Source organism: Chryseobacterium fluminis (assembly GCF_026314945.1).
Taxonomy (GTDB): domain Bacteria; phylum Bacteroidota; class Bacteroidia; order Flavobacteriales; family Weeksellaceae; genus Chryseobacterium; species Chryseobacterium fluminis.
In genome coordinates this window covers 2422208-2537550 of record NZ_CP111121.1, presented here as the reverse complement: position 1 = coordinate 2537550, position 115343 = coordinate 2422208, and the positions used below count along the sequence as shown (strand labels likewise).

Annotated in this window: 100 protein-coding genes, 8 tRNA genes, 1 other RNA gene and 1 pseudogene (1 of these 110 cut by a window edge); 71 read left to right on the top strand and 39 right to left on the bottom strand. The window is 38.2% G+C overall.

Features of this window, described 5'->3' with window-relative positions; all coding sequences use genetic code 11:
- The first annotated feature begins 136 nt into the window (after positions 1–136).
- From hutI to ODZ84_RS11595, 3 genes are all read left to right on the top strand, one after another.
- The gene (hutI, locus tag ODZ84_RS11605) at positions 137–1360 is read left to right on the top strand and encodes an imidazolonepropionase (protein WP_266172459.1); all 1224 of its coding nucleotides are present in this window, start codon (positions 137–139) and stop codon (positions 1358–1360) included.
- Positions 1361–1574: 214 nt separating this feature from the next.
- Entirely contained in the window at positions 1575–2495 is a 921-nt protein-coding gene (gene hutG / locus ODZ84_RS11600; RefSeq protein WP_266177361.1) for a formimidoylglutamase, read from the top strand.
- A 134-nt stretch (positions 2496–2629) separates the two neighbouring features.
- Positions 2630–3922 (top strand): aldehyde dehydrogenase family protein, encoded by a 1293-nt coding sequence (locus tag ODZ84_RS11595; RefSeq protein WP_266172458.1) that lies wholly within the window; start codon positions 2630–2632, stop codon positions 3920–3922.
- A gap of 101 nt (positions 3923–4023) precedes the next feature.
- On the opposite strand, the gene pyk is transcribed toward ODZ84_RS11595, so the two are convergent.
- From pyk to ODZ84_RS11570, 5 genes are read right to left on the bottom strand one after another with little or no spacing between them, the layout of a single operon-like run.
- Positions 4024–5469 (bottom strand): pyruvate kinase, encoded by a 1446-nt coding sequence (pyk, locus tag ODZ84_RS11590; RefSeq protein ID WP_266172457.1) that lies wholly within the window; start codon positions 5467–5469, stop codon positions 4024–4026.
- Complete coding sequence (locus ODZ84_RS11585) at positions 5462–5935, bottom strand: IPExxxVDY family protein (protein WP_266172456.1); 474 nt, start codon at positions 5933–5935, stop codon at positions 5462–5464. Before ODZ84_RS11585 ends, pyk begins: the two co-directional genes overlap by 8 nt.
- Positions 5913–6677 carry a ribonuclease III gene (gene rnc, locus ODZ84_RS11580; RefSeq protein ID WP_266177312.1) on the bottom strand — a complete coding sequence of 255 codons (765 nt, stop codon included), beginning with the start codon at positions 6675–6677 and terminating at the stop codon, positions 5913–5915. Before rnc ends, ODZ84_RS11585 begins: the two co-directional genes overlap by 23 nt.
- 9 nt (positions 6678–6686) lie before the next feature.
- A complete protein-coding gene (gene fabF / locus ODZ84_RS11575) occupies positions 6687–7931 on the bottom strand; it encodes a beta-ketoacyl-ACP synthase II (RefSeq protein WP_266177311.1) in 1245 nt (414 codons plus the stop codon).
- A gap of 34 nt (positions 7932–7965) precedes the next feature.
- The gene (locus ODZ84_RS11570; protein ID WP_002976354.1) at positions 7966–8205 is read right to left on the bottom strand and encodes an acyl carrier protein; all 240 of its coding nucleotides are present in this window, start codon (positions 8203–8205) and stop codon (positions 7966–7968) included.
- 543 nt (positions 8206–8748) lie between these two features.
- Here ODZ84_RS11570 and ODZ84_RS11565 point away from each other — a divergent pair.
- On the top strand, positions 8749–9228 hold the full coding sequence (locus ODZ84_RS11565) for a thermonuclease family protein (RefSeq protein WP_266177281.1): 480 nt from the start codon (positions 8749–8751) through the stop codon (positions 9226–9228).
- 175 nt (positions 9229–9403) lie between these two features.
- Here the strand turns inward: ODZ84_RS11565 and ODZ84_RS11560 are convergent, their stop codons facing one another.
- On the bottom strand, positions 9404–10816 hold the full coding sequence (locus tag ODZ84_RS11560; RefSeq protein ID WP_266177280.1) for a hypothetical protein: 1413 nt from the start codon (positions 10814–10816) through the stop codon (positions 9404–9406).
- Positions 10817–11105: 289 nt separating this feature from the next.
- Here ODZ84_RS11560 and ODZ84_RS11555 point away from each other — a divergent pair, with 289 nt between their 5' ends.
- The 3 genes from ODZ84_RS11555 (at position 11106) to ODZ84_RS11545 (ending at position 13166) form a co-directional block, all read left to right on the top strand.
- Positions 11106–11375, top strand: coding sequence for a hypothetical protein (locus ODZ84_RS11555; RefSeq protein ID WP_266177279.1), 270 nt, complete (start codon positions 11106–11108; stop codon positions 11373–11375).
- Between the two features lie 67 nt (positions 11376–11442).
- Entirely contained in the window at positions 11443–12270 is an 828-nt protein-coding gene (locus ODZ84_RS11550; protein WP_266177278.1) for a GLPGLI family protein, read from the top strand.
- Positions 12271–12311: 41 nt separating this feature from the next.
- Positions 12312–13166, top strand: a complete 855-nt coding sequence (locus tag ODZ84_RS11545; protein ID WP_266177277.1) for a GLPGLI family protein — start codon at positions 12312–12314, stop codon at positions 13164–13166.
- Between the two features lie 43 nt (positions 13167–13209).
- Here the strand turns inward: ODZ84_RS11545 and ODZ84_RS11540 are convergent, their stop codons facing one another.
- From ODZ84_RS11540 to ODZ84_RS11525, 4 genes are all read right to left on the bottom strand, one after another.
- The gene (locus ODZ84_RS11540; RefSeq protein WP_266177275.1) at positions 13210–15426 is read right to left on the bottom strand and encodes a peptidase domain-containing ABC transporter; all 2217 of its coding nucleotides are present in this window, start codon (positions 15424–15426) and stop codon (positions 13210–13212) included.
- Positions 15419–16522: a grasp-with-spasm system SPASM domain peptide maturase gene (gene gwsS / locus ODZ84_RS11535; RefSeq protein WP_266177274.1), complete on the bottom strand. Its 1104-nt coding sequence runs from the start codon at positions 16520–16522 to the stop codon at positions 15419–15421. The genes ODZ84_RS11540 and gwsS overlap by 8 nt, the downstream gene beginning before the upstream one ends.
- A 185-nt stretch (positions 16523–16707) precedes the next feature.
- Complete coding sequence (gwsG, locus tag ODZ84_RS11530) at positions 16708–17301, bottom strand: grasp-with-spasm system ATP-grasp peptide maturase (protein WP_266177273.1); 594 nt, start codon at positions 17299–17301, stop codon at positions 16708–16710.
- A gap of 23 nt (positions 17302–17324) precedes the next feature.
- A complete protein-coding gene (locus tag ODZ84_RS11525) occupies positions 17325–18302 on the bottom strand; it encodes a hypothetical protein (RefSeq protein ID WP_266177272.1) in 978 nt (325 codons plus the stop codon).
- Positions 18303–18628: 326 nt separating this feature from the next.
- On the opposite strand from ODZ84_RS11525, the gene ODZ84_RS11520 reads away from it, so the two are divergent.
- Entirely contained in the window at positions 18629–18826 is a 198-nt protein-coding gene (locus ODZ84_RS11520; RefSeq protein WP_266177271.1) for a hypothetical protein, read from the top strand.
- A 177-nt stretch (positions 18827–19003) separates the two neighbouring features.
- Here ODZ84_RS11520 and ssrA read toward each other — a convergent pair.
- Positions 19004–19404: a transfer-messenger RNA gene (gene ssrA, locus ODZ84_RS11515) on the bottom strand.
- A gap of 228 nt (positions 19405–19632) precedes the next feature.
- Between ssrA and rpsU the strand changes: the two genes are divergently transcribed.
- The 16 genes and pseudogenes from rpsU (at position 19633) to ODZ84_RS11435 (ending at position 30894) form a co-directional block, all read left to right on the top strand.
- Positions 19633–19830: a 30S ribosomal protein S21 gene (rpsU, locus tag ODZ84_RS11510; protein WP_062697349.1), complete on the top strand. Its 198-nt coding sequence runs from the start codon at positions 19633–19635 to the stop codon at positions 19828–19830.
- A gap of 77 nt (positions 19831–19907) precedes the next feature.
- On the top strand, positions 19908–20795 hold the full coding sequence (locus ODZ84_RS11505; protein ID WP_266177267.1) for a tyrosine-type recombinase/integrase: 888 nt from the start codon (positions 19908–19910) through the stop codon (positions 20793–20795).
- Positions 20792–21082 (top strand): HPF/RaiA family ribosome-associated protein, encoded by a 291-nt coding sequence (locus tag ODZ84_RS11500; protein ID WP_266177266.1) that lies wholly within the window; start codon positions 20792–20794, stop codon positions 21080–21082. Before ODZ84_RS11505 ends, ODZ84_RS11500 begins: the two co-directional genes overlap by 4 nt.
- A gap of 111 nt (positions 21083–21193) precedes the next feature.
- Positions 21194–21267: transfer RNA gene (locus ODZ84_RS11495), tRNA-Thr, on the top strand.
- An 18-nt stretch (positions 21268–21285) separates the two neighbouring features.
- Positions 21286–21366 (top strand) — tRNA-Tyr (locus tag ODZ84_RS11490).
- Between the two features lie 87 nt (positions 21367–21453).
- Positions 21454–21526: transfer RNA gene (locus tag ODZ84_RS11485), tRNA-Gly, on the top strand.
- Between the two features lie 92 nt (positions 21527–21618).
- Positions 21619–21695 (top strand) — tRNA-Thr (locus ODZ84_RS11480).
- A gap of 18 nt (positions 21696–21713) precedes the next feature.
- A tRNA-Tyr gene (locus ODZ84_RS11475) sits at positions 21714–21794 on the top strand.
- An 86-nt stretch (positions 21795–21880) separates the two neighbouring features.
- Positions 21881–21953 (top strand) — tRNA-Gly (locus ODZ84_RS11470).
- 42 nt (positions 21954–21995) lie between these two features.
- Positions 21996–22070, top strand: a tRNA-Thr gene (locus ODZ84_RS11465).
- Between the two features lie 232 nt (positions 22071–22302).
- On the top strand, positions 22303–22887 hold the full coding sequence (gene aroQ, locus ODZ84_RS11460) for a gamma subclass chorismate mutase AroQ (protein ID WP_266177265.1): 585 nt from the start codon (positions 22303–22305) through the stop codon (positions 22885–22887).
- Positions 22888–23001: 114 nt separating this feature from the next.
- On the top strand, positions 23002–23682 hold the full coding sequence (locus ODZ84_RS11455; RefSeq protein WP_266177264.1) for a response regulator transcription factor: 681 nt from the start codon (positions 23002–23004) through the stop codon (positions 23680–23682).
- Between the two features lie 3 nt (positions 23683–23685).
- On the top strand, positions 23686–25050 hold the full coding sequence (locus tag ODZ84_RS11450) for an ATP-binding protein (RefSeq protein ID WP_266177263.1): 1365 nt from the start codon (positions 23686–23688) through the stop codon (positions 25048–25050).
- Between the two features lie 160 nt (positions 25051–25210).
- Positions 25211–26467, top strand: coding sequence for a TolC family protein (locus tag ODZ84_RS11445; RefSeq protein ID WP_266177261.1), 1257 nt, complete (start codon positions 25211–25213; stop codon positions 26465–26467).
- 9 nt (positions 26468–26476) lie between these two features.
- Positions 26477–27562 carry an efflux RND transporter periplasmic adaptor subunit gene (locus ODZ84_RS11440; RefSeq protein WP_266177259.1) on the top strand — a complete coding sequence of 362 codons (1086 nt, stop codon included), beginning with the start codon at positions 26477–26479 and terminating at the stop codon, positions 27560–27562.
- Positions 27563–27794: 232 nt separating this feature from the next.
- A pseudogene (locus ODZ84_RS11435) lies at positions 27795–30894 on the top strand (efflux RND transporter permease subunit).
- A gap of 85 nt (positions 30895–30979) precedes the next feature.
- Here the strand turns inward: ODZ84_RS11435 and ODZ84_RS11430 are convergent.
- Positions 30980–32479, bottom strand: coding sequence for a DUF4394 domain-containing protein (locus tag ODZ84_RS11430; RefSeq protein WP_266177258.1), 1500 nt, complete (start codon positions 32477–32479; stop codon positions 30980–30982).
- A gap of 319 nt (positions 32480–32798) precedes the next feature.
- On the opposite strand from ODZ84_RS11430, the gene tuf reads away from it, so the two are divergent.
- From tuf to ODZ84_RS11340, 18 genes are all read left to right on the top strand, one after another.
- A complete protein-coding gene (tuf, locus tag ODZ84_RS11425) occupies positions 32799–34010 on the top strand; it encodes an elongation factor Tu (RefSeq protein ID WP_202088548.1) in 1212 nt (403 codons plus the stop codon).
- 57 nt (positions 34011–34067) lie between these two features.
- A tRNA-Trp gene (locus ODZ84_RS11420) sits at positions 34068–34138 on the top strand.
- Between the two features lie 12 nt (positions 34139–34150).
- Positions 34151–34357: a preprotein translocase subunit SecE gene (gene secE, locus ODZ84_RS11415; RefSeq protein WP_002976410.1), complete on the top strand. Its 207-nt coding sequence runs from the start codon at positions 34151–34153 to the stop codon at positions 34355–34357.
- 21 nt (positions 34358–34378) lie between these two features.
- Positions 34379–34921, top strand: a complete 543-nt coding sequence (nusG, locus tag ODZ84_RS11410) for a transcription termination/antitermination protein NusG (RefSeq protein ID WP_259110158.1) — start codon at positions 34379–34381, stop codon at positions 34919–34921.
- Between the two features lie 350 nt (positions 34922–35271).
- Positions 35272–35718, top strand: a complete 447-nt coding sequence (gene rplK, locus ODZ84_RS11405) for a 50S ribosomal protein L11 (protein WP_099768819.1) — start codon at positions 35272–35274, stop codon at positions 35716–35718.
- Between the two features lie 11 nt (positions 35719–35729).
- Positions 35730–36422, top strand: coding sequence for a 50S ribosomal protein L1 (gene rplA / locus ODZ84_RS11400; protein WP_027380917.1), 693 nt, complete (start codon positions 35730–35732; stop codon positions 36420–36422).
- A gap of 17 nt (positions 36423–36439) precedes the next feature.
- Positions 36440–37033, top strand: coding sequence for a 50S ribosomal protein L10 (gene rplJ / locus ODZ84_RS11395; RefSeq protein ID WP_266177247.1), 594 nt, complete (start codon positions 36440–36442; stop codon positions 37031–37033).
- Positions 37034–37077: 44 nt separating this feature from the next.
- On the top strand, positions 37078–37443 hold the full coding sequence (rplL, locus tag ODZ84_RS11390; RefSeq protein ID WP_259110148.1) for a 50S ribosomal protein L7/L12: 366 nt from the start codon (positions 37078–37080) through the stop codon (positions 37441–37443).
- 497 nt (positions 37444–37940) lie between these two features.
- Entirely contained in the window at positions 37941–41762 is a 3822-nt protein-coding gene (gene rpoB / locus ODZ84_RS11385) for a DNA-directed RNA polymerase subunit beta (RefSeq protein WP_266177245.1), read from the top strand.
- Between the two features lie 84 nt (positions 41763–41846).
- Positions 41847–46112 carry a DNA-directed RNA polymerase subunit beta' gene (gene rpoC, locus ODZ84_RS11380; RefSeq protein ID WP_266177243.1) on the top strand — a complete coding sequence of 1422 codons (4266 nt, stop codon included), beginning with the start codon at positions 41847–41849 and terminating at the stop codon, positions 46110–46112.
- 85 nt (positions 46113–46197) lie between these two features.
- Entirely contained in the window at positions 46198–46503 is a 306-nt protein-coding gene (locus tag ODZ84_RS11375) for a DUF3467 domain-containing protein (protein ID WP_027375539.1), read from the top strand.
- Between the two features lie 511 nt (positions 46504–47014).
- Positions 47015–47659 carry a Crp/Fnr family transcriptional regulator gene (locus ODZ84_RS11370; protein WP_266177239.1) on the top strand — a complete coding sequence of 215 codons (645 nt, stop codon included), beginning with the start codon at positions 47015–47017 and terminating at the stop codon, positions 47657–47659.
- Between the two features lie 132 nt (positions 47660–47791).
- Positions 47792–48634 (top strand): DUF5777 family beta-barrel protein, encoded by an 843-nt coding sequence (locus tag ODZ84_RS11365; RefSeq protein ID WP_266177238.1) that lies wholly within the window; start codon positions 47792–47794, stop codon positions 48632–48634.
- 1 nt (position 48635) lies between these two features.
- On the top strand, positions 48636–48977 hold the full coding sequence (locus ODZ84_RS11360) for a hypothetical protein (protein WP_266177237.1): 342 nt from the start codon (positions 48636–48638) through the stop codon (positions 48975–48977).
- A gap of 11 nt (positions 48978–48988) precedes the next feature.
- On the top strand, positions 48989–49534 hold the full coding sequence (locus ODZ84_RS11355) for a YceI family protein (protein ID WP_266177236.1): 546 nt from the start codon (positions 48989–48991) through the stop codon (positions 49532–49534).
- The gene (locus ODZ84_RS11350) at positions 49531–50058 is read left to right on the top strand and encodes an ankyrin repeat domain-containing protein (RefSeq protein WP_266177235.1); all 528 of its coding nucleotides are present in this window, start codon (positions 49531–49533) and stop codon (positions 50056–50058) included. The genes ODZ84_RS11355 and ODZ84_RS11350 overlap by 4 nt, the downstream gene beginning before the upstream one ends.
- 2 nt (positions 50059–50060) lie before the next feature.
- Positions 50061–50804 (top strand): T9SS type A sorting domain-containing protein, encoded by a 744-nt coding sequence (locus ODZ84_RS11345; protein ID WP_266177233.1) that lies wholly within the window; start codon positions 50061–50063, stop codon positions 50802–50804.
- Positions 50805–50950: 146 nt separating this feature from the next.
- A complete protein-coding gene (locus ODZ84_RS11340; RefSeq protein ID WP_266177231.1) occupies positions 50951–52228 on the top strand; it encodes an alkaline phosphatase family protein in 1278 nt (425 codons plus the stop codon).
- A 108-nt stretch (positions 52229–52336) separates the two neighbouring features.
- Here ODZ84_RS11340 and ODZ84_RS11335 read toward each other — a convergent pair whose 3' ends face one another.
- Positions 52337–53221 carry an NAD(P)H-binding protein gene (locus tag ODZ84_RS11335; protein ID WP_266177230.1) on the bottom strand — a complete coding sequence of 295 codons (885 nt, stop codon included), beginning with the start codon at positions 53219–53221 and terminating at the stop codon, positions 52337–52339.
- A gap of 100 nt (positions 53222–53321) precedes the next feature.
- Here ODZ84_RS11335 and ODZ84_RS11330 point away from each other — a divergent pair, with 100 nt between their 5' ends.
- Positions 53322–53687, top strand: a complete 366-nt coding sequence (locus ODZ84_RS11330; protein ID WP_266177229.1) for a winged helix-turn-helix transcriptional regulator — start codon at positions 53322–53324, stop codon at positions 53685–53687.
- 169 nt (positions 53688–53856) lie between these two features.
- On the opposite strand, the gene ODZ84_RS11325 is transcribed toward ODZ84_RS11330, so the two are convergent.
- Entirely contained in the window at positions 53857–54903 is a 1047-nt protein-coding gene (locus tag ODZ84_RS11325; protein ID WP_266177228.1) for an NAD(P)-dependent alcohol dehydrogenase, read from the bottom strand.
- Between the two features lie 259 nt (positions 54904–55162).
- On the opposite strand from ODZ84_RS11325, the gene ODZ84_RS11320 reads away from it, so the two are divergent.
- Together ODZ84_RS11320 and ODZ84_RS11315 are read left to right on the top strand one after the other, a co-directional pair.
- On the top strand, positions 55163–56068 hold the full coding sequence (locus ODZ84_RS11320) for a helix-turn-helix domain-containing protein (protein ID WP_266177227.1): 906 nt from the start codon (positions 55163–55165) through the stop codon (positions 56066–56068).
- A gap of 134 nt (positions 56069–56202) precedes the next feature.
- Complete coding sequence (locus ODZ84_RS11315; RefSeq protein WP_266177226.1) at positions 56203–57531, top strand: carboxylesterase family protein; 1329 nt, start codon at positions 56203–56205, stop codon at positions 57529–57531.
- Between the two features lie 72 nt (positions 57532–57603).
- On the opposite strand, the gene ODZ84_RS11310 is transcribed toward ODZ84_RS11315, so the two are convergent.
- From ODZ84_RS11310 to lpxK, 5 genes are all read right to left on the bottom strand, one after another.
- Positions 57604–59076 (bottom strand): alpha-amylase, encoded by a 1473-nt coding sequence (locus tag ODZ84_RS11310; RefSeq protein ID WP_266177225.1) that lies wholly within the window; start codon positions 59074–59076, stop codon positions 57604–57606.
- Positions 59077–59113: 37 nt separating this feature from the next.
- Complete coding sequence (dinB, locus tag ODZ84_RS11305; protein WP_266177223.1) at positions 59114–60208, bottom strand: DNA polymerase IV; 1095 nt, start codon at positions 60206–60208, stop codon at positions 59114–59116.
- A 71-nt stretch (positions 60209–60279) separates the two neighbouring features.
- On the bottom strand, positions 60280–60795 hold the full coding sequence (locus ODZ84_RS11300; protein ID WP_266177221.1) for a TlpA family protein disulfide reductase: 516 nt from the start codon (positions 60793–60795) through the stop codon (positions 60280–60282).
- Between the two features lie 270 nt (positions 60796–61065).
- Complete coding sequence (locus tag ODZ84_RS11295; protein ID WP_266177219.1) at positions 61066–61881, bottom strand: purine-nucleoside phosphorylase; 816 nt, start codon at positions 61879–61881, stop codon at positions 61066–61068.
- Positions 61865–62890, bottom strand: coding sequence for a tetraacyldisaccharide 4'-kinase (lpxK, locus tag ODZ84_RS11290; protein ID WP_266177217.1), 1026 nt, complete (start codon positions 62888–62890; stop codon positions 61865–61867). The genes ODZ84_RS11295 and lpxK overlap by 17 nt, the downstream gene beginning before the upstream one ends.
- Positions 62891–63016: 126 nt before the next feature.
- On the opposite strand from lpxK, the gene truA reads away from it, so the two are divergent.
- The 4 genes from truA (at position 63017) to ODZ84_RS11270 (ending at position 66683) form a co-directional block, all read left to right on the top strand.
- Positions 63017–63754, top strand: a complete 738-nt coding sequence (gene truA / locus ODZ84_RS11285; protein ID WP_266177360.1) for a tRNA pseudouridine(38-40) synthase TruA — start codon at positions 63017–63019, stop codon at positions 63752–63754.
- Positions 63755–63771: 17 nt separating this feature from the next.
- Positions 63772–64110, top strand: a complete 339-nt coding sequence (locus tag ODZ84_RS11280; RefSeq protein WP_266177216.1) for a hypothetical protein — start codon at positions 63772–63774, stop codon at positions 64108–64110.
- A gap of 278 nt (positions 64111–64388) precedes the next feature.
- Positions 64389–66143 (top strand): ABC transporter ATP-binding protein, encoded by a 1755-nt coding sequence (locus ODZ84_RS11275; protein WP_266177215.1) that lies wholly within the window; start codon positions 64389–64391, stop codon positions 66141–66143.
- 327 nt (positions 66144–66470) lie between these two features.
- Positions 66471–66683: a hypothetical protein gene (locus tag ODZ84_RS11270; RefSeq protein WP_266177213.1), complete on the top strand. Its 213-nt coding sequence runs from the start codon at positions 66471–66473 to the stop codon at positions 66681–66683.
- Between the two features lie 60 nt (positions 66684–66743).
- Here the strand turns inward: ODZ84_RS11270 and ODZ84_RS11265 are convergent, their stop codons facing one another.
- The 4 genes from ODZ84_RS11265 to ODZ84_RS11250 all read right to left on the bottom strand — a co-directional run bounded on the left by ODZ84_RS11265 (position 66744) and on the right by ODZ84_RS11250 (position 70448).
- Positions 66744–68036, bottom strand: coding sequence for an MFS transporter (locus ODZ84_RS11265; protein ID WP_266177211.1), 1293 nt, complete (start codon positions 68034–68036; stop codon positions 66744–66746).
- Positions 68037–68093: 57 nt separating this feature from the next.
- Complete coding sequence (locus ODZ84_RS11260) at positions 68094–68846, bottom strand: DUF3575 domain-containing protein (protein ID WP_266177209.1); 753 nt, start codon at positions 68844–68846, stop codon at positions 68094–68096.
- A 261-nt stretch (positions 68847–69107) separates the two neighbouring features.
- Positions 69108–69698 carry a hypothetical protein gene (locus tag ODZ84_RS11255; RefSeq protein ID WP_266177208.1) on the bottom strand — a complete coding sequence of 197 codons (591 nt, stop codon included), beginning with the start codon at positions 69696–69698 and terminating at the stop codon, positions 69108–69110.
- Positions 69699–69932: 234 nt separating this feature from the next.
- Entirely contained in the window at positions 69933–70448 is a 516-nt protein-coding gene (locus ODZ84_RS11250) for a hypothetical protein (RefSeq protein WP_266177206.1), read from the bottom strand.
- Positions 70449–70894: 446 nt separating this feature from the next.
- Between ODZ84_RS11250 and ODZ84_RS11245 the strand changes: the two genes are divergently transcribed.
- From ODZ84_RS11245 to ODZ84_RS11230, 4 genes are all read left to right on the top strand, one after another.
- Positions 70895–71155: a helix-turn-helix domain-containing protein gene (locus ODZ84_RS11245; protein ID WP_266177205.1), complete on the top strand. Its 261-nt coding sequence runs from the start codon at positions 70895–70897 to the stop codon at positions 71153–71155.
- 617 nt (positions 71156–71772) lie between these two features.
- Positions 71773–71997: a hypothetical protein gene (locus tag ODZ84_RS11240; RefSeq protein ID WP_266177204.1), complete on the top strand. Its 225-nt coding sequence runs from the start codon at positions 71773–71775 to the stop codon at positions 71995–71997.
- Between the two features lie 73 nt (positions 71998–72070).
- Complete coding sequence (locus ODZ84_RS11235; protein WP_266177203.1) at positions 72071–72361, top strand: helix-turn-helix domain-containing protein; 291 nt, start codon at positions 72071–72073, stop codon at positions 72359–72361.
- A complete protein-coding gene (locus ODZ84_RS11230; RefSeq protein WP_266177202.1) occupies positions 72342–73196 on the top strand; it encodes a reverse transcriptase family protein in 855 nt (284 codons plus the stop codon). Before ODZ84_RS11235 ends, ODZ84_RS11230 begins: the two co-directional genes overlap by 20 nt.
- A 222-nt stretch (positions 73197–73418) precedes the next feature.
- On the opposite strand, the gene ODZ84_RS11225 is transcribed toward ODZ84_RS11230, so the two are convergent.
- The 7 genes from ODZ84_RS11225 to ODZ84_RS11195 all read right to left on the bottom strand — a co-directional run bounded on the left by ODZ84_RS11225 (position 73419) and on the right by ODZ84_RS11195 (position 80469).
- Positions 73419–74318 (bottom strand): alpha/beta hydrolase family protein, encoded by a 900-nt coding sequence (locus ODZ84_RS11225; RefSeq protein WP_266177201.1) that lies wholly within the window; start codon positions 74316–74318, stop codon positions 73419–73421.
- Positions 74319–74429: 111 nt separating this feature from the next.
- Positions 74430–74741 (bottom strand): putative quinol monooxygenase, encoded by a 312-nt coding sequence (locus tag ODZ84_RS11220; protein WP_266177200.1) that lies wholly within the window; start codon positions 74739–74741, stop codon positions 74430–74432.
- Between the two features lie 252 nt (positions 74742–74993).
- Positions 74994–76619, bottom strand: coding sequence for a chaperonin GroEL (groL, locus tag ODZ84_RS11215; RefSeq protein ID WP_266177199.1), 1626 nt, complete (start codon positions 76617–76619; stop codon positions 74994–74996).
- A 93-nt stretch (positions 76620–76712) separates the two neighbouring features.
- Positions 76713–76991 carry a co-chaperone GroES gene (locus ODZ84_RS11210; RefSeq protein ID WP_080776869.1) on the bottom strand — a complete coding sequence of 93 codons (279 nt, stop codon included), beginning with the start codon at positions 76989–76991 and terminating at the stop codon, positions 76713–76715.
- Between the two features lie 133 nt (positions 76992–77124).
- The gene (locus tag ODZ84_RS11205) at positions 77125–78339 is read right to left on the bottom strand and encodes a dicarboxylate/amino acid:cation symporter (protein WP_266177198.1); all 1215 of its coding nucleotides are present in this window, start codon (positions 78337–78339) and stop codon (positions 77125–77127) included.
- Between the two features lie 127 nt (positions 78340–78466).
- Positions 78467–79753 (bottom strand): CitMHS family transporter, encoded by a 1287-nt coding sequence (locus ODZ84_RS11200; protein ID WP_266177197.1) that lies wholly within the window; start codon positions 79751–79753, stop codon positions 78467–78469.
- 23 nt (positions 79754–79776) lie between these two features.
- Positions 79777–80469, bottom strand: coding sequence for a DUF2490 domain-containing protein (locus ODZ84_RS11195; protein WP_266177193.1), 693 nt, complete (start codon positions 80467–80469; stop codon positions 79777–79779).
- A 151-nt stretch (positions 80470–80620) separates the two neighbouring features.
- Between ODZ84_RS11195 and ODZ84_RS11190 the strand changes: the two genes are divergently transcribed.
- The gene (locus ODZ84_RS11190) at positions 80621–81733 is read left to right on the top strand and encodes a sensor histidine kinase (RefSeq protein WP_266177190.1); all 1113 of its coding nucleotides are present in this window, start codon (positions 80621–80623) and stop codon (positions 81731–81733) included.
- Complete coding sequence (locus ODZ84_RS11185) at positions 81726–82424, top strand: LytR/AlgR family response regulator transcription factor (RefSeq protein ID WP_266177188.1); 699 nt, start codon at positions 81726–81728, stop codon at positions 82422–82424. Before ODZ84_RS11190 ends, ODZ84_RS11185 begins: the two co-directional genes overlap by 8 nt.
- Before the next feature lie 52 nt (positions 82425–82476).
- Here ODZ84_RS11185 and ODZ84_RS11180 read toward each other — a convergent pair whose 3' ends face one another.
- Together ODZ84_RS11180 and ODZ84_RS11175 are read right to left on the bottom strand one after the other, a co-directional pair.
- Entirely contained in the window at positions 82477–84852 is a 2376-nt protein-coding gene (locus tag ODZ84_RS11180) for a M1 family metallopeptidase (protein WP_266177185.1), read from the bottom strand.
- Positions 84853–84918: 66 nt separating this feature from the next.
- A complete protein-coding gene (locus ODZ84_RS11175; RefSeq protein ID WP_266177183.1) occupies positions 84919–85497 on the bottom strand; it encodes a HupE/UreJ family protein in 579 nt (192 codons plus the stop codon).
- Between the two features lie 131 nt (positions 85498–85628).
- On the opposite strand from ODZ84_RS11175, the gene ODZ84_RS11170 reads away from it, so the two are divergent.
- The 6 genes from ODZ84_RS11170 to ODZ84_RS11145 all read left to right on the top strand — a co-directional run bounded on the left by ODZ84_RS11170 (position 85629) and on the right by ODZ84_RS11145 (position 93797).
- Positions 85629–86393 carry a hypothetical protein gene (locus ODZ84_RS11170; RefSeq protein ID WP_266177181.1) on the top strand — a complete coding sequence of 255 codons (765 nt, stop codon included), beginning with the start codon at positions 85629–85631 and terminating at the stop codon, positions 86391–86393.
- A gap of 29 nt (positions 86394–86422) precedes the next feature.
- The gene (locus ODZ84_RS11165; RefSeq protein ID WP_266177180.1) at positions 86423–88855 is read left to right on the top strand and encodes a S8/S53 family peptidase; all 2433 of its coding nucleotides are present in this window, start codon (positions 86423–86425) and stop codon (positions 88853–88855) included.
- Between the two features lie 80 nt (positions 88856–88935).
- Positions 88936–89460 carry a DUF6702 family protein gene (locus ODZ84_RS11160; RefSeq protein WP_323136926.1) on the top strand — a complete coding sequence of 175 codons (525 nt, stop codon included), beginning with the start codon at positions 88936–88938 and terminating at the stop codon, positions 89458–89460.
- 312 nt (positions 89461–89772) lie between these two features.
- Positions 89773–90219: a hypothetical protein gene (locus ODZ84_RS11155; protein WP_266177178.1), complete on the top strand. Its 447-nt coding sequence runs from the start codon at positions 89773–89775 to the stop codon at positions 90217–90219.
- Between the two features lie 774 nt (positions 90220–90993).
- Entirely contained in the window at positions 90994–91806 is an 813-nt protein-coding gene (locus ODZ84_RS11150) for a hypothetical protein (RefSeq protein WP_266177177.1), read from the top strand.
- An 881-nt stretch (positions 91807–92687) separates the two neighbouring features.
- Complete coding sequence (locus ODZ84_RS11145; protein ID WP_266177176.1) at positions 92688–93797, top strand: hypothetical protein; 1110 nt, start codon at positions 92688–92690, stop codon at positions 93795–93797.
- 101 nt (positions 93798–93898) lie between these two features.
- On the opposite strand, the gene ODZ84_RS11140 is transcribed toward ODZ84_RS11145, so the two are convergent.
- From ODZ84_RS11140 to radA, 3 genes are all read right to left on the bottom strand, one after another.
- On the bottom strand, positions 93899–94492 hold the full coding sequence (locus ODZ84_RS11140; protein WP_266177174.1) for an acyl carrier protein phosphodiesterase: 594 nt from the start codon (positions 94490–94492) through the stop codon (positions 93899–93901).
- Positions 94493–94573: 81 nt separating this feature from the next.
- Positions 94574–96118, bottom strand: a complete 1545-nt coding sequence (locus tag ODZ84_RS11135) for a zinc-dependent metalloprotease (protein ID WP_266177173.1) — start codon at positions 96116–96118, stop codon at positions 94574–94576.
- Between the two features lie 71 nt (positions 96119–96189).
- Positions 96190–97542 (bottom strand): DNA repair protein RadA, encoded by a 1353-nt coding sequence (gene radA, locus ODZ84_RS11130; RefSeq protein WP_266177171.1) that lies wholly within the window; start codon positions 97540–97542, stop codon positions 96190–96192.
- 59 nt (positions 97543–97601) lie between these two features.
- On the opposite strand from radA, the gene ODZ84_RS11125 reads away from it, so the two are divergent.
- Together ODZ84_RS11125 and ODZ84_RS11120 are read left to right on the top strand one after the other, a co-directional pair.
- A complete protein-coding gene (locus ODZ84_RS11125) occupies positions 97602–98018 on the top strand; it encodes a hypothetical protein (protein ID WP_266177170.1) in 417 nt (138 codons plus the stop codon).
- A gap of 63 nt (positions 98019–98081) precedes the next feature.
- Entirely contained in the window at positions 98082–98651 is a 570-nt protein-coding gene (locus tag ODZ84_RS11120; RefSeq protein ID WP_266177169.1) for a YceI family protein, read from the top strand.
- 64 nt (positions 98652–98715) lie between these two features.
- Here ODZ84_RS11120 and ODZ84_RS11115 read toward each other — a convergent pair whose 3' ends face one another.
- Both ODZ84_RS11115 and ODZ84_RS11110 read right to left on the bottom strand, forming a co-directional pair.
- Positions 98716–99243 (bottom strand): hypothetical protein, encoded by a 528-nt coding sequence (locus ODZ84_RS11115; RefSeq protein ID WP_266177168.1) that lies wholly within the window; start codon positions 99241–99243, stop codon positions 98716–98718.
- The gene (locus tag ODZ84_RS11110) at positions 99230–99787 is read right to left on the bottom strand and encodes a hypothetical protein (protein ID WP_266177166.1); all 558 of its coding nucleotides are present in this window, start codon (positions 99785–99787) and stop codon (positions 99230–99232) included. Before ODZ84_RS11110 ends, ODZ84_RS11115 begins: the two co-directional genes overlap by 14 nt.
- Before the next feature lie 104 nt (positions 99788–99891).
- Between ODZ84_RS11110 and ODZ84_RS11105 the strand changes: the two genes are divergently transcribed.
- Positions 99892–101499: a CTP synthase gene (locus ODZ84_RS11105; RefSeq protein WP_266177164.1), complete on the top strand. Its 1608-nt coding sequence runs from the start codon at positions 99892–99894 to the stop codon at positions 101497–101499.
- Positions 101500–101560: 61 nt separating this feature from the next.
- On the opposite strand, the gene ODZ84_RS11100 is transcribed toward ODZ84_RS11105, so the two are convergent.
- Positions 101561–102574, bottom strand: a complete 1014-nt coding sequence (locus ODZ84_RS11100) for an alpha/beta fold hydrolase (protein WP_266177163.1) — start codon at positions 102572–102574, stop codon at positions 101561–101563.
- A gap of 428 nt (positions 102575–103002) precedes the next feature.
- On the opposite strand from ODZ84_RS11100, the gene yidC reads away from it, so the two are divergent.
- Positions 103003–104799, top strand: a complete 1797-nt coding sequence (yidC, locus tag ODZ84_RS11095) for a membrane protein insertase YidC (protein ID WP_266177160.1) — start codon at positions 103003–103005, stop codon at positions 104797–104799.
- Positions 104800–104918: 119 nt separating this feature from the next.
- Here the strand turns inward: yidC and ODZ84_RS11090 are convergent, their stop codons facing one another.
- Positions 104919–105503, bottom strand: coding sequence for a ribonuclease HII (locus tag ODZ84_RS11090; protein WP_266177159.1), 585 nt, complete (start codon positions 105501–105503; stop codon positions 104919–104921).
- Between the two features lie 136 nt (positions 105504–105639).
- Between ODZ84_RS11090 and ODZ84_RS11085 the strand changes: the two genes are divergently transcribed.
- The 6 genes from ODZ84_RS11085 to argS all read left to right on the top strand — a co-directional run.
- The gene (locus ODZ84_RS11085) at positions 105640–108678 is read left to right on the top strand and encodes a SusC/RagA family TonB-linked outer membrane protein (RefSeq protein ID WP_266177157.1); all 3039 of its coding nucleotides are present in this window, start codon (positions 105640–105642) and stop codon (positions 108676–108678) included.
- 18 nt (positions 108679–108696) lie between these two features.
- Positions 108697–110130 carry a SusD/RagB family nutrient-binding outer membrane lipoprotein gene (locus ODZ84_RS11080; RefSeq protein ID WP_266177156.1) on the top strand — a complete coding sequence of 478 codons (1434 nt, stop codon included), beginning with the start codon at positions 108697–108699 and terminating at the stop codon, positions 110128–110130.
- A 360-nt stretch (positions 110131–110490) separates the two neighbouring features.
- The gene (locus ODZ84_RS11075) at positions 110491–112749 is read left to right on the top strand and encodes a TonB-dependent receptor plug domain-containing protein (RefSeq protein WP_266177154.1); all 2259 of its coding nucleotides are present in this window, start codon (positions 110491–110493) and stop codon (positions 112747–112749) included.
- A gap of 49 nt (positions 112750–112798) precedes the next feature.
- Complete coding sequence (locus ODZ84_RS11070) at positions 112799–113545, top strand: hypothetical protein (protein WP_266177152.1); 747 nt, start codon at positions 112799–112801, stop codon at positions 113543–113545.
- 10 nt (positions 113546–113555) lie between these two features.
- On the top strand, positions 113556–115130 hold the full coding sequence (locus ODZ84_RS11065; protein WP_266177149.1) for a SusD/RagB family nutrient-binding outer membrane lipoprotein: 1575 nt from the start codon (positions 113556–113558) through the stop codon (positions 115128–115130).
- 85 nt (positions 115131–115215) lie between these two features.
- Positions 115216–115343, top strand: partial view of an arginine--tRNA ligase gene (gene argS / locus ODZ84_RS11060; RefSeq protein WP_266177148.1) — the beginning only. The gene runs 1633 nt beyond the window's last position; the window shows 128 of its 1761 coding nt (coding positions 1–128); the start codon lies at positions 115216–115218; its stop codon lies off the right edge, out of view.

Genomic DNA, 115343 nt, shown 5'->3' with positions numbered 1-115343 from the left:
TCATTGACAGGATTAATAAATTTTAAGTATTTTTGAGAGGGAAATAGTAATAACAAATGATAAAGAGGTTGTACACAATTTAAATAAAATCACAAGCTGACTAATGTTCAGCCTCTTCATCTCAACGTAACAATACATGAAATTAATTGGCCCTTTCAGACAGGTGGTGACACTTGCCGATCTTCCGTTAAGAGGAAAACTTTCAGACGAACAGCTTGAAATAATTGTGGATGGAGGAATCTTAGTTCACAATGATAGAATTCAGCAGATCGGAAATTATGAAGTATTAAAATCAGAACATCAGAACATTGAGATCGAGACCATAGAGGGGGAGCAGATTGTTCTTCCTGCCTTCGTAGATTCCCACACCCACATCTGCTTTGGCGGAAACCGTGCCAATGATTTTGCAATGCGTAATGCAGGAAAAACATATCTTGAAATTGCTGAAAGCGGGGGCGGAATCTGGAGCTCTGTTCAGCATACACGGGAGGCTTCTGAAGAAGAACTCTTAAAAACCCTGCTGGAAAGAATTGATTTTTTAATTTCTCTCGGAATCACAACGATTGAAGTTAAAAGCGGTTATGGTCTGGATCTTGAGAATGAGCTTAAAATGCTTCGGATGATTAAAAAAGCGCAGCAACACACAAAAGCAGCTTTGGTTCCGACCTGTCTTTCTGCCCACTTAAAGCCAAGGGATTTCGATGGAAGCAATGAAGACTATCTGCAGTATATTATATCTGAAATTTTACCTAAAGTAAAAGAGGAAAACCTTGCCGACCGTGTGGATATTTTTATTGAGAAATCAGCATTTCAGCCTGAAGAAAGTAAAAATTTCCTGCTTAAGGCGAAAGCGCTGGGCTTCAGACTTACCGTTCATGCCGACCAGTTTACCCCGGGAAGCTCGAGAATTGCGGTTGAGGCCGGTGCACAGTCTGCAGACCATTTAGAAGCAACGATAGATGAGGATATTGCATTTTTAGCACAGTCTGATACGGTAGCGACTGCACTTCCGGGAGCGAGTTTAGGGTTAGGTGAAAAATTTACCCCGGCACGGAAGCTATTGGATGCAGGTGCCATCGTAGCGATCGCAAGTGACTGGAATCCCGGTTCTGCACCGATGGGGAATTTAATTACCCAGGCATCCGTTTTGGCAACCTTTGAAAAATTAACCACAGCAGAAGTATTGGCAGGCATAACATTCCGTTCTGCATTTGCTCTCGGATTGGAAGACAGAGGAAGACTGGAAAAAAATATGAAGGCTGATTTTGTCACTTTTAAAACAGATAATTTTCAGAATGTGCTTTACAACCAGGGAAGTTTAAAAGCGGAAAATGTATATATCAACGGAGAAAAATATTAAATAATAAATGCTTTACAGGATAAAATAATCCGGATTTTCAGTATGACCATTATGGCCCGATATTGGAACATGCGAATGGTCATGTATTATATTGAATGACAAATAATCTGAATATAAATAGCCGAATTCAATAATTTACTATTTTTAAATTACTGTTTCTATAAAAAATAGAGGGCTTGGCATGACGATCACACACCAATAAAAATAATTAATGATGAACAACATCTGGCAGGGAAGATTAGACGGTGAAGAACTTCTTCACCACAGAATATTTCAGAGAGTAAAAGAAGAAAATAATTACGATTCTGTTTCAGTGAATGATTTCGTTTTGCACGGATTTGCTGTTGATGAGGGCGTCCGCAGAAATAAAGGGAGAACAGGAGCACAAGATGCACCCGATGTCATCCGTAAAAACATGGTTAATTTTCCGGTTATTCTTCCGGATTTTTCACTGCTGGATTTTGGAAACGTAACCTGTGAGGACGGAAACCTGGAAAATGCCCAAAGCAACCTCGCCAAGAATGTTTCTAAAGTTTTATTAAAGGGCGGAAAATCTGTTGTTTTAAGTGGAGGTCATGAAGTAACCTACGGACATTACTTAGGCGTAAAGACCGCTTTTCCGGAACAGAAAATCGGAATTATCAATATAGATGCCCATTTTGACAACAGGCAGCCTGAAGATGGAGTAGGAGCGAGCTCGGGAACAGGATTCTGGCAGATCGCTCAGGAAGGAAAAATGCATTCTTTACATATCGGGATTCAACGAAATTCTAACACCCTGAAATTATTTGATACCGCTCACCAGTATGGCATGAAGTATATTCTGGCTGATGAATTGTTTTTTGAAAATCTGCCTTCCGTTTATCAGCGGATTGATGATCTTCTGGAAGAAGTGGATTTTGCTTATGTAACAATCTGCATGGATGTTTTTAATGCTTCTATTGCGCCCGGGGTTTCAGCTGCTTCGTACAACGGAATTTTTGCCGATGCTGCTTTTATGCATTTCTACAGGCATATCTTAAAAAGTGAGAAGCTTATTGCCCTGGATGTAGCAGAGGTAAATCCGTCATTCGATATACAGGACCGTACGGCAAGACTGGCGGCATCTCTTGTGAACGAGTGGTTTATGGTATAACGGAAAAACATATTTTTCCCATAGAGAAAATCATTATGTTAATTGAAGGAAAGAAACTAATTTTGTTGCTTTGATGATGCTTTTAGGAATAGCATCTGTAAATTCTTTATTGAATTTAAACTGAAAATTACATTATGGAACAATCAATTGAAAATAAGCTGGTTAAAGCTGACCTGGCCTTTGCAGAATGGAAAAAAGTGTCATTTGCTGAGAAACAGGTATTAATACGGAAAGCGGCTCAAATTTTAAAAAACAATTCAGAAAAATTCGGCAGGATCATTACAACAGAAATGAATAAACCGATATCGGAATCTGTTGCCGAGGTGGAAAAGTGTGCTTTAATGATGAATTATTATGCAGATGCGGAGAATATCTTAAAACCTGAAAAAGTAGAGTCAGAGTTTGCTTATTCTGAAGTTCATTATGTTCCGAAAGGAGTAATCTTAGGCGTGATGCCATGGAACTTTCCGTTCTGGCAGGTACTGAGATTTGCGGTTCCTGCTATTTTAGCAGGAAATACAATTGTTCTGAAACATGCTTCCATTTGTTTCGGAAGCGGAAATGCTATTGCAGAAGTTCTTTTAGAGGCCGGCTTTCCGGAAGGAATTTTTCAGAATCTGGAAATCGGGCATCAAGATGTAAAAGAAGTTCTTGAGCATCATATCGTAAAAGGTGTGAGTCTTACCGGTAGCGGGAAAGCAGGAGGAGAAGTAGCCTCCATCGCTGGTTTAAATATCAAAAAGTCCCTGCTTGAATTAGGAGGAAGTGATGCTTTTATCATTTTTGAGGATGCAGATTTGGATGAGGCGGCAAAGTCAGGCGCAAAATCCAGGCTTCAGAATTGCGGGCAGACCTGTACGGCGGCAAAGAGATTTATTATTGATGAAAAAATTGAAGAAGAATTCTTACCGAAATTTATTGAAGAATATAAAAAATACCAGGTGGGTGATCCTCTGAATAAAGAAACGGTACTGGCCGGAATGGCAAGAGCTGATTTAGCGGATGAGCTGGAGGCTCAGTTTGACAGGGCACTGGAAAACGGGGCGGAAATTATTATTCCCCTCGAAAGAATTTCAGATACAGCGTTTAACCCAGGGCTGATCAGAGTGGAAAAAGGAAATCCTATTCTGCAGGAAGAATTGTTCGGACCGCTGGGAATGGTCATGATTGCCAAAGATGATGAAGATGCCTTGCAGATCGCCAATGATATTCCTTTCGGGCTTTCAAATTCCGTATGGACCAGCACCAGAGAGCGTCAGGAATTTTTTATAGAAAATCTGGAATCTGGAACTGTCAATATTAACAGGATGACCAGTTCTGACCCGCGTTTTCCCTTTGGAGGGTCAAAGGCTTCAGGATACGGTACGGAGCTTTCCTTATTGGCACTAAAAGAATTCGTAACAGCGAAAACAATTGTTGGAAATTAACAGATCAAACAATATGGATATGAAAAACTCCCGAATTTTCTCGGGAGTTTTACTTTATCAAAAGCTAAATCAAGAAATTAGCGTATCTTATTTACGTACGATTAAACCGTAGTCAGTCTCAATGTATTTGTTTTTCCGCCTTCATAAGATGGAGTTGCATTGATATTGATAACAAAGTCTCCGGCTTCAATATATCCGTGATTATGAGTCAGCATATTCACCTGGATAATGGTTTCGTCAGTAGGTTTCTTCATATCATAATAGTATGCATGAACTCCCCAAAGAAGGTTTAACATGGTAATTACTCTCCTGTTACCACTATAGACGATGATATGAGAATCCGGTCTGTGAGCGGCCAGCTGGAAAGCGGTATATCCGGAATGAGTAAGGGTAACGATCGCAGAAACATTCGTTGTCTTGGCAATTCTTACCGCAGCAAGACATACGCGGTTGGTAATGAATCTCTCATCGATACAGTCGAAATTTTTTTCAATAGGCTCATTTTTATGCTGATAAAAATGGGTCATTTCGATATTCTTTACAATTTTCGCCATGTTTTCCACCACCTGAACAGGATATCTTCCTACAGAGGTTTCTCCGGAAAGCATTACCGCGTCAGCCCCGTCCAGTACAGAGTTGGCTACGTCATTTACTTCCGCCCTTGTGGGGGTTAAACTATTGATCATCGTTTCCATCATCTGGGTAGCGATAATTACCGGTTTGGAATAATATCTTGCCTTCTCAACCAAAGTTTTCTGAATAGCAGGAACTTCTTCCATAGGAACTTCCACACCCAGGTCACCACGGGCAACCATCAGTCCGTCACATTCCATCAGGATTTCGTCGATATTTTTTACCCCTTCAGGTTTTTCAATCTTTGCGATAATCGGCGTTTTGATTTTACCGTTCGGATGCTGTTTGATTAATTCTTTTAAGTCGATAATATCCTGAGCGTGACGTACAAAAGAAAGGGCAATCCAGTCTACTTCCTGGTCAAGCATAAAATTCGCATCCTGAATATCTTTTTCTGTAAGAGCAGGAAGAGAAACGTTTGTATTAGGAAGATTGACTCCTTTTTTTGAGCTTAAAGGTCCCCCTTGAATGGTTTTAGCTTTTACGGTATCGATTTCATTCGTTTCTGTAACTTCTAAAACCAGCTTACCATCATCAATAAGGATTCTTTCTCCAACTTTCACATCCTGTGGAAACTGCTGGTAAGTCATAAAAACTTTTGTAGAATCACCTTCGATCTTTTCGTTGGTAAAGGTTAGGATATCTCCAGGATTCAGATAAGAACCTTCTTTCACAACGCCTACTCTCAGCTTAGGACCTTGTAAATCTCCAAGAATACCTACCGAGTACCCATATTCTTTATTAAGTTCCCTGATGATTTCGATATTTGTACGAACCAGGTCGTAATCTGCGTGTGAAAAATTTATTCTAAAAACATCAACACCTGCTCTCATCAACCCTAACATCACTTCCTTCGACGATGAAGCCGGTCCAAGTGTTGCGATAATTTTTGTTTTTTTTAAATACTTATTCATAATACTGGATAATTTGATAGAGTTCCTCTTCGGAGCTCAATGTATAATCTTGAATCGGAAACACAAGATTTTCAGGGAGCAAAATTACGGAAAAATCAGGAAACTGTTCCGAACTGTGCAAAATATATTGCACTTCAACCTGATTATTTAATAAAAATTTAATGTTATCTTCTCCCGTGAATAACTCAGTCTGTAGTTTTTTTTGTTTACTTTCAGAAGATTTATTTGAAATGAAGGTAAAACAGGTCTTTGTGGACTTATGATACGCCTCGAATCTTGGAAAATAGTGATCAAAATAATCTCCTTGAAGAATCAGATCTTTCTTTCTGTAAAATGTAAGATTGTTATTCTGATTCACCCTGAAAAAAAATTCATGGTCAGGGATATGCTTTGCTAATCTTACCAATCCTATGGCAATATCTTCAAATTCTATATCGTCAAGATCATAAAGTTTTTGGATTTCCAAGTATGTTTTCTTTTTTGTTTAAAATATAAAATGCCCTTTGTGCTGCTTTTTCTTCTGCCTTTTTCTTGGAAGTTTCCGTAGCGTTGGCAATTTTTTCTTCTCCCAGCCATACATGGCACCGGAATACGATCGCCTTATTTACCTGGATCTCTTCACAGGTTTCATACTTTATGCCAATTTTTTTCTTCTGGCTCCATTCGAGCAGAAGACCTTTGTAGCTTACAATTTTGTTTTCAAGTTTGTTAATCTCACCAGGCGTTAAAAGTCTTTCCAAAATGATTCTTTTGCAAGCGTCATAATGGAAGTCCAGGTATACCGCACCGATTAATGCCTCAAATAAATTGCCGGAGATATTCTCACCCAGCGCTACTGCGGTGCCCGATTTCTGTAAAAGATCAGTAAGTTTAAGATCTTCCCCTAATTTATTAAGATTTTTCCTATTAACAATCTTAGATTTCATTTGTGTCAGGTATCCCTCGTTAGCCTGAGGATAGGTCTGAAACAAATGACAAGATATAATTGTACCCAAAACAGAATCGCCTAAAAATTCAAGTCTTTCGTAATTGCTGTCCTGATTTTTAGAAGAACTTTTTAATGAAAAAGCTTCACGGTAAAGTGCCATGTTCTGTACCTCAGTTCCAAGTATCGTGTTAAGTCTTGTACTAAGGAAGAGGTCTCTTTCCGTTAATTTTCTTTTTCTGTTTTTGAGAAGGAATTTAGAAAAGTATTTCTGTAACTCCATTCATTGAATTTAGATTTTCGTAAATAGAACGCAAGCGTTATGCCCACCAAACCCAAAAGTATTGCTCATGGCTACTTTCACATCTTTCTTCACAGCATCGTTGAATGTAAAATTCAGTCGGCTGTCGATATTTTCGTCATCAGTAAAATGGTTGATGGTAGGAGGAACAATACCATGAATAATCGTTCCCAACGCAGCAATAGCCTCAATAACTCCGGCTGCACCCAGAAGGTGACCGGTCATCGATTTTGTAGAATTAATCTGAATGTCGTAAGCATGCTCTCCTAATAATTTCGAAATTGCGTTAGATTCTGCAATGTCTCCTAATGGAGTAGAGGTACCATGCATGTTGATATGGTCTACTTCATCAGCAGTTAACCCTGCATCTTCCAGACAGTTTTTCATTACCAGGTAAGCTCCCAGTCCTTCAGGATGAGGTGCTGTCATATGATGTGCATCGGCACTCATACCACCCCCTTTTAATTCTGCATAAATGGTAGCCCCGCGTTTTATGGCGTGCTCGTACTCTTCAAGAATGATACATCCTGCCCCTTCGCCCAGTACAAAGCCATCCCGGTCTTTGTCAAAAGGTCTTGAAGCGGTTTTAGGATCATCGTTTCTTGTAGATAGTGCCATCATTGCATTGAATCCACCGACACCACTTGCTGTAACGGCTGCTTCCGAGCCTCCGCATACAATCACATCTGCTTTTCCTAACTGGATCAGCATTTTGGAATCGATTATAGCATTTGCTGAAGACGCACATGCAGAAACAGTCGTATAATTCGGACCGTGGAAACCATACTCAATAGAAATATGTCCCGGAGTAATGTCCGCAATCATTTTCGGAATAAAGAAAGGGTTAAACCTGGGAATATCCGTATTTGCCCATCCCAGAACTTCCGTTTCAAAAGTCTCCAGACCTCCGATTCCTGAACCCCAGATTACGCCGACTCTGTTTTTGTCAACCTGATCTTCCATAATTCTTGAGTGGGTTACTGCTTCTCTGGCAGCCACCATCCCAAGTTGGGTATTTCTATCCATTTTTTTAGCTTCTTTCTTATCGAAATGGTCTAACGGATTGAAGCCCTTTACTTCGCAAGCGAACTTTGTTTTAAAGTTTGTGGCATCAAAAAGAGTAATCGGAGCAGCACCGCTCTCACCTTTAAGAAGATTTTCCCAGTATTCTTTTGCATTATTTCCAATCGGTGTTATTGCTCCAAAACCGGTTACAACTACTCTTTTTAATTCCATAAACTTTTTTTAATTTCTTTTTTGTTGAAGAATATTATTTATTTACTACTTCTTCGATATAAGCGATAGCGTGCCCTACAGTAGTAATTTTTTCAGCCTGATCATCAGGGATTTGAATGTTGAATTCTTTTTCAAATTCCATAATGAGTTCAACGGTATCCAGTGAATCAGCTCCTAAATCGTTAGTGAAGCTAGCTTCAGGAGTTACTTCTGTTTCTTCAACGTCAAGCTTATCAGCGATGATAGCTTTTACTCTTGATGCAATGTCTGACATAGTAAATTATTTTTTTTAATTGTTAGATGGTGCAAATATATAAAATTCTTTACGATAAAACATTTTTTTAGTCTTTTTTGTGGGTAGACTATTCTTATTTTAAGCTGGATGTATTTAGTGTTTTCATATTCAGTCGGTTATGTTGCAATACTTTAAGTTTGGATTTTAAAATCATTACTTTCTGTTAAAAGGAACCGCATTGAATGTCTGGCAGCTGATTCTGTATTTTTTTATAGATTTTCCTGAAATATGTTGAAATAAAAATAGGTTTAGCATTTTCGGTCAGGATTACGTCTCAATTTTTAAATTCTGAAGATGTCCTTCATTTGCTTTTTTAAGAATCAGGGAAGCAACAAATGCCGTTCATTTATTATCTTTGTATTTAAATAAGTGGTTCCCGGAGATGGCTAGTGGAAAAGAACTTCTGCCATTCAAAATCTGCCGGAAGCGGAAAATGACTTGTTTTTATTTAAACTTTTTCTATTTCAGTTCTTTAAACAGTACCGTTGTCACCGGTAAAATAATCCCGACTCTTAATTTATAATGATAAAAATTTTTTACGCAGGCCTTCTTTTTTCTTCAGTAGTTATTTTTTCTCAGACCAAAGCTAAAATCATAGCCGTAAAAGATGGAGACACCGTGGTGGCTTTACTGACCAATAATAAGCATGAGACCTTAAGACTGGCAGATGTGGACTGTCCTGAAAATAAGCAGGCCTTCGGAAAAAATGCCAAACAGTTTACAAGCTCCCAGGTTTTTGGAAAAAAAATCACTTTTTACAGAAGTAAGAAAGACCGTTATAAAAGAACGGTGGCTAAAATTTACTATGATAACGGGAAATATTTATCTGCCGAAATCATAAAAGCCGGATTCGGATGGTGGTATTATCAGTATTCTAAAAATACTGCTCTTCAAGCCTATGAATCCCAGGCCAGATCAAAAAAGCTTGGCTTGTGGAGCGATAAAAAGGCGATATCACCATGGGATTTCCGGAAGTCCAGGAGGAAAAAGAAAATTTCCTGATCGGTGTCCCGGTAAAAAATTAAAATTCAGCCGGGTAGACTGTAATAGGAAGACATAAACTATGAGTAACCTTAGTTGGTAAAGAAATTGTTGCCTTCATACCAATCAACAAATAAAAAATGTTCATTCACACAAAATCCATTTATCTTTCTAGATTTTATTTTGAAAGATTTCTTTAAAATTTAAGTTTACGTAACCTGAAAAAAACAGTTCTGTATATCTTATAAACACCGGCTTTTTTCATCATTTCAATCTGGTGGTGTTTTCTCGTCGGGTTGATCGGGATCTTCGCTAAATTTTCACCCACATTTTTCAGCATTAGTTCGTAGATCTTATGAAAATACTTATCGCGGTCTTTCCTTTTTGTAGAAAGAAGCAGATTGAGTAAATATCTGTTGTTAAAAGGTGACATCACCATATTATGAATATTGGAGACTGATTTTGAGCTTCCGGCCCAGTTAGGCATTTTGTGTTCCCAGTAAAGAGCGTCAAGCAGGTGTATGTTGTGGGGCAGTGTGTTTTTCCATTCGTTGACCGCTTCTCTTTCGTAGGCTCCGTCCCGGAGTCCTAAAATATAGCAGATATCCTTTAGTGAAAGATGGTGGGGAAGGGGATCGTAAAAATTTCTGGAGACCTCGCTGATATTTCCGTTGATCAGGTATCGATCCGGGAAATGAATATTCATGAGATGCGCCATTTTCCGGCCTTTTACATCATCTTTCCATAGGTTGACATCGTTTTCTTCTGTCTGTATGGATGATAAATCATATTCAATTACTCTTAATTCTTTTGAGAAAGCATCTGTGATCTCTCCTGCAATTTTTACATCCTGTTTTCCATCTTCCGTTTTATGATTCAGCACAAAATAATGTATCCTGTCGGCACTTTTGAGTGAAGCGGCAAATAAAATTCTTGAATCCCAGCCTGCCGTAACGGCAAGACTCATTTTTTTCCGGTAAGACATGCTTTCCATCGAAGCTTCCAGAACAGAAAGTGCTTCTTTGGCCACTTGTACATTGTCTAAAATGGGTAACGGATTTTCAGGGTAAAACCGGGTTAGCTTTTTCTCTTTTACATCATAGTAGAAATTCGGAATCAGCTTAATAATGTGTTTAAAAGGTGTTTTGCTGAATATATTTATTTTGCGGTCGGTAATATATGGCGGTGCCTTTTCATCAGCGATATTTTTACCGTCTTTAATAAGCGTGGGTTGCGCGGCAATATATAGTTCATCATTTTCATTGGAGATGTACGTTTCCAGCTGCCCGGCTGCGTCATTAAATACATATATATCGTCATTGCTGAAAAAGAGAAAAGTGAAAAAACCGGTGAGTTTATTGAGTTTTTCAATTTTCTGTTCAATGTTTAGATGGAGTAAAGAATCTACGGCCTCTTTATTGGAGGATTTAGGATTCCCGGAATCAAAACATTCGCCGAAAAATATAACATCCTCTTTACAGATGAGATGATCTCTGTTCGAAGTGTGTATCTGAATGTTCAGGTTGTTGTGATAGACTATTTCCCCGTTATCCATGAGGGAATCAACTTTCTTATTGCTGATGATGTATTGAAACGGGAAAATCTCCATTGTTACTTTGCGTAATTGTCGCGGTAAATTTAGTGTTTTTTACCATTTGTGACGTGTTTTTATCAGAGGAAGTGGGTAGAAACTGTAATGTGTGATAATAAAAAATAATCCAAGCAATATTATTTGTTTAAATATTTATTGCTAAAATAATTTTCAAATTACTCTTTTTATATAAAAATGAAAACTTTTAGTAAGTTAATACTCACCTTTATGGTGAATAAATAATTATTCTTATAATTGTATCAGATTGCAATCTCAAATAAACAGTAACTAAAAAAAATTAAAAGTGATGACAAAATTAATTGTATTGGCAGCTTTCGGAGTTGCCGGGTTAGTGAGTGCTAAAGACAATGTGGAAAAGGGAAATTCTAAAGGACAAGAAATAACATCTAAGAAAGAATCCGTTTTAAAAAAAGGGAAGAAAGCAAAAGCTGCATTAGCAGTACGATGCGGTATAGTACAGGCAACCTGTACGTCTGCATATACATGTCAGGATTGGTCTGATGCTGAGTTTACAGAATGGGCGGAACAAATTCAAAATAATTATTGTCAATTGTAAGCAAAAATATTTCAACATAATCAAAGAATCGTTTAAGTTTTAAACGATTCTTTTAATCATAAAAATAATGAGCTTTATAAAAAACAGTATTTTAACCCTTATATTTTTATTAATTTTCTCTGTTTCATTTTCTCAGACTGCTACAAATGATTCATTACGTGGAGAATTTACTTATTTACTTCAATGTAAACCAAATACTGAAAGTCGGGATTATATCTATAAAGAGCTTTTCTCTTTAAAAGTAAGTGATCACCGCTCTTTTTTTATCAGTGAAAACAGATTGAAATTTGATTCCCTCGCTAGGTCACAGATTAATAAGAGCAGGAATAATTTTAATATTGATCTGAGGAATATGCCATCCTCAAAATTCAACTTTCTGATTATTCAAAATATGGAAGGCACGGTACAATTTTATCAGTCGCTGGCCATGACTCTGTTATCATATTATAATCCCGTTATTGACGACTGGAAACTTATTAATGAAACGAAGATCATTAATTCTATCGTTTGTCATAAAGCCCAAGTCTTCTTCAAAGGAAGAGACTGGACAGCCTGGTATTCACCTGAAATTCCTCTTCCTTATGGTCCGTACAAGTTTAGTGGTCTGCCAGGTTTAATTGTAAAAATAACAGACAGAACGGGAGATTATGATTTCGAATTGATAAAATCTGTACCCAGTTCAGACCTGACAGGAAAAGTTATAACAGTGAGTAAAAGATATTATCAAAATCCTAAAATAGTTACGGAGAGAGAATTTGTGAAAGCAAAAAGAAATTACAGGGAAAATATCAGACACCAATTAGAAAGAATGGGTACTGTCTTCTCAGAAGATCAAAGACCAAAAGCCACTGGAAAAGAAAATGAATATAACCCTATTGAGCTAAGTGAGGAGTAGCATCGAAAAATAATTAACATAATCAAAGGATCGTTTAAATTTTGAACGATTCTCTTAATCATAAAATGATGAGCTTCATAAAAAGTCAAATTTTAACAATTATATTTTTATTATTTTTCTCTTTATCATCGTCTCAAACAGCTGCGAATGATTCGCTACGGGGTGAATTTACTTATTTGCTCCAGCATAGGCCCAGTACTCTAAATAGGGATCATGTTTATAAGGAGTCCTTTTCATTACAGATAAGTAATAGCCGCGCTTTTTTTATCAGTGAAAATAGACTGAAATTCGACTCTATTTTTACGGAACAATTTAATAATAGAAAGAATAACTTTTTTAATATTGATATGAGAGGATTTCCACCATCGAAATTTAAATTTCTAATTATCCAGACAAATGATAATTCACAATTTTACGAAGCGGCGGGCATGACACTTCTATCGTATAATACCCCTGTAATTAGCAATTGGAAACTGATTAATGAAACGAAAGTAATCAATTCTATGCTTTGTAAAAAAGCAGAGGTACATTTTAAAGGAAGAGACTGGACAGCCTGGTACTCATCCGAAATTCCTCTTCCTTATGGTCCTTACAAGTTTAGCGGCCTGCCAGGTTTAATTGTGAAGATAACAGATAAAACAGGCGATTATGATTTTGAATTGATAAAATCAGTAGCAAGCTCTAGTCTAAAAGGAAAACTGATAAGGATAAATAAGGTGCGGTACCGCAATGCTAAATTAGTTACAAAGAAGGAATTAACTCAAGCGATAATAAATGCCAAAGAAAATGCAAAATATGAATTAGAAAGAATGGGTACTGTATTCTCAGAAGATCAAAGACCAAAAACCAGTGGAAAAGAAAATGAATATAACCCAATTGAGCTAAGTGACGAGTAGCATCAAAAATATTTAACATGATGTAAGATTTAATAACTACTTCTTAATTGCCAAGCTCCAGTTGATTTTTGACCAAACGATAGTATTTACCTTTCAAGGTTACCAGTTCCTGATGATTTCCTTCTTCAACTACCTTTCCTTTATCCAACACAATAATTTTATCAGCATTTTTTACTGTAGAAAGACGATGGGCAATAATTACGGCTGTTTTACCTTTAAGAAATGGTTGCAATTTTTCATGAATATGCTTTTCGTTATCAGCATCTAAGGCACTGGTTGCCTCATCGAAAAATAAATAATAAGGATTTTTGTATAATGCACGAGCGATCAAAATACGTTGTTTCTGTCCTCCGGAGATTCCATTTCCTGAAGCCCCTATTTTTGTTTTCAACCCGAGTGGGAGTTCATCCACAAAAGCCTTTATATTGGTTATTATTAGTATCTCATTTAGCCTTTGATAATCAATACCGACGTCGTTTGTTGCAATGTTCCGCTCAATTGTATCAGAAAAAATGAAGCCGTCCTGCATCACAACACCGCACTTTTTTATCCAGTTTTCAAAAATATGGTCATCCAGATTGGTCTCACCGATGGAAATGCTCCCAAGATTCGGTGCATAAAATTTTAGCAACAGTTTCATTAAGGTAGTTTTCCCACTACCGCTTATTCCTACAATTGCTGTGGTTTTGTTTCTGGGAATCAGTAAGTTGATGTCTTTTAAAATATAAGCTGAATTTTTTGTTTCGTACTGAAAAGATAGATTCTCGATTTTAACATCCGAATGTGTTGTTTGATCTTCAGCAAAACTGGCTGTGGAAGCTTTAGTACTCTGATAATTATTTATTTCATTAATTCTCGAAAAACTGAGTTTAGCATCCTGTAATGATCTGAAAAAACTTACAAGATGGCTTATGGGGGAGTTCATTTCTCCAATGATATAAGATATACTCAACATACTTCCCAGAGTCAAATGCCCTGAAACTACATTCTGAGCAACGATGTACGTGACAATAATATTTTTTAGACTGTTGATGCATTCATACCCAGATAATTGAATCTGATCAATATTTAACATCTTAAAATTAATTTTAAACAGTTTTTCCTGAGTACTTTTCCATTTATTTTTTTTATAATCTTCAAAACTGTTGAGTTTGATTTCCTGCATTCCAGTAATCAATTCCAGTGTATTTTCTTGGTTTTCAGAATTAAGATTAAACTTTTCATAATCAACAATTTTTCTTTGCGACTGAAAATAGAGTATCCATAAGATAGACAGTCCAGTAATGAAAATATAGTAAATGAGTATTTTCCAGTTGTAGTATGCTAGTACAAAGAAAAAAACACAGAAATTAATCATGGAAAATAAAGTAAGAATACTTTGTGAGGTCAAGAAGTTTTCGATTCTTTTATGGTCATAAATTCTCTGTATAATATCGCCCACCTGTTTAGAGTCAAAAAACCGCAAAGGCATTGTCATCAGTTTTCCTAAGAAATCCGATATAATATTAATATTTATTCTGGATCCGAGATAAATTGATATTCTGCTTCTGATAATCTCTATAATGGTTTGACCAATAAAAAGAGATAACTGAGCAATCAGAATTAGAAGAATAAAGTCGAGGTCCTTATTTTTTATACCTTTGTCTACAAGCTTTTCCGTCAAAAAGGGAAAGGCAAGGGTAAGAATACTTCCTAGGATTAAGGTGATGAAAATCTTTGATAATTCCCATTTGAAAGATTGTACATACTTTAATAAATGCTTGGAATTGATTTTTTCAAGATTATTATCATTACTGTAAAATTGTTCAGTAGGTTCTGTATATAGTGCGAATCCGGATCCATTGCCAGCCCATGATTTTTTAAAGTTAGTTTCACTTAACCGGATAAGACCATGGGCAGGATCAGCTATATAAAATGTCTTTTTTTGGGTGAAAATATTTTTTCCTATCTTATACAATATGATAAAGTGTTTCTGGTTCCAGTGTAATACGCATGGAAGCATATTTTCATCGATAAGACTTTCCAGGTCTGTTTCTACCACTGCATTATCTATACCTAGTTCATGGAAAGTATCGGAAATATTCAACATACTAACTCCTTCGCGAGAAATAGCAGAAATCTCTTTTAAATAAGTATGTCCAAATTCTTTTCCGTAATGTTTACTGATCATGCTGATACAGGCAATTCCACAGTCCATCTGATCTTTTTGAGGGACAAAAGGGAACTTGGAAAAAAAAACGGATTTTACTTTGTTACTCATATACTTTGCCTTTATTCTTTAATGGATTAGTACTCCCATCTTCCCATACAAATGTTTCAGGGTTGTATCCGCATTTTAAGGGTTTACTATATACGTCACTGCTATCCTGCAAAAAAGCTCTGCAGTCGGTACATGCATATCTGAATTCACAATCCTGACAGACTGAGATCTCATCTTTTTGTATGTTTCCAAAAAATTGGAATTCATCCTGCTTTATAATATTTTCTATGAAGGCATTTTTAATATTGCCATATTTTTTTTTCATGGATGGACAGTTTTTGATGTTGCCATCTTTATCAATCGTTACTTTTTTATAAAGGCATCCATTTTTTTGCTTAAGTTCATTATATTTCAGAATGTTGTCAAAATTCATAGATTCCTGTGTGATGACTCCGCAGCAGCTTCCACTGTTCAAAGGAGTCTGGGCGTAGTAAATATTTCCGAGGAGTAAAGGATAGAAATGATTCTGCTGAATCTTATGCTGATATATTCTGCTTTCGGGTGCGTTATATACAAAAATATGAGATAGGGAAGGGTAATCCTCAATCAGGTTGAGCAGAAATTCTCTATTAATTTTTTCATCATATTCAAAATGGAGTTCTACATAATTAATGTCTGTATCATTTATCAAACGGAGAAGTTTATGAATAAAATCTGTAGAAAATTCAGAATATAATCTTAGCTGGACATCATTGCATCTCAAGCTGTTTAATTGCTGAACTGTTTTTGAAAAAACGTCTTCAATAAAATTTTTAGGATCAATTTCGATAATGGAATCTCTAATGATATCAAAATCATCGGTTTCTTCGGATAGCTGAGGAAACAATTCCGGTGTTCTGGAAAGCATGATGATTTCATTTTCCAATAAATATTCTATAAATTCAGAAACAGAATCATGATCTTCGGAATCTACCATACTGAATGTATGACTTATTGGTTTTCTATCGATTTCTTTCAGTAGTTGATAATAATCATTCGAAATAAAGAAAAGTTCATTCCTTAAATAGTCTACAATAAGACTTCTTCCTTTTCCTTTTGTAATCTTACAGCTTGAGGTAAGAATTATGGTTTCATCAATGTATGTACTATTCTTCATTTTCAAAAAGTTTAAAATTTAAGGTCTTACAAATTCTTCGGCTGGAATAATAATGGCGCATAAAGGAGCATTGAAGAATGTCATTATGTTTGAATAACTTCATTTCATCATTAATATTGGTAACCTGGTTATAGTAGATTGTTTTAAAAAAAAGCGGTAGGTTCTGAATTTTTTCTTTCTTTAATTTAATTTTCTGTAATCCTTCCATTGATTAAATATTTAGCGATTTTTTTGTCTAAGGAGTAATTGCATGGATCAGATACCATTCCGTACTGACCAACAGGGTTTATTTCCAGAAACACAAATTCATTTTGATCATCTAAAATCAGATCTACGGAGCCGCAATTCAGTCCTAGTTCTCTAAACATATCAGTTATTTTTTCTTCGATCGAAGCAGGAAGTTTATAAGGTTCCACCTTATTGGGCTTTTTATGGTTGTACTTTCTGAAATCTACACTGGTCTGGTCTGATGATTGTGAAAAGATAGCCATCGAAAAAAAATGTCCTTCAATAAAAAAGACTCTGATCTCTATAGTTTTCTTTATAAGATCCATTTTCAATGATGGGAATAGAGGAACTTTTACATCTTCTTCATATTCAATAATTTCCGTGTATGAATAAAAACTGTAATTATTGACTACTTTATAAATTCCGTTCGATATAGCCTTTGTTATGCTCAAGTCATTTTGCTTTATTTGATCGGTATTTGTTATGATCTCATAATCAGGAATCTTGAGACCGCAATTTTGAGCAATATTCATGGTGATGAGTTTATTCAAATTGAATTTTGGACGTCCAAGATTTATTTCTGTATTCTGGTAAACGGAATTTCACCTGGTAATAAATTTAAGGTTCGAGCAATTGCATCATCAATTTTCCCCCAATAAAATCCATGTTCTCTTAATCCATTATCGTTTTTCTCACAAACTAGTACTATATCTTTACCTTCTTCTTTTAGTATTTTTAATAAAGGGGTAAATGAAATTTCATTTATTGTGAGTATAATATTTTCCGAATCAATTACACGTCTTAAATAGTCTTCGATTTCTATTGTTATATCACCATCAATATTTAATTCAAAAATTCTAATTTTGTTGTTCCTAATTATAAGTTCTTCAGATTTAAAAAAAAGTTTCTCAAATTCATTTTCTAAAGAATTAAAGAGAAATACATTTATAGTTTTTGTATAATGTTCAGATTTGTCATAACATCTAATAATTTCTTTTATAACATCTATCAATTTAGGCTTAATAATTTCTTTTTGAGGATAGTAATTAACATAGAAATTTCTTGTATTAGCTATTGATTGATCTAAACTTTTTCTATCTATGATTAGAGTTGTTTGATATTTAATTTTAGCTTTCAAAAGATTTTCTCTAAGTTTTTCAATTTGTGATGTAAATTGAAAATATTTGTATTCTTCTATAAAACTAGCTTTTGAACAATAGAGAATGTAATTATTATTATTGATTTTAAATTTCTTAATATCCTCGTTAAAGAAGATAAATGTAAATTCGTTTTTTAACTCGTCTCTTAGATACAAAATTAAAACAAACGTATCATCAACATATTTTGTTGGAATTTCTACTTGGGTTGAATTACTGAAAGTTCTTCCCTTTGATTGCACTCTTAATAATTTACTTGGAGATTTTTGATTATCTATAATTTGTAGATCACAGCCCTCTCTATCATACATAGGTTTACTCACCAAAAAATCGAATCGATTTAATAGTGAAGTTATATAATACTCAGCCTCAATTTCCATTTGTTTTGTATCCATGTTTGGAAGACGAATGTTGTTAATAATATTGCACAATGGACTATGTATTCGGGATAGTGACGAATCAGAAGATCTAAGCTCTCAAACTTGTACTAATCTAAGCAACAATCTTTTATTTTCTAAATTTATGAAAAAAGGAAATATAAAAGGCTGTTGCGACAAAAAAAGGAGAAACTTTCAATTTCTCCAGTAAACCGCCATTTCGCCAATACGGTGTTATCTGCTGTTTTTTCTTTTTTCAGATATATTTTTTAATACTGGAACAAATCAATAATTCTGGGCATAATTTAGATGTTTACGAAACTTGTTTGGATTGTTTAGGTAAAATGGAGTTTCAAAACCTTTATGAGTATGTAAACAATTTTTATTACGACGAATTTAATTCGGATGAAGATTTTGTACAATGGCTATATGAAGATGATACTTTTAATATTCCTAATTGGATTGTGATAGATTGGGAAGCTACGGCAAGGAGTATAATGTTTGATTATTTTGAAAGTAACGGGCATCACTTTAAATCGTAGTATATTTGTGTTGTTGTAAGTTTATTGTATTCTTAAAATTCAAATAGGTTTAATTTAGTTCAAACAGATTCAAAAAAAGACATTTTAAAATTCGGGTACAACTTTGGGTACAAAAACAAAAAAGAGAAAATGTAATTATTTAAAATTGAATAATTTACAAATTCTCTTTAGTTTAAAAAGTGGAGTTGGAGGGATTCGAACCCTCGTCCAAACAAGCAATACATAAGATTTCTACATGCTTATTCTGCTATAGGTTTTCGACTGGAGGCAGAGAGCAGACACCCAACTTCCAGCTTATCTTCTGAATTTTCGTGCTTTAGCCGAAGCGTCTAAAGCCTTATTTCTGCATTCCTATATCCCAGAATCAAAAGCCGCAGAACAGGGCGTTTGTGGAATATCTTGCTTCCCTACTGAAATCTTCGGGAAAACGCTTGATCTACTATACTTCGATATTAAGCTGCAAGAGCGAACTCTTCGTTGCCAGTTAAAATTTTGTAGCAAGGGATTAAAGAGATCGCGCTACGGTTCTCTGCATGCTTACTTACCCACTGACCTTGCTGTCGAAACCAGTCAACCCCATGGTGTAAAGTAGTACAAAGATAGGGTATTTAGTTTAAAAATACGTTATACCCAAAGGGAAATTTCGCGGACAATGATAATACCCGGCGTGTTATACAGGTGGTTCCTAGCGCCTATACCTTCATATAAATGGGTGAATTATAGAAGTTAACCAGTATTTTTATCTGTTAAATTTTGCTGTTTCATAAAAATAGTTTAGTTTTGCAATCCAAAATGAGATGTAAAATATGTTAATAATTCCAGTAAAAGATGGTGAATCCATCGACAGAGCATTAAAAAAATATAAAAGAAAATTTGATAAAACAGGTACAGTTCGTCAATTGAGAGCTAGACAACAGTTTATTAAGCCTTCTGTAACTTTGAGACAAGCAAGACTTAAAGCAGCTCACAAGCAAAGAAACCTTAGCAAAGAGGAGCAGGCTTAAGAATTTTCTTAAATCGCATATAATTCATTCTTTAAATACTATATTTGAAGAATGAATTTTTGTTTTATACCTAACCGATGCTGGATAAATTTTTAGACTATTTAGAACACGAAAAGAGGTATTCTCCTCATACCATAACAAGCTACAGAAAGGACCTGGAAGACTTTTCACATTTCTACCTCAGAACAGAATCTTCAGAAGACATCGCAGGAGCCGACAAAAAAGTAATCCGGAATTTTATCGTCGAACTGAGTGAGCATCATATTTCCAAACGGAGCATCAACCGCAAACTGTCATCGCTGCGCAGCTTTTACCACTTTCTTTTAAAAATCGGGGAAATAGAAATTTCGCCTACAGAAACTATTTCTTCATTAAAATTTTATTCCGAGAAGCAGATCCCGATGTCCCAGGAGGAAATGCAAACACTTAATGATCAGGTTTTTGATGAGGTCACCGATGTGCTGGATAAATGCATCATCGAAGTGCTTTACCAGACCGGAATCCGGAAAGCCGAGCTTTGTGGTATGACTTTTGAGAATGTAAACCTGGGCGGAAACGAACTGAAAATAATAGGGAAGGGGAACAAAGAAAGATACATCCCCATCTCCGAAGATTTATCGGATCTGCTGGCAGGTTATCGGGAAATAAGGAAACCACAGACAGAAGATCAGTCGTACTTTTTTGTCAACAGGAAGGGCAAAAAACTGACGGAAAAATTTGTCTATCTGGTGGTTAATAAGTACCTTAGTCTTATAACTTCAAAAGAAAAAAGAAGTCCTCACATCCTTCGGCATAGCTTTGCTACGCACGTTCTGGATAATGGGGCGGAGATCTCCAAAGTAAAAAAAATATTAGGGCATTCCAGTCTTGCAAGCACTCAGGTCTATACGAATGCCAATATTGAACAATTGAAAAAAGTGTTTAATCTTGCTCATCCAAGAGCGTCTAAAAAAGAAGAATTATGAAGATCACAGTACAGTCAATTGGTTTAACACCACATGAACCACTAGAATCACACATTGAGAAAAAAGTAAGCAAGCTTGAGACTTTTTATGACAAAATCCAGGACTGCAAAGTATTTTTAAAAGTAGAAAATAATGCAGATAAAGCTAACAAAACTGCCGAGATTATTCTGGCTGTTCCGGGCGATGATATCGTTGTAAAGAAGACTTCTGCAAGTTTCGAAGAGAGTTTGGATATGTGCGTGGATACGGCTAAAAAGCTGCTAATCAAGAAAAAAGAACTGGCTTAGTAAAAAAAGATAAAAAAAGTCTATAAAATATTTGAGAATTCAAAAAAACCGTTCTATATTTGCACTCGCAAAAAGGGAACAGCGTTCTTTTGAATTCTTTTTGATTTTAATGCCTCCATAGCTCAGCTGGCCAGAGCACGTGATTTGTAATCTCGGGGTCGTGGGTTCGAATCCCTCTGGAGGCTCATTTAAAATAAAAACCTGGGGAGATTCCAGAGTGGCTAAATGGGACTGACTGTAACTCAGTTGCTTCGGCTTCGTAGGTTCGAATCCTGCTCTCCCCACAGTTTTTTATTAAAAAAAAATCTTGCAGGTTTCAGGAAGTTTTCTTAGATTTGCAAACCGTTACCAATAATTTTGGAAACAAAATTGCGGAAGTAGCTCAGTTGGTAGAGCGTCAGCCTTCCAAGCTGAATGTCGCGAGTTCGACCCTCGTCTTCCGCTCAGAAAAAATACTCGCAAGAGTAATTTTTTTTAACTACTGAAAAGCGTAGAGTAGATTTTTCTCAACCGCGTTCAGTCAGCATATTAAAATTGCCTCCATAGCTCAGCTGGCCAGAGCACGTGATTTGTAATCTCGGGGTCGTGGGTTCGAATCCCTCTGGAGGCTCCATTTTAATATAAAATATCTGGGGAGATTCCAGAGTGGCTAAATGGGACTGACTGTAACTCAGTTGCTTCGGCTTCGTAGGTTCGAATCCTGCTCTCCCCACATTTTATATTAAAAAAAATCTTGCAGATTTCAGATAATTTTCTTAGATTTGCAAAGCGTTTACCAATAGTTTTGGAAACAAAATTGCGGAAGTAGCTCAGTTGGTAGAGCGTCAGCCTTCCAAGCTGAATGTCGCGAGTTCGACCCTCGTCTTCCGCTCAAAGAAAATCATGCTTTTTTAGTATGATTTTTTGTTTTAATGCCGACTTAGCTCAGCGGTAGAGTGCTTCCTTGGTAAGGAAGAGGTCACGGGTTCAAGTCCCGTAGTTGGCTCCACTTTCAATCCCGATTTTTTCGGGATTTTTTTATTGGTGCCTGTGGAAGTGTTTACGGATTAGTAGATCAATCTTAAAAAAGGGATCTTAAAGATAAACTTCGCATAGGAGTACTTCGAAACATCATCTAAATAAGATAAACAGGTTATCAATCTCAGCCTATCTCCAGGTTGAATTCCATTGCTGATTTCAGATGTTTAGATTTTCCTATTTTTGAATAAAATTCAATGATGATGATAAAATCTTTTTTTCGTATCCTGACAGCAGGTGTCCTGCTATGTCTCCTTTCGTGTTCAGTTCAGGATCAGTATTCCGATCCCTATGAAAAAGAAGCACTGTTAAAATTAATCAACAGAAGACTTCAGGTTGCTCCTCTGGTCGCAAAGAGCAAGTGGAACACCAAAGCTCCGATCGACGATCCAGCCCGGGAAAAGATTATTTTAGATACCGTTGAGATAAAAGCCAAAAAACTGCTTATCGATACAAATTTTGCCCATAATTTCTTTCAGGCACAGTTTGAGGCCGGGAAATTAAAACAAAGACAGCTTCATGAAAAATGGACAGCCGAACATCAGCCTCCATTTGATCCGGCTCCTGATCTGGCTACTGAAGTGCGCCCCGTTCTGGATAGCCTGACTCCGCTCTTACTAAATGAGCTGAAAAAAATAAAACCCAAATCCTGTACTGATCACGTAATAAAAAGTTTAAAAATACAAGCACGGAAATTAACGGATCCTTCCTTTGACGATGAAACTGTCGCAATAGCAGTACAGCCAATTGAAGATTATTGCAAACATATCAGCATACTGAAGAACTGAATGGCCAAATGACGAATACGATTAGCTTAAAATTTGATTAAACTATTGATCCGTACTCCATAATCCGGATAGAGTCATGAAAATTTTCGTTAAATTCGTATAAAATAAATAGTGATGAATATTCTTTTATTGGAAGATGACCTGATTCTCTCAGCAGAGTTGTGTAAATTTTTAGAGTCGAATAATTTTACATGCGATAAAATCTACGACGGCGAGACCTTTATCCGTCAGATTAAAAATAATACCTACGACTTATATCTGCTGGACATCAATGTTCCGAAAATAAACGGTCTTGATGTGTGCCAGACGATCCGGTCATTCGATAAAAATACCCCCATCATTATCATTTCGGCCTATGGAGATCTTTCCGATAAAAAAGATGCATTCACCAGGCTGGCGGATGATTATCTGGTGAAGCCGTTTCAGTTTGAAGAATTACTGTTGCGCATGAACTCCCTGCTGAGAAGAAAAGCACCGGTAGATGCCACAGACCAGGACATTATCAGGATTGATGATCTCATCATCAATAAAACCGAGCAGAAAGTTTTCCGGGCAGGAAACGAGATTGCGCTTACCCTGAAAGAATTTCAGCTACTGGCCTACCTTGCAGAAGCGCAGGGAAGAACGGTTTCCAAACAGCAGATCACGGAACATGTATGGGAACATAACTTTAATACCAACACCAATACCGTAGAAGTATATATCAACTTTTTAAGAAAGAAGATCGATAAAGATTTCAAAGTGAAGCTTATTCATACCCGTTCCGGTTTCGGATATTATTTAAGTCCATTATAGCAGATGTCTTTAAAACGGAAAATAGCCCTTAATCTCAGCATTGCCTTTTCACTGCTTTTCGGTATTGTGATGGTGATCATTTATATGTCTTTTAACGATTTCAGAAGAGATGAGTTCAAAGAAAGATTCCGGCAGAGGTTGGAATTTACTTCCCATTTTATTGCCAAGTCCAAAGATTTCGAAGAAGAGGCGCCCGTGTTCTTTAATGAAAACTCGGATAATATCCTTTTGAATGAGACCATCCTGATTTTTAACGGCCGGAAAGAACTGATCTACAGCACCATTAAAGACAGGAATGTAACCTGGGACAATGCATTGCTGAAAGAGCTTGACGAAAAAAAGATCATCTATACCGAAAAAACAGTTCCTGAAATATATGCAGCCCTCCGGACCATTAACGGTGAAAATTATTATATTCTCACCAGTGCCTTTGATACCAACGGGAAATCTAAACTGGAATATCTTAAATATCTTCTGATCACGTCCTATGTCATGAGCACGCTTCTGATCGGTTTTTTCAGCTATTACTTCATGGGGCAGTTTCTGAGACCTCTGGAAGAACTGAATCAGGAAATTTCGGAAGTTACGGCGCATAAACTGACGACACAGATTCCCGTTCGCGATTCCAATGACGAGATCAATGTTCTGGCCCAGTCTTTTAACACCATGATCAAAAGGCTGGATGACGTGTTCCAGTCACAGAAAGACTTCACGGCAAGTGCTTCCCACGAAATAAGAACACCGATCACAAGAATGGCTTTCCAGCTGGAAAATTTAATTAAGCTCGAGCAGCATTCTCCCAAAACACTTACATCCTTAAAACAGATTCAGAAAGATGTCTATCAATTGTCGGATCTCACAAATTCTTTAATTCTCCTCACCAAGTTTGATAAAGAGAATATCCAGACCATTTATGAAGAAGTACGCATCGATGAAGTTATTTTCGAATCTTTTGAAGCGGTGGAAAAGAGCTATCCCGATCTGAAAATGGATTTTCTGATCTCTGAAAATACGTCTGACAATGCATTGCTGACGATAAAAGGCGTGCAGTCCTTACTGGATATTGTATTTATCAACCTATTTAAAAATGCAGCCGTATATTCTGATGATACGGGCGTGGATGTTCTCATTACCGAAACCAATGACTGTCTTACCGTAGATGTCATTTCCCACGGGACAACTATTCCGGCAGAGGAACAGGCCAAATTGTTTGAAGCTTTTATGAGGGGAAATCATTCTCAGAATATTTCAGGCTCCGGGCTCGGGCTCCGGATTGTCAAAAGAATTCTGGAATACCATGGGGCAAAGATTAACTATTCGTCACCGAAAGATTTAGTGAATAAGTTCAGTGTGGTCTTTAACAAATAAAATATAGGCTGATATCTTTTTGTAAGAATATCATATATACATGATAGTATTAACTTAATTTAAACAAAATCAGCATATTATACTCTGTCGGAATAAAATTTTAATATTTTTTTAAGTATTCTTTAAGAGCATTTTAATAGCAGAAGGGCATTTTTGTTTCATGAAAATTGAGAAAATAAACAAAATTGCCGGGCTGTTTGTTGTCTTTTCCTCTCTGATGACGGCACAGCAGCACATGTCGCTTTCAGATTGTGAACAGGCCTTTCAGAGCAACAATCTTCAATTGCTCGCGGAACAGTATAACATTAACATGGCCGATGCAGATATTCTCCAGGCTAAAATCTGGGAACTTCCCCAGGCCAGCGGATATATCAACGCTTATAATCCTGAAGGAAAAAGAGCTTTTGATGCAGGAAAGGCCAAAGGCGCCGAAATCAGCCAGCTGATCTATATGGGCGGGAAGAAAAAAAACGAAATTGCTTTTGCAAAATCAAACAAAGAACTGGCTCAGCTTCAATTTTCCCAACTTCTTGTTGACCTGAGAGCACAGCTTCGTACGACCTATTTTAATCTTTATTACGAAAAACTTAAATTCGGGAATACCAATAGACAATTGGAATATATGAATGACCTTCTGGCGGCCTATAAAGTGCAGTCGGCAAAAGGAAATGTCTCGCTTAAAGATGAAGTTAGGCTCCGGAGTATCGTCATTCAGCTGAAGAACGATAAGGTAGGAATTAATAAAAACATTCTGGAGTTTGAACAGAATCTTAAAGTTTTAACAGGGATTGCCGAGGACATCGAACCGAAGCTTTCTGAAGCGGAAGCTAAAGAAATATTGATATCACAACCTTTTGGAGATGATACCGAGCTGAAAAGAAAAGCCATTGAAAATAATGCCGATTACCAATACAATCTGAAACTGATTGACAACAGCAGGCTCTATGCACAGTGGCAGAAATCCTTAAACGTACCCGACCTGAATGTCGGGGCACAATACGATCAGAACAGCGGAACTTTTAAAAACGAAATCAATCTGATGCTCGGCATTCCTTTGCCTCTGTGGAAATCCAATAAAGGAAATGTTGAAAAAGCCAATTATGCCATTCAGCAAAACCAGAAAAACGCAGAATTTCAAAGATTAACCCTTGAAACGAAAGTCCAGTCTGCCTATAAGATATGGAAAGAGCAGTATGATCAGCTCACTGAGATCAGAACCGCAGATCTTAATAATATGGACCTCGTATATAACGGCATGCTGTCCAATTTCAGAAAAGGAAACGTTAGTCTTATTGAATTTGCGGATTTTATGGACAGCTACAGGGAAACGGCACTCCAGATCTATGATATGAAAAATGAACTTATGGAATCGGCAGAACAACTGAATCAACTCGTACAAACAAAAATCTTCTATTAAACTTAAACAATGAAAAAATATATCATTCCGGTAATGGTGGTACTGTCCATCCTGTCATGCTCAAAAAAACAGGAGGAAAAGGCTCCACAGGCAAAAAAGGGTTTTGAACTGAGCAATACGATGCTGAGCTCTATCGCACTGGCGAAAGTCGAAAAAAAATATGTAGAAGACCATTATAATTTTTACGGAAAAATATCGGCTGATAAAAACAGCTATATCGATGTTTATCCGCTGGTGGGAGGAAATGTTCTGAGTGTAAATGTGGAGCTGGGAGATCATGTGAGAAAAGGGCAGGTGCTGGCTACCATCAGGAGCACGGAGCTGGCAGAAGTTCAGAAAGATGTAAGTGATGCGAGAACAGACCTGGTGGTTGCCCAGAATAATCTGCGTGTAGCGAAGGAACTCTATGAAGGAAAACTGAACACGGAGAGAGATGTACTGGAAGCCAGAAGCCAGCTGCAGAAAGCCCAGGACCAGATGCAGAGGGCCAATGCGGTAAGTACGGTCTATGCGGTGAAGAGAGGGAATATTTACAGTGTGGTAGCTCCGATCAGCGGATACATCGTTCAGAAAAACATCAATAAAGATATGCAGCTGAGAAGTGACAGAAGTGAAAATATTTTCGATGTGGCCAATACGACCAATGTCTGGGCCATTATGAATGTGAATGAATCTGATATTGATAAAATAAGCCTGGGAATGAGAGCGCAGGTTTCCACCCTGTCTTATCCGGACAAAGTATTTGACGGAAAAATTGATAAAATATTTAAGATCATCGATCCGGAAACCAATGCCATGCAGGCCAGAGTGGTTCTGGACAATGCCAACGGACTACTCATTCCTGAGAGTAAAGCCACCATCAAAGTTTCAAGCCCGGAAAGTACTACTGCATTGGCGGTGCCTTCCAAGGCTGTAATTTTTGATGACAACAGAAGTTTTGTGGTGGTTTATAAATCCCGCACCGATGTAAAGGTGAAAGAAATAAAAGTTTTAAAACAGGTCGGAGACACTACGTATGTGTACGAAGGCCTGATGGAAGGAGAACAGGTCATCACCAACAACCAGCTGCTGATCTATCGTTCCCTTAACAGCTAATCTTTTTTTGAATGTAATTTGAACATTAAGAACAAGTAAGAAAAAATATCTGAGGATTTTAAGCCTTCCGCTTACCTCATTCTCCTGCAGATGCTTAATTATTTTGCTCCTTAATGAAACGTATGGTTCAAAAACTTCAATTTTTTTCAATGGACATCTTTATTTAAGATTGTCCCAACAATTAAACATTTAGTTATTAGCATAATAGCTGAAGTCTAATCTAATTTCTATTATGAATAAATTCATTAAAAATATAATTGCTTTCTCGTTAAAAAATAAGGCATTTACCTTTATTTGGGTAGCTATTCTGGCGGTCGCGGGCTTTATAAGTTTCAAAAATATGCCTATTGAGGCCTTTCCCGATGTTACCAATACCCAAATTGTAATTATTACCCAATGGAATGGGCGAAGCGCGGAAGAGGTAGAGCGTTTTGTCACAACGCCCGTCGAATTGGCCATGAGTCCGGTGCAGAAGAAAACCAGTGTTAGAAGTACCACCATGTTTGGTCTTTCTATTGTGAAAATTCTTTTTGACGATGGGGTGGATGACATGTTTGCCAGAAATCAGGTCAATAACCAATTAAGAACCGTAAGCCTTCCTGATGAGGTAGACCCCGAAGTTCAGCCACCCTACGGACCTACCGGCGAAATTTTCCGGTATACGCTGGAAAGTAAAACCAAAGATTCCCGGGAATTATTAACCCTTCAGAATTGGGTCATCGACCGTGCTTTAAGAGGAGTGCCCGGCGTCGCAGACATTAATGTTTTCGGAGGTCAGGATAAAGTTTTTGAATTAAGCATTGATCCGAGAGCCCTGGATAAATACAATCTGACCCCGTTGCAGGTGTACGATGCGGTTACGAAGAGTAACCTGAACGTCGGCGGTGATGTGATCGAAAAAAACGGACAGGCGTATGTCGTGAGAGGGATCGGACTCGTAAAATCTATTGCAGATATCGGGAATATTACCATTGAGAACGATAACGGGAACCCTGTACTGGTAAAAAATGTAGCTGATGTTCATGAACGGATCCTTACCGAGAGTAGGGCAGGCCGGATTGAATCATCATGAAGATACGGTAGAAGGAATCGTCGTGATGAGAAAAGGAGAAAATCCGCGTGAAGTCCTGGTAGGGGTAAAAGCCAAAATTAAAGAGCTTAACGAAAAGATTCTTCCGAAAGATGTAAAAATGGTTACTTTCTATGACCGTGACAACCTGATGGACTTCACCACGGAAACCGTCATGCACAACTTACTGGAAGGCATTATACTGGTTACGGTAATCGTATTGATTTTTATGGCCGACTGGCGAACGACTTTAATTGTTTCCATTATTATCCCGCTGTCGTTATTGTTCGCGTTCTTATGCCTGAAAATAGCCGGGATGAGCGCCAATCTGCTCTCTCTGGGAGCGGTGGATTTCGGAATTATTATCGACGGAGCTGTCGTTATGGTCGAAGGCCTCTTCGTTATGCTGGATCATAAAGCACTGAAATACGGTCAGGAGAAGTTCAATAAAATGGCTAAAGGCGGGTGGATCAAGCAGACCGGAACCGGTTTGGGGAAAGCGATCTTCTTTTCAAAGTTAATTATTATCACCTCACTGATCCCTATTTTCTCATTCCAGAAAGTAGAGGGGAAAATGTTTTCTCCATTAGCCTTTACCTTAGGATTTGCATTAATGGGAGCCCTGATCTTTACGCTCACCCTAGTGCCGGTTCTTTCCCACATTCTTTTGAATAAAAATGTAAAAGAGAAAAACAATCCTTTTGTCAATTTCTGGGACCGGATTGTATTAAAAGGTTTCAACTTTACTTTTAAACATAAAAAAATAAGTCTGGTCGTCTCTATTGCCTTTCTGGCAGTAACTTTATTTTCAGGAAAATTTTTAGGAACAGAATTTTTGCCGCAGCTCAATGAGGGCTCTTTGTGGATCACAGCAGAAATGCCGATGAGTTCATCATTAAAAGAATCATTAAAGACTGCAGATCTTCTGAAGAAAGATATCATGAGCTTTGAAGAGGTGACGGATGTGCTTGCCCAGACCGGAAGAAGTAATGACGGTACCGACCCGAACGGATTCGGATTTGTACAGTTTGCCGTAAATCTTAAGCCCAAAGACGACTGGAAACGTAAGATCAGCTATGATGAGCTGATCGAAGAAATTGACGGGAAACTCAGGGCCTACCAGGGAATTACTTTTAACTATTCACAGCCTATTTCAGACAACGTGGCCGAAGCCGTAGCCGGTTTTAAAGCCGAAAACGGAATTAAAATTTACGGAGACAATTTACAGACCCTCGATAAACTGGCTGAGAAGGTTTTAAAAGAAATAAAAGGCGTGGAAGGGGTAAAGGATCCGGGTATCATTAAAAATATCGGTCAGCCGGAAGTAAGTGTAGTGCTGGACAGAGATAAAATGGCAGCTTACGGAGTAATGCCGGATGATGCACAGTCTGTGCTGGAAATGGCATTTGGAGGAAAGACCGCTTCGGAAATGTTTGACGGAGAAAGAAAATTTCCGATCCGGTTACGTTATTCCCAGGAGTACAGAAAGGATGAAAATGATATTGCTTCCCTGATGGTTCCTACCCAGGACGGCGCCAAAATTCCGTTAAAAGAAATCTGTACCATTGAAAAAGATAACGGGGCAGCATTTATTTACAGAGATGATATCAAGCGGTACATCGGGGTTAAGTTCTCCATTCGTGACCGTGACTTGGGTGGGACCATTGCCGATGCCCAGAAAAAAGTAGCAACCATAGATCTCCCGGATGGATATTCCATTGGATGGACAGGTCAGTTTGAAAATCAGCAGCGGGCATCAAAAAGACTGGCACAGGTGGTGCCGATCAGCATCCTGGGAATCTTCTTCTTATTGTTTATCCTTTTTGGGAACATGAAAGATTCTCTCCTGGTATTGGCAAACGTGCCCTTTGCCCTAATCGGTGGAATTATCGCACTGCACTTAACCCGTATGAACTTCGGGATTTCGGCCGGGGTCGGGATGATCGCCTTATTGGGAATCTGTATCCAGAATGGAGTGATTCTTATCACAGAGTTTCATCAGAATGTCAAGGACGGATTAAGTCTGGACAATGCCATATTCAACGGAGTGAAGTCGAGGACACGTCCTGTGATCATGACCGCATTAATGGCTTCCATCGGGCTGATGCCGGCAGCGCTCTCAACAGGGATCGGATCAGAATCTCAGAAACCCCTTGCCATCGTTATTATCGGAGGATTAATCACGGCAACGGTATTGACACTGCTGATCTTTCCGATTATCTTCTGGATTTTTAACAGAACGAAAAAATCTGAACAGATTTAGTTTCTTTCATTTATATTATATTAATTGAAGCCCGGAAAACATTCGTTTTCCGGGCTTCCTCTTGAAAAAATAAATTATGAGTTCTTTAAAATCCTAATCCTACTGCAAAAGCTTTAACCGGATTCGGATAATCCGAAACAGACGTGGCCGCTCCCGTGGCAGTATTAACAGAATATATTTTTGTAGACCCTCCTACGGATGCCATCAGGTATGCTTTTTGGCTCATGCTTCCTATGTCGAAACCATTGGCATTGGTGATATTGATTCCCAAAGAACCGGTTTCTGCTAATGTTCCGTTATTAGGTGGGTTTTGCTGGTATAATTTATCGGTATTATGATCAATCACGAATAGAGTAGTTGCCGTAGTTCCTGCAAAATTATTGGTATAAGCCGCCGCACTGATCATTGCTCCCGCAGGATTGATCACTGCGTCTACTGCTGTAATTCCTCCGGTGACAGGATCCAAGCGGAGATTCTGACCGGTGTTGCTCACCACCCGGATTTTATCGACTGCAGGATTGAAATCAAATCCGAAATCGGTTCCGGAAAGTAATGTCGGAAACGGAGAACTTCCAACAGCGGTTGCTGCTCCGGTTCCCAGATTAAGAGTATATATCCTGCTTGAACTTCCTAAGGCATACAGCTGACCGTTCAAAGGACGGAAATCGATTCCCAGAATATTTTCACCGCTTTGTAATCCCGTCACTGCTTTTGAAACCGGCATCGGGCTGTTTGGATTAAATATCTGAAGATTATTTGAATTATCGATTGCATATGCTACCGCTTCAGTAGGAATGGCCAGGTCAATGATGCTCTGCTGAAGAGTACCAATAGTAACCGCTTTCCCGTTATTAAGATCCACCAGATGTAAATTATTGTTTAAAGCCAATAAAGCAACACTGTTGTCGTGCTTGATATCAAAGGCAGCCTGTCCTGTAAATGTAACCCCCAGATTTCCGACTTCCACTAGGGTTCCGTTATTAGGAGGATCCTGCTTAAATAATTTTCCGGAAACAGGATCTATATCATATAAAACAGTACTAGAGACCCCTGCTTTGCTGTTGGTATACGCTATTCCCGTAACGGAAGGACTTCCGGTTCCGTTGATATTGCTGTCCGTAGCAGCAACGGCACCCGTTTCAGGATGTAAACGGAGATTCTGTCCGGTATTGCTCACCATGCGGATTCTGTCAACGGTCGGATTAAAATCAATCGAAGCGATACTGCCTGCAATAGCAGGAGAAAATGCTGCGGATCCCACTGCTCTGGCAGACGCCGTAGAAGTGTTGATGATATAAAGTTTACTCGAGTTGGACAAACCGTACAGCTCTCCTGTAGCAGGTCTGAAGTCTATACTCAGTAATTTTTCGCCTGAAGTAATCCCGGTAATGGCTGTTTTGGAAGTAAACAGTTGAGGATTGTTAGCATTAAAGGAAACCAGCTCATTCGCTGAGGTGATCCCGAAGACTTTCAGATCGGGGCCCTGAATCATATTTTCGATCATCATCATTTCTTCAGAGTCATCACATGATGATAATGCGTTCATCATAAATAATGCTAAACAAAGGTGTAGTAATTTTCTCATAATATTATTTTTAATGGTTTACATAGCATTTACGAGAAAAAGATGATGACGGTTTCTTTTGATAAAAAAATCTTTTCACCTTTTTTATGGTATTCATAATTAAATACATACTCCATAATTTATACAAAACACGTTGTCAGGATTTTTTCAATCCGGAAATTTGTGTAAATTTGCACTTCGATACATTAAAATGTGCGGTTTGTGATTCTCTGGGATTTAAATATTGATTTTTTTTAATAAAAAGATTCTTGGTATTTAAAAATTCATTATATTTGCACACCGAAAATTTGAATAAAACAATAAATAAATAATTTAAATCATGGCAAAGGAAACGTTTAATCGTAACAAACCACACTTGAACATTGGTACTATTGGTCACGTTGACCATGGTAAAACTACTCTTACAGCTGCTATTTCTGCTGTATTAGCTAGCAAAGGTCTTGCTGAGAAAAAAGACTTCTCTGCAATTGACTCTGCTCCAGAAGAAAAAGAAAGAGGTATTACTATCAATACTGCTCACATCGAATACGAAACTGAAAAAAGACACTATGCTCACGTTGACTGTCCAGGTCACGCGGATTACGTAAAGAACATGGTAACGGGTGCTGCTCAGATGGATGGTGCTATCGTAGTATGTGCTGCAACTGACGGTCCTATGCCTCAGACTAGAGAACATATCCTACTTTGCCGTCAGGTAAACGTACCTAGAATTGTTGTTTTCATGAACAAAGTTGACATGGTAGACGATGCTGAGTTATTAGAGCTTGTTGAAATGGAGCTTAGAGACTTATTATCTACTTACGAATTTGACGGAGACAACTCTCCAGTTATCCAAGGTTCTGCATTAGGTGCTCTTACAGCAGCTACAGCAGCTACTCCTGATACTGAAGATAAATGGTTCAAAAGCGTTGAAGAATTGATGGATGCTGTTGATACTTGGATCGAGCAACCACCAAGAGATACTGATAAGCCATTCTTGATGCCAATCGAAGACGTATTCTCTATTACAGGTAGAGGTACTGTAGCAACTGGTAGAATCGAAGCTGGTGTTATCAACACTGGAGATCCTGTTGATATCGTTGGTATGGGTGACGAGAAATTAACTTCTACAATTACAGGGGTTGAGATGTTCAGAAAAATCCTTGACAGAGGTGAAGCTGGTGATAACGTAGGTCTATTGTTGAGAGGTATTGAAAAAACCGACATCAAGAGAGGTATGGTAATCGCTAAGAAAGATTCTGTTAAACCACACAAAAAATTCAAAGCTTCTGTTTATATCCTTTCTAAGGAAGAAGGTGGACGTCACACTCCATTCCACAACAAGTATCGTCCTCAGTTCTATGTAAGAACTACTGACGTTACAGGTGAGATCTTCTTACCAGAAGGAGTAGAAATGGTAATGCCTGGTGATAACTTAGAGATCACTGTAGAATTGTTACAGCCAATCGCTCTTAACGTAGGTCTTAGATTTGCGATCAGAGAAGGAGGTAGAACAGTTGGTTCAGGTCAGGTTACTGAAATCTTAGATTAATATCTTAAAATAAATTAAGCTTCCGTAAGGAACTTTCTTACGGAAGCTTTTTTAATTACGGGCATCGTCCAATGGTAGGATACCGGTCTCCAAAACCGTTGATCAGGGTTCGAATCCTTGTGCCCGTGCAAATATAAATTATGAGTTCATTTGTCGATTTTTTAAAAGGTTCTTATAACGAATTCAGACATAAAGTTGAATGGCCGAAATGGGCTGATCTGCAGTCTTCTACTATTGTAGTAACGATTGCAACGGTAATTCTGGCTTTATTTACTTTTGGAGTTGATGAATTGTTTTCTAAAGCAATCAGCAACATAATAGGAATGCTAATCAACTTGTTCAATTAATTATAAAAGTATTTTCCCATAATGAGCGAATTGAAATGGTATGTGCTGAAAGCAATCAGCGGACAGGAAAATAAAGTGAAAAACTATATTGAGACAGAAATCAAACGTTTAGGGTTTGAGCAGTACGTTACTCAGGTGGTGATTCCTATGGAAAAGGTTATTCAGATCAGAAACGGAAAAAAAGTTCCTAAAGAAAGACCTTACTATCCTGGATACTTAATGATTGAAGCTGATCTGATGGGAGAGATTCCTCACGTTATCAAAAATATTCCGGGAGTTATTTCTTTCCTGAGTTTGACAAAAGGCGGAGATCCTGTTCCAATGAGAAAATCTGAGGTAAACAGAATGTTGGGAAGAATGGATGAGCTTTCAGAATTTGCAAGCGATCTTGAGATTCCATACATTGTAGGGGAAAACGTGAAAGTAATAGACGGACCTTTCAACGGATTCAACGGAACGATTGAGAAAATTCTTGAAGATAAAAAGAAAATTGAGGTTTCTGTTTTGATCTTCGGTAGAAAAACGCCAATGGAGTTGAGCTATATGCAAGTAGAAAAAGTATAATTCATTATACTGCAAGATATCAGGACCGCTTTTGCGGTCTTTTTTTATTCCTAAGTATTCTTTCTTCACTCATTATTGCGCAGCGATTTAAATCAGTATGATTCTGGATTCAGCCTAACGATACTACCTGACGGAATGTGACTTCTTCAGATACATGGTAACGGCATGTTTTACATTAAAAAATATTTTTTCACATAATCTTACTAAAAATCAGTAATTTCCATTTGCTATTTCAAAAATATTTCATAATTTTGCAATCCGAAAAGTAGATTTACTGTATGTGAGTAGGTAATCTGCTGAATAATAAATGCTTCCAAACTCATTAATTATTCAAATTTAAAAAACAAAAAATGGCTAAAAAAGTCTTTAAAATGGTAAAACTTCAGGTGAAAGGTGGCGCTGCCAACCCTTCTCCACCAGTAGGTCCAGCTTTGGGTTCTGCAGGTGTGAACATCATGGAGTTTTGTAAGCAATTTAACGGAAGAACCCAAGATAAGCCAGGGCAAGTTTTACCTGTAGTAATTACAGTATACGAAGACAAATCTTTTGAATTCGTTATTAAAACTCCACCTGCAGCGATCCAGCTTATGGATGCAGCTAAAATCAAAGGAGGATCCGGAGAACCAAACAGAAACAAAGTAGGTGCTGTATCTTGGGATCAGGTGAAAAAAATCGCTGAAGACAAAATGGCAGATCTTAACTGTTTCACAATGGATTCTGCAGTTTCTATGGTTGCAGGTACTGCTAGATCTATGGGATTAAGAGTAACAGGAACTAAACCAACTTTTAACGCTTAAAACTAATAGAAATGGCAAAATTAACGAAAAAGCAAAAGGAAGCTTTAAGCAAAGTAGAAAAAGGAAGAATCTATAATCTTGAAGAAGGTTCAGCTCTTGTAAAAGAAGTGAACACGGCAAAGTTTGATGCTTCTGTAGATATCGCTGTAAGATTAGGAGTAGATCCGAGAAAAGCAAACCAAATGGTAAGAGGTGTAGTATCTCTTCCTCACGGAACTGGTAAAGATGTTAAAGTTTTGGCTTTAGTAACTCCAGATAAAGAAGCAGAAGCTAAAGAAGCGGGTGCTGATTATGTGGGTCTTGATGAGTATTTACAAAAAATCAAAGACGGTTGGACAGATGTTGACGTTATCGTTACCATGCCGGCTGTTATGGGTAAATTAGGACCTTTGGGTAGAGTATTAGGACCAAGAGGTTTGATGCCTAACCCTAAATCAGGTACTGTAACTATGGAAATTGGTAAAGCAGTAACTGAAGTAAAAGCAGGTAAAATTGACTTCAAAGTAGACAAATACGGTATTATCCACGCTGGTATTGGTAAAGTATCTTTCGATGCTGCTAAGATCAAGGAAAATGCTCAGGAATTAATTTCTACATTGATCAAAATGAAGCCGACTGCTGCTAAAGGAACTTATGTAAAGAGCATTTATTTGTCTTCTACAATGAGCCCGGGTATTGCAATTGATACTAAATCTGTAAACTAATATAAATCCTTAAGACAATGACAAAAGACCAAAAAGTTGTAGCAATACAAGAGATCAAAGACTTGCTTCAGGATGCAAAAGTAGTATACGTAGCAGATCTAGACGGATTGAACGCTGCTAAGTCTTCAGAATTCAGAAGACAGGCTTTCAAACAAAATATCAAAGTAAAAGTAGTAAAAAATACACTTTTACAAAAAGCAATGGAGCAAATGGAAGGAGTAGATTACTCTGAAATGTTCCAGACTTTTAAAGGAAACTCTGCATTAATGATTTCTGAGACGGCAAACGGTCCGGCTAAATTAATCCAGGGATTCAGAAAGAAAGAAGAAAAGCCGGCACTGAAGTCTGCTTTTGTTCAGGAAACTTTCTATGTTGGTGATAACAACCTGGACGCGTTAGCTAATATCAAGTCTAGAGAAGAAATGATCGGTGAAATCATCGGATTGCTTCAATCTCCAATTCAAAGAGTTGTTTCTGCTCTTCAAAACAAGCCTGAAACAGTAGAAGCTAAAGCTGAAGAAGCTGCACCTGCTGCGGAAGAAACTCCTGCTGCTGAAGCTCCGGAAGCTCCTGCTGCAGAAAGCACTGACGAAACGCCAGCTGCTGAATAATTAGACTCAAAAAATAATACATAATCAACAAAAACATTACAACAATGTCAGATTTAAAAAATTTAGCTGAAACGCTAGTAAACTTAACAGTAAAAGACGTAAACGAATTAGCAACTATCCTTAAGGATGAGTACGGAATTGAGCCAGCTGCTGCTGCTGTAGTAGTTGCTGCAGGTGGTGGAGAAGCTGCTGAAGAAAAAACGGAATTCGACGTAATTCTTAAGTCTGCAGGTGCTTCTAAATTAGCTATCGTTAAATTGGTAAAAGATTTAACTGGTGCTGGTCTTAAAGAAGCTAAAGATATCGTAGACGGAGCTCCTGCACCTATCAAGGAAGGAATCTCTAAAGACGAAGCTGAAGCGCTTAAGAAGCAATTAGAAGAAGCTGGTGCTGAAGTAGAATTGAAATAATAATTCCAGTTTACCTGAAATATAAAGCCTGAGTTTTTGCTCAGGCTTTTTTGTTATAATATATGATTAATCTTTTATTGTTGATCGTTGCAATGAGGTAAGCTAAACAACGAATGTCTGTTACCTAATTTATTTTTATGAAAAACTTGTAATCGTAGAATTATTTTTGTATATTTGCATTCTCTTTTGGCGCGAATCATTGTTTGTAAATCTATAAAATATTGAATTTTAACTCTTTCATAAAAAATGAAAGGGCTTTTGCATATATAGATATTCCGGCAAGTTTGTTTCAAAAGTAATAAAAATATTTTGCATTACGCTGTGAAAAGATATACCAGTGTTGCAGTTGGAAAGAGCCAAGTACAAAGTTAAAAGAGCCCAAGGTCTTTCGTGAGCGCCAAAACACTTTACCTTATTACTTTTACCTTGTTTCTTGTTCTTCTTCTGATATTTTTGTAATTAATCAAAATATTTTTTAACCCTTTCTTAAAAGTTTTATGAGTAAAACAACAGCAACATCTAGGGGAAATCAGAGAATCAACTTCTCTTCAGCGAAAGGAAAAATCATCACTCCTGACTTCCTGGATATCCAGATCGAGTCTTTCAGTGAGTTTTTCCAGCTTGATACTCTTCCTGAAGACAGAAGAAGTGAAGGTCTTTACAAGACGTTCCAAGAAAATTTCCCGATTACCGATTCAAGAAACCAGTTTGTACTGGAATTCTTAGATTATCTGGTAGATTCTCCACGTTATTCAATCGATGAGTGTGTGGAAAGAGGATTAACGTATTCCGTTCCTCTTAAAGCAAGACTTAAATTGTATTGTACAGACCCTGAGCACGAGGATTTCCAGACTGTGGTTCAGGATGTTTATTTAGGCCCGGTTCCTTATATGACGCCTAGTGGATCTTTCATCATCAATGGTGCTGAAAGAGTTATTGTTACGCAGCTTCACCGTTCACCCGGTGTATTCTTCGGACAGACCTACCACGCTAACGGAACTAAATTGTATTATTCAAGAATTATTCCTTTTAAAGGATCTTGGATGGAATTTACAACCGATATCAACAGCGTTATGTACGCGTATATCGACCGTAAGAAAAAATTACCATTAACGACTTTATTAAGAGCTATCGGTTTCGAATCTGATAAGGATATCCTTCAGATCTTCGACCTTGCAGAAGAAGTAAAAGTTTCTAAAGCTGCTCTTAAAAAAGTAGAAGGAAGAACATTGGCTGCGAGAGTACTGAACACATGGTTCGAAGATTTCGTAGACGAAGATACAGGGGAAGTAGTTTCTATTGAAAGAAACGAGATCATCCTGGACAGAGAAACAATCCTGGAAAAAGAACATTTGGATCTTATCCTGGATGCCGGTGTGAAATCGATCCTGATTCACAAAGAAAACAGCAATGAATTCTCTATTATTCAGAATACATTACAGAAAGACCCTACGAACTCTGAAAAAGAAGCAGTAGAGTATATTTACCGTCAGTTAAGAAATGCAGATCCGCCAGATGAGGAAACGGCAAGAGGAATTATTGAAAAATTATTCTTCTCCGAGCAGAGATACTCTTTAGGGGAAGTAGGACGTTACAGATTAAATAAAAAATTAAGTCTGAATATTCCGACAACTACTGAAGTTCTTACGAAAGAAGATATTATTGCGATTGTAAGACACTTAATTGAGTTGGTCAACTCAAAAACAGATGTGGATGATATCGATCACTTATCAAACAGAAGAATTAAAACGGTAGGTGAGCAGTTGGCAGGACAGTTCGGCGTTGGTCTTTCAAGAATCGCGAGAACGATTAAAGAGAGAATGAACGTTAGAGATAACGAAATCTTTACTCCGCTTGATCTTGTTAATGCTAAAACTTTAACATCAGTAATCAACTCGTTCTTCGGTACCAACCAGCTGTCTCAGTTTATGGACCAGACCAACCCGCTGTCAGAAATCACGCACAAGCGTAGACTTTCTGCACTAGGGCCTGGAGGTTTATCAAGAGAAAGAGCAGGTTTCGAGGTTCGTGACGTTCACCATACCCACTACGGAAGAATCTGCCCGATTGAAACTCCGGAAGGACCAAACATCGGTTTGATTTCATCTTTAGGGATCTATGCTAAGATCAACAGACTAGGTTTCATCGAAACGCCATACAGAAAAGTAGAAGACAGTAAGATCGATCTTGCAGCTGATCCTATTTATCTGAATGCAGAAGATGAAGAAGACAAAGTAATTGCTCAGGCAAACGTTGAGCTGAATGATAACGGTGAATTCTTAACAGACAGAATTATTGCAAGACTGGATGGTGACTATCCGGTAGTGGAGCCTTCACAGGTAAACCTTATCGATGTTGCACCGAACCAGATCTCCGGTATTTCTGCTTCATTAATTCCGTTCCTGGAACATGATGATGCGAACCGTGCATTGATGGGATCCAACATGATGCGTCAGGCAGTTCCTTTGTTGAAGCCACAGGCTCCGATTGTAGGTACAGGCCTGGAACAGCAGGTGGCGAAAGATTCAAGAATTCTGATCAATGCTGAAGGAACAGGTACGGTAGAATATGTAGATGCAGATAAGATCACGATTAAATATGAAAGAAGTGAAGACGAAGATTTGGTACAGTTCGAGTCGGCTACTAAAACATATAACTTAACTAAGTTCAGAAAAACCAACCAAAGTACAACCATTACCCTGAGACCAAACGTAAGAGTAGGTGATGTAGTGGAAAAAGGACAGGTACTTTGTGACGGTTATGCTACAGAAAAAGGAGAATTGGCTCTTGGTAGAAACTTAGTGGTGGCGTTCATGCCTTGGAAAGGATACAACTTCGAGGATGCGATCGTAATCAACGAAAAAGTTGTTCGTGAAGACTGGTTTACTTCAATCCACGTAGATGAGTATTCTCTTGAAGTTCGTGATACCAAATTAGGTATGGAAGAACTGACAGCAGATATTCCAAACGTTTCTGAAGAAGCGACTAAAGATCTTGATGAAAACGGGATGATCAGAATTGGTGCCGAAGTGAAGCCTGGAGATATTATGATCGGTAAGATCACTCCAAAAGGTGAATCTGACCCGACTCCTGAAGAAAAACTTCTGAGAGCAATCTTTGGTGATAAAGCCGGTGATGTGAAGGATGCTTCATTGAAAGCTGACTCTTCATTGAGAGGAGTTGTGATCAACAAAAAACTGTTCTCAAGAAACATTAAAGATAAAAAGAAAAGAACTGAAGAAAAACTTAAGCTTGAAGAGATTGAAAACACTTACAAGGCTAAGTTTGACGAGTTGAGAAATACTTTAATTGAAAAATTAAATACACTGGTAAGCGGTAAAACTTCTCAGGGAGTTACCAATGACCTGGATGAGGAAATCATCGGTAAGGGAGTGAAATTCACTCATAAATTACTGACTTCAGTGGAAGATTATGTAAACGTTAGCGGTTCCGACTGGACGGTTGATAATGATAAGAATGAATTAATCAAACAGTTAATCCATAATTACAAAATCAAATTCAACGATATCCAGGGAGTTAAAAACCGTGAGAAATTTGCCATTTCTATCGGAGATGAACTTCCGGCAGGAATCATGAAGCTGGCTAAAGTTTATATTGCTAAAAAGCGTAAACTGAACGTAGGAGATAAGATGGCTGGACGTCACGGTAACAAAGGTATCGTTTCCAGAATCGTTCGTGAAGAAGATATGCCATTCCTGGAAGACGGAACACCGGTAGATATCGTATTGAATCCACTAGGGGTACCTTCCCGTATGAACATCGGACAGATTTATGAAACCGTTCTTGGATGGGCCGGTCAGAAACTGGGAATGAAGTTCGCTACACCGATCTTTGATGGGGCTACTCTTGATCAGATCACGGAGTATACAGAGAAAGCAGGTCTTCCGAAATTCGGTCACACGTATCTTTATGATGGAGGTACCGGAGAAAGATTTACTCAGGCTGCAACGGTAGGTATTATCTATATGTTGAAATTAGGTCACATGGTTGATGACAAAATGCACGCACGTTCTATCGGACCTTACTCGCTGATCACTCAGCAGCCGTTAGGAGGTAAAGCTCAGTTCGGAGGTCAGAGATTCGGAGAGATGGAGGTTTGGGCTCTTGAAGCATTCGGAGCATCTAATATCCTGAGAGAGATCTTGACGGTGAAGTCAGATGACGTGATTGGTAGAGCAAAAACTTATGAAGCTATTGCAAAAGGTGAATCGATGCCTGAACCAGGTATTCCGGAGTCATTCAATGTATTACTTCACGAGTTACAAGGTCTTGGATTAGACGTAAGACTAGAGGAATAATTTTAAATTTTAAATTATAAATGTTGAATGGGGACATTCAGAAGTTAATCTAAAATCTAAAATCTAAAATTTAAAATCCAACAAATGTCAAATAAAAATAAATCAAGTAGATTTAATAAAATAACCATCGGTTTAGCTTCTCCGGAGTCTATTTTACAGGACTCAAGAGGAGAGGTGCTTAAGCCGGAAACCATTAACTACAGAACGCATAAGCCTGAAAGAGACGGTTTGTTCTGTGAAAAAATCTTTGGACCTGTAAAGGATTACGAATGTGCTTGTGGTAAATACAAGAGAATTCGTTACAAAGGCATCGTTTGTGACCGTTGTGGAGTAGAAGTTACGGAGAAGAAAGTACGTAGAGAGAGAATCGGACATATCAATCTGGTAGTTCCTATCGCTCACATCTGGTATTTCCGTTCTTTACCGAACAAAATCGGTTACCTTTTAGGAATTCCTTCTAAGAAATTAGATATGATCATCTACTACGAAAGGTATGTAGTGATTCAGCAGGGTATTGCTAAAAAATTAGACGGTTCCGATTTTGACAATATGGAATTCCTTACTGAAGAAGAGTACCTTGATATCATGGAAACTCTTCCTGTGGAAAACCAGTATCTTGATGATTCCGATCCAAACAAATTCATCGCCAGAATGGGTGCTGAAGCAGTGGAAGATCTGTTAAAAAGAATCGATCTTGATGCATTGTCTTTCGACCTGAGACACAAAGCTCACAATGAAGGTTCAAAACAGAGAAGAACTGAAGCCCTGAAAAGATTGAACGTGGTAGAAGCATTGAGAGGTGCCAATACAAGAATGATCAACAGACCGGAGTGGATGATTATGCGTGTACTTCCGGTTATTCCACCGGAATTAAGACCATTGGTTCCATTGGATGGAGGACGTTTCGCTACTTCTGACTTAAATGACCTTTACAGAAGAGTTATTATCAGAAATAACCGTTTGAAGAGATTATTGGAGATCAAAGCTCCTGAAGTAATCTTGAGAAACGAGAAGCGTATGCTTCAGGAATCCGTAGATTCATTGTTCGATAATACAAGAAAATCTTCAGCCGTAAAATCTGAATCAAACAGACCATTGAAATCACTTTCTGATTCATTGAAAGGTAAGCAGGGTCGTTTCCGTCAGAACTTATTGGGGAAAAGGGTAGATTACTCGGCGCGTTCGGTAATTGTTGTAGGTCCAAACTTACAGCTTCACGAATGTGGTATCCCTAAAGATATGGCTGCAGAGCTTTACAAACCATTCATCATCAGAAAACTAATTGAGAGAGGGATCGTAAAAACAGTAAAATCTGCAAAGAGAATCATCGATAGAAAAGAACCTGTAGTATATGATATCCTTGAAAACGTGATGAAAGGTCACCCTGTTCTTCTGAACAGAGCACCTACGCTTCACAGACTGGGGATCCAGGCTTTCCAGCCTAAGATGATCGAAGGTAAGGCTATCCAGCTTCACCCGTTGGTAACAACAGCATTCAACGCCGATTTCGATGGTGACCAGATGGCGGTACATTTACCGTTAGGTCCTGAAGCGATCCTTGAAGCTCAGTTACTCATGTTAGGTTCTCAGAACATCCTGAACCCGGCAAACGGTTCTCCTATTACGGTACCATCTCAGGACATGGTTCTTGGTCTGTATTTCATGACCAAGGAACTGAGCTCTACAGAGGATATGAAAGTGAAGGGGGAAGGTCTTGCATTCTATTCTCCTGAAGAGGCAGAAATCGCTTATGCTGAAGGAAGAGTATCTTTAAATGCTAAAGTAAGATGTAGACTACCGATCAAAGAAGACGGAGAAATCGTTACCAGATTGATCGAAACTTCTGTGGGTAGAATTTTATTCAACCAGATCGTACCTAAGCAGTCAGGATATATCAATGAACTTCTTACAAAGAAATCATTAAGAAATGTTATTGGTAAAATTCTTGCTGATACAGATTTCCCTACGACTGTGAAGTTCCTGGATGCTATGAAAGACTTAGGATATTCAAATGCATTCAAAGGAGGTCTTTCTTTCTCACTTGGGGACATCGTAGTTCCTGTTGAGAAAAAACAGATGATTGCTACTTCAATTGAAACCGTAGACGAAATCAGAGCTAACTATAATATGGGTCTGATTACCGATACGGAACGTTATAACCAGGTAATCGACGTTTGGACCAACACCAACGCCGGATTAACTGAAATGATTATGAGCAGAATGAAAACCGACCAAGGTGGTTTCAACTCTGTATATATGATGCTTGATTCCGGGGCGAGGGGTTCTAAAGAACAGATCCGTCAGTTATCCGGGATGAGAGGTTTGATGGCAAAACCGCAAAAAGCCGGTTCTACCGGAGCGGAAATCATCGAAAACCCGATCCTTGCTAACTTTAAGGAAGGTCTTTCGATCCTTGAGTACTTTATCTCTACCCACGGTGCCCGTAAGGGTCTTGCGGATACCGCTCTTAAGACAGCCGATGCCGGTTACTTAACGAGAAGACTGGTAGACGTTGCACAGGATGTTATCGTTACAGAAGCAGACTGTGGAACTTTAAGAGGTACAGAAGTTACTGCGCTTAAGAAAAATGATGAGATCGTTGAAAGAATCTCTGAGAGAATCTTAGGTAGAGTTTCTCTACATAATATCTATGATCCGGAAAGTGATGAATTAATCGCTGAAGCAGATCAGGTAATTAACGAAGCATTAGCTAAGAGAATTGAAGAAGCAGGATTGGAAGCCGTAGAAGTTCGTTCTCCGCTTACCTGTGAAACTAAAAAAGGAATCTGTGCAAAATGTTACGGTAGAAACCTGGCGACCGGTAAAGTAATCCACATGGGTGAAGCAGTAGGGGTAATTGCAGCTCAGTCCATTGGGGAACCGGGTACTCAGCTTACGTTGAGAACTTTCCACCAGGGGGGTACTGCAGGTAACGTTTCTGAAAATCCATCTATCGTGGCAAGAAGAGACGGTATCGTTGAAATGGATGAAGTAAGAACCATTACTTCTGAAGACGAAAACGGTAATACTGCTGAAGTGGTGGTTTCCCGTTCAACAGAATTCAGATTGGTTGCTGATAATGAGTCCAGAACTCCATTAATGGTAGCTAACGTACCTTACGGATCTATATTAGCCGTGAAACCGGGTGATAAAGTAAGCAAAGGAGATGTAATCTGTAGATGGGATCCGTATAACGCGGTTATTATTGCAGAAACTGCCGGTAAGGTAGAATACGAGGATATCATCCAGGGTATTTCATTCCAGTTGGAAATCGATGAACAGACAGGATTCGAAGAGAAAGTAATCTCTGAATCCAGAAATAAGAAAGCCGTACCTACACTGAAAGTGGTAGATTCTAAAGGAGTTGAGCAGAAAGCGTACAACTTACCGGTAGGAGCCCACTTAATGGTAAATGATGGTGAGAAAATTAAGGCCGGTAAAGTCTTAATCAAAATCCCTAGAAAATCTGCGAAAGCAGGGGATATCACCGGAGGTCTTCCGAGAGTTACCGAATTATTCGAAGCAAGAAACCCTTCAAACCCGGCGGTGGTTACAGAAATCGACGGGGTAGTTTCTTACGGAAAAATTAAGAGAGGTAACCGTGAATTGATCGTTGAAGCAAAAACCGGGGAGAGAAAAATTTATTTAGTTAAATTATCAAACCAGATCCTGGTTCAGGAGAATGACTTCGTAAGAGCAGGTTCGCCGCTTTCTGACGGTTCAATCACTCCGGACGACATCTTAAGAATTAAAGGCCCAACGGCGGTTCAGGAATATCTTGTAAATGAAATTCAGGAAGTTTATCGTCTTCAGGGGGTAAAAATTGATGATAAACACTTCGAAATCATTGTAAGACAGATGATGACGAAAGTATCTATCGTTGATGGAGGTGATACTCAGTTCCTTGAAGGAGCTCTTGAGCATAAATTCGACTTCCTGGAAGAAAACAACAGAGTATTCGGTCTTAAAGTAGTTACTGAAGCGGGTGATTCTAAAGAATTCAAACCAGGTCAGATGATTACGGCAAGAGAATTAAGAGACGAAAACTCTAAGCTTAAGCGTGAAGATCAGGCTTTGGTAGAAGTAAGAGAAGCTTTACCGGCTACAGCAACGCCTGTACTTCAGGGTATTACAAGAGCAGCTCTTCAGACCAAGTCATTCATGTCTGCAGCATCATTCCAGGAAACCACTAAGGTTCTTAACGAAGCGGCAGTAGCCGGTAAAGTGGACGAACTGAACGGTCTTAAAGAAAATGTAATTGTAGGACACAGAATCCCTGCAGGTACAGGTCTTAAAGAATACCAGAATGTAATCGTAGGCTCTAAAAAAGAATTTGAAGATCTTAACTAAAATTAATGATTTGAAATTTGAGGTTTGAAATTATTTTTATATTTTCACAACCTCAAAATTTCAAATAAAAAAAATAACTTATACAATGGACAATAATCAAAATCCGCAAGACGGAAACATCAACATCGAATTAAACGAAATGGTAGCTGCTGGTATCTATGCTAACTTAGCTTTGGTAAACCACTCTCCATCTGAATTCGTAGTAGATTTCATCCAGTTAATGCCAGGTGTACAACAAGCTAAAGTAAGATCAAGAGTTATTCTTGCTCCCCTTCACGCTAAAAGAGTACTTTCTGCCCTTCAGCAAAATATTGCTAACTATGAGCAGCAATTCGGAGAAATCAAAGAAGTTGAACCTTTCGTATTAGGAGGAAACAACGTACAAGCGTAATATTTTTCTTGAAATAAATCAGAATGCCCCATTTTCGGGGCATTTTTTTTATGCCTGCTTTTCGTATGCCTTAGCTATTCCTTATTGGAATACACTGTTTTTTCCAGGACAAATAGGAATAATCATGACTCTTATTTGAAGCTGTATCCCGCTTTCCATTACAATTCCTCATTACGCGGCTCCGCTTCGCTCCGCCGCTACATTGCGGGATTTTCATTACAATCGGGGCTAGGATGGCGCCTAGTTTTCGAGAGTATTATATCACCTCCATTTTACACCTTTAAAGCCAATGCATATGCGTCCTTATGTTGTCTGCAATGTCATATTTTTTTTGCCATCAAAATTTAAAGATAAAGGGTGAAATTGGAAAAATATTTACTAAAAAACAAATAAAATTATTATTATGATTATCCATAAATTCCTATTTATTGTAAAATTTATTTAATAGATTAAAAATATATACTGCGAATTGTTGAATTTAATATATTTGTATCAGGATATGAATAATGATATGATAAATAACAAATTTATTTTGGATAAGTTTGGGTTTCTAGGCAGTGACTTCTACGGAGAACTCCGGGAACATGCGATCTTCACAGATATAAAAGCAAAAACTGAAATCATCAGGGAAGGACAGAAAAATAAATATGTTCCTTTCCTCATCAGCGGTTCTATCAAGGTTTTTTCACTCAACGATGGCAGAGAGCTGATTTATTATTATATAAGACCCAATGACAGCTGCCTCATGACTTTTTCATCTATATTTACGGATTATACCAGCAGAGTCTATGCTGTCAGTGAAGAAGATTCCGAGGTTATGCTCATTCCGGTTTCGGTAATACATGAATGGCTGATCCGATATCCTCAGATCAACAAAATATTCTACGGTGAATACCACAGAAGATTTTCCGATATTATGAATATGGTCAATGACGCTGTATTTCATAAGCTCGACATCCGTATTTTAAATTATATCAAACAGCAGATCTCAGTTACAGGGAACAATCCTGTTAAGCTCACCCATAAAGAAATTGCCAATAATATGGGAACTTCCCGAGAGGTGGTAAGCCGGGTTCTGAAAAAAATGGAAAATGAAGGTCAGATCTTTCAGAATAAAAACGGTATCGGAATGCCTGTAAAAGAGGTGGTTAGATAAATCCAATAAAAAAACTTAATTGGTTTATTAAAAGTGTTGATAAAAAATAATTCAGTCGGTGACTTTTATCACATACTTTTGAATTGATAAGTCTATAAGTTTGTCATAGAAATATTTTAATACATAATCTATATGACAAAAGCTCTCTTATTTTTGTCAATATTAGTCTCAGGTTTTGTCTGCGCTCAGGAAGATCTGCTGAAGGATATTGACACCCTGCAAACAACTGATAACATACAGCCACCAGCCTTCAAAGCATTACAGATCGTTACCGGACAGTCTACGAAATTATCTGCAAAAAAGGAATGGTATATCGTCGTAGCCCACCGCTTTGGAGACGTAAGCGAGGGTTTTAAAAACTTTTTCGGTCTGGATGATGCCTCTACCAAACTCGGGGTTATTTATGGAGTTAAAGACTGGCTTTCATTAAGCCTTTCCAGAGAAACCAATATGAAGACCTTTGAAGGTGGTGCCAAATACAGACTGGTGAAACAAAATGAAAACTTTCCGGTGGATATCGTCGGATATAATGTAATGGCTCTGAATACAGAACTGGATCAAGATAATTATCCCTATCTGAAATTCGGCGACAGACTTTCTTATCTCACCCAGGCTTTGGTCTCTAGGAGGTTCAGTGATAAATTTTCATTACAGCTGACCCCTTCGTATGTTCATAAAAACCTTTACGAGCCGACTAATGAAGGCAAAAATCAGTTTTTAACCGGATTGGGCGGACGTTATAAGATTTCGAAGAGGATCTCTGTTAACGCGGAATATTTTGTGAATTTTGACAGCCACCGTTTTTATAAAAACCCATTGTCTTTAGGCATGGATATAGAAACAGGCGGGCATGTCTTCCAGCTGTTATTTACCAATTCCCAGATCAACTCAGATATCGGTTATCTGACAAATGCTTCGGGAAAGTGGGAGAAAGGACAGATTTTTTTCGGGTTTAATCTTTACAGAGTTTTTTAATATGAAGAAGTTAATATATACCCTGTCGTTCTCATTAGTTCTGATAGCCTGTGAAAGCAGAACATATGAAGAAATTTCAGACAACACGCCCGTTCCCGAAACCGTAACCTACACGAAAGATGTAAAAACGATAATGGATAATAACTGTCTGGGGTGTCATTCCGCCGGAAGTTTTAAACCCCTGGCTACTTATAATGATGTAAAAACTAATATAGACGGTATTCTGGACAGGATACAGAGAGCGAATGGCGTTCCCGGTAAAATGCCCCAGGGAGGGTCTTTATCGCAGTCACAAATCAATATATTCATCAAATGGAAGGCTGATGGGCTTACCGAAAATTAAAACAAACCGATATGAAAAAATTAATATTACTGACAGCTTCGTTACTATTAACCAACCTGGCCTATGCTCAAAAATACAGTTCCAAGACCGGTAGAGTCACCTTTGAAGCCTCGGTTCCCCTATTTGAAGATGTAGTGGCCAGGGATGATAATAATGTCATTGTGGTGAACGCAGATACCGGGGATCTGGCATCTATTTCAGTGGTAAAGAACTTCCACTTTAAAACAAAACTGATGGAAGAGCATTTCAATGAAAGTTATGCAGAAACGGCAAAATACCCGAAGGCTACGTTTACCGGGAAAATTTTAAACTTTGATCAATCAAAACTTACAGCAACCCCGCAGAAATATACCATCAAGGGAAAATTGAATTTTCACGGAGTCAATAATCCGGTGACTTCAATCGCTACCATTTATACCAAAGACGGAAAAATCTATATGCAGGGAAGTTTTGTGGCAAAAGCAGCAGATTATAAGGTGACCATACCGAAAATGGTGATGAAAAAAGTGGCGGAGTCTGTAAATGTAGAGTATAACTATATCGTAGTAAAACAATGAAAAAACTAATGGTCTTAATCACTGTTTTCCTTAGTTTTGTATTTATTTCAGCGCAGGAAAAAGGTAAATCGATCTTCGATATTGCCAGGAGCGGAACGGTCGATGAGGTAAAAGAACAGATGAAAAAAGATCCGGATATTATTAATCAAGTCAATGAAAATGGCTTTTCACCGCTTATTCTGGCATGCTACAGGGGCAATATGGAAGTAGCCAAATTTCTGATGGATCATGTAAAGGATATCAATTATAAAAGTCAGGAAGGAACAGCATTAGCAGGGCTGGCTGTAAGATATAACAGGGATCTGGTGATCTACCTTTTATCCAAAGGTGCAGATCCCAATATTGCAGATGCTACCGGATCAACCCCTTTATTCTGGGCTGTAAAATCAGGAAACCAGGAACTCACGGAATTATTGCTGAAATACAAAGCTGCGAAATCTGTAAAAGATGCTAAAGGAGTGACGCCGTTTGAATATGCTATGCAGACAAATAATAAAGATATCATCAACCTTTTAAAGAATTAAATATGAAAAAAGTTTTACTAGCATTAAGTTTTGCTCTTGCTAATTTTGCATGGGCACAGTTTAGCTCAGGAACCGTAGCTCTACCGGCTGCGGCCATGTCCGTGAAGTTAGATACCAATGCCACAACAGCAACCATTACCTTAACCGGTGATAGCAATTCTATGTTGGGGATCGGTTTTGGAAATGTAGGCATGGCTTCCGGTTCTGACGGTTTTATCTACAATTCATCTGCTAACAGAGATTATACTTTTAACGGCCTTACATCGCCGACAGCAGATGCTTCCCAGGACTGGACACAAGTATCGAATACCGTTTCAGGAACAACAAGAACGGTGGTGGCCACAAGATCTCTTAACGGCAGCAGCGGTGATTTCGTCATTCCGAATGCTGCAGGATCGATCAATATTTATTATGCAAGAACTCCGGGAAGCCAAAATTTAGGCTATCATTCCGGAAACAGAGACTATGCAACGTTGACGATGGGAGCAGTATTGGGAACAAATGAAGCTTCCTTAGCTGATAAAAAGGTGAAACTTTACCCAAATCCTGCAAAAGACAGGGTAAGTTTCAAAAATGCAGATCAGATAAAATCTGTTGATATTTATGAATCAACAGGACGAAAAGTAAAATCTGTAAAACCGGAAGGAGAAAGTATCCCTGTGGAAGATTTAAAAGCGGGGAGCTATTATTTCGAAATTATCCTGAAAGACGGATCTGCTGCTTATGAAAAGCTGATTAAAGAATAAATTTAACTTGATACTATTTTTATCCCTGAAGAGTCTGACTTTTCAGGGATTTTTATAGATATTAATTCTAAAGCGTTTTAATGTTTTTTTAACTCAGGAAACTTTCCAGTCAGGAGTATGGGTAGTAACTTTGCGAAAATTTTATAATGAAGCGAGGATTACAACTGTTAATGATGGTTTTTTCATTGACCGTTTTTGCCCAGAAAGGAATAGTAGATACGGCTCAGATTATTATCCCCAACCGGTATAATACTGCTGAAGCTCAGGCTAAACCTTATCTGATTATGATTTCTACAGATGGGTTCCGGTATGATTATGCTGAGAAATACAATGCGAAGAATCTTTTAAGATATTCAAGCCAGGGGGTTCGGGCAAAAGCAATGATTCCCGGGTATCCCAGTATCACATTCCCAAATCACTGGACTCTGATGACGGGTTTGTATCCTTCTCATCATGGGTTGATCGACAATTTTTTCTACGACTATAAGAGAAATGCCTCTTATGCAATGAATGACCGTAAAAATGCTGAAGACGGAAGCTGGTACGGCGGAATGCCATTATGGGGGCTGGCCGAAAATCAGGGGATGGTTTCCGCTTCACTGATGTGGGTAGGTTCTGCCAGTGATGCAGGCGGGAAGAGACCTACTTATTACTATCCTTATCATGAAAAGTTTTCACCATCAGAAAAAGTAGATAAAGTGATCGACTGGCTTAAACTGCCAATGGATCAGAGACCCCACTTTATTTCGTTGTATTTTCCGGAAGTTGACGGAAGCGGACATCATTTCGGACCGGATACCAAAGAAACAGAAGATGCTGTTCATCTGATTGATAAAGCAATAGGTGAGCTGGTACAAAAAGTAAATGATCTGGGATTGAAAAATGTAAGCTTTGTTTTTGTTTCAGACCACGGAATGATAAAAGTAGACAGCGGCGCTCCACTTGAAATTCCTGCCATTTTATCGGATAAAAACAGGTTTGATTATTATAACTCCCAGACATTATTAAGAGTATACGTCAAAAATCCGGAAGAAGTTAAAACGGTTTATAAAGAACTGAAAGCTGAGAAAACAGAAAACTATGAAGTTTATTTAGATAAAAAGTTACCGAAATACCTGCACTTCAGAACAAAAGATGACCGTTACAGCCGAATCGGACAGATTCTTTTAATTCCAAGAGCTCCAAAAATATTTTTAGAAAAGGGAAAAAAGACCTCCGTCGGAAAACATGGCTACAACCCAAAGCTTGTTCCGGAAATGAAAGCTACTTTCATGGCCTGGGGACCGGAATTTAAAACTAATCTTATAATTGACGAATTTCAGAATACCAATGTCTATCCTTTAATAGCTGAAATCTTAGGACTAAAAATCGACCAGCCGATTGATGGTAAACTAAAAGTACTGAAAGAAACATTAAAAAAATAAAAGAGATTCCCAAAGGAAGACTCTAAAGGTCGGATAACCCTTTTTAAATTGTAATTAATAATATTTTCGGCGAGCCAAAGGCTCGCCGAAAATATTTTATAGAGAACATTAAGCTTTAAATTTCTCTGCAAACTCTCTGGCAAACGCCTCCAATTTGGTTGCTCCGGTAACGGAAGAACCGTGATCAATAAAATCTTTCTGGACAATACCGGATCTTAAGCCTCGTCCCATTTCGGTATACAGCTCCGCAATTTCATTGGGCACTCCGGCCTGAAGCATTCCGTTCAGGGACTCTTCATCTTTAAACTCAACCCAGGGAAGCTCAGGTTTTCCGATAGCAGCTCCGAAAACCTTGGCAAGATCAGTAGCAGGACGGATATCACTAACGATATATCTTATATTTTTACCTTCAGAATTTTCGACCAGTGCTTCTGCGGCAGTCACGGCAATATCTTTTGGGTGTACCAGTGGAACATGAATATCTCCACCATAATTGGCTCCGAGAATGCCTGCGTTTTTAATTAAAGGAATATCGTTGAAAAAATTAATGTAAAAATAACCGGCTCTCAGGAAAGTAACCGAGGTATCTTCCAACGCATTGTAAAATTTTTCAATAAAATGAAGTCCTTTTATAGGACCGTTTTCTGCAGGAGACTCCACACCAGTACTGCTTAGCATCACTACTTTTTTTATAGCGGACTGCTTAACGGCTTCAGCATAATTTTTCCCTGCATTAATGGTGTTTTCGACAATGTCTTTAAACCCCATATTGGGAGGCGTCATTAAAAATGCTGCATCATTACCTTTAAAAGTTTCAGTTAAAAAATCTAGATCTGTAATGGACCCGATGGCCGCTTTCGCCCCTAAATTTTCTATTTCGTTTTTTTTAGATTCGCTGCTGCTGATTACGGTAATGTCGTGCCCTTCAGCAATTAATTGTTGAACAAGAGGTTTTGCTACGTTTCCTAATGAGCCTGTGATAACCATTTTCATAATAATTTATATTTTTTTGTTAGTATTTATTTTTTATTTCCTGATACAAAGGTATATTTGTACTTACTTTTATACAAGTACTCACCCTAAAGTAGGTATCATGACAGCCATTAAAGAAAGTTCAACCATTCAGCAGAATAAAAAATATGCACTGGATTCTTGTCCCGTAACGTACGTGATGGAAAAAATCGGGGGATTCTGGAAACCTATTATCCTGTACCATCTTTCAAATGGTGATAAGAGATACAGCGAATTAAAACGCGCCATTCCGGCAGTAACAGAAAAGATGCTGATTCAGCATTTAAAACAACTGGAATATGACGGATTGATCATAAGAACTGCAAAACCGGTCGTTCCGCCTCATGTCACGTATGAATTAAGTAATGCCGGAAAAGGATTGATTCCCGTTATTCATGCCATGGCGGAGTGGGCTTTTAAAGATAGGGATGGGGAGTATGGTGGTTAAATGTATAATGTACAATGTATAATGTATAATGTATTTTCCCTAAACCCTAAACCCTAAACCCTAAACCCTAAACCCTAAACCCTAAACCCTAAACCCTAAACCCTAAACTCTAGATCTTTAAACAAAAAAGCTCCCAAAAATGGGAGCCTGTGCATTAAAGGGTGAAAGTCTATAAAGACTGCATATCAATGACAAAACGGTATTTTACATCGCTTTTCAGCATTCTTTCATAAGCCTGGTTGATATCCTGCATTTTAATTAATTCAATATCGGAAACAATATTGTTTTTTCCACAGAAATCAAGCATTTCCTGGGTTTCGGCAATTCCTCCGATTACTGATCCTGCTACAGATTTTCTTCCCATAATCATGGGTGGTGTAAACAGAGCTTCTTCCATTTTACCGATAAAACCTACCAAAACATGAGTTCCGTTTATGCCCAAAGTAGCAACGTAAGGATTAATATCATGATCATAAGGAACTGTATCAATGATCAAGTCAAATTTACTGGTTACAGATTTCATTTGAGAGTCGTCGGTAGAAATGATCACATGATCTGCCCCTAATTTTTTCGCGTCCTCAGTTTTTCCCGGAGTTCTTGAAAATAAAGTTACTTCAGCGCCCAGACCTTTTGCCAGTTTAATGGCCATATGTCCTAAACCTCCCAGACCTACTACCGCAACTTTGGAATTCGCACCTACATTCCAATGTCTTAAAGGCGACCACGTCGTAATTCCTGCACAAAGAAGCGGTGCTACTGCTGCAAGATCCAGGTTTTCAGGTACGCTAAGTACAAACCCTTCATCTACCACTACTTTCTGGGAATAGCCCCCGAAAGTATGACCTCCCAAATGCTTGTCCTGGCCGTTATAGGTTCCTGTAAATCCATTTTCGCAGTACTGTTCCAGATCATGTTTACAGCTGTCGCAGTGTCCGCACGAATCTACCATACAGCCGACTGCAGCCAGGTCTCCGATTTTAAATTTTGAAACCTCGCTTCCTACATTGGTGATTCTTCCGACAATTTCGTGTCCCGGAACAACAGGATACATAGATCCGCCCCAGTCATTTCTTGCCGTATGAAGATCCGAGTGACAAACACCACAATACAGAATTTCTATTTCTATATCTTTAGGTGTTACTGTTCTTCTTTCAATATTAATTTCCGCTAAATCCGCAGTCTTGGATTCTGCTCCGTAAGCTTTTACTGTGCTCATATAATTTATAATTAAGTGTTAATTACTTCTGGTTTATCAAGTGTTATTGATGAATGAATTTCTTTTAAGATCAATCTTTTATGGAATTTACGACTAAATTCAGTTCCATAGAATTAAAAATTGTATTACGGGTACAAAAATCGAAACTTTCGCCTGAACTCAACTTATATAAATTACAGAAAAACGTACCAATTTTACAGACCCATCAGGAAGTGAACTCAGAAAGTGGTAATTTTGAATATCATTAAAATTCTACGTCATGGAAAATCAGGTAGTTGAAATTTATAACAGTGTCTCAGAATACAATAAAATGGCGAATCAGGAGACCCTGCATCCGTTGGTAAGCGTGATCGATTTTTCAAAATCTGACCCCATTTGTCAGCATTTGAGAACCTTTGGTTTTTATACCGTCTTCCTGAAGGATGTCATGTGCGGAGATATGCTGTACGGCAAACACAGCTATGATTACCAGGAAGGAACTTTGGTGTTCATTGCGCCGGGACAGACGTATGGCATTTATAATAAAGATAAATTTGTGCAGCCGGCAGGTTTTGCTTTAATTTTCCATGCTGATTTATTAAAAGGAACCAATCTGGGTAAAAATATTAAAGACTATAACTTCTTTTCGTACGATGTTCACGAAGCACTGCATCTTTCGGAAAAAGAAAGGGAAATTATTCTTGAATGTTTTAAAAATATAAAACATGAACTCTCCCAAGCGATCGATAAACACAGTAAATCATTAATTGTTAATAATATTGAATTGTTTTTAAATTACTGCATGCGCTTTTACGACCGCCAGTTTATTACGAGAGATCATGTCAATCAGGGCGTTATCGGGAAATTTGAAAATCTTTTGAATGAGTATCTGAAATCTGATAAGCCTAAAAACATGGGTTTCCCGATGGTGAATTATTTTGCAGAACAGCTTCATCTTTCCGCTAATTATTTCGGTGATATCATTAAAAAGGAAATGGGGATCTCCGCACAGGAATTTATCCACAACAAATTAATAGAGATCGCCAAAGAGCAGATTTTTGATGATACTAAAAAATCAATCAGTGAAATATCCTATGATCTGGGATTTAAATATCCACAACACTTTACCAGACTGTTCAAAAGTAAAGTCGGAGTGTCCCCGACTGAATATAAAGCCTTGAACTAATCAGTAAAATAATAAAACCGGAAAGCCAGCTCCTTAATGAACGGTTTAAAATAAAGAGATGTTAATCTCCAGGACAATTGTGTTGATCAGAACAAAAAATTCATACATTTAAGATGAAAAATAATTTTGTTTGAATGACCGCACAGCAGACTATAGGAACCCATACTTTTGATACCCGGTTCGGAAAAATTTTAGCTTTAAAAGATAATGGAGTGATCAAAGCTAAAAGCATTCGCTATGCCCGATCCGAAAGATATAAATTACCGGTCTTATTAGATACTGCAGAATCATACGGGATCGCCGTTAAAACTCCGGTTTGTCCCCAACATATCAGTCCTCTGCTGGAAAGATTAATCGGAAAAACTGATATTGAAAATTTTCAGCCTGATGAATCTTCGCAATTTCTGACGATTACGCGCCCCGAAGTTTTTGATGAAGGTGAAAAGCTACCTGTTGTTATCTGGATTCATGGAGGATCATATGAAGTAGGTTGTGGTGACCTTCCTACATCCGATCCTTCGGTTTGGGTAAAAGAACAAAATATCATTGTCGTGGCAGTTTCTTATCGGCTGGGACTTTTCGGTTTTTTAGGCGGAAATGATCACAGGCCGGCCAATCTTGGATTATTTGATATGATCGCGGCTCTCCAGTGGATCAGGAAATACATTGCCGATTTTGGCGGTGATCCCGGGAATATAACTCTTTTCGGACAATCTTCGGGAGGTGATGCCATTGCTCATTTAATGATCTCTGAAGGGGTTGAAGATCTTTTTCATAGGGTGATCATCCAGAGTGCTCCTTTGGGTTTTCGCCTGAAAAGGCAAAGAATGTCTTCAGGATTTTTTAATAAGACCCAATTTTTAAACGGTGAATCTGATGTACTGAAAATGGTGGAAGCTTATCAGCCGTTTCTGCCTTCTGCGTTGAAATTCGGATTGAAGGCATCCATGCCTTTTTGTACCCAGTACGGATATCCACCGTTGTGCAGGGAGGAAGAAAGCCTGGATAAATGGAAGAAAAATGCAAAAAAATATGATGTATTAATCGGTTCCAATTACGACGAAACGGCATTCTATGTTAAAACAGCGGAAAGAGGTCTGTACACGTATCTGCATGAAAAAATACTCAATAAGATCGTCCGTAAAACAACCGCGTTTATTTACGAAAAACCCGCACAGATTTTTGCCCGGAATTATAAAGATGGTGGTGGAAATATCTATCACTACAGAATATCTTCCAGCTTAAAGAACAACTACACCGGAGCTTCCCACTGTCTGGATCTGCCCCTGATTTTTGAAAATGAGGAAGCCTGGAAGTCTTCAGGATTACTGAAAAACGTCCTGTGGGAATATATTCAGGAAAACGGGAAAAAACTGAGAGCAGTCTGGGCGGAATTTGCCAGAAGCGGCAAAATAGCAGACGATTCAGAAAAACCGGAAATTCTGGAACTTCAAAAAATCTGATTTGAGGAAATATAGAGATCAAAATAGTTTGTCAGTCCGGTAGAGACTGACAAACTGTTATTTATTATAATATTATTCAGCGACCCAAACGCTTACGTTACCTGCCGGAGCGGGGAAATTTCCCCAGCCGTTGTCATCGATCGTTACTTTTTCTTCAGATCTTTTCAATAAGTCATAAAAGGTTTTCCCAATATAGTGTTCACCCATTTCCATTGGCTTTTCATAAGCATCTTTATTACTCAGCACCACAGCACAACCAGAGTGGTTATCGTCTCCTGAACGGGTCCAGCCAATACAGTTGGCATCTTCAAAATAATCTTTCTGTTCGCCGTAAGCGTGATTTTTCCTCGCTTGGAGAAGTTCTTCGATTCCGTCTACTTTATTTAAGAATATTTCCTGGTCATTGCCCTCTCTGTCTTTATCTACATAATGAGCACCGTACAGATCTGGATAAAATACACAGGGATAGCCATTTTCTCTTAGCAGAATCAAGGCATAAGCCAATGGTTTAAACCACTCTTCAACCGGAGCTTCCAGATCCTGTAGAGGCTGTGTATCGTGATTGTCGACCAGGCTTACCGAATGCAGCGGATCTGACTGAGTAAGTGTTTCATCAAAAATTCTTCGTAAATCGTAAGAATCTCCTTCATGGGAAGCCGTATGAAAATTGTTGTGAAGCGAACTGTCGAAAAGACTCATGCAGCCTTCAGTTGCTTCAATATATTTCTGCAGTAAATTTAATTGCCCCGGTGCCCAGTATTCTCCGACAGCGAAAATATTCTTTCCGGAGTTGGAACGCAGTAAAGTGAGCCATTCCTTATAAAAATCAAATGAAATATGCTTTAAAGCATCCAGTCTTACACCGTCAAAATCGGTCTGTTCGAAATACCATTTTGCCCAGTTATTCAGCTCTTCCCGTACGAAAGGATTTCTGTGTTCCACATCGTTGAACATGAGATAATCATAATTTCCCTTCTCATCATCGATCATTTCTTCCCACTCGGTTCCATACTCATTTTTAATTTTATAAATATGAGAATCCTTTCCTTCAGCGTAATCAACACCACTGAAGCAGGTAAAATTCCATTCAAAATCTGAATATTTCTTTCCCCGTCCGGGAAATGTAAATTTGGTATACGATTGTATTTCTATCTCATTGGAAATTATTTTTTCTCTGTTTTCTTCGTCAACTTTTACCGCTTTAAAAGTCTCCAGTTCGTCACCTCCGGCTTTGTGACCCAAAACAATATCAACAATAATCTGGATGTTTTTTTCTTTTAAAGTTTTAATGGCATTTATATAATCCTCCTTCGTTCCGTATTTTGTAGAAATGCTTCCTTTCTGGTCGAATTCTCCGAGATCAAATAAATCGTATGCATCGTAGCCGATAGAGTTTTCGCCGTCTGTTCCTTTGTAGGCGGGTGGAAACCAAACCGATGTAATGCCGAGTTCGGATAAATAGTCTGCCTGTTCCGCTGAGTGTTTCCACAGTTTTCCCTGGCCTTCGGAATACCAATGGAAAAATTGAATCATTGTCTGGTTCATAGTAAAAAGTAAAATTTGGTGTATACAATATAATGAATTAATCTTCAAATTCCTCAAACCGGATTTTCAACTGAACAGAAATCTGTTTTTTTTCTTCAGTATTGAGGTGAGACAGAGACAATCCCAATAATCGTACCGCTTTATCGAACGGGCGGAGTTCCCAAAGCTTTTTTCCCATTTTAAAATACTGATCTGGAGATGAAAAATATTCTTCCTTGGTCATACTTCTGGTAAATAAAGAAAAATCTTTGTATTTGATTTTCAGAGTTAAGGTTCGGCCTGAAATATTGTTTTTCTGTAAACGGTTGTGAAGCTCTTCACTTAAATTTTCCAGTTTTTCATTGATTTGCTGTTCGTCAAAAAGATCTTCCAGGAAGGTTCTTTCTACCGCAACACTTTTCTGGATACGATGAGGTTTTACCTCTGAAGTATGAATTCCCCGAACCACATTATAATAGTACGCGCCCGATTTCCCGAACATTCTGGTAAGATCCTCAATAGACCGCTTCTTTAGATCTTTTCCTTTATAGATCCCTAAACTGAACATTTTGTTAGCCGTGACTTTACCCACACCGTAAAATTTTTCGACAGGCAATTCCTCGAGAAATCCTTCCATTTTTTCGGGATGAATCGTCTTCTGACCATTGGGCTTATTGATATCTGAGGCTACCTTGGCCAGAAACTTATTGACCGAAATGCCGGCAGACGCCGTAAGTCCCGTTTCTTCAAAAATTTTCTGGCGGATCTCTTTAGCAATCTGATTGGCCGATTCTATTCCCTTTTTGTTTTCAGTAACATCCAGATAGGCTTCATCTAAGGAAAGCGGTTCCACCAGATCTGTATATTCATAGAAAATTTCTCTGATTTTTCTCGAAATCTCTTTATAACGGGGGAATCTGGGTGAAACAAAAATCAGATGGGGGCACTTTTCTTTGGCGGTTTTGCTGGGCATGGCCGACCGTACACCGAATTTTCTGGCCTCATAACTCGCCGCAGCAACAACACCCCGGTGTCCGCCACCCACAGCAATAGGTTTTCCCCTTAAAACAGGATTGTCATACTGCTCCACGGAAGCATAAAATGCATCCATATCGACATGAATTATTTTGCGGATGGGAAAAGAAGAATCCATACCGCAAAGATATGGATTCCTGTATTTTTATTGTTGATAATTTAAAGTTTGAACTTTTAGCAGAATATTAATTACTTTAAAAGTTGATCAATGGTTGTTTGTATTTCCGGATCTTCCGGCGTAATAGCGTAGTATTTTGCAATCGCAGATTTCTGATCAATCACCATATATCTTGGAATCCAGTTAAGATCCACATAATTATTAAAATCATTTTTCCAGCCCGAAGCAAACCAATAGTTTTCCTTGTCTTTCATTTCAAATTTCTCCAGACTTCTGTTAAAACCTTCTTTGGAACGGTCTAGTGAAAGGAATATGAAATCAATATTTTTATTATTTTCCTCCAGTTCTTTTGCTTTTGGAAGCGCTTTCAGACAGTCCCTGCACCATCCGGCCCAAAAATCAATTACCAGAACTTTTCCTTTATGCTGATCCAGAATCTGCTGTACCGTGATGCTTTTTCCTTCTTCATCTTCCAGTTTCTGGTTTAAGGCCTCCTTGGAAAAACCTGTTTTAAGAACTGCCGGAACCTCTTGCGAATAGCTTATTCCGAAAATTCCTATCCATAATAAGACGAATAACTTTCTCATATTTTCAATTTCATTTTATGCAAATCTAAACAATGATATGCAATTGCAGATTGATTTTTAAGGATTAATAAAAATGGATGAGATTGAAGATGTCTATTGCTTACAAGAATTCGGTTACAAATTCGCCAAGACCAGGCAACGGCCTGACTTAGCATAATATCTCTCTGTGATGCTTTTGCCGAGATTTATAGTTAAAGATAATTGATAAATTTTAACAGCAAAAAATAAAGCGTTAACTCACTGCTAAGGCTTCAGGTAAATTTGCAAAGCTTACCGGTAATTTTTTACCAGACCCTTCACGATTGTAATTACGTTCGGCATCGCCTTATTCGCCGCATTCAGAACTTCTTCATGAGATACGGAAAAGGCAATATCCGGACCTCCCAGATCCGTAATGACAGAAAGTGCAAAAGTATCCATTCCCATATGTTTAGCTACAATAACTTCAGGGACTGTGCTCATGCCGACCATATCCCCGCCAATGGCTTTGATCATTCCATACTCTGCAGGGGTTTCAAAAGTAGGACCCTGCAGAGCAACATAGGTGCCCTGTTGAAATTTAATGTTGTTTTCCGAAGCCGCCTGCTCAGCAACAGAAATCATTTTCCGGCTGTAAGGCTCGCTCATATCAACAAAACGGGGACCGAAAGAATCGATGTTTTTACCACGAAGCGGATGTTCGGGCATCATATTGATATGATCTTTCAGGATGACAATATCCGCAACCTTGTAATCGGGATTAACGCCACCCGAAGCATTGGATAAAATAAGATTTTTAATTCCTAATAAATGAAAAAACCTGATCGGGTAAATAACGGTTTCTATAGAATGTCCTTCATAATAATGAAAACGGCCACTCATCATCAGGACCTTTCTGCCTTCCAGAATTCCATAGATTAATCTTCCGCTATGTCCCACCACTGTAGTCTGAGGGAAATGTGGAATTTCAGAATATTCTAAAGTATGAAGGGCTTTGACCTCATCCTGCAGTTTTCCTAATCCCGATCCCAGGACAATCGCAAAATCAGGCGTTTCCTTAATGATGTTTCTTATGAAATCTGCAGTCTGCTTAATTTTTTCTAACATAATCCAAGATAATTTGGTTGAATTCTTCCTTTCTGTCAATGATTACATTAATAGGCCAGTAGTAAACAATATCCCTAAGATAGTCAAAAGTTTTAAGACGGACGTAGTCTTTTTCTGTTGTTAAGATTAATTTATATTCGCCCAGTTTTTTATATTCGGCGATGATTTTTTTAATATCATCATCCGTAAAATTATGGTGATCCCTGAATTTCAGATGTGTTACTCTTTGGGAGAACCTGGCCAGATGGGTGAGTAGAGGCTTAGGATTGGCGATTCCCGTAATCAAGAGAATATCATAATAGTTCAGATTGTTATCCGGAAGCATTTTTTCTCTTCCGTATACATTTTCGTCATATCCGATGGATGAAAAGAATACTTTCTGAGTCCGGTCCGGTCTGATTCTCGAAATATAATATTGTTTGGTCTCCTCCGTCAGTTCATCAGGACATTTGCTGACCATGATGATATCAGCTCTTTTCGATCCGGCTCTTGATTCCCTAAGATCTCCTCCCGGAAGAAGGTGATCTTTAAAATAAGGATCGTTAAAGTCTGTCATCAGAATATTGAATCCGGGATTTATAGCCCGGTGTTGCATCGCGTCATCCAATACCAGCACATCCAGGTCCATATCCTCAATTACTTTTTTGGCCCCCGGAACCCTGTCTTCAGAAACGGCAATGACAAAGCGGTTTTTGAAACGTTCAAACAGCTGCATGGCTTCATCACCCACCACCTTATAATTACTTTCATAATTGGTCACGGCATATCCTTTTGTGAGTCTTCCATAGCCGCGTGAGAGAACGCCCGTTCTGTAGTATTTAGACAGATACTGAGCCAGGTACATGACCATTGGCGATTTTCCGCTTCCGCCCACAGATAGATTGCCGACACAGATTATCGGAGTTTTGAATTTCGTTGATTTAAAAATTCCCAGATCATACATTGTGTTTCGGATACCCGTCACCATATGATACCCGAGGGAAAAAGGATAGAGGTACCATCTTTTCATACATTTGCAAAAATAGGAAATTTCGTATGGATTTCACCCAATAAAGTAGCGGGTTTTCAACATTTATTTAAAAATTCAATTGCTGATTATCATTAAATTAAAGTACTTTTGCAGCGTTATTTTATTATATTGAGGTATTTTATTGAATTCTCCTACAACGGTAAAAAGTATTTCGGCTATCAGATCCAGCCTAATGCTGTTTCCGTGCAGGAAGAACTGGAAAGAGCACTTTCCACGATTTTAAGAGAGAAAATAAAAACAACAGGAGCCGGAAGAACAGATACCGGCGTTCATGCGAAAAAAATGTTTGCCCATTTTGATACTGAAAAAATACTGGATCAGGATTTTAGCCGCAGACTGAACAGTTTCCTTCCTGCTGATATTTCCATTAAGAGAATTTTTCCGGTGAAAGATGATTTTCATGCGCGTTTTGATGCAACTTTCAGAACGTATGAATATTATATCTCGCTGGAAAAAAATCCTTTTACGGAAAAGTCGGCATGGCAGCACTGGAGAAGATCACTGGATGTTAACAGGATGAACGAAGCCTGTAAGATTTTATTCGAATACGAGGATTTTACAAGTTTTGCCAAGCTGCATACCGATAACAAAACCAATCTCTGTAAAATGTACAGGGCAGAGTGGGAGCAAGACGGCAGCGAACTGAAATTCACGGTCTCAGCCAATCGCTTTTTAAGAAATATGGTCAGGGCGATTGTAGGTACGATGGTAGACATAGGTGCGGGAAAACTGCAGCCTGAAGATCTGCGGACGGTCATAGAAGATAAGCACCGTAATTCTGCGGGGACTTCAGCACCGGCACACGGTTTGTACCTGGTAGACGTAGGATATGAGTTTAGTTGAATAAAACAAGTAATAAAATGATGTCAGTCTTTATTCTGATTGGTGCCTACGGGCACTACACAGAACTTGCAGAACGATTTGGGAAAACAAAGTGGCTGCTGGGTCTGCTGGCTATTGGGATCTACCTGGGATTCCAGATCGCATTTCTTTACTGCTACGGAATCTATCAGGAGAGTACCAACGCCAATAACGAAATTAATTATACCGGTTTTTCTGTGGTTAATATCGTAAGCTGGTTATTTGCCATCGGTGCTGTGTATGGGTTTTATAAAGTCCTGGAAAACAGATTTCAGAAGGAAGCCTTAAGAAAACTTTTCCTGAATATTGAAGAGATGAAAAACAGGGAAGAAAGATAATGTGGTGGACTGATGTTTCAAAGCCACCGTTTTAATTACCAACATAAACACAGCCATGATGACCCGAAATACCATGCGCAAAAAGCCGGAAACAGCTTCTCAAAGAAAAAATAACGGGAAAACGGGCGCGGTGACAGACCGGGATAGAAATCATCTACACCGTAAATAATTTTAATCTTAATTTTTCATCAGGAATTCGCAAAGTTGTAAAGGCTGAGAAATTAGAAAGTCTTATTTTTGCATAGAATTTTATTTTAATTCTTTCTTCAACTCGTACAATGAAAAAACAAGATACCTGGGGGATTATTAGGAGGCTGTTCTTTATCGGGATGAAATTCCGTTCTTGGTTCATCTTTACGCTGATCATTTCCATCATACTCTCAATCGTTTCCACCTATAGACCTTATCTCACGATGGAAGTGGTGGACAACGATATTACCAAACTGCAGGACAAGGCTTTAATGATGAAACACATCTACATTTTGGTAGGACTGGTGTTTGCAGAAACCTTTTTAAACTTTTTCCTGGTGTATTTCTCCAATTTTATCTCTCAGAATGTAATCAGAGATATCAGGGAAAGGCTTTATGCTAAACTTATTTATTTTAAAACTTCTTTTTTTGATAAAACCCCTATCGGGCAGCTTGTAACGAGGGCGGTAGGAGATGTCGAGACTATTGCTACGGTTTATACAGACGGCTTCCTGATGGTTTTCGGAGATATTCTGAGAATTATATTCGTCCTGATCATGATGTTCAATACCGATGTTCACCTGAGCTACATCACATTGGCGATTCTGCCTTTGATGGTTATGATCACGAGGTTTTTCCAGAAAAGACTGAAAAAGGCATTTGGTGATGAAAGAAACTGGACGTCTACACAGAACTCTTTTGTTCAGGAGAGACTTGCCGGGATGCCGATCATTCAGGTGTTCAACAGACAGGGAGCTGAGTTTAAAAAATTCGATGACATTAATATCACTTTGAAAGGAGCATTATTAAGAACCGTTTTTATTTTCTCACTGTTCTTTCCGGTGGTAGAATTAATTTCTTCCCTCTTCATCGGGTTTATCCTTTTTTATGGCGGCTATATCACCATCAGTGCGGGAGTCGTGATTGCGTTTATACAGTATATTTCAATGCTGATCCGTCCGTTGCGGCAGATTGCAGACCGGTTTAACAATATCCAGAGAGGTATTGTAGGGGCAGAAAGGGTGTTGGGTTTAATGGATGAGGAAAATTCGATGCCGAATACAGGAACAGTGCAGAAAGATCATTTTGACGGTAAGATTGAATTTAAAAATGTTCATTTTGCCTACGATGAAAAACAGGAGGTCCTGAAGGGAATCGATTTTACGGTAAATCCCGGAGAAACGGTGGCTATTGTAGGTGCTACCGGAGCCGGAAAATCCACGATTATCAGTCTCATCACCCGGCTGTATGACATTAATTCCGGAAATATTCTGATTGATGATGTAGACCTTAAAGACTATGAGCTGTATAATTTAAGAAGCCATATCGGAGTTGTGCTGCAGGATGTTTTCCTGTTCCACGGAAGTATTTTCGAAAATCTTGCATTTGGAGATGAATCCGTTACTTTAGAAAAAATAAAAGCGGGAGCGAAGGAAATTGAAGTGGACCAGTTTATCGAGCAGCTTCCGGGAGGGTACGATTATGTGGTGAGTGAAAGAGGGTCATCGATTTCTCTCGGCCAAAGACAGCTATTGTCATTTTTGAGAGCCTATTTATCAGATCCTAAGATTTTAATTTTAGACGAAGCCACTTCTTCCATTGATCATGAAAGTGAAAAACTGATCCAGAGCGCTACAGAAAAAATTACAAAGAACAGAACGTCCATTATCATTGCACACCGGCTTTCAACCATTGAAAAGGCAGACAAGATCATTGTAATGGAACATGGAAAAATTGTGGAAGAAGGAAAACATCTGGAACTTCTTGATAAAAACGGATATTATGCGACCTTGTACAAAGCGCAGTTGAGACATGAAGTTGAAATCGACGAAAAGGAAAGTTAAAACTTACATAACGAAGATCTAAAGAAGAGGGCCGGAATACACGGCTCTCTTTTTTATACAATTTACCCGTGAATATCTCAAAAATGCCTTGGGTAAAAGGTTTCAGGATGTTTGTTTAAATTTTTTATACATATTAAATCTAAACAAGCAGCGGAAATTTTACGAAATAGTCGACATAATATAAAATAAACTACAAAAATGCTAACATAATGTGGGATTAGTACCAATAAATTTACTAACTTTAATGTGAATTTCGACATCACCCCTATAAATTGGTAGGGTGTTTGATATAAAAAAGTAATTTTAACCCTAAATCCAAAAATATAAATGAATAATATTAATGATGAATTCCACAGTTTTAAGGAGGAATTGAAAAAATTAAATATCGAAGTACAGAAAGTGGTAAAAGTAGGTAACGGAAGTATGGATTTCCACGAGGTTTTCTATAAATCTCCGAGGTACGAAGAGGTGAAGAGCGTATATGTACAGCGGCATAATCTGGATAATATCATTGAAAAGTTTAAGCAGGCTTATCATTAAAAATAAACATCGGGGCGGCTCAGATTTATCTGAGCCGCCCCGATGTTATAGCCGGATATATTAATCTCTGTCCAGTGCAGAATTTTTTTTCGTGTCTTTCATAGTTGCATATACGATGAAAGAGAAGAAAATACACGCTGTAATATACCAGTAGAAATAATGTTCTACCTGTGCCTGCTTGAACCAAAGAGCGATATACTCTGCTGTTCCGCCAAAGACGGCGACCGTTAATGCGTACGGAAGTCCTACTCCCAAGGCTCTTACTTCTGATGGAAAAAGCTCTGCCTTTACAACGGCATTGATGGAGGTATACCCACTCACGATAATTAATGCAGACATAATTAAAAAGAAAGCACCCCACATCGAGGTTGTGGTACTTAAAGCATTTAAAAGGGGATAGGTGAAAACAGTTCCCAGTATTCCGAAACTTAATAATAAAGGCCTTCTCCCGATTTTATCTGATAAAGCACCGAAAACGGGCTGCAGGCAAGCGAATATGAATAATGAAATAAAAGAAATGAGTGTAGATTCTTCTTTGGTAAGATGAACCGTGTTCACGAGGAATTTCTGCATATAAGTAGTATACGTATAAAAGGCCAGTGTACCACCAAGCGTTAATCCCACCACAGTAATGAGCGCTTTCGGATGTTTCAAAAGTTCTTTTACAGATCCTTTTTTATTCACATCAGCCTGCTTTTTGTTTTCAAAGGCTTCAGTTTCATGAAGATTGGCCCGTAAATACAGGGCGATCACAGAAAGCAGGGCCCCGATGACAAAAGGAATTCTCCAGCCCCAGTCTTCCAGCTGGGTTTCCGATAATAACAGTTTCTGCAAAATCAGCTGAATACCCAATGCGATCAGCTGTCCGCCAATAAGGGTTACATATTGAAAACTCGAATAAAATCCTCTCCTTTCGCTTGTCGCCATTTCGCTGAGGTACGTTGCGGAAACACCATATTCACCGCCTACGCTTAATCCCTGTAAAAGACGGGCTACCAATAAGAGAAGGGGAGCCAGGACGCCTATTGTTTTATACGTTGGGGTTAAGGCGATTAATAATGACCCGAATGACATCAGGAGAACAGAGAGGGTCATCGCCTTTTTTCTTCCCACTCTGTCGGCAATACTTCCGAAAAGCCATCCTCCGAAAGGCCGCATAAGAAACCCTACCGCAAAAATTCCTGCCGTATTTAATAATTGTGCCGTAAGATCCGAGTCCGGAAAAAAAGAATTGGAAAAATAAATGGCAAAGGCAGCATAGGCATACCAGTCATACCATTCTACCAGGTTTCCTATAGATCCGCCTACGATCGCTTTAATTCTCTGGGCCGTGGTGATTTGTGGTGAATTCATAAGGGAAAGATATTTATTTTTCCCCTACCTGTCAAAATGTTTCCCTATATTTTTATCCTAGAACCGATAGCCTATGGATAATCCGCTCCTGAAGCCTAGCCACGGGCCGTCCACTTTTACTACGGCACCATTGGCATTGGTCTCTACAGTATAGTCGACAACAGGAATGTCGAGATTTTCTATTTCCTGTTTCAGCTGAGCCTGCATATCGGGAGTAAGGACAACGTCACTGGTCATTCTGAACTCGCCCTTACCGCTGCCGTAATGCGCGCCTGCAATCCAGAAATCGAGGACAAGATTCTGGCTTCGGGTAAGGAAAAACTGGGCACCCACCATCAGTCCGCCGCTGTTTCCGCGGGTATCTCCGTGGCCCTGCAACGGAATCTGATAAGTAGTTCCGCTGAAATTATAATCGTAATAAAAATCGAATGTATTGGAAGTAACTTTGGAATACCGGTAATACGGTGCAAAATAAAATCCTTTCCCATAACCCTGCCCAATATATACACGGGGCTCGATGGTGAAATTAAACATTTTAACTTCAAGATTCTGAAATCTTTTCTCATCTTCATCACTTAAAAATGAATTCATAAAGGGGACTTTTCCTTCAGGCATGGTGCCGAATCCCACATTCACAGACAGCCATCTGTTGAATGACCTTTCGTACGTTAAGTTGATATTCCGGAATGCGTACGCGGTGACATTGGTTTTAATGATATTGAGTTTTTCCGCAGGAACAGTACTGACCTCCTGGGCACCGGCTTCCGTTAAAAGAAGTGCGCAAAATACCAGAGTGAGATGCTTTTTCATAATCGTATATTTTCATTAATATAAAGTGATGGATAGGGAGGCAACAGCAAAAAACGGGCAAAGATGAAAAAAACACACTGTTTTGTGAAAAAAATAAATTTATATTTATTAATTATCTGCTAAGTGTTTATAATTTTAATACAACACCCTGCTGGGACATCAGATTTCCAACGTCTTTACCATTTCTTCCGTTTCCCGCTGCGACCCGGTGGAATGTCCGTTTTACTCCTTCACATATACCACAGGCAGGTTATAGAGGAATTAGTTTACTTTTTGAATACTGAAACCCTGAGCTTGCAGATATTCATCAAGATCAACATCGAACGGAACATCATACCCGTTATTTAAATCATACATTCCACCTCCGCTATCTGAAGATTCTAAAAATCCCAGCATTTTAGATTGTGTTTTTTCTTTCGCATGTCTCCAGCAGTTCATTAAAAAATCACATTCCAGACCGAACTGGTTTTCCCAGTAGTGCGCATAATCCAACTGATCCTCTTCATCCAGATAAGCAGAATAATCAATACCGTTTTCGTCCAGAACTGTTTTACACAATTCCTGAACATCAGCAGGAGAGTAGTCTTCCAAGGCATATTCTTTTAAATGCAGCTCTGCGATACCTGTGGTTTTATCAGGAGAATAATATCCGTAATGAGGCATCGCAAATAAAAAGCTTAACGGACTTGAGGCATAATAATATAAGCTGATCACTTCAATTTTCTGATCATCCTCTCTGAACTTATATTTCGAATTCATCACCCCGGCCAAAAAATCGGTCACCACCTTTTCCCTTGGGAAAAGGAAGGTATTTCTGAAGGCTTCATCTATTTTCTGTTCTATTTTCTTCATATCCTATTTCTTTATCACCGTAAAAATAAGAAAACCGCAGACTATTTCCGGAATTTTAGTAAACTGCTGCCGCACGATTCTATCACCCGCTGCCGCACGATTGTATCGTGTGGCTTACAGAAAAAAAAATAAAATTGTTTTAAGAATATCTGAGTATATTATTAAAACCACACGAAAGGATTCGTGCGGTAGCGTCGTGGGTAGCGGGTAAGGATTTGTGCGGTAGCGGGATTTTTATTTCCTGCTTCTCCGTTCAAGAATAAGGTGGGCGGCATCCAGCATTTTGGTCAGGTGAATGTACGGGCTCACGATATTTTTTTCCGGGACACTGTCGTAGACGCCGAGGGAGGAATAGATCATTCCGCTCATAAAATAGTCAAATTCCCGGACGCTGTATTCTGAAAATGCTTTCTTAAAGACCAACAGGGGATTCCGGTATTCCTTCTCTGAAAGTGAGCCGAGAAGCAGTGGGGTAGCATTTTCTTTCTTGTCATCGGCTTCCCATTTGTTTTCCTTAAGCGTGATGCGGTAGCCTGCCCGCACCAGCGATTTCATAGACTGGCGAAAATGAAAAAGGTCAGAGGGTTCTTCTTTGATCCAGCTGTTCTTTTTTACTGCATAATTGACAATATTGTTTAATCTGTTTTTAGAATTGGTTAGGTCATGGAACTGGAAATAAGTCTCCATCTGCTGTAGGGCAGAGTGCTTTTTGCCCGCTGCCGAAAATTGGGGGGTTCTGGTTTTTTTCATAGGTCTGCATTTTTTTATCATTAATAGATTTTAGTTTTTTCTGGCCCGAAAGCCGCAATGGATTGTACACTCCACCGTAACCTGTCATGATACTTATGGGATAAAGCAGGCTTAGAAAAAATAATTGTAGAAAGGCAGAACAGCATGAAATAAAAAACGGCATGGGACTCTACAATATCCGACTTGAGGTACTGGTATACCGTGCAACAGATAAGGAGAACCCACGCCTAGGTCGTGAGCTTCCTGCTTATCTTCTCGTTGCTTTTAAATTACCAGTTTTCAAGTCGAGATTCTAAGCAATAGCTTCTATATTTCTTTGAAGTATCGCAAAATTACATCTTCAGATATAATCTGTAGACAAAAATAATAAATTTTCTGATATATGGTAATATATTACCATGAAATATTTGATTGAAATTCTAAAATTGCTATTAATTATAAAATTAATGGATAGCAAAGACGTTTTAAAATTGTACATGCAGTGTTTTTCTGAACATCTCAAAGAGATAAGAAAGGAAAAATATAATTCTATGGACGCCGTTGCACAAAACTCGGTTTTTGATTCCAGTAATTATAATAAATATGAAAATGGTAAAGGAAATCCTACCATTGAAACTCTTCTTAAAATGGCTTCAGCATTTAAAATTTCGCCTAAGGAACTATTTAATTTTGAATTTGATATTGAAAAATATAAGATTGATGAGTAAATTCTAGCGAGTGCTGGGATTTTATTATTTTTAAGACGATACTTCGTTCTCTTAAATGTAAATGCTCGAAGTGTAGTTTATTGGATTTAGATAGCTTAAAGCTGAATGTTACACCTTTCTGTATTTACTCTGCTGTAGATAATGGATTTTAATAACTGATTATCAATTATTTATGTGATTTTATTAAAATATATTATCAAATTATATTAACTGTGAGTAATTTTTTATATATTTGCATCAGTAGTTCTTTGAAAATGTTTTTAAAGTTAGTAACAGAATAGAGTTTATTTTTATTTAATGCGAATTAAATACCTCACAATTGAGGCTTTTCAGACCAAACCTTTCCACCCTCTCAACCCTTTTCAACAATCAATAGGGAATAGGCTAATCGATTATTTGATTATTAACCCCTAGGTTAACCCATTTGATAATTGGATAAGATTTAATTGAGAATTAGGTAGAGATGATTTTAGTTTGATTTATGCTCTCATCCATTTTTGAGAGCAGGGAAGTTAAAGAGTGCATAGAGAACATTGCTTACGTATTCGGTTATTGGCTATATATTGTTGAAAATTAGCAGGGAGCAATAGTGCCCCAATAATTTAAAAATGAATATTATGTCTAGATTAAAAAGACTTAAAAACATTGATAGTTTGATCAAAGATTTACAAACTATCATTTCACAGAGCCAGTGTTCTCTTTCGGAGGTTGAATTGAATTTGTTAAACGAGGCAATTGCTAAGTTAACAATGTTAAGAAGTAAAAAAGGTTTAACTGATAAGCATTATCAGGTTGAAATATCTGATATTTTAGAGTTAATCTATAATTTTTTAACAAAATAATTTAATAATATGGATTCAACACAACTATTTAGCAATCTTCGACACTTCTTTAAACTTTTTTAATATATTGATCATGGATTTAGGTACTACAATACGGAATATCAGAAAGCAAAGGGGGCAAACTCAAAAAGAGTTTGCTACTTCGTGTGGTATTACACAAACTTATTTATCTCAAATCGAATCAAATTCTAAGGAACCTAATCTATCAAAACTAAAAGAAATTAGTGGTTGTTTAGATATACCTTTGCCTATTTTATTTTTTCTTTCATTAAATAATGAAGATGTTAAACCAGAAAAACGTGATGCTTTTAACCTAATCAATCCATCAGTTAAATCTCTGGTAAATGAATTCTTCAAAGTCTAAAATGCGTTTACACTTTCCTTCTATAGTAAGGATCCCGGAAAGAGAGCTTAAAGAATTGATAAGTTTTTTGGATAACTATTATGATGAATGGGAAATTATTAAAAATGATAAAACTACTGGACTCCCAAAAACTTATAAAGATGGAACTGTTAAAAAAAGATATATTAGGCCATCTTTTTTAAAATTAAAAACTTTACAAAATAACATAAAAATTAATATTCTTGAGAAAATTTCACTTCCAAGTAATGTTCATGGTGGGGTAAAAAAAAACAATAATATCACTAATGCTAAAAAACATCAAGGAAAAAAGTATGTTCTTACAACAGATTTACAAGAATTTTTTCCTTCTGTTAAATCTCCTATGGTGTATCAAACATTTATAGATTTAGGATTTAATGAACAATTTGCATTTTATATTACAAGATTTGTTACTTGGAAAGGAGAGTTGCCACAAGGGACACCGACTAGTACACACATTGCAAATATTGTGTTTCTTAAAATTGATAATCAATTAATTACATTTTGCAGACAATATGATATTACCTATACAAGATTCGTTGATGATTTAACTTTTTCGTCTCAACAAGATTTTCACCATGTTATTTCTGATATTTTAGAGATTGTAAAAAGTTGCGGTTTTAGGCTAAGCATGAGGAAAACTAAGTATTCTGGTAACCAGATTATTACGGGAATAAAAGTTTTTAACCATAAAATTGATGCTCCTGAAAAAATTATTGAAAAAGTTGAAATTGAAAAGCAACTTCCAGATGAAATGCCAAAATATTTAACACGATATAGAGAACAAATTTTAAAAACTAATAGAAAACGTTCTTAATAAATAGTATTATAAAGTAACTGAAATTTTCTATTTTCCAACAATTTGTAATAAAAACCGCCTACAAAATAGAGCGGTTTATATAGTTAAAGTATCAGTAATAACTACATCATTCCCGGCATTCCAAAACCCATTCGCATAGCTGCCCGTCTTTTCAGAGAAGCTCCTATATTTCCAAGAGCAACCCTTAAACCTTCTTAGAGTCGATAATAATGATTATAATTACTTTGAAAATTTAGAATTTTTAATACCCAGCGCTTTCTGCCTGATCCATTGTACAGCAATATCAACAGGAACGGTGTCCTTGCCGGAAGACGTATTGTGTCCAAGCTTAGGAAATAAAGTATACTCAAAAGGTTTGCCCTGAGCTTTAAGGGCATTCAACTGTTCTATACACAACTTTACCGGAATCTGTATGTCTTTTTCACCAAAAAGCCAAAGTCCGGGAATGGTAAGCGTATTCAGGGAGATTTTGGGATCGGTTGCTGTAAATTGATATCGGTCGGGGGCATTTTGGGTATGGTCAAGGGCATCAGCTTCTGTATGGTTTTCCCAGAAATGAGTGTTTCCATTCGTATAAAACTGAAACCGGAGCTGTTCCAGAGTGGTAATGGTGGGGCCGCTGAATAGGACCATAAATTCAATGTTTGGGTTTTTTCCGGCTGCTATCGGGATGATCCATCCTGCCTGGCTGAAGCCTACCAATCCGATGGGTATTTTTTTATGCTTCAGATAGGTCCGGAATGTTGTTACGGCTGCATTGGCATCCTGCGCCAACAGATTAAGATTACCGGGGTCGATATTATTGGTGCCGACCGATGGGCCTACATACACACCGCCGGATTCTCCTACGCCCCGTTTGTCATACGTGAAGACGGCAATGCCTTGTTGGGCAAGACGTTTGGCAAATTCCATCTCTCTTTTTACAGGATCGGATCCGTGAACAATCACAACGGCAGCCGATGGTTTTTCAGGTTCTAAAACAGAGCCCGCGAGAGTGATACCCTGGCTTTCGAACTTTACGTCCCGAATGGTAAAGTCGGCCGATTGTGAAAATGCACATTCCGGTAAAATGATCATTAAGAGCGCGATATATAAACTGGAAAGAAAATTGATTTTCATTTTAAAATATTTTTCATATTTCATGGTTAGCTGTAAATATACCATAAAAAAACCGCCCTGTAAAAACAGAACGGTTCGTATATGAAATTGCTTCGGTCGGTGACTGTTGTCTTATATTCCTGCGCCACCTAAAACTTCCAGTTCCTGTCCCTTCGTAGGTGGAGCGTCTAATAAAGGCATTGCTTTCATGATAAGTTCTCTGACGCCTTCTGCTTTCAGAGAATCGTCATGGTCGTTTTTACTGTCCCAAATTTCCGTAACGTAAACGGAAGCTTCATCCTCTTTGTCATAGCTAACAGCATACAGTTGGCAGCCTTTAGTGGCTGATACAAGTCGGGATGCCTGTATTAAAATGTCGGCAAGTTCCTTTTGCTGTCCTGATTTTGCGGTCAGTTTCCCATGAAGTAAATATTTGTTTTCCATATTTTCTGTAATCTTTTTTACAAATATATCTATTTATAGGGCATTTTCGATAGTAATATTGAATGCTGACCGTTTGAAGAGTAATTCATGTTACTTGTATTGTTGTAGGTTAATATCCTTGTCAAGGTTTAAAAACCTTGACAAGGATATTAACCCAGGCACTTTTGCCAAAAAGCTTAAACCTTACAAACAAAAAAACCGCCCTGCAACAAACAGAACGGTTAATATATTAATTTGTCTTAGCTTACGCTGTTACATCATTCCCGGCATTCCACCACCCATTGGCATAGCTGGTTCGTCTTTCTTCACTTCAGTGATGACACATTCAGTAGTTAAAAGCATTCCTGAAACAGAAGCTGCATTTTCAAGGGCAACTCTGGTTACTTTCGTAGGGTCGATGATTCCTGCTTCAAGCATGTTTACATACTCGTCAGTTTTAGCGTTGTATCCGAAGTCTGCAGTTCCTTCTGCTACTTTAGCAACGATTACAGAACCTTCACCGCCTGCGTTGGCAACGATTTGTCTCAATGGCTCTTCGATCGCTCTTTTTACGATTTTGATCCCCGTCGTTTCGTCAGAATTAATTCCTGTAAGGTTTTCCAAAGCAGAGATGGCTCTTACCAAAGCAACACCACCACCGGCAACGATACCTTCTTCCACTGCAGCTCTTGTAGCGTGTAACGCATCATCTACTCTGTCTTTTTTCTCCTTCATTTCCACTTCAGAAGCAGCACCTACGTAAAGTACGGCAACACCACCGGCTAATTTAGCCAATCTCTCCTGAAGTTTTTCTTTATCATAATCAGAAGTAGATGTTTCCATCTGCGCTTTGATCTGAGCAACTCTTCCTTTGATTTTAGCTTCGTCACCACCACCGTTTACGATCGTCGTGTTATCTTTATCAATGGTTACTTTCTCAGCCGTTCCCAACATATCCAAAGAGATGTTTTCCATTGTGAAACCTTGCTCCTCAGAAATAACCTGTCCACCTGTAAGGATTGCGATATCTTCTAACATTGCTTTTCTTCTGTCTCCGAATCCCGGAGCTTTTACAGCAGCAATTTTAAGAGAACCTCTTAATTTGTTTACCACCAAAGTAGCCAAAGCTTCACCTTCCACTTCTTCAGAGATGATCAATAAAGATTTTCCACCCTGTGCAATCGGCTCAAGAACCGGAAGCAATTCCTTCATTGAAGAGATTTTTTTCTCAACCAAAAGGATGTAAGGGTTTTCAACCTCAGCGACCATTTTCTCAGGATTCGTTACGAAATATGGAGACTGGTATCCTCTGTCAAACTGCATCCCTTCTACAACGTCTACCGTTGTATCGATACCTTTAGCTTCTTCTACCGTGATTACCCCTTCTTTTCCTACTTTTCCGAAAGCTTCAGCGATCAAAGCACCGATTGTTTCGTCATTGTTCGCAGAAACGGAAGCTACCTGCTTCACCATTTCTGTAGAATCTCCAACAGTTTTAGACTGAGATTTAAGGTTTTCAACTACAGCAGTTACTGCTTTGTCGATCCCTCTTTTCAGATCCATCGGGTTAGCCCCTGCAGCTACATTCTTAAGACCTTCTCTTACGATAGCCTGTGCCAGTACAGTAGCGGTAGTAGTACCGTCTCCTGCAATATCATTGGTTTTGGAAGCCACTTCTTTTACCATTTGCGCTCCCATGTTTTCTACTCTGTCTTCAAGTTCGATTTCTTTCGCTACAGAAACACCGTCCTTCGTTACGTGAGGTGCACCGAAAGATTTTTCAATCACTACGTTTCTCCCTTTTGGTCCTAAAGTTACCTTTACTGCATTAGCCAATGCATCAACCCCTCTTTTTAAAGCGTCTCTTGATTCAATATCGAATTTTATTTCTTTTGCCATAATCTTTTATTGTATTAATGTACTTTGTACAATGTATTAATGAATGTATATTCATGAAGTCATTTTACATGAATACATTTTACTTTTTACAAATTAACCGATAACTCCCAGTAAATCTCCTTCTTTTACAATTAAATAATCTTTTCCTTCCAGTTTCAGTTCGGAACCTGAATATTTTCCATAAAGAACTTTGTCACCTACCTGTACAGTTGTAGGCTCATCTTTCTTTCCTGGACCTACTGCTACTACTGTACCTTCCTGAGGTTTCTCTTTAGCGGTGTCCGGAATAATAATACCTGAAGCTGTTTTAGTTTCTGCAGCGATCGGCTCGATCAAAACTCTGTCTGCTAATGGTTTAAAGTTTACTGACATAATATATTTAATTTTTTAAATTATTTCTGTGTTGTAATTCTCTAAATGCGTGCCATCGGCAGCCTGTGACTGAAATGGCAGATTTTTTATCAGGGGAAGCGGAAATTTTGGCAGAAAAAAAAGGGTAGGAATCTCAAAAACATCTGTCTTCCTGAAGTGGATGAAGCTTTGAAATGAGGGCAGCCGAGACTGCGATTCCTATAAAATTGGTAACAGATCTGGCTTCATTCATAAAACGGTCGACACTGTAGAGAAGGGCAATATCGGTTAATGGGATTTTCCCGAATTTTTCAAGTGTAAAAATGAGTGCCAGAAACCCTGATCCCGGAACTCCGGAAGCTGTTTTTGAGGTAATGGAAATAATCAGGAAGAGGACACAGTAATCCCGAAAATCCATAGAAATATCATAAAACTGAACGAGAAACATACACGAAGCGGAAATATAGATACATGCCCCCGCAAGATTGAAATTGTATCCCAGCGGAATCAGAAACCGGATCACGTTTTGAGGGTATCCCTGGCTTTCGAGTTTTTCAAAAATCATGGGAAATGCCGTTTTGGAAGATGATGTGGTCATGACAAGAATGATTTCATCTTTTATACTCATAAGAAATTCTCTGAAGTTCAGTTGATAAAAATGGCAGATGGAGCCTAAGATTCCACAGATAAAAATAAGACTCCCCAGATAAACCGTGGCTACAATCTTACTTAAGGGAAGAAGAGTGGTAATGCCATATACTGAAATGCCATAAGCAATATTACAGAAAATAATGATGGGTAGGACAAGGTATAGATATTTTATGACGACGTAAAATAATTCCATTCCGGAGTTTAAAGCGGGCGTCAGTTTTTTAATTTTTAATTGACCCGCAACGATTCCGAAGATAATGGAAAGCATCAGAAATATAGAGTATCTGCTGTTGTAGAATGAATAGATATCCGGATTTCCCGGAGAAAATTCAAAGCGTTTCGGAATGGTGGCGTGTATTTCTGTAAGATTTATCCCTGTGTCGGCGCCGGGTTTTATCAGGAAGCCAAGGGAAAAACCTAAAATGATGCATAAAGAGGTAACGGAAATAAAATAAACCGCTGTATGAAGAATGATTTTTCTTGAATTTTTTGTTTCAAACAGATTCAGAATCCCATAAATAATCGCAATAAAAATCACGGGAAGAATTAATGCCTCCAGGATGGTGAAAAAGTAAAAATTAATAAGCTCCAGTTTTTTACTGAATCCGGGAAAATGATGCCCCGAAATCACCCCGCCGATAATAGCTATAAATACGTACAGGGTGAGATTCCTGAGATATTTACCCGTAAATGTTTTCTTTGTTGGATAGCCTGGCATGAGTAGGGATTTCTATGGGTACAAAAATAAAATTTATATTGAGATATGAAATAGATTGATGTGGTGGCATTTTGTAGAATTATTACTGACATTGATGGGCAGAATTCCGCAAATTCCTGCAATGACCTTATATCACCCCAAGAATCAGGGCACTGACCAGCATGATGATGGATGACCCGATCGCCCATTTCAAGGTATATTTTAGATGATCCGAAAATTCTACCCCTGCCAGGGACACCAACAGGTATGTGGATGGCACAAGCGGACTGAGTAAATGGGAAGCCTGGCCTACAAGGCTGGCCCGTCCCAATACATCTGCAGGAATTCCCATTTGCGCTCCGGTAGCGGTGATGATGGGTAAAATTCCAAAATAATACGCATCATTGGTAAGGAAAAAAGTAAGCGGAACACTGAATACCGCGGTAATAATGTTCAGAAAACCGCCCCAGCTTTCAGGGACAATTCCTATGATGCTGTTTCCCATCGCCTGCATGATTCCGGTACCGTTCATAATTCCGGTAAAAATACCAGCTGCGAAAATCATTCCTGCTACCGATAAGGCGTTGCCGGCATGTTTGGTAACTATTTTCTGCTGATCCTTAAGCTGGGGATAATTAATGACTGCGGCAATACAAAAAGCCAGCATGAAAGCAATCGCCAATGGGATCAGGTCAAGCGTCATAACCACCAGCAGGGCAATGGTAAGCAGGAAATTTACCCAAAGCAGCTTTGGTCTCAGTAATGTAGAATCTGTTTCTCCTACAATATCATTGATACTGTATCGGGTATACCTTCCATATTTTGCAATCCTTCTTTTTTCCTTTACACCAAGAATATAAGCTACCGCTATGACCCATAGAATACCGATCAGCATGATAGGAATCATGGGCACAAATATTTCTGTGTGGCTGAGTTTAAGGGAGCTCATCACCCGCGCTGTAGGTCCGCCCCACGGCAGAATATTCATAATCCCTCCGGCCAGCATCACAATGCAGGTGAGAATAAGGGGATTCATTCCCTGTTTTTTATATAAAGGAAGCATGGCTGCCACCACGATGATATAAGTAGAAGATCCGTCGCCATCCAGAGAGACCAAAGTCGTAAGAATAGCCGTTCCGACGGTTGTTTTAACCGGATTATCTCCTACAGCCTTTAAAATAAACTTTACCAATGGCTCAAATAACCCCGTATCGATCATTAAACTGAAAAAGAGAATTGCGAATATCAGCATAACCCCGGTCATTGCAATTTCTTTAATGCCGTTCTTTGTCATGTCTCCAAGTTCGGATCCGTAGCCTGCTGCGATAGCAATGATAATGGGTACTAAAACCAGGGCGGTAAGCGGGGTCATTTTTTTGTTCATAATCAGAACCATAAAAATGATGATCATCAGAAATCCAAGAATTGTAAGCATATTATTATGATTTAATGATTATTTTATTGTTGTTCTTTTTTTCGCCAGTCGAAGCTGTTTCTGAAACCGATAAAGCCATAGTTACTGGTTTTTCCGGTTTCCAGCTGATTGATAAAAGCGAGTTCCAGCGCCGAATTTTTCCCGGTTTTCACTCCGATGCCGGCAGTAATACGGTTGCTGTCAAAAGGCTCGTCTTTCACGATATTCATTCTGATCTCGTTTTTCAGAATGCCATACAGTTTTTCTTTTTCACCTTTTCTGCTGAAGGGTATTTTCACCGAAATAAGATACCGCAGTCTGACCACAAATTCATCGGGATTGTTAATGAATCGCTCTTCCACACGCAGGCGGTTGGAGACAGAAGTACGCCCGATATTATTTTCCATGGTGACCTGCTGGAAAGGTCTTTTCTCATACCGTATTCTTTTCGTGTCATTCGAAGTGTACGATTCCAGAATAAGGAACATGGCTCCGACAGCCGGTTTGATCCCCTTGGCAACTTTGTGATCTATATAGGCATTGGCCAGGAAGAGTCTGGTGTCGTACGCCAAATCAAACGAGCGGTATTGTGCAAGGGCTGTTAAAGTATTCTTGTCGGTGAGCTTTGCCGACATCAGATACTGAAACCACATATTGTAATTGTCCCTGCTCTGAGCCTTAAAAAGAGGAGCAATAAACAGGGCCAATACGGGAATTAATTTAAATGTAATTTTCATGTAACACTTGGTTAATATTGTAATTTCTCAAATATATCCAATCCACATATCGGCCGATGAATTTTTCAATCAAAGGCATTTTTTATCAGTGAACTGCATTTTCACATTAAAAAGATGGTATATTTGGAATCCTTGAAACCGGCATTAAAAAATGTTTTTACTCCTCAATATTGTAGTTATATTAATGATTTTCAGAGGTTTATTCAGTTCTGAAATTTTAAAAAAACTGATGTCTTACCGTTGGAAGTTCCTGTTGGGATTTCAGCATGCATTTTTCTTTCTGGTGCTGGTTCTGATCATTTATTTTACCGAAAACAGCTACCTGAACCCTCCGGATCTTATCTGGAGTATTATTTTTAATATGATGTACAGCCTGGGAATTTATTATTGGGTATATCAGTATCTGGTTCCGAAATTTTATTTATCCAATAAGTATCCCGAGTTTATCCTGTACGCGCTGATGTGCTTTCTGACCTCCAGTCTTTTCAGGATTTTATCCGAACCGGCTATTTTTGGGATACCCTTTATGAGGGGAGAGTCGAATATCACTTTTCTGTATAATGTCTACCTTACCCAGGCAATTGTGATCCTTGTAGCTTCCTTTTTAGGCATTACAAAAGATAAATTCCTTATTGAGCAGGATGTTGCAGATCTTGGCGAGCAGAAAGAACAGTTGTATATCGATTTGCTTAAATCTAAGCTGAGCCCCCATTTTTTATTAAATACACTCAATAATATTTATGTATCCAGCTTTGTGCCGACAGAAAAGACATCGCATTCGATTTTAGAGCTCAGCAAATTGCTGCAGTACATTATCTATGACAGCGGAAAAGAAAAAATTAGCATCGGGCAGGAATTTTCTTCATTAAAGTCTCTTGCTGAACTGTATCAGTTAAAATTCAATAATCAGCTGGATATCCTGTTTGAGCTTCAGCATGAGGAGGTGTGGGATGTTATTGAGATTCCGCCGTCCGTTTTCCTCACACTGTTTGAGAACTCGCTGAAGCACTCTGCCATCGGGATGGAGCCGTCATCTTTTGTAAAAGTGGGTTGCACTATAGAAAACCGTGAGATCATTTTCAGAGTTGAAAATTCTATTGCCGAAAATAAATGTTATTCCCCGGATATAGGATATCAGGGATTGGGAAATAAGGCGATTGCCGGGATACTCGAAAAATATTATCCCGGGCAATACCATTTTTCTTCCCAGGCTTTAAGCAGCAAAAATTACGAATCTGTTTTAAAAATTAATTATAATGCCTAATATAAAAATAGTAAGCGTAGACGATGAATTTCCTGCATTACAACTGGTAAAACAGTATTGTGACAAAATAGATGATGTGGAGGTTATCGGGACCTTTCAAAATCCCGTTCATGCGTTGGAATATTTAAGTGCCAACAAGCCCGATCTAGTTATTTTAGACATCAATATGCCGCTGGTAAACGGGATCGAACTTCTCGAAACCCTTCCTTACAAACCGCTCTGTATTTTTATGACCCTGGAAACACAGCATGCCGTGAAGGCATTTGAACTGGATGTGGTGCATTATCTGGTAAAGCCTGTGGATTTTGAAACCTTTAAAAAAGCAATTAACAAGGCAAAAGATTTTCTGCAATTCAAAAGATCTGCTGAAAATAAAACCCGGGAAGATTTTATTATGTTTAAATCAAATTATGTTATCAATAAAGTGTTTCTGAAAGATATTCTGTGGGTAGAGGGTTTTGGAGAATATATAATTCTGGTGACTGCTTTTAAAAAATATATGATTTTAGACAGGATGTCGAATTTTGAAGAAAAATTTCAGGATTTCGGTTTTGTAAGGATTCATAAATCTTATATTGTTCTTTCTTCACATATTCATTCTTATGATGCCAATTCGGTCTATTTGGAAGGAGGGGAGAAGCTGCCGTTGGGAAGAACATATAAAAGTTATCTGAAGGATTATCTGCAGTAGAATTAAATAAAAAAGAACCGCATGTGCGATTCTTTTTTTATTTACGGTGATGTTATTTCTTTCCTGCAGCCTGCATCGGATTTACTTTTCCATTGGATCCGCCTCTTACCGGACCATTTAACTTCTGTTTGAATACCTGGAATTTTGAGGCTTCGGAAGCTGATCCGCCAGCGCTCCAGAAGTTATTCGAGGTATCGATATCCGCTGTTTCCCTCATTGGATCAAGCTGAACAGATTTCAGTTTTTTAGCAAAATAAAAAGTCTTGGAAACTTTCTGCTCATTCTGTCTCCAGATCTGTGCCGAAGATTTATCGTATAATTTTGAGCCGTCTTCAAAAGTAAATTCAAGAATGATGGGCATTACAAGTCCTCCTTTATTCATAAAATCGATCTGATAGGCCGTTATATTTTTAAACTTCTCCTTGTCATTCTTATCCAGGGCCTCATGTTCGTCCGATTTTGTAGTATAAAGTTTATCGGTATTGATCTTCTCCTGTCCTCTGTCATAGTGATAATAAAAATCCTGAAGGCTTTTATCTTTTTCCACTTCAAAACTGATGCTTTGGTCTTCTTTATTTCTGATTTTTGAAATGTCAACAAATTCGTTCTGTAACGGTTTATCTACCGTATAGGTCGTTTCTTTAGCCTGCGGAACGGTATTCAGGTCCGGAGCTGCGACAGTCACTTTATCAATGGCAATATCTACAGGATCCGTTCCGTAGAACCATCCTCTCCAGAACCAGTCCAGATCTTCACCGCTTGCATCTTCCATCGTTCTGAAAAAATCGGCAGGCTCGGGGTGTTTGAAGGCCCATCTCTTGGCATAGGTTTTAAAAGCCTTATCAAAAAGTTCTCTGCCCATGATGGTTTCGCGGAGAATATTCAGACCTGTTGCGGGTTTTGAATACGCATTCGGACCAAACTGAATGATATTTTCAGAATTACTCATAATGGGCTCCAGCTGGTCTTTCGGGAGTTTCATATAATCTGTGATCGTCCATGCCGGGCCACGTTTTGAAGGGAATTTATTGTCCCACTTTTCCTCTGTAAGATATTCTGTGAACGTATTAAGTCCTTCATCCATCCAGCTCCATTGTCTTTCGTCCGAATTTACAATCATCGGGAAAAAATTGTGTCCCACTTCATGTATGACAACACCGATCATCCCGTTTTTGGTACCTTCAGAGTAGGTTCCGTCTTTTTCTGTTCTTCCGAAATTGAAGCAGATCATCGGATACTCCATTCCGTTGGCCGCTTCCACAGATTGTGCTACTGGGTACGGATACGGAATCGTAAATTCAGAATAGGTTTTTATGGTGTGAGCCACAGCTTTGGTGGAATATTTTCTGTACAGATTGTAGGCCTCTTTAGGATAAAAACTCATGGTCATTACCTTATTGTTGTTTTCAGGAATGATCACACGCATGCCGTCCCAGACAAATTTCCTGGATGAGGTCCATGCAAAATCCCGTACATCATTCGCCTCAAAATTCCATGTTTTTCTTTGTTTCGAATGGCTTTTTTCTGCCTTTTTAGCTTCGTCTAATGTTACGATTTCAATAGGTTCGCCGGCGCTCTCAGCTTTTTTGTATCTTGATAACTGATCAGGCGTCAGAACCTGGTCATAGTTTTTGCATTCCCCGGTTCCCCCTACAATATGATCGGCCGGAACATTCATTGAAACTTTAAAATTTCCGAAAACCAACGCAAATTCGCCGCGTCCTGTAAACTGATGATTCTGCCATCCGTGAAAATCGCTGTAGACGCACATTCGCGGATACCATTGGGTCATGGTGTAAAGATCATTCCCGTCTTCTGCAAAATTTTCATATCCGCCACGTCCGCCCATTTTTATTCTGTTGGGAATATTATAATTCCAGTCAACTTTGAATACAAGTTTTTCTCCTTTTTTCAGAGATTTAGGAAGATCGATACGCATCATGGTTTTATTAACGGTGTAGGGCAGAGGTTTGCCGGCGGCATCCGTTACTTTTTCAAGATTTACGCCGTATCCGTTATCTTTTACAGGTAAATCTGTAACTTTCAGCTGCTGATCGCTGGTGGATTTCGGAATCGTGGATGAAGACTGAAAATCTGCTTTTTTTACAGTGGACTGTTGGTTTTCATCCAGTTGTAGCCAGATATAATCAAGATCATCAGGCGAGTTGTTATAATAAGTTATGGTTTCGGAACCTTTTAAATTCCTTCTTTCCTCATCCAGATAAGCAGAAATGGTATAATCTGCTCTGTTTTGCCAGTACCCGTGCCCGGGAGCTCCGGAAGCGGTTCTGTACATATTGGGAGTCGGAAGAATGGTTCCTAATTGTTCAAACCTGTTCCCGTGGTTGCTTCCCGGATTGTTCTGAATGTTCTGAGCAAAGGTTCCTATATATAAAAACACTGATAATGCAGTTATTTTTAGTTTCATAGACAAATGATTTAAGAATGATCAAATATAATGATAAGTAGCTGAAAATTTAAAAATGTTTTACCCTTAAAACGGAAGTCTTTCGATAGCCATCTTCAGAGACAGGGCAAACACCCCGGATGATACAAACAGCACCCAGTCTTTTCTGTTGACTTTAAAAATTTTAAGCAGAATAAATAACAGAATTAAAATAGCGAAAACAATGACAATCTGCCCCAGTTCCAGGCCTATATTAAATCCTAAAAGCGGAACAGCAATACTCTGGCTTTTGGCGATCATCACTCTCGCTGTATTGGCAAAGCCCATTCCATGGATTAAGCCGAAAAATAGTGCGAGGTAATAATTCATTTTCATCAGCGTATTTTTCTTATTCTTCATGACAATATTATCCAGAGACGTAATAACAATAGTAGCAGGAATTAAAAATTCTACCCAGGCAGATGAAACTCGTATAACGTCTAAGATGCTTAATGCCAAAGTGATCGAGTGCCCAATTGTAAATGCAGTTACCAAAATTAAAATTTTTTTCCAGTCGCTGTAAGGATAGGCTGCAATCAGTGCCAGCACAAAAAGTTGGTGGTCTAAAGCATCCCTGGAAATGATGTGTTCCCATCCTAGGTTTAAATAAAATATAAAATCTGTCATGAATGTGAATATTTGTATTTAATTGGTATATTTTTTAAATTAATTTTAATCATTTTGTTTAATTTTTGTTAATTTTTCACAAAATAATGTTTTAAATTAAATTTGTATACTTGCGTTTTAAAAATAAAGATATGAATATTAAAAAATTACTTTCTGCAAAAGTAAGCATTCTTCATTCAGGAAGGAAGCTTGTTTTAAGTGTTGCTCTGCTTTTAGTCGGGCTTTATTCGTCTCTGATATTCGGGCAGGTGCAAAAACTTGATTTCCGGTTCGAAATTTTACTCAGAAACAAAGAAGCTGTTGCTAAAGGATTAAATGTAAAGGAACTTGAAAAGCCGGAGATGAAGCTCGATAAACATCTGGTAGTAACTTCAAAAGGTGCACAGACCATGTATTCCTGTATTGTATATACAAAAACTCCGGAAAAATTAAAGCAGGACGGAATTATGGTACAAACCGTACTTCCCAGCTTTGCAACTGCACTGGTTGGGATAGAAGATCTTGAAAAATTAATGCAGCTGCCTTACGTAACTTCGGTAATGGCGCCAAGCTTTACCTTCCTGCACAATGATGTAAGCAGAGCACAGTCCGGAGCAAGTCTGTTACAGGATGGGGCACTGAACAATACAGCTTACAACGGAGCAGGAATTCTTGTCGGCATTCTCGATAGCGGAATAGACTGGAAGCATCCTGACTTCAGAAAGCTGAATGATCAGACAAAAAGCCGTATTTATTCAATTTGGGATCAGACCCTTACGCCACAGGGTGCTGAAACCTCACCAGCGGGATTTGCAACGGGGGTAGAGTATACCAGGGCGCAGATTGAAGATGAGCTGGATGGTACCCCTGCGAATTTGTCCGGGAAACAGATATCTTCGGACACGGAACGCATGTAGCCGGAACAGCAGCGGGAAACGGTGCGGCTATGGCAGACAGAAGGCACAAGGGCTTCGCTCCTGAAGCTGATATCGTAGTGGTAAAAGGAGGGAACGGATCTTTTTCGGTGACCAACATCATTAATGCTTTGACTTATTTCCAGAGTGTGGCAACGGCCCTTAACAGACCTATTGTTGTCAATATGAGTCTTGGAGCACAGGCTCACGCGCATGACGGGACAACTCCTGAAGAGTTGGCAGTTAATAATTTTACGTCCTCAGGTCCGGGAAGAGTTGTCGTAATTGCAGCAGGAAATGCATATGGAAGTAATATGCACAGAAGCGTAGATATCGCTCCCAATGCTTCACAGAATTATACCTTTACCGTTGCCAGCGATACTTCGGCAAGTTCAGTGTTTGCATTTATCATGTTTGCCAATGACGGGACTCCGGTAACGGCTACCCTGACCGCTCCGGACGGGCAGCAATATATACAGAATATAGGTACGAACACCACTCACAGTATTCTGGGAGGTGGTCTTTCGGCAACGATGCTTAATTATCTTCATATTGATAATAACAAACGCTTTATTGAGCTTATTGTAAGCAGAAATGCCGGCTCTGCAATAAATGCCCAAGGCACCTATACGTTACAAATTACCAATAACGGTACGCAGCAGATTAATACTCACGGATGGCTTTATAGCCGGGATGTTGAGACAACCCTGCAGAATGGTGACAACGGATATATTGTAGGCTCACCCGGCAACGCCTCCAATGCTATCACCGTGGCCTCTTATATGGGAAGAGCAAGCTGGACTTCCACGACAAGTGCTTATTTAACCCCGACACCACAGGAATCTATTTCTTTTTTTAGTTCGGAGGGTCCCAGAGTAGACGGTTTTCAAAAGCCTGAGATTACCGCGTCAGGGCAAAATGTAATTTCTACCAGATCCATTGATGCCAATGTAGGAGACAGTGATAATATAGACGGAATGTACTACATGAGGAACCAGGGAACAAGCATGTCTTCTCCCGGAGTAGCTGGTGCTGTTGCTTTGTTATTACAGGCTAATCCTGCCCTTACCGCCGCGCAGGTGAAAAGCCGTCTTATGATAAACGCAAGACAGGACGGAGCGACAGGAGCTGTGCCTAACGCGAGATGGGGAGCAGGAAAGCTGGATATTTATAAAGCCGTTTCAGCTGAGGTAAATTGTATAAAATCCAATTCTGAAACCATTACTTATGATGAGCCTTACATCATTGCCAATGCTGAAAATAATTTTGCGCTGGATAATGTTGCCCTGGCAGTTCGTTATACACCGGCTTTGACGGGTAAGCTGGGAGGTTTCTCATTTACGACAGGATTTGCCATTCCGGGAAATATTCCGGTAGATATTCAGATCAGAAAAGTAGATGCCAATGGTAATCCCGGAGATATTATAGCGACAAAGAATATTCCTTCGTGGCTGAACGCTACCCAAAAATTTACCTGGAATTACCTGGATCTTTCGGATCTTAATTTTCAGGTTGTAACGGGCAAAGACTTCTATATTGTTCTTAACGGTTTGGCAGGAAGGATTGCGATAAAGGGTGAAAGTGTTGTTCTGAATGACAGATCTAAATTTTCGGCCGATGGCACCTCATGGCTTCCGAGTGTATTTGATCTGAAAATGAGAGCAACGGTATATGAAAATATTGCCGAGGTAAAAAATATTGCCACGACCAATCAGAGCAAGACATCTGCAGTGGCCAACGGTTATAATTATTTTACAAACAGCTGTCAGCTTATTGCCAGAATTGAAAAGGAAACTGCAAGTACCGTTGCAGGAAATATAACATCAAAGGTCTGGACAGATAATCTTCAGCCGTCCTATGTAGCCCGAAGATATGAGATCAACCCTGAGTCCAATGCCGGTACATCCACCGGAAAAGTTACCCTTTACTTTAAGCAGGATGATTTTGACGCCTATAACCAGACCAGTACCGTAAAGCTGCCGATGTCCCCTACAGACCAGGCGAATAAAGCGAATATTGTTATTGAAAAATATGCAGGAACGAGCTTAGGGAGCGTAGGAACAGTGGCTTCCTATTCAGGAGGCCTTACTTCCACCATTACCCCGGATCCCGATGATGTAGTTTGGAATGATACCTATAAATATTGGGAAGTGACTTTCCGGACCACCGGTTTTGGAGGATATTTTGTAAAGGCCAATACTACTTTAGGAACTGCAGAAACGGCTCTGGCTTCGCAGATCAATATTTATCCTAATCCGGCCAGAAATAAAGTAAACATCTCGCTCGGAACATTTAAAAAAGCAGCCGTAACTATTTTTGATGCATCAGGAAAATTAATTAAAAAAGCTGAAGTAAATGCTGCTTCCAATACCCTTGATGTTTCTGAACTGGTAAATGGCATGTACCTGTTTAATATAAAGGTTAATAACGATACAACTATTCTGAAAAAAGTAATCAAGGAATAAAACTAAATTTTATTGTATCTTATTATGGAGTGGCGGTCATATGACTGCCACTTTTTTTATATTTGCTTAAAATAAATTCAATGTCTCTGAAACTGACCTCACTTTTCTATGCCTTTTTATTTTTATTTCAGATGGGTTTTCCAGGCTCCGCTAAAGCCAGTACCCTTCATCCTTATCACGTAGGTTCTGTAGAGATAAACTACAATTCAAAATCAAAAACGTTTGAAATAACAGGACGCTTTTTTCTGGATGATTTAGAAGACGGGCTATCTAAAAAGTATGGTAAACCCTTCCATTTCAATGATTCAAAATACAGATCTCAGCTTAATGAAGCCTTAAAAGCATATTGTTCAGAGTATTTAAAACTAAAGGTGAATACCAGGTTTGTGCAGGTTAATTATATTGGATATGAAGAAGATCAGGAATCGGTGAATATATACCTGGAATCTTTACCGGTTGAAGATCCCAGGAAAGTGGAAGCTGCCGTAAGTTTCCTGTACAATTTATTTGATGATCAGATCAATATTGTTCACATCATTGTAAACGGGAAAAGGAAAAGTGAAAAACTAACGTATCCGAACCGGTATTTGTATCAGCAATTTTAAAATTTATTTCTCAGAAGCATTATTTTACGTTCGGATGCTGATCTTTTGATATAAAAAAATCAGCATCCGTTATTTTACATTATTAACTTATCATATTCCATATTTGTTCAAGTCTGGACATATTAATTTTTTTTAACAAATATTAATAATTTACTGTATTTTGATACTAATTAGTATTAAATAGCTATATTTGTTCAATAATTAGTGAATAATTTATGTGCTTATTGATTAATTTTATTAATAACAATTACCCAATTATTTTATTTCCTTAAATCATAACCATAACCATAACCAAATCAAATTATTATGAAAATGAATAAAATTTATGTTTTACCTCTGATTTTTGCCTTAAACGGCATGGCTAAGTCACAGGTAGGCATTAGTACATCGGATCCTCGGGGAACCTGGCATGTGGATGGGTCTAAGGATAATCCCGGTACCGGAATTCCTTCTGCTTCTCAGGCAGCTAATGATGTCATTGTAACTTCCACGGGAAATATGGGAGTAGGAACAACTGCTCCAGATACGAAACTCCATGTTGTCTCTTATGTCGTCAATGCCAACAGGTACAACCTCATTGATGCGACGGCAGGAACCAACGAATTCGACATCGTTACTTTACGAAATACTTCTGCACTTGCAACCGGAAATTATTCACTTATTAGTTTTACAAACAATGGGTCTACATCAGGTGGGCTGTGGGTTCTGTCCGTACAGGAGCCACATCAAGTAACGGCTCCGAGGAAGATTTCTATTTAGGAAATTCTATTGGGGGAAACCGTATGGAGAGAATGAGAATTAATCCCACAACAGGAAATATAGGAATCGGAACGTCTGCGGCTACGAATAAACTACATGTTAATGCTGCAAACCGATTGAGGCTGGAAGGACTGTAAGCCTCGTCAGGAACTTCAGGTTCACTCACAGGTAACAGTACGGGAGTCGTACAATTACAGAATTCATCCTCCATTAGTGCAATAAGAGCTACCGGAAATATAAGTATTACAGTAAATAATACAGGTGTAATCGTTGGAAACCCTACAGAAACTTTTGATAATCTTAATGAATGAACAGGTATAACGTTTACTGCTCTTCGGATCTACCTACCGCAGGAGCTCCTATTACGGGAAGCTATATAGTAAATGTTGTTCGGGTTGATTAATCCAAATGATTTCCCGATAATTAAAGATATTGATTCCTATATTTAAACATTGCAATGTTTAATTTCACTTCTATTTTAAATTTTTTGTTTAGACGTTCTTGTGAACATTGCACCGCAGAATGAACCAGCCCTTAGAATTATTACTGATTGCATTAAAATCACAACACTCCTTCTCGTATAAATTAATATTCATCAAAAAGATTTTTTTGTAGAAAAATATTATATTTGTTTAATATCATTGTTAATTTTATATAAATATTATTATTTGTTGAATGTTAACAGGTTTTTATTCATCAAATCACCAAATCAAGCTACAATATTACAATTACAATATTGATAGTTTAGTGAAAAAATACTTTAAAATAACCATTATGAAATCAAAAACTTTTTATTCTTTAATTACCCTAACAGGGGCTGGCCTTACTGTCACAGCGCAAGTAGGCATCAATACAGTAAACCCGCAAGGTGTTTTCAATATTGATGCAGCCAAAGATAATCCGGTAACCGGTACTCCTAGTACAGCCCAACAGTCTGACGATATATCTGTATCTGCTGCAGGTAATCTTGGTGTGGGAACTACAGTACCAAGCAATAAGGTACACATTAACGGAACCGATCCGTTGCGCCTTCAGGGACTTACTTCGGGGAGCACAACGACAGATCAACTTTTGGTGACTGACCCTAGCGGTGTAGTTAAAAATATCGGGACTTTAGGAGCATTATCAATTCCCAATCCTGCAATATTTAGATTGGAAGCTGTGCAGGATGATTTTTTAAGTACACAAAGTGCAGGAGAATCGCAGGTGGTTCCTATGTCTGTTATTAAAAATACAATTTCCGGATTAACATACAACACAGCGAACAGTACAATAACATTTCCTGCAGGGACCTACCAGATGACCATAGTGTACGAAGCAACTCATAACAGCACAGGATGTACGATAAGTTCTTATTTTGTCGATTTTCCTATTAATTCAATGACGACGAGGGTTCACAGTACATCTTCTCATACTGAAGGTGGAGTGGCAATTCATGGAGGAACCATAACTTATGCTACAACTCTTCCTGCGGGAAGGACTTGGCCAATATCTTTGGGTAGAGGCCAGTCTGGTAACTGTACTGGTGCCGGAATGACATTAAATGCAACATCTACCCAGCTGTTGGTATTCAGAATAGGAGATTAGTAAAAAGTAATATACAAGTTTCTAAAATCTTACTTTTATATCTATCATCAAGGCATAAAAAATTCTAATAACACAAATACAATATAGACGGAACACTTACTTATGGTAGGTTTTTTTGCTTTAATGCTCTGTGTGTAGGCATATTCGTAAAATATTTAATTTGTTGTATATGAGTAAGTTAATGCGTAAATTTATAAAGCAAACCCTGAAATTAAGCGTTTTAGCTGAAATCGGGGTAAGTTTAAAGTTTATGACATTACGAAGTGAATTACAGAGCGAGCTACCTTTTCCCGAATAAAATGTAGGAATTCAAACCAGATTTTATCAAAGCGATTTGTTACCTCAACTTTAGGAAACCAATACGAAGGAATATAAAGAAAGTGTACCACAAATGTTGATGTGGGATAAGAATTACTTAAACAGACCCCATTTTCGTATAAGAATACGGGAAATTTTATAAAAAAGGCCGTCCTCGCGAATTATGAGACGGCTTCTTCTCTATTTTTTTGTGTTTAGAAAACCTTGATTTTATATTTACAAATGCACCCAATTAAATCTTTTCTTCTGCCAGACGTTATTTCATTTTGCATTTTTTCCGGAATTATTTCATGCGGCTAAAAATAAATTGATGATCATCCTTACACTGCTCTGTAATGGTGACTTTAAAATAAATTATAATATATTATAATACATATTAATTATTTTTAACAATCATCAATATCGTTTTTTTTTATACGCTAATGTATTCAAAATCACTATCTTTGCCCCGCTATTAATAGTTATTTCATTGATTTCTTGAATTATATTAAGTAAATAATGTATTAATTTTAATTCATAGAATGTTTTACGTATTTATTAACAATAACAAACACTTTAAAATTATGAAAATAAGTAAATTTTACATTTTATCTCTGACTTTTGTTTTAAGTGGTCTCGCTAAATCACAGGTAGGAATTAGTACGCAGAATCCTCAGGGAACCTTGCACGTAGACGGGGCTAAAGATAACCCGGCGACCGGAGCTCCTTCTGCTTCTCAGGCAGCAAATGATGTTGTTATTACATCGACCGGAGATATGGGAGTGGGAACCACTGTTCCCGATACAAAACTTCATGTCGTTTCGTCTGTTGCCAATGCAAACAGATATAACCTTATTGATGCTACAGCAGGTACAAACCAGTACGGGATCATTGCTTTACGGAATACTTCCCCACTCGCTACCGGAAACTATTCATTAATTGGCTTTACCAACAGTGGTCCTACTTCCGGAGGGACGAATTGGGCATTAGGCTCTGTCCGTACAGGAGCCACATTGAGTAATGGCTCAGAGGAGGATTTCTATATAGGAAATTCTCTGGGAGGGAATCTTCTGGAAAGAATGAGAATTAATTCTACGACAGGAAACGTAGGGATCGGAACTTCTGCACCTACGAATAAACTACATGTTAATGCTACTGATCCATTGAGGCTGGAAGGACTACAGGCCTCGTCAGGAACTTCTGGTTCACTCACGGTTAACAGTACGGGAGTTGTACAATTACGGAATTCATCCAGCATCAGTGCAGTTAGGGCTATAGGAAATGTTAGTATTACTGTAAATAATACATTTACAACAATTGGAACGCCGACAGAAACTTTCGATAATCTTAATGAATTAACCGTTACTACGTTTACTGCTGCGGCAACAGGCTTATACAAAGTCGATTTCTCGATAGATTTTCCTCAGAGAGCCAATACGGAAGATGGAGGAGATGGATATATTGCGGATGTAAAATTAAATTTAAACGGAACGGAATATTCACGCAAAAAGGCAAAAGTTACCTTGCCGGAAGTCTCCGGCCTCGCAAGTTTTATCACGGCAAGTACTTCAGAATTAATAAAAATGGCAGCAGGTGATACATTGACATTCCAAGGAAAAACCTTCGGATCTACACCTACTGCGGCAGCTCCTATAACAGGATCCTATACAATAAATATCGTTCGTATTGATTAATATACTCTTCATTCATTATTCCCAATGATCAAAGACGTACATTCTATAACACAAATACAATATAGACAGAACACTTGCTTTCGGGTGAGTGTTTTTTTGCTTTAATGCTCAATCTGTAGAAGTGCATTAACTCCTTTTGCATGGGCTAAAAGGTCCGGAAAAAAATGAGTGTAACATTGTTGCAGCGCTGCTTTATTTTCCAAAAATGCTTCAAATACCGGAATATCCTTTTCCAGATACTTTGCTTTGTTTAAAACGTTTCTCATACTGAATTTGATTCCCTGGTCCTCTCTGTAATTATAAAGCCAGTCATCCTGTTCCATTTTTTTTAGCATCATTTTAAAATTTTCAGGAAGCCATTGTTCATGCTCGTTCAGAACCCGGTACACCCGGAGCGAATGGGCCTTCCATTCCGCTAAGGTATGCAGCTGCAGATCATTGGCTACAAAATAGTCCATCGAGACGTCTACGAAAGCTCCGGCGTATAATCTTACCAATGGGCTGAAAATTTTTTTAGCTTCATGAATGGCAGGATGGGAATCGGTAAAGGTATCGATGGCCCGGTGCAGGGTGATTCCATCCTGGATATCTTTCGCAAACGAAAAACGGTCTCTGTTGCGGATGAAATCTTCCAGAAACTGTCCTACGATCTGTCCGTCGGTGAAAGTAAGATAAGAATGTGCCAGATAATTCATACGCCAAGATAAGACTTAAAATTGAAAATTCCCCGAATAGATTAAATATTCGGGGAACCAAGATTGCTCTATTTAGTGAAATTATCTGACAATAAACTTTTTACTTCCTGCCAAAGATCCTTTGTCATCATAAATACTTAAAAAATAACTTCCGGAACTGAGGCCTTTGAGACTGATGGTTCTTTCTGTTGTCTGTAATATAAACTGTCCCGCTGCATTAAAGATTTTAAATGAATATTTCTCACGGCCATCTAATGAAATGGTAATGAAATCTTTTGCCGGATTGGGATATACCGTAAATTCTCTGGCTTGTTGCAGTGTTTCCGATGTAGACAGCGCATCAGCGGCGGCCGGCATAAAATTGGACACGACACAGGCAAATCTTGCGAAGCCATAGGCTTCATTCGAAGGATTGGTATTCCCGATGGCAATTCCTGTCGGCTCAGTATTGTAATTTACAGACGGATTAGACCAACGGTTAATTCTTGTACAGTTAAAGCCGGTTGCCGAGCACTCATCATTGTACGCCATGATGGTTCTCCATCGCTGTGATGAGGTACTGGAGGTACCCAGATTAATGGCAGTTCTGTTCACGTAACCATGATGGTGGCTGCAGGGTGAGGTGCTGGTATTTACATACCAGTCATGCTGTAATCCCATATTGTGGCCCAATTCGTGCGCTAAAGAATAGTTGGATACTACACAATTGTACAGACTTACACAAAATCCGCTTGCCCCGCTGTAATTTGTCGGATTGGTGTTCACATAGCCTAATCCGCAGGTGTTGGTAGGCGTTCCGGTAACCAGAGCCACAAGATCTGCCCCATAGGTGGTTCTTAAGGTATGAACATTGTCCATAAAACCGTCGTTGTTCGTTCTTAATCTTGTGAGGTCAGTGTTAATATTTCCGGGTTCGGTATAGGCAATTTCTCCTGAATAAACCAGATTGATGGTTACATTGGAAACTCCGGAATTAATTAAAGCAGTGTTGAAATTGGTAATGGCCGTCGCAATGAAGGAGTTGCTTTGAGAAACGCCGCCCCAGGCAGTTCTGGCAGCTGAGGTATAAACGACCATTACATCTATCGTAGAAGCAGCGCAAACCGGAGTGGTGGAAAGACATACATTGGAATTCACTTTTCCGGCTCCGGGAATGGCAGAATCTAAAATAGAATCATCTTTGGAGTCCTGATCCAGAATTTTCTGGTCACTTACCACAGAAAGTGCAAAAATATCCCCTTTTACCTGGTGGAACATCACTTTTGTTCCCGTTGCAGGAGCGTACATTCCGGTAATGACCGTGCCGGATTTTGATAGAACCAATTCAGAATCAGGCTCGTTTTCAATAGCGTAAACATAAGATTCGGTTTTGTTGCCGTAGCTGAATATACGACTGAATTTCGCAGTGATCTGTCTGTGGGACGGCAGATTTATTTTTAAATCAGACTGGAGATCAAATGAAGGCTGAAGATAATAATCGGTCGATATGTAGCTTGAAGCAAGCTCTTTGGTTATTTTCTGATCAGCAGGTAAATTGCCTTCGTTAACGGGATTCTGGAAAACACTCGTCTGTGCTGAAAATAAAGTTACACAGAAAACGAGGAGGGTGGTAATTTTTGTTTTCATATTCACTTAAGTTTGTGGGTTATTATAACAAATATACATAATATTTCAAACTTAAGTGAATATTTTTAATGTTAAAATAGTCTTTCGTGAAAATCCTCTATTTTACTGACTTCTTCTATAATAATTCCGAATTTTTTCTTGGAAAGTTTATTTAAGTTAGACACAAAAATTTTCTCATATCCTAATTTTTCGGCTTCCGTTATTCTCTGTTCGGCTTGTGCGATCGGCCGGATTTCACCGCTTAGTCCGATTTCTCCGGCAAAACAGTAATGTTCAGAAATGGCGATATCTTCATTGGATGAAAGAATAGAAGCAACGACAGCGAGATCTAAGGCAGGATCATCCGTTTTTATTCCGCCTGTAATATTCAGGAAAACATCTTTGGCTCCCAGCTGAAATCCTGCTCTTTTTTCCAGGACAGCCAGCAGCATATTGAGTCTTTTGGAGTCGAAGCCGGTAGAACTTCTCTGGGGAGTTCCGTAAACGGCCGTACTTACCAGTGCCTGAATTTCCAGCAGCATCGGCCGGTTTCCCTCAATTGTTACAGCTACCGAATTTCCGGAAAGCTCTTCGAACTTTTTGGTAATTAAAATTTCGGAAGGGTTTTTAATTTCTTTCAGGCCCTGAGCAATCATTTCATAAATTCCGATTTCGGAGGTGGATCCGAAACGGTTTTTATTGGCTCTTAATAATCTGAAAAGATGATTTCTGTCACCATCGAAGTTTAAAACCACATCGACCATGTGTTCCAGTACTTTAGGACCTGCAATCTGTCCGTCTTTTGTAATGTGACCTACCAGAAAGACAGGAATGCTGTTTTCTTTTGCGTATTTAATGATCTCATTTGAGCATTCACGGATTTGAGAGACCGTGCCTGGTGAACTTTCTATCAATTGAGACTGCAGCGTCTGGATAGAATCTATAATTACGAAATCTGGTGCCAGTTTTTTAGCTTCATGAAGAATTTTTTCCAGATTGGTCTCGGTATAAAGGAAGCAGTTCGGATTTTGAACATCCGTTAGCCGGTCAGCTCTCATTTTAATCTGAGATGCACTTTCTTCCCCTGACACATAGAATACTTTTTTCTTCATTTTCAGGGCCAGCTGAAGAAGCAGAGTCGATTTTCCGATTCCGGGCTCGCCTCCGATTAAAGTAACGGAGCCTAAAACGATTCCTCCGCCCAAAACCCGGTTTAGTTCTTCGGAAGGGGTTTTTATTCTCGGTTCTTCATTGGTTTCAACCTCAACAATATTGATGACGTGCTGTTTTGTTTTTGAGAAAGGTGGCGTTGTATGAGAATTGGTTTTTTCTACCACTTCTTCCACCAAAGTATTCCATTCTCCGCAGTTTTTGCACTGTCCCATCCATTGAGAGTACTGTGTTCCGCAGTTTTGACAGAAATATGCTGTTTTTAATTTTGCCATACCGCGAAGTTCAAAATTTTTTTTCAATTTCTCTTTCGAATTTTAATTAATTTTCAGGTATGGGAAAAATTATACTTAAAAGCCTGGTGGTATTTACAGTTATGAGTCTTTTAAATGCTCTGTTCAGTGAATGGACCGTGAGATTTTTAAAATTGCCGGGCGGAAGCTTCGGAATGTATTCTTACCTGATTCTGATTTTTTGTTCGGTCATTACAGCAATCGGAATGGTAACAGTTATTATTTTCAGGAAAAGTTATCATTCAGTACTGAGAATGGCCATTTTATTTGAGGTCATTTATTTATTTTTCCTGCTTATTTCAGGAAATAATCCTTTTCTGTGTTTTTCGGATGCAACCCCGGAAAACTTGTTAATGATAATGATGTATGTTAATTCATTCATTATATTTCTGATCATGTATTCGTTTTATCTAATTCATTTAAAATTAATTTCATCAAAAAATAAAAAACTAACATAGATCAATGCCGGAGTATTTTGTACAACCTACCTTTGCTCCGGAATTAATCTAAAAATTTATACAATGAAAAAGGGAATTTTAACTTTTATAGTAACACTTTTAAGCATCGTAGGGTTTGCGCAGACGGGATGGGCTGTTGATCCGATGCACTCTTCGGTGAATTTCAATATCAAACATATGGGAATCAGCTTTGTGCAGGGAAGATTTGATAAGTTTGACGGAAAGGTAGCTACTAAAGGCAATAATCTTGACGGTGCTACCATGTCTTTCATGGTAGATGTGAACTCAGTAAATACAGGGGTTGACATGAGAGATAAGCATTTAAAAAGCCCTGATTTTTTTGACGGTGAAAAATATCCGAATATGAGTTTTGAATCTACTTCGATTACGAAGGATAAAAATAATGCCTATCTGTTAAAAGGGAAGCTGACCATCAAAGACGTTACCAAAGACATCAGTGTTCCTGTTACCTTCGGAGGCATGACAAAAAACCAACAGGGAAAAGAAGTTCTTGGTTTTCAGACAACATTTAAAGTTAACCGTTTAGATTATAATATCAAATATGATCCGACGGGAGCAGGAGTGGCTAAAGACGTTGACGTTAACTTATATTTTGAGTTAATTAAACAATAGTTTTCATATATATAATTTGGTTTAGGAAAGAAGGTTCTCAATGAAAATTGAGGACCTTCTTGTTTTATACTTCCTGCCCGACAGAAGAATTTTCATTAATATCAAAATCTTTTATAATAATACAGTTTTTAATTATGACATCACGAATAAATGCTTTAACTGACTTGGGCTTATTATCAGAAACTCTTGTGTTGTTTTTAAAAACTATAACTTCACAATGAGGATACATACATTCGACAGGTGAATGTAGAATTTGGAAAGTAAATATATCTGAAGAGCCTTCAGGTGTAAAAAATTGTGGTAAAATATGATTTGAATTTATACCTACTATCGCACAATTGAAAAAATGGTCATCACAATTTTTAGCATTGATATTATATAAAACATCAATAGGTTTTGAATATTTTTCTCTGTTACATGAATCATCTTTTATTGGGAAAATGATTGCCGAAATTTCTTTTTCTTTAATCCTATTTTGATCTATAGGTACTCTTACTCTTCTATATAAATTTTCATTTTCAAAATTTTCATCAGTAGGCCGCATATCCCAATGTAAATTTTTTGGAATACAAATTTCATCACATTTGCACATTTTTCATTACTGTGTTTTCTTTGATAACCTGTAATAAATTAATAATTTGATCCGTTGTAAAATCCCATGCCTTTCGGTTATCATTTTCATTATTACGAATTAACAAAACGATATCATCATCATGAAAAAACTCGATTAAAAAATAATCTCTATGATAAAAGAATTCAATAAGGTAACTTTCATTTGTTTCTTTATATTTAATTCCTTCAACATCCAGGTTTAAAAAATCAAGATACTTACTTATAAATTTTGCACCAGATAAAGCCTTATTTTCTTTTTGTGATTTTACAGTGATATTATTATTATAAAATCGAATCATACTTGAGCTACGACTTATAGGAAATCTTTTTTTCTTTCTTTTTGAAAAAAAAAGTTTGCTAAGATCTGATTTTTTGATTTTTGCGATTGCCCTGGAATTATTAATGCTATAATATCCGCTGCCAATAGGAATTGAAATTTCTTCTCTAAAAATATAAAGAGGCTTTTGAATTTCCAGAGAATTTTTTATAGACTCATTTATATGTTTTTTATCTATTGTTGACATTTTTATTAAACTGATAATCAATAGTAAATATAATGATTATTTATTATTCAACAAAAAATTGACTTGTATTTCTTTTTCCCCTAACTTTGCACAAACCTAATCTAATGAGTAAAAAGAATACAAAGTACATCTTTGTGACAGGAGGTGTAACTTCATCTTTGGGAAAGGGAATCGTTTCTGCTTCTCTGGGACTTCTGCTAAAATCACGCGGCTTTAATGTAACTATTCAGAAACTGGATCCTTATATCAATATCGACCCGGGAACACTGAATCCTTATGAACACGGAGAATGTTATGTAACTGAAGATGGTGCAGAGACAGATCTGGATTTAGGTCACTACGAGCGTTACCTGGATGCTCCGACTTCTCAGAATAACAATGTTACCACAGGCAAAATATACCAGACGGTTATTGAAAAGGAAAGAAAAGGAGACTTTCTTGGAAAAACAGTTCAGGTAATTCCGCATATCACCAACGAAATCAAGCGCAGAATTAAAATTTTATCCAAACAGAACTACGATATCATTATTACGGAAATCGGAGGAACGGTAGGAGATATTGAATCTCTGCCTTACATAGAAACGGTCCGTCAGCTGAAGTGGGAATTGGGAGAGAAGAATTCTATGGTCATTCACCTGACCTTATTGCCTTACCTTGCTTCAAGCGGAGAACTAAAAACAAAACCTTCGCAGCATTCTGTTCGTCAGCTGATGGAAAGTGGAATTATGGCGGATGTTCTGGTGTGCAGAACTGAGCACACGATTCCAAAAGATCAGAGAGCCAAACTGGCTCAGTTCTGTAATGTTTCCTTAGATAATGTGATTGAATGTAAAGATCTGGAAACCATTTATGAAGTTCCCATGTATCTTCAGAAACAGAACTTTGATGATGTGGTTCTTAAAGAATTGGATCTTACAAGTGATAAAGAAGCAGATCTGAAAGACTGGAAAAGCTTCCTGAACAAATTCCAGAACCCTAAAAAGACCATTGAAATTGCCTTAGTCGGAAAATATGTATCTCTCCAGGATTCCTATATTTCTATTGCAGAAGCTTTTAAACATGCAGGAGCAGATCTTGAAACGGAGGTGAAAATAAGATGGGTTTACAGTGGAGAAATTACTTCTGAAAATATTAAAGATACCTTACAGGGAGTAGACGGAATTCTTGTGGCACCTGGTTTTGGCGACAGAGGAATCGAAGGAAAAGTATTAACCGCTCAGTACGCCCGCGAAAATAAAGTTCCGATGTTGGGAATTTGTCTGGGAATGCAGATCATGACGATTGAATTTGCAAGAAATGTTTTAGGATATTCAAAAGCCAACTCCATGGAATTCGATACTTCTACGGAACATCCAGTGATTTCCCTAATGGAAGAGCAGAAAAATGTTGTGGATAAAGGTGGGACAATGCGTCTTGGAGCCTGGAAATGTTCCTTAAAGAACGGTTCAGCACTAAACGATATTTACGGCATGAAGCATATTACCGAAAGACACCGCCACCGTTACGAGTTCAACAGTGATTATATTGCTGAATTTGAAAATAACGGCTTCATGGCAACGGGTACCAACCCGGAAACGGGACTGGTTGAAGCATTGGAAATGCCGGATCACCCATTCTATGTAGGAGTACAATATCATCCGGAATATAAAAGTACGGTCGCAACACCGCATCCTTTATTCAGAGCCTTTATCAAGGCTTGTACACCGAAATAAATTTGATATAAAATAAAAAACTCAGGCAAATTTAGCCTGAGTTTTTTTATGATAAAATCATTTAATCTTTTTTCAGCCAGATGATGGTCTCCTTTAATACCCTTTGCCAGTGCGTTTCATTTTCGTGTGTACCCGGATTTCGTTTTTCAAAATTATGGTTCAGGAGAGGATAGGTCTTAAAATGAATATTTTCTTTGTTTTTTTCCATTAACTGTAATCTGACCATATCATTGGTTAAGCAAACCCCAATATCGTTGGTTCCGTATACAACCAGAACAGGTATTTCAATCTTCAGTATCTGGTTAAAAGTGCTTGGGAAAGTAAATGTCTTATAAGATTTTAAAGATAAGTCCTCAAATGTATTTTTAAAAGTTTTTCTACCTTTTAAAATGTCAAATGACTTATATTCTTTTTCTATTTTATTATTAACCAAACTATCCTGTTTAGAAATTTCCTCATACCTTAACTTATTTATGCTTTCTTCGTAGCGTCCCAAAAGGTTGACGGATAAGACGGCCATTTTTTTAATCCTGTTCTTCTTAATATGAGAGGCGATTCTCCCTCCCTGTGAATGCCCGATCACATAAATGTTTTTAATTCTGTTATCCCTGGAATATTTCCTGACCAGGACATTGACTTCATCCGCTAAATATTTCAGGGTATTTCGTTTCATATATTCAGTTAATATCTTTTGGTCATCAATTTTAAAATGGTCATCCAGATCTTTGAAATGTTGGTAAACAGGAATTTTAGGTTTGGAAATGATGACAAAGACAGTATTGTCCGATAATTCTTTTAAGTCAAAGGGGAGCAGTAAGAATTTTCCGTTGTCATCTTCTGAAATTAAAGGGGACGGATCTGAACCCTGCAGAAAAAATATCAAATCTTTCTTTTCCTGATGGACTGAAGGTTTTGCTATCTCTAAAAAATTAATGGTATCTTTTTTAAATTCAATACTTTTATGAATGTAAATTAAAGAATCAATCTTATATTGCTCTACTGTATTCTGTGCTTTTGCACCATCGATAAATATTATCAATAAAATACCAAAAACTTTCCAAATATTTATTTTCATAATGTTTTTTTTCAGGAGCAAATATAAGGATGTATCTTATTGTCAAAAATAGGATTATGGCGACTGCCTGATAAGCATTTCCGGAAATGTCCATAATTATATTATTAACATCTTGGACATTTATCTTTGATATACATTTGATTGTTGATGGTCTTGGTTAATATTTTCAAGACAGGATTTTATTTAATTTAACAAATCATAGATCTTCCTGATCATCATGGCATACTTAGTTATATTTTCTGCCCAAAAAAGTAATATATTATCGGTAAACGTCATTAATATACTCAGACTGATTATTCTCAGCCTGAGTTTATGATATAGTAATGGATTATACCATAGAGTTTTGATAAAAAAACAGTATTTTTGTCGACTCAAAATGTAGGACAGCTACATACGATCAATAGGTAAAAATTTTTAATAAAAATAAAATGCAACAGAACAACGGACTCGATAAAAGTCAAATGATTAGTTTTGCGGTTTTATGTTTGGTTCTTTTCGGTTTTATGTTTTATTTCCAAAACAAACAATCGAAAGAAGAAGAGGTAAAAGCTCAGCAGCAAAAAACTGAACAGGCAAAAACTGCCGTGAAACAAACTCAGGCAAGCAATATCAATCCTAATGTAACTCCCGGCGCGATTCAGACTGCCAATCTGGCGAATAACGAATTGAAAATTGAATTTGCCAGTCTGGGAGGTCAGGTTTCTAAAGTAGAACTGGCAGAATACAAAGCATACGATCATAAAAGTGATAAAGCAGATCTTCCGCTTTATCTGATCAATAAAAATAATTCCAATTACGGTTTCCAGTTTAAAGATAAAACAGGAAAGGTGATCAATACCAAGGATTTGGTATTTGCTCCTGCTGTTAACGGGAATTCAGTGACGATGACCGCGAATTATAACGGAGCTGTTGTTCAGTTTATCTATACATTACTTCCGAAATATACCCTTGATTTTAAAGTAAGAACTCAGGGCCTTGCTAAAATTACATCTGATAATAAGGCAGATTTCATCTGGGATTACAGTGTGAGAAATCTGGAAAAGGGTAGAGCGCAGGAGCAGTCTCACTCTGAGTTTTCCTATGCTTTCGATAATTATAAAAAATATGATTACGATGGAAGGACGACGATGGATGAAGAAAAAGAAACCCTTAACTGGATTGGGGTAAAACAGCAGTTCTTTGCTTCTGTGATCGAGGCCAAAAACGGGTTTACCCAGAGTAAAGGAAACCAGGAAACGATTGAAGAGGGAGAATATCTGAAAAAACTGAATTATGAAGGTTTTGTTCAGATGACAGGAAGCGAACTGAATCAGGATTTCACCTGGTATTTTATGCCGCTTGATTTACCGTTACTTAAATCCTACGATAAAAACTTTGATGAAATTTTACCGTTAGGCTGGTCCTTCATCGGATGGATGAACCGTTACTTCTTTATGTGGATGTACGGGATTATCGCTGGCTGGGGATTATCCGCAGGTTGGGTAATTTTTGTAATGACTATTATCGTGAAGCTGATCTTATCACCGATCATGTATAAACAACATAAGTTGAGTGCCATGATGAGAGTGATTCGTCCGGAGATCGATGAAGCAAATGCTAAGTTTAAGGATGCCGACCCAATGAAGAAGCAGCAGGCGACCATGGAGATCTACCGAAAGGCAGGCGTTAATCAGATGGCGGGATGTTTACCGGCTTTGGTGCAGATTCCTATTTTCTATGCCTTATTCCGTTTCTTCCCGAACTTTATCGATCTGAGAGGACAGGGATTCTGGTTTGCCAAAGATCTTACTGCGTACGATGACCTGATTAAATTACCGTTTAAGGTACCGTTCTTAGGAGATCACTTAAGTGTTTTTGCCATTGCGTGTACGATTGTCATTTTAATTTACACGGTGATGACTTCAGGAAATATGCAGCAGCCTCAACAGGAGGGAATGCCGAATATGAAGGTACTGATGTATATTTTCCCGATTACATTCCTATTCTTCCTTAATACATCGGCATCGGGTCTTTCGTGGTATTACTTCGTATCCAATGCGATTAATATCTTAATTATCCTGGTCATTAAATATGTGATTCTGGATGAAAAGAAAATTCATGCCCAGATTCAGGCCAATAAAGAAAAGCCGAAAGCTGAAGGAAAATTCCAGAAGAGAATGAGAGAAATGATGGAGAAGGCGCAGGAACAGCAAAAATCACAAGAACAGCAAAGAAAGAAAAAATAGATAATTAATCTTGTATAACGAAAAAGGAGAAGTAAATATTGCTTCTCCTTTTTTATTTAGACAGATTTTAAATTACATCACCTAATGTTGAAAACTTTATAATTCAAACGGTGGTGATTTTAGTCGTACTTCAATCGGAATGAAAAACGGTGATGTTTCGTGGGACCATGCTTTATCAGGGCCTCCTGGTGTTTTTTTGTAGCATATCCGAAATTGGTATTCCATCCGTACTCAGGATGCTCATCATGAAGCTCAATCATCAGTTGGTCCCTGTAGTTTTTAGCTAAAATCGAAGCCGCTGCAATAGATAAAACTTTTGAATCTCCTTTGATAATACACTGATGAGGAATGTAATTATAGGGATGAAATTTATTGCCGTCCACTAAAATAAGTTCGGGCCGTATGGTAAGCTGATCCAGTGCCTGATGCATGGCATGTATACTGGAATTCAGTATATTATGTTCGTCTATGAAAGATGGTGGAAGTTCTGCAATGGCATAATTTTTAACATTATCTTTTATATAACTGTCCAGTTCCATCCGGGTTTTGAAATTTAACTTTTTGGAATCATTAACTAAATTTTGCTTAAAATCATCATCCACAATAACTGCTGCTGCAACTACCGGACCACTGAGACATCCTCTTCCCACCTCATCACATCCTGCTTCAATATAAATATCCGTCCACTTCTTTAGCAAATCCATAATTTTTAAGATTATTTATCATGCAAAATTAAGAAAATTATAGTAGTTATGATAGAAATAGTAATTTCTTTATGATTTTATTTTGTCTTGTTAAGAAAGTTTTACAAATTTGCATGGTACAACAAATTAATTTGATATGAAGAAACTAACAGCTGGTGTGCTTGTCTTAGTACTATCTTCATCCCTAGCTGTGGCTTATGCCCAACAGGTGAAGAATGATACAGTGGAAACCAAAGAAATCGATGCGGTGGTAGTGACTGCACTCGGTATTAAAAGAGAGAAAAAATCTCTCGGTTATGCTTCTCAGGAAGTAAAAGCAGATAAATTATTCGAAGGGACCACCAATACGGGTAATATAGCTTCTCAGCTTTCCGGTAAAGTGGCCGGTCTTAATGTAAATACAAACTCCAACTTCGGAGGGTCAGCTAACCTGGTTATTCGTGGTGTAAAATCTCTGGGAGGAAGTAATCCCCTCATTGTTATTGATGGATCACCAGTTAATAACTCATCTACCTCTTTCGGTAACCAAAACGGAGGATATGATCTGGGGAATGCCCTTTCCGATATTAACCAGGAAGATATCGAGTCGGTAAACGTCTTAAAAGGAGCAGCAGCCTCTGCTTTATATGGAGAAAGAGGACTCAATGGGGTAATTGTCATTACAACCAAAAATGGTAAAGGAAAAGACGATAAATCCTGGGGGATCACTTTATCTTCCTCGGTACAGGGAGGTTTTGTAGATAAATCTACCTTTGCTAAATACCAGACTAGATATGGAGCAGGATATCAGCCATCTTTTGAATATGGAGATGATGGAAATGGTATCAATTATGCTAATTTCGGAGATGATGCTTCATGGGGACCGGCCTATGATCCTAATTTGTTAGTATACCAATGGGATTCTTTCGATCCGAAATCACCTAACTTTAATAAGGCGACTCCCTGGGTAGCTGCTAAAAACGGGCCTCTCAAGTTTTTTGAAACTCCGATGTCATTTGTTAACTCCATTTCACTCTCTAAAGGAACTAAAGGATTCAATTTTAATTTAACTTATGACAACAATATTTCCAATGGTCTATTGCCTAATTCGGATTTAAGAAAAAATACAATCTCTACAAAGATCAATTATGATTTAAATCCAAAATTACATGCCACTGTTTATTCAACTTTAACTCTTCAGGGAACTACAGGTAGAACGGAAACAGGATATAATGATAATATTGTAACAGGTTTCAGACAATGGTGGCAAACGAATGTCGATTTGGAATCTTTAAAAAATTCTTATTTCAATAATGTGGGAAGTCCTACACTTGCTAACAACTATGGAAACGTGACGTGGAACAGGGTAAGTGATACAAACGGTAAGCCTGCTTTCTGGAACAATCCCTATTTCCAACGTTATCAGAATTATTCTACCGATGACAGAACAAGAACATTCTCATATGCTCAATTAACTTATGATCTTGATAGCCATATCAATATTACAGGTAAATTAAGCTATGATAATACAAATCTGGTTTTTGAAAGAAGATTGGCTCCGGGATCTTATCCTCAGAATTTCGGGGTATCAGGCAAAGCAGTCGGCTCAGGATATCACAGATACGATTTGAAAAGAAGTGAGACTAATTATGATGTATTTGCAAACTATAAATATGATCTTACATCTTGGCTGAACATAAGCGGTATTGCGGGAGGAAACGTTAGAAGAAACTATGAAAGCACTATCGAAGCTTCGACAGAGGGAGGACTGATCACGGCAGGCTACTATTCATTAGACAACTCGAAAGCCCCGCTTCTGAATCCTGTAGAATTTGAAGCGACAACACAAACCAATAGTTTATATGCAACGGCTTCATTCGACTTCAATAAAATCTTCTATTTGGACGGGACAATAAGAAGAGATGTCAGCTCAACTTTACCGGATGGAAATAATAAATATACCTATGGTTCAGTCTCCGGTTCCCTGATTTTATCAGAACTTTTAAAATCTCAAAAATCGGTAATGAATTTTTGGAAAGTACGGGGGAACTTTGCAGAAGTAGGGGGAACTGCCGATCCGTATCAATTAAAATATACTTATTATACAGCGGGCTATTTTAATACAGGAAATGGAAATATAAATATTTACAGACCACAAACAATACTGAAAAATGACAATCTGAAGCCACAGCGTTCGAGAGAATTTGAAGTAGGTACTGAAGTTCACTTCTTAAGAGACCGAATTGTTTTTGATGCAGCATATTACGATACAAAAACATTTGACCAGCTGATCTCTCCTGATATTTCGGCTGCTTCCGGAAGTTTAGGAGCTGCAATTAATGCAGGGCAGATTAATAACCAAGGGATTGAATTGCATTTGGGAATCAGCCCGATAAAAAATAAAGACTTTGCATGGGATATCGATGCAAACTGGGCCAGAAACAGAAGTAAAGTGGTTGAGCTGGCTGAAGGTTTACAGGTATATCAATTGGTGAGTCTAGTAGGGGGTGCCTCTATTGTAGCCTCAGTCGGCAATCAATGGGGTGATATTTATGGAAGTGATTACGTATATTTGAATGGTGAAAAAGTAGTTGATCCAACGTCAGGATTATACCAGACTGAAAATAATAAAGTGATCGGAAATGTACAGGCCAAATGGACCGGAGGTTTAAGAAACTCATTCAGATATAAGGACTTTTCATTAAGTTTTTTGATTGATGTTCGCCATGGAGGTGATGTATTTTCATCAGATATGTATTACGGACTTGCAAGTGGATTATTCCCAGAAACAGCTGTGGATGGGTACAGAACAGGTACACCGGTACTGGCAGGAGTTAATCCTAATGGACAGGTAAATACAACTGCTGTAAGTGGCGTTGATCCTAATGAATATGGTAATAATCCTAATGATGGGTACGCTATTGCTCCGGATAAAAGATATGTATATGACGGATCTTATGTAAAATTAAGAGAGGCAAGTATTACCTATTCTCTTCCGAAAAGTTTACTGGCCAATACGTTTATGAATGATGCTAAAATATCCATTGTAGGAAGAAACCTTTGGATCATTCATAAGAATCTTCCGTATGCCGATCCGGAATCTTCGCAAATGGGAGGCTTGTATTCATACGGATCATCAGTAGGATCACTGCCTACTACCAGAGAACTTGGAGTAAACTTCACATTTAAATTCTAAAATTTAAGACCATTTAAAATGAAAAATTTCAAAAAACTATTATACGCGGGAGGAATTGTTGCTTCAATGTTCATGGTTAATTCATGTCAGAGCGATATTACTTCTTTAAATGAAGATCCGAAGCACCCATCCAGTGTGCCCTCAGGAAATATGTTAGCTACAAGTATGTATCAGGGGTTTTATTATACGTACACTGGAAGTGTCAATTTCAATAACTACCGTTTCTTTACTCAACAGTGGACTGAAACAACGTATACGCAGGAAACAAACTATAATTTGACGACTAGAAACCAACCTAGAAATCACTTCAGAAGAATGTATGTCTATACATTAGCACCACTTGAGCAGGCTAAAAAAGATCTTCCGAATGAAATAAATGCAGATCCTGAAGTCGTGGACAATAAATGGGCAACTTTGGAAATTGCTTCTATTTTCACCTGGGAAAACATTGTAGATACGTTTGGGAATGTTCCTTATAAAGAAGCATTACAGGCTGAAACCATCAAATCTCCCAAATATGATGACGCAAAGACTATTTATTTGGACCTTATTTCAAGATTAAATGCAGCAGTCGCAAAAATTCATACAGCGAAGGGAGGTTATCCTGAAGATTTGGTGTATAAAGGAGATATGACAAAGTGGCTTAAATTAGCAAATTCTATAAAACTCAGGCTCGCCATTAATCTGGCAGATGTAGATCCTGCTACGTCCAAAGCTGCCGCAGAAAGCGCTATCAGTGGAGGTGTATTGTCTTCAGCAGAAGATTCTTATTCTTTGAGATTTGATGGGAACACATTTACCAATCCTTTATTTGATGATTTGGTAGCAGCAGGCCGAAATGACTTTGTTCCGTCAAATGTGATCGTTAACCCGATGAATGCTAAATCTGATCCTAGAAGAGCAGCTTACTTTACTCAAGTAGGAGGTATATATAAAGGAGGTACTTACGGAACGCAAAACTCTTTTGCAAATAACTCTCATGTAAATCCGACATTCTTAACTGGTAATGCACCGGCTAATTTGCTAAGTTACACTGAAGTTTTATTCTTAAAGGCTGAAGCCGCTCAGAGAGGATATAGTGTAAGCGGGGGAACAGCAGCAACGTTATATGCAGATGCTGTCAAAGCTTCTATGAAAGAAAACGGGATCTCTGATGCTGAAGCAGATGCTTATGTTCTAGCCAATCCTTACAATGCTGCCAACTGGAAACAGTCAATCGGTTATGAAGGTTGGATTGCTATGTGGAATAGTCCTTTTGCCGCGTGGAACTTTACAAGAAGATTGGATTATCCTGTGCTTACTGCTCCGCCATCATCTTATATTGGAGGTATTCCTTTCAGAATGCCATATTCTGATCAGGAATATGTTACTAACAACGCCAATGTATCTGCTGCTGCAAGTGCAATCGGAGGTGACAAAGCAACAACAAAGCTGTTCTGGGATATCAATTAATACCAAAACAAATTTTAGTATTTTAACATTCATATGAAAAAACCGCCTTCGGGCGGTTTTTTTGTGTGCTGATGCAAGCGGTAGTTTCTTTGAATTGATAAGTTTGTTTATTGATTCGTCATAAATCAATAGTTTGTAACATTTTTAAGGTAGAGCAAAAGAGGATTTATTAAAAAAAGCTATTCTGTTTTATATAGAATGTGTTATGTTTATTTTAAATATTAATGTTTTTAATGTATTTATTTAAGTATTTAATACTTTTTAGTTTGTTTTATTGATGATTTTGTAATTTTTTTTCTTTTTTCTTTGACTTGTTAAGAAAGTTTAACAAATTTGCTGGGATACAAAAATTTATCTGATATGAAGAAACTGACAACAAGTCTTGTTGTTTTGGTGTTGACTTCTTCCATAGCGGTCGCAAAAGCGCAACAGAAGAAAGATACAGTGGAAACAAAAGAAATCGATGCGGTTGTAGTGACTGCACTCGGAATTAAAAGAGAGGAAAAGTCTCTTTCGTATGCTAATCAAACAGTAAAAGCCAAAGATTTAAATTTAACACAGAATGTTGATGTTAAGAACTCTATCGTCGGAAAAGTTGCCGGTGTACAATTAAACGGTCAGGCAGGCTCGAAACTCGGAGAAACTGGTAAGCTAAGATTAAGGGGGGCGGTGAGTTTACTGAGTGATGCTGATCCTATCTATGTATTAGACGGAGTCATCATTGATCCTAATACGATTGATATGGATATTATTGAATCGGTAAATGTACTGAAAGGACCCAATGCAACCTCATTGTATGGAGTGAGGGCTCAGTATGGAGTGATCGTTATGACAACAAAGAAAGGAAGTAAGCGAAGACTCAGTGTAGAACTCAACTCTACGACCACTGTAGACATTGTGGCAAGGACGATGAAATTCCAGAACCAGTATGGGCAAGGGGCAGAAGGTAATGCATCCTTTAAAACCTTTGTATTTAATCCTGCAACAATGCCGGCAGAATGGGAAGTATTCCATGGAAAAAGATATCTGGCAGGCGATAATAATTATATCGATGAATCCTGGGGCCCAAAAATGGACGGCCAGGATTACATTCCCTGGTATGCCTGGTGGAAAGATAGCCCCTATTTCGGAAAAACGGCAAAATACGAAGCACATCCCAATAACGTAAAAGACTTTTATGATAAAGCTCTTACCTACAAGAACTCGATTTCTGTCGCAGGAGGTAATGAAGCATTTACTGCAAGACTGTCTTTTACGAACCTAAACCAAAACGGGATCACTCCGTATACCTCCCTAAAGAGAAATTATCTGAATCTTAACGGCTCTTATAAATTTAATGATCGATTCTCTGTAGATGCGATTGTGAATTATTCAGACGGGAAAGTGACAGGAGATTTTGATGATGGTTACAGCAATCAGACATCCGGCTCATTTAACCAGTGGTTTGGTAGGGATATAGATATGAGAAAATTACGGGAGCTGCAGGATCTAAAAACTCCGGAGGGGTACTCTGCAAGTTGGAACTGGTGGGGCCCCGATGATTATTCACCTACAAGTTTTAAAGCGAAACCTGCATTCTGGATCAATCCGTATACCTGGATGAAAAATTTCAGAAATTATACAGACCGGAATACGTTATTATTGTCTGTAGCTCCGTCTTATAAGATTGCTAAAGGTTTGACTGCCAGGGTTTCTTTTTCAAGGACACAGAACGAATCAACAAACCGATACTTTATGCCGAATTCGTTATCTAAGAACGGGTCCGGAACAGGATCAGCAACACCGGGCGGGTACCTGAGGCTGCTTAACGGTTTTGGGATCAGTGAAAGTCAGTATACCGAAGATCAGTATGAAGGACGCTTGACTTATCAAAAGAAGTTTGATAAAATCGATCTTACCGCTATTGGCGGAGCTAATATTACAAACAGGCGATGGGATGGTAATTCGCAGTTGATGGGTGTTACCGGAACAACCCAGTGGCTTTTAACAACGGATGTGTTTAATTTTAAAAATACAAACATTCCAATTATTGCAAGCCCTTATGATTATAAACAACAATACAAATCTTTATATGCCTCGGCATCAGCAGGGTATAAAGATACTTATTTTGTGGACGCTTCTATAAGGAATGATATTAATTCGGCTTACTTGAACAGTGATAATTCATTTGTAAGTTATTCAGTAGGAGCCAGTGTTTTGGTGCATAATTTACTTCCCAAAAATAATACTCTTACTTATCTAAAATTAAGAGCAGGTTTTGCACAGATTCCGGCCGACTTAACAGCCACACTTACAAACCCAAAATATAGAAATGGAAATCAACCTCTAACGGTAGGAAATAATTTATATCAGACCGCATGGTTTCCCACCCGAATTATTGGTAAAGGTTTAAAGCCTGCCCTCAATGAAAATAAAGAAATAGGGATAGACTTAAAATTTTTAAAAAACAGACTCTCCTTTGGAGCTACTTATTACAATGAAACCAGAAAAAATGAACCCATCCCGGTAACTTTAGCTTCTTCTACAGGAAAACTGGATATTTTAATCAATTCAGCAAATGCCAGAAGAAAAGGAGTAGAGCTGTCGCTCTCAGGAGACCTGTTTAAAAAATGGATTTAGCTGGACCACTTCAATTAACTGGGCAGTAAATAAATCAAAAATTTTAAAAGTGAATGACAATCTTGAATCTATCCAGTATGGAAACTCCAGTTCATTCAGTTATGTCTCCGTACTCCAAAAAGAAGGATTAGAGTGGGGGCAGCTTTATGGTACAGGGATTAAAAGAGATCAAAACGGTAATGCTGTCATTAATGCCAAGGGACTTTATGAATATGAGCCTAATATGGCTTTCGGAAGTATATTACCCGAATTTACAGGAGGCTTTTACAATACATTGAGCTATAAATCAATAAGTTTAAGCTTTACTATTGATTTTCAAAAAGGAGGCAAGTTCTTCTCACTTTCAGAACAGTGGGGTAATTCGGGAGGGTTACTGGAAGAAACCGCTGCTATGAATGACAGAGGACATAACGTAAGAGATGCCGTTGCTGACGGAGGAGGAGTAAGAGTGACAGGGGTAAGCACTACAGGAGCACTGGTAGACACTTATGTTGAGGCCAGTGATTATTTTAAACAATTCCATGCCAATAGAATTGCGGAGCCATTTATTCATAGTGCCAGTTATGTTAAGCTGAGAGAAGTAGCTTTGAATTATCAATTGCCAAAATCACTGTTTACCAATACCGGAATTTCCAATATGTCAGTTGGAGTAACAGCACGAAATCCATGGCTGATTTCCGTTTCGAAGGACAACACCCATAGATTTGACCCTTCAGAGCTTTCTGAAAATTACGGAGAAAACGGACAATTACCGTCCACCAAAGGTTTTGGAGTTAATGTGAGAATAAATTTTTAAAAATAGTAAAATGAAAAAACAAATTATGAGCAGATTAAACAAATTAGGGCTTTATTCACTACTCTTGGGTGTTGCTCTTTCATGTAACAATGAAAATTATAGTGATGATTTTAATAAAGACCAGTATGCCATCTATTCAGCCAATTACAAATCTTTATTGGCAGGTGCAATTATGAATTTTGGACAAAATGGAGGCGATGGCAGCAACGCATACCAGATGATGCCCATCCTGTTTTCCCAATACCAGTCACAGGTGGTTTACACTACAGAACAGACGTATGGTGACACTCCCGGGGCGTGGGCAAGATATTATGTAAATCAGATTAATAATCTGAATGAAATTATTTCTGGATATTCTAATAATCCTTCTCCGGAAATATTACTGCAGGGAAGCGCAGAAAACATGATTGGGGTATCTAAAATTTTCAGGGCTATTATCATGAAAAGGCTTACTGATACCTATGGTGATGCTCCCTTTTCGGAAGCCGCAAAAGCAACATCAGATATATTTCTACCAAAATATGATAGTCAGAAAGCTGTATATGAAGCTATTATTGCAGATCTTAAAAGCGGAAGGGATCTTTTAAATACTTCATCAACAAGTCCTGCAGGGGATATTCTATTTTACGGGAACTTAAATAAATGGAAAAAACTAGCCAATTCAGTACTGCTTCAGGCAACATTGCAATTATCTAAGAAATATCCGGCAGCCACAGGGTACGCCGCTACTGAATTTAAGGATGCCCTATCCAATTCTGCCGGGGTAATCGAGACCGTAGCTGATGAGGCATGGTTTACCATAGCGCCGGGAAACTCTTATCCCAACCCTTTCTCGGATTTCAGATCAGCTGATTATAGAATTTCAAGAGAACTGGTAGAATCTATGAAAGGGTCCGGTAATACTTTTAACAGGACGTCAAACCATACCCCGGATACGAGATTGACGTTATATGCCAACACAGGAAAAATGTCAGCCGTCGGATTACCATACGGGTATAATTCCAATGATTTGGCTGCTGCCGGCTATTCAACATCGGGAGTCACCACCATTAGTGTGAAATTTAGGAGCAGCAGCTCGGCTATTAGTTTAATGACGGCAGGATATACTTATTTAAACAGAGCTGAAGCAGCAGCAAAAGGCTGGACAGGTGAAGCTGTTTCCGATATGCTCACCAATGGAATTGTTTTGAATTATAATACTTTGGATGATCATTATGTTTTGAATACCAATGCCTATAATCCTTCCACAAATCCTTTTGGCGGAACTAAGATTACTCCCGGAGCTGCAGCATACGCCGGAGCCAGAGTGGCTGACATAGCATTATTCGGTGCCGAAAGAGTAATAGGCGAAGAAAAGTGGATTGCTCTGTTTCTGAACGGCTTTGATGCCTGGGCTGAATTCAGAAGAACAGGTTTCCCGGCTTTATTGCCTGCCCCAAGTGCTGTAAATGGAGGAGTAATTCCGAGGAGATTAAGGTATCCGGTAGAAGAGGCTAACTTTAATAATGCCAATTATTTAAAAGGAGTCCAGGGATTATTGCCTGCTGAAGATAAAAATACTTCAAAAGTCTGGTGGGACCAATAATAACATCCAATTTAATAACATTCATATGAAAACTGCCTTCGGGCGGTTTTTTTATTTCCGTATATTTGTATTTCAAAATTTTGCGATGAATATTAAAGATATTATAGAAAGTAAACTTTCTGAAATCATATTAAATGTATACCAGCTAAAAGATATTAATCTGGAAATTCAGGAAAATAAAACTGAATTTGAAGGGGATTTTACCATTGTTAC

Coding starts and splice junctions, on each gene's coding strand:
- ODZ84_RS11075 (WP_266177154.1), top strand. CDS start 110,491: ATGAAGAAACTGACAACAAGTCTTGTTGTTTTGGTGTTGACTTCTTCC.
- ODZ84_RS11155 (WP_266177178.1), top strand. CDS start 89,773: ATGAATAAAATTTATGTTTTACCTCTGATTTTTGCCTTAAACGGCATG.
- ODZ84_RS11170 (WP_266177181.1), top strand. CDS start 85,629: ATGAATATTAAAAAATTACTTTCTGCAAAAGTAAGCATTCTTCATTCA.
- ODZ84_RS11430 (WP_266177258.1), bottom strand. CDS start 32,479: ATGAGAAAATTACTACACCTTTGTTTAGCATTATTTATGATGAACGCA.
- ODZ84_RS11595 (WP_266172458.1), top strand. CDS start 2,630: ATGGAACAATCAATTGAAAATAAGCTGGTTAAAGCTGACCTGGCCTTT.
- pyk (WP_266172457.1), bottom strand. CDS start 5,469: ATGAATAAGTATTTAAAAAAAACAAAAATTATCGCAACACTTGGACCG.
- ODZ84_RS11175 (WP_266177183.1), bottom strand. CDS start 85,497: ATGACAGATTTTATATTTTATTTAAACCTAGGATGGGAACACATCATT.
- ODZ84_RS11210 (WP_080776869.1), bottom strand. CDS start 76,991: ATGTCAGTAAACTTTAAACCATTAGCAGACAGAGTTTTGATCGAGCCG.
- ODZ84_RS11205 (WP_266177198.1), bottom strand. CDS start 78,339: ATGCCAGGCTATCCAACAAAGAAAACATTTACGGGTAAATATCTCAGG.
- ODZ84_RS11300 (WP_266177221.1), bottom strand. CDS start 60,795: ATGAGAAAGTTATTCGTCTTATTATGGATAGGAATTTTCGGAATAAGC.
- ODZ84_RS11105 (WP_266177164.1), top strand. CDS start 99,892: ATGAGTAAAAAGAATACAAAGTACATCTTTGTGACAGGAGGTGTAACT.
- rplL (WP_259110148.1), top strand. CDS start 37,078: ATGTCAGATTTAAAAAATTTAGCTGAAACGCTAGTAAACTTAACAGTA.
- ODZ84_RS11270 (WP_266177213.1), top strand. CDS start 66,471: ATGAATAATATTAATGATGAATTCCACAGTTTTAAGGAGGAATTGAAA.
- ODZ84_RS11540 (WP_266177275.1), bottom strand. CDS start 15,426: ATGAGTAACAAAGTAAAATCCGTTTTTTTTTCCAAGTTCCCTTTTGTC.
- ODZ84_RS11525 (WP_266177272.1), bottom strand. CDS start 18,302: ATGGATACAAAACAAATGGAAATTGAGGCTGAGTATTATATAACTTCA.
- ODZ84_RS11190 (WP_266177190.1), top strand. CDS start 80,621: ATGTTTTTACTCCTCAATATTGTAGTTATATTAATGATTTTCAGAGGT.
- ODZ84_RS11185 (WP_266177188.1), top strand. CDS start 81,726: ATGCCTAATATAAAAATAGTAAGCGTAGACGATGAATTTCCTGCATTA.
- ODZ84_RS11500 (WP_266177266.1), top strand. CDS start 20,792: ATGAAGATCACAGTACAGTCAATTGGTTTAACACCACATGAACCACTA.
- ODZ84_RS11115 (WP_266177168.1), bottom strand. CDS start 99,243: ATGTGCAAATGTGATGAAATTTGTATTCCAAAAAATTTACATTGGGAT.
- dinB (WP_266177223.1), bottom strand. CDS start 60,208: ATGGATTCTTCTTTTCCCATCCGCAAAATAATTCATGTCGATATGGAT.
- ODZ84_RS11100 (WP_266177163.1), bottom strand. CDS start 102,574: ATGAAAATAAATATTTGGAAAGTTTTTGGTATTTTATTGATAATATTT.
- ODZ84_RS11195 (WP_266177193.1), bottom strand. CDS start 80,469: ATGAAAATTACATTTAAATTAATTCCCGTATTGGCCCTGTTTATTGCT.
- radA (WP_266177171.1), bottom strand. CDS start 97,542: ATGGCAAAATTAAAAACAGCATATTTCTGTCAAAACTGCGGAACACAG.
- ODZ84_RS11065 (WP_266177149.1), top strand. CDS start 113,556: ATGAAAAAACAAATTATGAGCAGATTAAACAAATTAGGGCTTTATTCA.
- ODZ84_RS11555 (WP_266177279.1), top strand. CDS start 11,106: ATGACAAAATTAATTGTATTGGCAGCTTTCGGAGTTGCCGGGTTAGTG.
- fabF (WP_266177311.1), bottom strand. CDS start 7,931: ATGGAATTAAAAAGAGTAGTTGTAACCGGTTTTGGAGCAATAACACCG.
- rplJ (WP_266177247.1), top strand. CDS start 36,440: ATGACAAAAGACCAAAAAGTTGTAGCAATACAAGAGATCAAAGACTTG.
- ODZ84_RS11230 (WP_266177202.1), top strand. CDS start 72,342: ATGAATTCTTCAAAGTCTAAAATGCGTTTACACTTTCCTTCTATAGTA.
- groL (WP_266177199.1), bottom strand. CDS start 76,619: ATGGCAAAAGAAATAAAATTCGATATTGAATCAAGAGACGCTTTAAAA.
- rplA (WP_027380917.1), top strand. CDS start 35,730: ATGGCAAAATTAACGAAAAAGCAAAAGGAAGCTTTAAGCAAAGTAGAA.
- ODZ84_RS11200 (WP_266177197.1), bottom strand. CDS start 79,753: ATGCTTACAATTCTTGGATTTCTGATGATCATCATTTTTATGGTTCTG.
- ODZ84_RS11110 (WP_266177166.1), bottom strand. CDS start 99,787: ATGTCAACAATAGATAAAAAACATATAAATGAGTCTATAAAAAATTCT.
- rnc (WP_266177312.1), bottom strand. CDS start 6,677: ATGGAGTTACAGAAATACTTTTCTAAATTCCTTCTCAAAAACAGAAAA.
- ODZ84_RS11550 (WP_266177278.1), top strand. CDS start 11,443: ATGAGCTTTATAAAAAACAGTATTTTAACCCTTATATTTTTATTAATT.
- ODZ84_RS11125 (WP_266177170.1), top strand. CDS start 97,602: ATGGGAAAAATTATACTTAAAAGCCTGGTGGTATTTACAGTTATGAGT.
- ODZ84_RS11080 (WP_266177156.1), top strand. CDS start 108,697: ATGAAAAATTTCAAAAAACTATTATACGCGGGAGGAATTGTTGCTTCA.
- ODZ84_RS11325 (WP_266177228.1), bottom strand. CDS start 54,903: ATGAGCACAGTAAAAGCTTACGGAGCAGAATCCAAGACTGCGGATTTA.
- rpsU (WP_062697349.1), top strand. CDS start 19,633: ATGTTAATAATTCCAGTAAAAGATGGTGAATCCATCGACAGAGCATTA.
- tuf (WP_202088548.1), top strand. CDS start 32,799: ATGGCAAAGGAAACGTTTAATCGTAACAAACCACACTTGAACATTGGT.
- ODZ84_RS11335 (WP_266177230.1), bottom strand. CDS start 53,221: ATGAAAATGGTTATCACAGGCTCATTAGGAAACGTAGCAAAACCTCTT.
- ODZ84_RS11570 (WP_002976354.1), bottom strand. CDS start 8,205: ATGTCAGACATTGCATCAAGAGTAAAAGCTATCATCGCTGATAAGCTT.
- yidC (WP_266177160.1), top strand. CDS start 103,003: ATGCAACAGAACAACGGACTCGATAAAAGTCAAATGATTAGTTTTGCG.
- ODZ84_RS11240 (WP_266177204.1), top strand. CDS start 71,773: ATGTCTAGATTAAAAAGACTTAAAAACATTGATAGTTTGATCAAAGAT.
- ODZ84_RS11165 (WP_266177180.1), top strand. CDS start 86,423: ATGGCAGACAGAAGGCACAAGGGCTTCGCTCCTGAAGCTGATATCGTA.
- ODZ84_RS11090 (WP_266177159.1), bottom strand. CDS start 105,503: ATGGATTTGCTAAAGAAGTGGACGGATATTTATATTGAAGCAGGATGT.
- secE (WP_002976410.1), top strand. CDS start 34,151: ATGAGTTCATTTGTCGATTTTTTAAAAGGTTCTTATAACGAATTCAGA.
- ODZ84_RS11320 (WP_266177227.1), top strand. CDS start 55,163: ATGGAAAATCAGGTAGTTGAAATTTATAACAGTGTCTCAGAATACAAT.
- ODZ84_RS11355 (WP_266177236.1), top strand. CDS start 48,989: ATGAAAAAATTAATATTACTGACAGCTTCGTTACTATTAACCAACCTG.
- ODZ84_RS11440 (WP_266177259.1), top strand. CDS start 26,477: ATGAAAAAATATATCATTCCGGTAATGGTGGTACTGTCCATCCTGTCA.
- ODZ84_RS11360 (WP_266177237.1), top strand. CDS start 48,636: ATGAAGAAGTTAATATATACCCTGTCGTTCTCATTAGTTCTGATAGCC.
- ODZ84_RS11255 (WP_266177208.1), bottom strand. CDS start 69,698: ATGAAGAAAATAGAACAGAAAATAGATGAAGCCTTCAGAAATACCTTC.
- ODZ84_RS11295 (WP_266177219.1), bottom strand. CDS start 61,881: ATGTTAGAAAAAATTAAGCAGACTGCAGATTTCATAAGAAACATCATT.
- ODZ84_RS11250 (WP_266177206.1), bottom strand. CDS start 70,448: ATGAAAAAAACCAGAACCCCCCAATTTTCGGCAGCGGGCAAAAAGCAC.
- ODZ84_RS11265 (WP_266177211.1), bottom strand. CDS start 68,036: ATGAATTCACCACAAATCACCACGGCCCAGAGAATTAAAGCGATCGTA.
- ODZ84_RS11235 (WP_266177203.1), top strand. CDS start 72,071: ATGGATTTAGGTACTACAATACGGAATATCAGAAAGCAAAGGGGGCAA.
- ODZ84_RS11560 (WP_266177280.1), bottom strand. CDS start 10,816: ATGGAGATTTTCCCGTTTCAATACATCATCAGCAATAAGAAAGTTGAT.
- ODZ84_RS11160 (WP_323136926.1), top strand. CDS start 88,936: ATGTCTCTGAAACTGACCTCACTTTTCTATGCCTTTTTATTTTTATTT.
- ODZ84_RS11135 (WP_266177173.1), bottom strand. CDS start 96,118: ATGAAAACAAAAATTACCACCCTCCTCGTTTTCTGTGTAACTTTATTT.
- ODZ84_RS11350 (WP_266177235.1), top strand. CDS start 49,531: ATGAAAAAACTAATGGTCTTAATCACTGTTTTCCTTAGTTTTGTATTT.
- ODZ84_RS11455 (WP_266177264.1), top strand. CDS start 23,002: ATGAATATTCTTTTATTGGAAGATGACCTGATTCTCTCAGCAGAGTTG.
- ODZ84_RS11225 (WP_266177201.1), bottom strand. CDS start 74,318: ATGAAAATCAATTTTCTTTCCAGTTTATATATCGCGCTCTTAATGATC.
- ODZ84_RS11150 (WP_266177177.1), top strand. CDS start 90,994: ATGAAATCAAAAACTTTTTATTCTTTAATTACCCTAACAGGGGCTGGC.
- rplK (WP_099768819.1), top strand. CDS start 35,272: ATGGCTAAAAAAGTCTTTAAAATGGTAAAACTTCAGGTGAAAGGTGGC.
- ODZ84_RS11330 (WP_266177229.1), top strand. CDS start 53,322: ATGACAGCCATTAAAGAAAGTTCAACCATTCAGCAGAATAAAAAATAT.
- ODZ84_RS11565 (WP_266177281.1), top strand. CDS start 8,749: ATGATAAAAATTTTTTACGCAGGCCTTCTTTTTTCTTCAGTAGTTATT.
- ODZ84_RS11275 (WP_266177215.1), top strand. CDS start 64,389: ATGAAAAAACAAGATACCTGGGGGATTATTAGGAGGCTGTTCTTTATC.
- rpoC (WP_266177243.1), top strand. CDS start 41,847: ATGTCAAATAAAAATAAATCAAGTAGATTTAATAAAATAACCATCGGT.
- ODZ84_RS11245 (WP_266177205.1), top strand. CDS start 70,895: ATGGATAGCAAAGACGTTTTAAAATTGTACATGCAGTGTTTTTCTGAA.
- ODZ84_RS11145 (WP_266177176.1), top strand. CDS start 92,688: ATGAAAATAAGTAAATTTTACATTTTATCTCTGACTTTTGTTTTAAGT.
- rpoB (WP_266177245.1), top strand. CDS start 37,941: ATGAGTAAAACAACAGCAACATCTAGGGGAAATCAGAGAATCAACTTC.
- ODZ84_RS11220 (WP_266177200.1), bottom strand. CDS start 74,741: ATGGAAAACAAATATTTACTTCATGGGAAACTGACCGCAAAATCAGGA.
- ODZ84_RS11370 (WP_266177239.1), top strand. CDS start 47,015: ATGATAAATAACAAATTTATTTTGGATAAGTTTGGGTTTCTAGGCAGT.
- ODZ84_RS11315 (WP_266177226.1), top strand. CDS start 56,203: ATGACCGCACAGCAGACTATAGGAACCCATACTTTTGATACCCGGTTC.
- ODZ84_RS11260 (WP_266177209.1), bottom strand. CDS start 68,846: ATGAAAAAGCATCTCACTCTGGTATTTTGCGCACTTCTTTTAACGGAA.
- ODZ84_RS11520 (WP_266177271.1), top strand. CDS start 18,629: ATGGAGTTTCAAAACCTTTATGAGTATGTAAACAATTTTTATTACGAC.
- ODZ84_RS11280 (WP_266177216.1), top strand. CDS start 63,772: ATGATGTCAGTCTTTATTCTGATTGGTGCCTACGGGCACTACACAGAA.
- ODZ84_RS11450 (WP_266177263.1), top strand. CDS start 23,686: ATGTCTTTAAAACGGAAAATAGCCCTTAATCTCAGCATTGCCTTTTCA.
- gwsS (WP_266177274.1), bottom strand. CDS start 16,522: ATGAAGAATAGTACATACATTGATGAAACCATAATTCTTACCTCAAGC.
- ODZ84_RS11505 (WP_266177267.1), top strand. CDS start 19,908: ATGCTGGATAAATTTTTAGACTATTTAGAACACGAAAAGAGGTATTCT.
- hutI (WP_266172459.1), top strand. CDS start 137: ATGAAATTAATTGGCCCTTTCAGACAGGTGGTGACACTTGCCGATCTT.
- ODZ84_RS11310 (WP_266177225.1), bottom strand. CDS start 59,076: ATGAACCAGACAATGATTCAATTTTTCCATTGGTATTCCGAAGGCCAG.
- ODZ84_RS11180 (WP_266177185.1), bottom strand. CDS start 84,852: ATGAAACTAAAAATAACTGCATTATCAGTGTTTTTATATATAGGAACC.
- ODZ84_RS11345 (WP_266177233.1), top strand. CDS start 50,061: ATGAAAAAAGTTTTACTAGCATTAAGTTTTGCTCTTGCTAATTTTGCA.
- ODZ84_RS11085 (WP_266177157.1), top strand. CDS start 105,640: ATGAAGAAACTAACAGCTGGTGTGCTTGTCTTAGTACTATCTTCATCC.
- ODZ84_RS11340 (WP_266177231.1), top strand. CDS start 50,951: ATGAAGCGAGGATTACAACTGTTAATGATGGTTTTTTCATTGACCGTT.
- ODZ84_RS11445 (WP_266177261.1), top strand. CDS start 25,211: ATGAAAATTGAGAAAATAAACAAAATTGCCGGGCTGTTTGTTGTCTTT.
- ODZ84_RS11365 (WP_266177238.1), top strand. CDS start 47,792: ATGACAAAAGCTCTCTTATTTTTGTCAATATTAGTCTCAGGTTTTGTC.
- nusG (WP_259110158.1), top strand. CDS start 34,379: ATGAGCGAATTGAAATGGTATGTGCTGAAAGCAATCAGCGGACAGGAA.
- hutG (WP_266177361.1), top strand. CDS start 1,575: ATGAACAACATCTGGCAGGGAAGATTAGACGGTGAAGAACTTCTTCAC.
- ODZ84_RS11375 (WP_027375539.1), top strand. CDS start 46,198: ATGGACAATAATCAAAATCCGCAAGACGGAAACATCAACATCGAATTA.
- aroQ (WP_266177265.1), top strand. CDS start 22,303: ATGATAAAATCTTTTTTTCGTATCCTGACAGCAGGTGTCCTGCTATGT.
- lpxK (WP_266177217.1), bottom strand. CDS start 62,890: ATGAAAAGATGGTACCTCTATCCTTTTTCCCTCGGGTATCATATGGTG.
- ODZ84_RS11140 (WP_266177174.1), bottom strand. CDS start 94,492: ATGAATTATCTGGCACATTCTTATCTTACTTTCACCGACGGACAGATC.
- ODZ84_RS11120 (WP_266177169.1), top strand. CDS start 98,082: ATGAAAAAGGGAATTTTAACTTTTATAGTAACACTTTTAAGCATCGTA.